The following is a 115,343-nucleotide window of genomic DNA, read 5'->3' on the forward strand; positions in this document are numbered from 1 at the left end:
TCCGCTCTTCCTGCTCGACGAGATCGACAAGATGGGCATGGATTTCCGCGGCGATCCGTCTTCCGCACTGCTGGAGGTGCTCGATCCGGAACAGAACTCCACCTTCATGGACCACTATCTTGAGGTGGAATACGACCTGTCCGACGTGATGTTCGTGACCACGGCCAACACGCTGAACATTCCAGGTCCCCTGATGGACCGTATGGAAGTGATCCGCATCGCCGGTTACACGGAGGACGAAAAGCGCGAAATCGCCAAGCGTCACCTGCTGCCGAAGGCGATCAAGGAACATGCCCTGCGTCCGGAAGAGTTCTCGGTGAGCGACGACGCTCTGATGATCGTGATCCAGCAGTACACCCGCGAGGCGGGCGTGCGCAGCTTCGAGCGCGAGTTGATGAAGCTTGCGCGAAAGGCCGTGACCGAGATCATCAAGGGCAAGGTCAAGTCCGTGGAAGTCACCGCAGCCAATGTCCCGGATTATCTGGGCGTTCCGCGGTTCCGCCACGGCGAGGCCGAGCGTGAGGATCAGGTTGGTGTCGTCACCGGTCTGGCATGGACGGAAGTCGGCGGTGAGTTGCTCACCATCGAAGGCGTGATGATGCCGGGCAAGGGCCGCATGACGGTCACCGGCAACCTCAAGGAAGTGATGAAGGAATCCATTTCGGCAGCGGCATCCTATGTCCGCTCGCGCGCCGTGGACTTCGGCATCGAACCGCCGCGTTTCGACAAGAGCGACATCCACGTTCACGTTCCGGAAGGGGCTACCCCGAAGGATGGACCGTCTGCCGGTGTCGCCATGGCAACCGCCATCGTCTCCATCATGACCGGTATCCCGGTCTCCAAGGATGTGGCGATGACGGGCGAGATCACACTTCGTGGTCGCGTGCTGCCAATCGGCGGCCTGAAGGAAAAGCTGCTTGCGGCGCTTCGCGGCGGCATCAAGAAGGTGCTCATCCCGGAAGAAAACGCCAAGGACCTGGCGGATATTCCTGATAATGTGAAGAACGAGATGGAGATCATCCCGGTTTCTCGCATGGGTGAGGTCATCAAGCACGCGCTGCTTCGCATGCCCGAGCCAATCGAGTGGGACGGCAGCATCGAAACGCCTGTTATCGCAACTGTCGACGGTGTCGACGAGGGCGGACAGACGATCGCACATTGATTGCCAAGTGGTTGTGAAAGCCAGAATCGGTTTTCGCGACACCTGTGCGTAGATTCAATGTGTTAGATGCCGAAAGGCGCGATGCTTCTTTGATGCTTGCAGAACTGGTGCGAAATTGGCACGTTTAAGGGAAAGGCCGGCAGAAATGTCGGCCTTTTTTGTGAAAAACCCCGCAGACCCCTTGTTTTTCAGGCGATTCCAGCGCTTTTGAGTTGCTGCGCGCGGATACAGACGTATTCTGCGCCGGCTTAATTTGAGTCGTTTCAAACCATTGAAAGGGGTGGAAACATGAACAAGAACGAGCTCGTCTCTGCTGTTGCCGAAAAGGCTGGTCTCACGAAGGCAGATGCTGCTTCCGCTGTTGATGCCGTATTCGAAACCGTACAGAACGAACTGAAGAGCGGTGGCGACATCCGTCTCGCTGGCTTCGGCAGCTTCTCCGTAAGCCGTCGTGAAGCCTCCAAGGGTCGTAACCCTTCCACGGGTGCTGAAGTCGATATCCCGGCTCGCAACGTACCGAAGTTTTCCGCAGGCAAGGGCCTGAAGGACGCCGTCAACTCGTAAGGTTTCCGAAAGGCCGTGACGTCCGGCGGCGGGCGGGCGGCTTTTCAGGTTCACGAGGAAACATGTTTTGACGCCCTGACGCCATCATGCCGGCACGTAAACCGGGCGGCTTTTCGAAATGCTTTTTCGGATAGCCCTTTTTTCGAACCGGCAAGATGTACGTGAAAGTAGGAGAGCGCGCCTGTGTAGCCTCCATCCGGTCACACGGCGCTCTGATACGCGGAATGTGCGCACGAACAGGAAAGCCCGGCCTTCATGGTCGGGCTTTTTGATTCCTCCGACAGGAAATGTCATGCCGCTGTCATGTCTCTGACGCAGAAGCCATAGGGTGTTTTTTTGGATCCAAGGGGGATTTATAATGGCGTTCCGACTTTCTCAGATGGCTTTGACTGCTGCTCTGCTCGCGTCCGCGGCCTTTCCGGCTGCTGCCGAGCCGGTTTTCAACCGCATCGCATCTTTCCCGGTCGTAAAGAACCTGCCAGCGGACAAGGACGCGAAGGCCGTCACTTCAGCTGAAATCGTAACCGCCAGCGAAGACGGTAAGACGCTGATCTATTCGGACAGCCCGCTTGGCGGCATTGGTTTCGTTGACATCACCGATGCGAAGGCACCCAAGGCTGGCGGCGCGTTGCTGCTGGAAGGCGAACCGACCTCTGTTGCCGTTGCTGGCGCCAAGGTTCTGGCCGGTGTCAACACGTCCGAAAACCGAGCCAAGCCGTCCGGCAAGCTGGTGACGGTCGATATCGCCACCAAGAAGATCGAAGCGAGCTGCGATCTCGGCGGCCAGCCCGATTCTGTCGCAATTTCCCCGGACAAGACCTTCGCCGCCATCGCGATCGAAAACGAACGCGATGAAGAGGTGAACGAGGGCGCCCTGCCACAGATGCCGGCCGGTTATCTGGTGACGGTCGGTCTGAAAAACGGCGTTGCCGACTGCGCGACGCTGAAGAAGATCGACGTGACCGGCCTTGCCGAAATCTCCCCGGAAGATCCGGAGCCGGAATTCGTCTCGATCAATGCCAATGGCGAGATCGCGCTCACGCTGCAGGAAAACAACCACATCGTCATCATCGACGGCAAGACCGGTACGGTAAAGACGCATTTCTCCGCCGGCACGGTTGATCTGGAAGGCGTCGACACGAAGACGGACGGCCAGATCAAGTTCACCGACAAGCAGGAAGGCCGCAAGCGTGAGCCAGATGCCGTGAAGTGGCTGGACAATGACCGAATCGTCATCGCCAATGAGGGTGACTGGCAGGGCGGCGCGCGCGGCTTCACCATTTTCGACAAGACCGGCAAGCTTCTTTATGAAGCCGGTGCCACCCTTGAGCACGCTGCCGCCAGCATCGGCCACTATCCGGAAAAGCGCTCCAAGGCCAAGGGCATCGAGCCGGAAGGTCTGGAGGCGGCAACCTTCGATGGCCAGAAGTACTTCTTCGTTCTTGCCGAGCGCGCGTCTCTCGCTGCGGTCTACAAGGATACGGGCGGCACACCGGAACTGGTCCAGCTTCTGCCCTCGGGCATTTCGCCTGAAGGCGCCGTCGCCATTCCGTCGCGCAATCTCCTCGTCACTGCCAACGAAGCCGATCTCGTCGAAGATGGCGGCGCTCGCTCGCACGTCATGATCTATCAACGCGCAGAAGGCCAGATTGCCTACCCGCAGCTCGCTTCCGCCACCGTGGATGGCGCACCGATCGGCTGGGGCGCTCTCTCCGGTCTGGTGGGCGATGCTGAAAAGCCTGGCATCCTCTATGCCGTGTCCGACTCGGCCTATGGAAACCAGCCGTCGATCTACACCATCGACGCAACGAAGAAGCCCGCCACCATAACCAGCGCCCTGCGCATCAAGCGCGACGGTATCGCAGCCCAGAAACTCGACATCGAAGGCATCACGCTTGACGGTAAGGGCGGCTTCTGGCTGGCCTCGGAAGGTGACAGTGCCAAGCTAGTGCCCCACGCACTCTACAATGTCAGCGCCAAGGGCGAGATCAAGGCTGAGATCGCTCTGCCGAAGGAATTGCTGGCTGGCGAAACCCGCTTCGGTTTCGAAGGCGTGACCATGATCGGCAAGGGCGACGACGCGACGCTGTGGATGGCCGTACAGCGCGAATGGGGCACGGACGAGAAGGGTTTCGTCAAGCTCGTCTCCTACAATCCGAAGTCCAAGGAATGGGGCGCCGTGCGTTACCCGCTCGACAAGACCGAGGCAGGCTGGGTCGGCCTTTCTGAAATCACCGCACAGGGCGACTATGTCTATATCGTCGAGCGCGACAATCAGGTCGGTGACAAGGCAAAGATCAAGAAGCTTTACCGCGTCGCGATCGCTGACCTGAAGCCGGGCAAAATCGGTGGCGAACTGCCGCTGGTGGCCAAGCAGGAAGCACATGATTTCCTGCCGGACCTCAAGGCCCAGACGAATGGCTATACCGTTGACAAGCTGGAAGGCTTCACCTTCGACAAGGCAGGAACGGCCTATATCGTCACTGACAATGACGGCGTCGACGGATCTTCCGGCGAAACGCTGTTCTTTACCGTCGATCTAAAGGCGATCAACTGATCGGTCCGAATAGAATCGCAAATGAGAAAAGCCGGGCATAGCCCGGCTTTTTTGTGCGGCGGAAGAAACCCCGATCTGGGGAATGCCGATTCCCCACGATGAGTCGCGTACCAGCCGTTAAAACCGGCATGGTCGCGTCGCTATCGCATAATCGAGGGTGTTATCCGGAGGACTTCCATGAATGTGCAGTGGACCAGATCGCTAGAGATCACCGCCCCATGGAATTCTTGCTTTTGGGAGTGCTGTCTTTTTCCGAGTCCTGCTGGACCCAGCGGAAAAAAATATAAACAGGCAGCGCAATAAGCGCGAGTGTTACAAACGCGTCGACCGACATGGTTTCATCCATCATTTATACCGTTCATCATGAAACGGCTCGAAAACAATGCATGAAATCTCTTTAAAAAGTCTGAATCTGCTTATTTTTCGGTATGTTGCGGGCTGGCACACCTATTGGAGCCGGCCTGTATGAATGTGGAACAGGAGTGCCGATCTGGCATAGACTCACGCCGGAAAAGCCGCTTCACCAGCCCAAGGCCGCGGCCGTCTACAGAATCGGGGGCAGGGGCCGTGATTCCCAAAGCAGGAAGTTTACGGCGGAACGCACCGACATACGAAAGAGCTTCGGCTTGGTAATGCGCACAATTTGAAGAAGATGGAAAATGGTGGGCGATGAGAGACTCGAACTCCCGACATCCTCGGTGTAAACGAGGCGCTCTACCAACTGAGCTAATCGCCCTTCGCGTCTTGCAGATCGTGTCTGCCGCGTCGGTGGCCGTGATGTATTCGGATCGGAAAAAAACCGCAAGGGCTTTTGTGAAGTTTTTTTGTTTTTTTTCCGGACAGCTTTGCCCATTGGCAGAGGTGATCGGCAAAAAGCCGGGAACTGCGGGCTTTTCGATAAAAACAACGCCCGGCCGTTACCTTTGGCGGTATGCTGAAATCGCGTTACGGACGCCCCGGCTGTGGACAAGTTTTTTGTTTTTGTTGGGAAAAGCCTGGAAAACAAGGCATTCGCTGCAATGCCGGTCAAAGGCCTTTCAGTTTTTTCCGATCAAAATGAAGAAGCTTATTCTTTTGTCGTGAAACCTGCTTGACACCCCCGCACGAACGCCGTAGTTAGCCGCTCAACGAACAGCCGAGGCTGGTTCGTACGGCGAGACTTAGGTCTTGTCGGTCAGGATATGCGGGTGTAGCTCAGTTGGTTAGAGTGCCGGCCTGTCACGCCGGAGGTCGCGGGTTCGAGCCCCGTCACTCGCGCCATCCTGTTCCTCGGAAAAAACGCAGACGAATGTCTGTGGAGCGCGGGTGTAGCTCAGTCGGTTAGAGTGCCGGCCTGTCACGCCGGAGGTCGCGGGTTCGAGCCCCGTCACTCGCGCCATTTCTTTCACCGAAATGACACTCCCAAACGAAGCAAGCAGGCGTCGTCCTGCCATGTCGGCAATGGCGATTTCAGCGCCTGTTTCCGGCATTCGCGAGCGCGGTTTTTCCTGCTGTTTTTAGTCAAGTTTCGATATCGAGAGATCGTCACTTCGCTGCCATTTTGACGTAAAATTCGTGTGACTTTTTTGCGGTTGCGTCGTTCAATCGATTATTATTGTATTTGAGGAGCTTAGCCCGGAATTGTGGCCCAAATTTGCGTCAATTCCGGCAATATTGTTGCCAATCAATGCGGCAGGTGTCTTGAAATGGTGCCTAAACTCTTGCAGAGAGAGCGCGGCTGCGCTAACCACTTTGGCGTTGCAACATATTTGTGCGCCTTTAGACTTTCAGTCGCAAAGGCAGGTCCGGCACCCGGCCGGACAGGGAAGAGACCATGACTGAACTCCTCAGTTCCTATATTCCGATCGCAATCTTTATCGGTATCGCTCTTGTCATTGGCCTGGCGCTTCTCATCGCGCCTTTCGCTGTCGCTTACAAGGCGCCGGACCCGGAAAAGCTCTCCGCTTTCGAGTGCGGTTTCAATGCCTTCGACGACGCCCGCATGAAGTTCGATATCCGGTTTTATCTGGTGTCCATTCTCTTCATCATCTTCGACCTGGAAGTCGCCTTCCTGTTCCCCTGGGCTGTGTCCTTCGGTGATATGGGCTGGTTCGGTTTCTGGTCTATGATGGTGTTCCTCGCCGTTCTCACCATCGGCTTTATCTATGAGTGGAAGAAGGGAGCGCTGGAATGGGCATGAGCCAGAACAACAGCACGCTCGTTGCACCGCAGCCGAAGGGGATCATCGATCCCGCGACCGGCAAGCCTGTCGGCAGCAACGATGCCTACTTCACGGAAATCAACGACGAGCTGGCCGACAAGGGCTTTCTCGTCACCTCGACCGACGAGCTGATCACCTGGGCGCGTACCGGCTCCCTGATGTGGATGCAGTTCGGTCTTGCCTGCTGCGCCGTCGAGGGTCTGATGCAGGCTTCCGGCCCGCGTTACGACATGGAGCGCTTCGGTGTCGCCCCGCGCGCCTCGCCGCGCCAGTCGGACGTGATGATCGTCGCGGGAACGCTGACCAACAAGATGGCGCCTGCACTGCGCAAGGTCTATGACCAGATGCCTGAGCCGCGCTACGTCATCTCCATGGGCTCCTGCGCCAATGGCGGCGGCTATTACCATTATTCCTACGCCGTCGTGCGCGGCTGCGACCGAGTCGTCCCGGTGGATATCTACGTTCCGGGCTGTCCCCCCACGGCGGAGGCGCTGCTTTACGGCGTGCTTCTGCTGCAGAAGAAGATCCGGCGTACCGGTACGATCGAGCGCTAAGGGCAAAGGACGGATTAAGGAATGAGCGAAGCTCTAAACGATCTTGCTGCTTACGTTAAGGAAGCGCGTGGTTCCCTCGTGGTTTCGGCCGATATTGCCTATGGCGAGTTGACGCTGAACACGACGACGGAAAGCGTTATCGCGCTTTTGACGTTCCTGCGTGACGATGTGCAGTGCGGTTTCGTCAACATCATCGATATCTGCGGCGTCGACTGGCCGCAGCGCGAGAAGCGTTTCGACGTCGTTTATCACCTCTTGTCGCCGCGCCAGAATCTGCGCGTGCGCATCAAGCTGCAGGTGGCGGAAGACGAGGGCGTTCCCTCGGCAACCTCCGTTTACATGGGTGCAGACTGGTTCGAGCGCGAAGCCTGGGATATGTATGGCATTCCTTTCGAAGGCCATGCGGATCTTCGCCGAATCCTCACCGATTACGGTTTCGAAGGTCATCCGCTGCGCAAGGATTTTCCGGTTACCGGCTTTGTGGAAGTACGCTACGATGACGTTCTGAAGCGGGTTCTCTATGAACCGGTCGAACTGAAGCAGGAATTCCGCAATTTCGATTTCCTCTCTCCCTGGGAGGGGACTGACTATGTTCTCCCAGGTGATGAAAAGGCCAAGCAATGAGCGAAGCCCCCGCGACAGAGCACGGACAATGTCTTTGCGGCGCCGTTGGCTTCAATGCCAGCATCGGCGCCCGCGAATTCGGCGTTTGCCATTGCTCGATGTGCCGCCGCTGGTCCGGCGGAACATTTCTGGCTGTCGAATGCGCTGACGTCGCCATCGAGAACGAGGAACATTTCGGTGTTTATACCTCGTCGGAATGGGGCGAGCGCTGCTTCTGCAAAAATTGCGGCAGCACGCTGATGTGGCGCTCCAAGGATGGCAAGCATTTTGCCGTCTCGTTGCAGGCTTTCGACAACCCTTCCAGTTTCCATTTTGCGTCGCAGATTTTCACGGATGAGAAGCCTTCGAGCTATTCTTTCGCGCAAACCACGCAGAACATGACCGGCCCCGAATTCATCGCCATGATCACCTCGGCGGAGCACTAGAATGACTGAGCATAACGTCCGCAATTTCACGATCAACTTCGGTCCGGAACACCCTTCCGCGCACGGCGTGCTGCGTCTGGTTCTGGAACTGGACGGCGAAATCGTCGAGCGCGTCGATCCGCATATCGGTCTTCTGCATCGCGGTACCGAAAAGCTGATCGAGACCAAGACATACCTTCAGGCGGTGCCTTATTTCGACCGTCTCGACTACGTCGCGCCGATGAACCAGGAACACGCTTTCGCGCTCGCCGTCGAAAAGCTGCTGGGTCTCGAAATCCCGATGCGCGGCCAGTTGATCCGCGTGCTTTATTCGGAAATCGGCCGCATCCTGTCGCACATCATGAACGTGACGACTCAGGCCATGGACGTCGGCGCAATGACGCCGCCTGTCTGGGGCTTCGAGGAACGTGAAAAGCTGATGGTGTTCTACGAGCGCGCCTGTGGCGCCCGCATGCACTCGGCCTATGTCCGTCCGGGCGGCGTGCATCAGGATCTGCCGCCGGAACTGGTCGAAGATATCGGCAAATGGTGCGATCCCTTCATTACCGTTCTCGACAATATCGAAGGCCTGTTGACCGACAACCGCATCTACAAGCAGCGTAACGTCGATATCGGCGTCGTCTCGCTTGAAGATGCCTTTGCCTGGGGTTTCACGGGCGTCATGGTGCGCGGTTCGGGTGCTGCCTGGGATTTGCGTCGCGCGCAGCCCTACGAGTGCTATTCCGATCTGGAGTTCGATATCCCCGTCGGCAAGAACGGCGACTGCTATGACCGTTACCTGATCCGCATGCAGGAAATGCGCGAATCGGTGAAGATCATGAAGCAGTGCGTCGATCTTCTCTCCGGCAAGCACCGCATCGGCCCGGTCTCCTCGCTGGATGGCAAGGTGGTTCCGCCCAAGCGCGGCGAGATGAAGCGTTCGATGGAAGCTCTTATCCATCACTTCAAGCTCTATACCGAAGGCTATCACGTTCCCGCCGGCGAAGTTTACGCCGCCGTCGAAGCGCCGAAGGGCGAGTTCGGCGTCTACGTGGTCGCCGATGGTTCGAACAAGCCCTACCGCTGCAAGATCCGCGCGCCGGGTTATGCACATTTGCAGGCGATGGATTTCCTGTGCAAGGGCCATCAGCTTGCCGACGTTACAGCCGTGCTCGGCTCCCTCGACATCGTGTTCGGGGAGGTCGACCGCTGATGCGTCTGCCGCTGGCCATCTTGGCTTTTCTTGCTGCGATGTCGACCTCCGTTCTCGCCCAGACGGCGACGGAAGAGGGGGGCGTATCGCTATCAAGCAGCGGCGGTTCCACCATCAAGCAGCTTCTGTCTTCGGGATACGAGATCAAGGCCTCGGTTCCCAATGGCAGCAAGTTCATCGTGTTCATGCAGAAAGACAAGGCGGCTTATGCCTGCGAATTCGTCACGGTGGCGAGATCGCGTTGTGAGACGTTAAACTGAAAAGGCGTGAGGAAGTATGTCCGTTCGTCGACTAGCCGAAGATCAGTTCCAGCCCGTGGCATTTGCCTTTAACGCGGATAATACCGCATGGGCGGAAAAGACGATCCAGAAATATCCGGAGGGACGCCAGCAATCGGCGGTTATCCCGCTGCTTATGCGTGCGCAGGAGCAGGACGGCTGGGTTACCCGCGCCGCCATCGAAAAAATCGCCGACATGCTGGATATGGCCTATATCCGCGTCATGGAAGTGGCGACCTTCTACACCCAGTTCCAGCTGAAGCCGGTCGGCACACGCGCCCATGTTCAGGTTTGCGGCACCACGCCCTGCATGCTGCGCGGCTCCGAAGCGCTGATGGATGTCTGCCGCAAGAAGATCCACCACGATCCGCTGCACACCAACGAGAGCGGCACGCTGTCCTGGGAAGAAGTGGAATGTCAGGGCGCCTGCGTCAATGCGCCGATGGTCATCATCTTCAAGGATGCCTATGAGGATCTGACGCCCGAGCGCCTGGAAGAGATCATCGACACGTTCGAGGCAGGCAAGGGCGACACGGTCAAGACCGGCCCCCAGATCGACCGTCACCAGTCGGTGCCCGTTGGCGGCCTGACGACGCTGACGGAAGAGATCAAGCCAGATCGCTCCAATCTCGACAAGCCTGCGGAAGCTCCGGCGGAAGCAGCCCCCGTTCTTCCTTCGAATGCCGCCAAGCCGAAGACGGACGCACCGGAAACCGATCCGAAGCTGAAGACGCCTGCGAACGAGCCCAAGGCTGCTGCGGAAAACGCAAAGGCAGGGGAACAGCAATCGGCAGGCAAGGAAGCGACAGCATCCAGACCGTCGCTTGAGTCGGCCGACCGTCCCGCAGGCATTGAAAAGCCCGCTGCGCCCGATGACCTGAAACTCATTTCAGGCGTTGGCCCGAAGATCGAAGGCACGCTTAACGAGCTCGGCATCTTCACCTATGCGCAGATTGCCGGCTGGAAGAAGGCCGAGTGCGACTGGGTGGATGGTTATCTGAATTTCAAGGGCCGCATCGAACGCGATGAGTGGATCAAGCAGGCCGAGGCGCTCGCCAAGGGTGGCGAAGCCGAGTATATCAGGGTCTTCGGCAAGAAGCCGCGGTAAAGGGTGAAGCATGTTAAAAGATCAGGATCGCATCTTTACCAATCTCTACGGCCTCAAGGACAAGTCCCTGAAGGGCGTGATGGCGCGCGGCCATTGGGATGGCACCAAGCAGATCATCGAAAAGGGTCGTGACTGGATCATCAACGAGATGAAGGCTTCCGGCCTTCGCGGTCGCGGCGGCGCAGGCTTCCCGACGGGTCTCAAGTGGTCCTTCATGCCCAAGGAAAGCGACGGCCGTCCGCATTATCTCGTGGTCAACGCCGACGAATCCGAGCCCGGCACCTGCAAGGACCGCGAAATCCTGCGCAACGATCCGCATACGCTGATCGAAGGCTGCGTTATCGCCGGTTTCGCCATGGGTGCACACACCGCCTATATCTACGTGCGCGGCGAATATATGCGCGAACGTGAGGCGCTTCAGGCCGCCATCGACGAATGTTACGATGCGGGCCTGCTCGGCAAGAACAACAAGAACGGCTGGGATTTCGACATCTACGTCCATCACGGCGCAGGTGCCTATATCTGCGGCGAAGAGACGGCACTGCTTGAAAGCCTCGAGGGCAAGAAGGGCCAGCCGCGCCTGAAGCCGCCGTTCCCGGCCAATATGGGTCTTTACGGTTGCCCGACGACCGTCAACAACGTCGAATCCATCGCCGTTGCTCCGACCATTCTGCGCCGAGGTGCGGCATGGTTCTCGTCTATCGGCCGTCCGAACAATGTCGGCACCAAGCTGTTCATGGTCTCCGGCCATGTCGAGCGTCCATGCACCTTCGAAGATGCGCTGGGCCTGTCCTTCCGTGAGCTGATCGAACACCATTGCGGTGGCATTCGCGGCGGCTGGGACAATCTGCTTGGCGTCATTCCCGGCGGCGCATCCTGCCCCATCGTGCGCGGTGAGGACATGAAGGACGCCATCATGGACTTCGACGGCATGCGCGAAGTGAAGTCGTCCTTCGGCACCGGCGGCATGATCGTCATGGACAAGTCCACCGACGTCATCAAGGCGATCGCCCGCATCGCGGCCTTCTTCAAGCATGAAAGCTGCGGCCAGTGCACGCCGTGCCGTGAAGGCACCGGCTGGATGTGGCGCGTGCTGGAACGCATGGTGAAGGGCAACGCGCAGAAGCGCGAAATCGACATGCTGTTCGAAGTGACGAAGCAGATCGAAGGCCACACCATCTGTGCGCTCGGCGACGCCGCCGCATGGCCGGTACAGGCGCTGATCCGCAATTTCCGTCCGGAAATCGAAAAGCGCATCGACCAATATACCTACAGGGCCATGGATGATGGCGCTGTTCTGGAAGCTGCCGAATAAGCTTTCGCAGTTTGCATGCGGCGCGGGGATGATCCCGGCGCCGGAAAACCATGAAGCGCCTGACCGACGAGATGAAGTCTCGGGCGCGATTAAGGATTTGTTGCGGACCGTGTGAGAGACACGGGACGAACAGGCAACAGGACGTAAGTAGAACCATGGCAAAGCTCAAGGTTGACGGTAAAGAGATCGAGGTTCCGGATCATTTCACGCTGTTGCAGGCGTGCGAGGAGGCTGGTGCTGAAGTTCCGCGCTTTTGTTTTCATGAGCGCTTGTCGGTCGCGGGTAACTGCCGCATGTGTCTGATTGAGGTGAAGGGCGGACCGCCCAAGCCCGCCGCATCCTGCGCCATGGGCGTGCGCGACGTTCGCGGCGGCCCGAATGGCGAATTGCCTGAAGTTTTCACCAACACGCCGATGGTCAAGAAGGCCCGCGAAGGCGTGATGGAGTTCCTTCTCATCAACCACCCGCTCGATTGCCCGATCTGCGACCAGGGCGGCGAATGCGACCTGCAGGACCAGGCTATGGCCTTCGGTATTGCCGGTTCGCGTTACGCGGAAAACAAGCGTGCGGTTGAAGACAAATATATCGGTCCGCTCGTCAAGACGGTGATGAACCGCTGCATCCACTGCACGCGCTGCGTCCGTTTCACCACGGAAGTTGCCGGCATCGCCGAACTCGGCCTCATCGGCCGCGGCGAGGACGCTGAAATCACCACCTATCTCGAGCAGGCGATGACCTCCGAGCTTCAGGGCAACGTCGTCGATCTTTGCCCGGTCGGTGCGCTGACCTCCAAGCCTTTCGCTTTCACTGCCCGTCCGTGGGAACTGAACAAGACCGAAACCATCGACGTGATGGACGCTCTCGGTTCGGCAATCCGCGTCGATACCCGTGGCCGCGAAGTCATGCGCGTCATGCCGCGTGTCAACGAGGCAATCAACGAAGAGTGGATTTCCGACAAGAGCCGCTTCATCTGGGACGGCCTGAAGACGCAGCGTCTCGACCGCCCTTACGTCCGCAAGGATGGCCGCTTGCAGCCCGCAAGCTGGGGCGAAGCCTTCGGCGCTATCAAGCAGGCGGTTGCCGCGACCAGCGGCAGCAAGATCGGCGCGATTGCCGGTGACCTTGCTTCCGTCGAGGAAATGTTCGCGCTGAAGTCGCTTCTGGCGTCGCTCGGCTCGGCCAATGTCGATTGCCGTCAGGATGGCGCAGCGCTTGATCCGTCTTTGGGTCGCGCCAGCTACCTGTTCAATTCCACAATCGAAGGCATTGAGCACGCGGATGCGCTGCTGATCGTCGGCGCCAACCCGCGTTATGAAGCGGCCGTGCTCAATGCACGTATCCGCAAGCGCTGGCGTCGCGGTGGTTTCCCGATCGGCGTGATCGGCGAAGCCGGTGAGCTGCGCTACAACTACGAATATCTAGGCTCCGGCGCGGAAACGCTTTCCGATCTCGCCAATGGCTCTCACAGTTTTATTGAGAAGCTGAAGTCCGCCAAGAACCCGCTGATCATCATCGGCCAGGGCGCTCTGGCACGCGCCGATGGTGCAGCCGTTCTCGCGGCCGCTGCGAAGCTTGCCGTTTCGGTTGGCGCAATCAGCGAAGAGTGGAACGGCTTCTCGGTGCTTCACACTGCCGCTGCCCGCGTCGGTGGTCTCGACATCGGCTTCGTGCCGGGCGAGGGCGGTGTTGCTGCTGCCGAAATGGTAACGTCCATGGACGTTCTCTTCCTGCTCGGCGCCGATGAAATCGACCTGTCGAACAAGGGCGCCAAGTTCACCGTCTACATCGGTAGCCACGGCGACCATGGCGCGATGAACGCCGACGTCATCCTTCCGGGTGCAGCCTACACCGAAAAATCCGGTATCTGGGTCAACACCGAAGGCCGCGTTCAGGTGGGCAACCGCGCCGGTTTCGCACCGGGCGAAGCCCGTGAAGACTGGGCGATCCTACGTGCGCTTTCCGACGTGCTCGGCAAGAAGCTGCCGTTCGATTCGCTGTCGGCGCTGCGCGGCCAGCTTTATGTCGCGCATCCGCATCTGGCGGAAACCGATGAGATCGTTGCCGGCAACGGCGCGGATGTCGAGGCACTTGCCGCTCGCGCGGGCAGCCTCAATAAGTCTGCGTTTGCCTCGCCGGTAAAAGACTTTTATTTGACGAACCCGATTGCGCGTGCATCCGCCGTCATGGCCGAGTGTTCCGCATTGGCCCGCAACAATTTCCAGGCTGCGGCAGAGTAAGGGTAGGGGATTATGGAATCGTTTTTCTGGAGCTACGTCTGGCCCGCGCTGATCATGGTCGGCCAGTCCCTGCTGCTTCTCGTTTGCCTTCTGGTGGCCATCGCCTTCCTTCTGCTTGCCGACCGTAAGGTCTGGGCAGCCGTGCAGTTGCGCCGTGGTCCCAACGTCGTCGGCCCCTTTGGTCTGTTCCAGTCCTTCGCCGACCTTTTGAAATTCATCCTGAAGGAGCCCGTCATTCCCGCGGGCGCCAACAAGGCGGTCTTCCTTCTGGCGCCGCTGGTTGCCGTAACGCTGGCGCTCGCCACCTACGCGGTCATCCCCTTTGCCGATGGCTGGGTCGTTGCCAATATCAATGTCGGCATTCTCTACATTTTCGCGATTTCCTCGCTTGAAGTGTACGGCATCATCATGGGCGGCTGGGCTTCGAACTCGAAGTACCCGTTCCTCGGCGCGCTTCGTTCGGCGGCGCAGATGGTGTCCTACGAAGTGTCGATCGGCCTCGTCATCGTCACCGTGCTTCTGTGCGTCGGCTCGCTCAACCTCACGGATATCGTTCTGGCGCAGCGCACCGGCCTCGGCACGATGATCGGTCTGCCGGCCTCGTTCCTTGACTGGCACTGGCTGTCGCTGTTCCCGATGTTCATCGTTTTCTTCATATCGGGCCTTGCCGAAACCAACCGTCCTCCCTTCGACCTTCCGGAAGCGGAATCGGAACTGGTTGCCGGTCACATGGTCGAATATGGCTCGACGCCTTACATGATGTTCATGCTCGGCGAATATGCTGCGATCGTCCTGATCTGCTGCCTGACGACGATCCTGTTCCTTGGTGGCTGGCTGCCGATCGTGGATGTGTGGTTCCTGAACTGGATTCCGGGCATTGTCTGGTTCGCGCTCAAGGGCTGCATGGTTTTCTTCATGATCGCTCTGGTGAAGGCCTTCGTTCCGCGTTACCGCTATGACCAGCTCATGCGCCTTGGCTGGAAGGTATTCCTGCCGCTGTCGCTCGCCATGGTCGTTATTGTTGCATTCGTATTGAAGCTGACGGGGTGGGCTGGTTGATGTCCGTACTCCTCGCTCAGAAATCTGGAGTTTGAGATGGCCAGCCTTTCCCAAGCCGTCAATTCACTGTTCCTCAAGGAGTTCGTCGGTGCGATCTTCCTGACGATGCGCCACTTCTTCAAGCAGAAGGCCACGGTGAATTATCCTTTCGAAAAGGGCCCGGTGTCTCCGCGCTTCCGCGGCGAGCATGCGCTGCGCCGTTATCCGAACGGTGAAGAGCGCTGCATCGCCTGCAAGCTGTGTGAGGCGATCTGTCCCGCTCAGGCGATCACCATCGAAGCCGGTCCGCGCCGCAATGACGGCACCCGTCGCACGGTGCGTTACGACATCGACATGGTGAAGTGCATCTATTGCGGTTTCTGCCAGGAAGCCTGCCCGGTGGATGCCATCGTCGAAGGCCCGAACTTCGAATTCGCGACGGAAACCCGCGAGGAGCTCTATTTCGACAAGCAAAGGCTTCTCGACAATGGCGACCGCTGGGAGCGTGAAATCGCGCGCAACCTCGCACTGGATGCGCCTTACCGTTAAGGCGCAACCGTCTTTCCGGGGGAGACCCCGGAAAGCGAAGAAAGAGTAAAAGAGCCTGCACGGTTATCGCCGGCGGGGACGAAACGGGTAGAGCGCGCGATTGCGCGGTCTTTGCCCGGATGAGGACAAGAAGGCACCAACATGGGTCTGCACGCTGTATTCTTTTATATATTCGCTTTCGTCGCCGTGGCGTCTGCGTTCATGGTCATCGCATCGAAGAACCCTGTTCATTCGGTGCTGTTTCTGATTTTGACCTTCTTCAACGCAGCCGCGCTGTTCCTGCTGACGGGGGCCGAATTCCTCGCCATGATCCTGCTCGTCGTTTATGTCGGTGCGGTGGCGGTGCTCTTCCTCTTCGTCGTCATGATGCTGGATGTGGATTTTGCGGAGCTGCGCTCCGGCGTGCTGCAATATGCGCCGATCGGTGCGCTGATCGGTATCATTCTCGCGGCTGAACTGATCGTCGTGGTCGGCGGCAGCGTGCTTAACCCGCAGGCCGCCAAATCGATTACCATGCCGATCCCGTCACCGGCCGTGCGCACCAATACGGCCGCACTGGGCGACGTGCTCTATACCAATTACGTCTACTTCTTCCAGCTTGCCGGTCTCGTGCTGCTGGTGGCCATGATCGGCGCCATCGTGCTGACGCTGCGTCACCGCACCGACATCAAGCGGCAGAACATATCCACGCAGGTCGGACGTGACCCGAAGACCGCCGTCACCACGGTCAAGGTCAAGCCGGGCCAGGGCATCTGAAGGCGCGAACGGATCCAAGGAAACAGAATATGGAAATCGGTCTTTCCCACTACCTGACGGTCAGCGCGATCCTCTTCACGATCGGCATCTTCGGTATCTTCCTCAACCGGAAGAACGTCATCGTCATCCTCATGTCGATCGAGCTCATCCTGTTGGCGGTCAACATCAACATGGTGGCGTTCTCGGCTTTCCTGAACGACATCGTCGGCCAGGTCTTCGCACTGTTCATTCTGACCGTCGCAGCCGCCGAAGCGGCCATCGGTCTTGCAATACTCGTTGTCTTCTACCGCAACCGCGGATCGATCGCTGTCGAAGACGTCAATATGATGAAGGGCTGATAAGGCTATGATCTACAAGGCTATCGTCTTTCTTCCCCTGATCGGCTTCCTGATTGCCGGCCTGTTTGGCCGGTCGATCGGCGCCAAGGCTTCGGAATATGTCACCACCGGTCTGATGATCGTGGTCGCCGTCCTGTCGTGGATCGTTTTCTTCTCCGTCGCGCTTGCCCATGGCGAGCCGGGCGAGGTGATCAAGGTCACCGTGCTGCGCTGGATCCAGTCCGGCGGCATCGACGTCGAATGGGCGTTCCGCATCGACACGCTGACGGCCGTCATGTTCGTCGTCGTCAACACCGTCTCGACGCTGGTGCACCTCTATTCGATCGGATACATGCACCACGATCCGCATCGTCCGCGCTTCTTTGCCTATCTTTCGCTGTTCACCTTCGCCATGCTGATGCTGGTGACCTCCGACAACCTGCTGCAGATGTTCTTCGGCTGGGAAGGCGTTGGTCTGGCGTCGTACCTGCTGATCGGTTTCTGGTTCAAGAAGCCTTCGGCGTCTGCTGCAGCCATGAAGGCGTTCATCGTCAACCGTGTTGGCGACTTCGGCTTCATTCTCGGCATATCAGGCGTCTTCGTATTGTTCGGCTCGATCAATTTCGAAACCATCTTCGCTGCCGCCAGCACCTACCTGCCAGCTGAAGGTGCAGCTTCGACGGAAACCGTCATCAACCTGTTCGGCATGCAGCTGGACAAGGCCAATGCGATGACGGGCGTCTGCCTGCTGCTTTTCATGGGCGCCATGGGTAAGTCGGCGCAGTTCCTGCTGCACACCTGGCTGCCGGACGCGATGGAAGGCCCGACCCCTGTGTCCGCCCTCATTCACGCCGCAACCATGGTCACCGCCGGTGTCTTCCTGGTTGCCCGCATGTCGCCGCTGTTCGAATTGTCGCATGATGCGCTCACCGTCGTGACGCTGGTCGGCGCCATCACCGCCTTCTTCGCAGCGACCGTCGGTCTCGTGCAGAACGATATCAAGCGCGTGATTGCCTATTCGACCTGCTCGCAGCTCGGTTACATGTTCGTGGCACTTGGCGTTGGCGCTTATGGCGCGGCCGTGTTCCACCTCTTCACGCATGCCTTCTTCAAGGCACTGCTGTTCTTGTGCGCCGGTTCGGTTATCCATGCCGTCGATGGCGAGCAGGACATGCGTTACATGGGCGGCCTGCGCAAGCATATCCCCATCACCTTCTGGACGATGACCGTCGGCACGCTTGCGCTGACAGGTGTGGGCATTCCGGGCACGATGATCGGCTTTGCCGGCTTCTTCTCGAAGGACGTGATCATCGAATCCGCTTATGCGTCCCATTCGGTGCTGTCGGGTTTCGCCTTCACGCTGCTGGTCATCGCAGCGCTGTTCACCAGCTTCTATTCCTGGCGTCTGGCGTTCATGACTTTCTTCGGAAAGCCGCGCGCTTCGGCTGACGTGATGCACCATGTGCATGAATCGCCGATGGTCATGCTGATCCCGCTCTTCATCCTCACAGTCGGCGCGATCTTCGCCGGTGTTGTCTTCGAAGGTTACTTCTTCGGCCATGAATATGCCGAGTTCTGGAAGGGTGCTCTCTTCACGCTTCCGGAAAATGAAATCCTTGACGAGTTCCACCATGTTCCGCTGTGGGTCAAGTGGAGCCCGTTCTTCGCCATGGCACTTGGTTTCGTCACCGCATGGTACATGTATATCAAGTCGCCGGAGACGCCGAAGCGTCTGGCAGCGACCCATCGCGGCCTCTATCAGTTCCTCTTGAACAAGTGGTATTTCGACGAGCTTTACGACTTCCTGTTCGTGCGTTCCGCAAAGGCGCTCGGCCGCTTCCTGTGGAAGAAGGGCGACGTGGCCGTCATTGACCATTATGGACCGAACGGCATTGCAGCGCGTGTGGTTGACGTGACCAACCGCATGGTCCGCCTGCAATCCGGTTACCTTTATCACTATGCCTTTGCGATGCTGATCGGCATCGCGGCGCTTGTCACCTGGATGATGCTCGGGAGTGCGTTTTGATGACCGATTGGCCAATTCTTTCAACGGTCACCTTTCTGCCGCTCGTCGGCGTGGTGCTCTTGCTGCTGACCAATGAGAACGGCCCTTACGGTCGCCGCAACATTCTCAACGTCTCGCTGCTGACGACCGTTTTCACCTTCCTGGTGTCGCTGTTCGTCTGGATCGGCTTCGATAATTCGAACCCCGGTTTCCAGATGGTGGAAAAACACGCATGGTTCGGCAACATCGCCGCCTATCATCTGGGCGTCGACGGCATCTCCATGCTATTCGTCATCCTCACCACCTTCCTCATGCCTTTCTGCGTGCTGGCAAGCTGGCAGTCGGTTGAAAAGCGCATCAAGGAATACATGATCGCCTTCCTGCTTCTGGAAGTCGTCATGATCGGCGTCTTCGTGGCGCTGGATACCGTTCTTTTCTACGTCTTCTTCGAAGCAACGCTGATCCCGATGTTCATCATCATCGGTGTCTGGGGCGGCAAGGATCGCGTCTACGCGTCCTACAAGTTCTTCCTCTACACGCTGCTTGGCTCGGTTCTGACCATGCTCGCCATCATGGCGATGTACTGGCAGTCCGGCACAACAGACATGACCGAACTTCTGAAATACGGCTTCCCGGCCGGCATGCAGACGTGGCTATGGCTTGCCTGTTTCGCGGCATTCTCGGTCAAGATGCCGATGTGGCCGGTACACACCTGGCTGCCGGATGCGCACGTGCAGGCGCCGACCGCGGGTTCCGTCATTCTGGCAGGTGTCATGCTGAAGCTTGGCGGTTACGGTTTCATCCGTTTCTCGCTATCGATGTTCCCTTTGGCGTCGGACTATTTCGCTCCCTTCGTCTTCACGCTGTCGGTTCTCGCCATTATCTACACCTCGCTGGTGGCGATGATGCAGGACGACATCAAGAAGCTGATCGCCTATTCCTCCGTCGCCCACATGGGTTACGTGACCATGGGCATCTTCGCGGCCAATGTGCAGGGCGTGCAGGGCGCAATCTTCCAGATGCTGTCGCACGGCATCGTGTCGGGCGCGCTCTTCCTCTGCGTCGGCGTCGTTTACGATCGGCTGCATACCCGTGAGATCTCTGCCTATGGCGGTCTCGTGAACAACATGCCGAAATATGCCGTCGCCTTCATGATCTTCACCATGGCCAATGTCGGTCTGCCCGGCACCTCCGGCTTCGTTGGTGAATTCCTGACGCTGATCGGCGTATTCCGCGCCAACACGCTGGTCGCGCTGTTTGCGGCAACCGGCGTCATCCTCTCGGCCGCTTACGCGCTGTGGCTCTACCGCCGCGTGATTTTCGGTGCGCTTGAGAAGGAAAGCCTGAAATCGATGCTCGATCTGTCGACCCGCGAAAAGGTCATCCTTTATCCGCTGGTTGCGCTGACGATCTTCTTCGGCGTCTATCCGGCTCCGGTTTTCGATGCGACAGCCGCTTCGGTCGATCTTCTGGTAAACAACTATACGGCTGCATTGCAGGCGGCGCAAAATGTTGCGCTTTCTATGAATTGACGACAGGACCCGTTGGACATGACCGCTGAAATTCTTTTTGCCAGTCTGCACATCGCGACGCCCGAGCTGATCCTTGCGGTCGGCGCGCTGGCGCTGCTCATGATTGGCGTCTTCTCGGGCGACAAGTCGACAACGACGGTCACGGGCCTCTCCGTGGCCTTGCTGCTCGTCGTCGGTCTCTGGATCGTCTTTGCGCCCGCTTCGGGTGTGGCTTTCGGCGGCGTTTACGTCGCCGATGCCTTCGGCAACTTCATGAAGGTGCTGGCGCTGATCGGCTCGATCACCGCCATGATCCTTTCTGTCGGCCAGAGCCGTTTTGAGCCGGTCGGCCGGTTCGAATATCCGGTGCTTCTGGTTCTGGCGACGCTCGGCATCCTGCTGATGATTTCGGCCAACAACCTGATCTCGCTCTATATGGCGCTGGAGCTGCAGTCGCTTGCGCTCTACGTCGTCTGCGCCATCAACCGGGAAAGCCTTCGCTCCACCGAAGCGGGCCTGAAATACTTCGTTCTCGGTGCGCTCTCCTCGGGCATGCTGCTTTACGGCATGTCGCTGGTTTACGGCTTTACCGGCAATACCGGCTTTACCGAAATCGCCCAGGTTCTGACGGCGGAGACCCGTTCGCTCGGCCTCGTCTTCGGTCTGGTTTTTGTTCTTGCCGGTCTGGCATTCAAGATTTCCGCCGTGCCGTTCCACATGTGGACGCCGGATGTTTATGAGGGTGCGCCGACACCGGTCACGGCCTTCCTGTCTGCCGCTCCCAAGATCGGCGCCATGGCGATCTTCGTTCGCATCGTTGTTGACGCTTTCCAGCCGGTCTTTGCCGACTGGCAGCAGATCGTCGTCTTCATCTCCATCGCCTCCATGCTGCTCGGCTCGTTCGCGGCAATCGGCCAGAAGAACATCAAGCGCCTGATGGCCTATTCTTCCATCGGTCACATGGGTTACGCGCTGGTTGGTCTTGCGGCGGGCACCGAGGCGGGTATCTCGGGCGTCATTCTCTACATGACCATCTACATGGTCATGACGCTCGGCACCTTCGCCTGCATTCTCTCCATGCGTCGCAAGGAAATCGGCAATGTCGAAAATGTCGAGGATCTGGCCGGGCTTTCGTCCACCAACCCCTTCATGGCAGTTGTTCTTACGATCCTGATGTTCTCGCTTGCCGGCATTCCGCCGCTCGCCGGCTTCTTCGGCAAGTACTACGTCTTCCTTGCTGCCATTGAAGCCAAACTCTATCCGCTTGCCGTCATCGGTGTGATCGGCTCGGTTGTCGGTGCGTATTATTATATCCGCGTCGTCAAGGTCATGTGGTTCGATGAAGCCAAGGGCAGCTTCGAGCGTCCGGCTGGCGAACTGAAAATCGTTTATGCGCTCTCTGGACTGTTCGTCGTCGCCTTCATCGTCTTCGGTGGTGCGCTCGGCAATGCAGTCACGGTTGCGGCAAAGACGTTCTTTTGAGCAATACGCACAAGCATACGGGCCGGATGTCCATCGATGACTTCCGGCACGAGGCGATGGCGGAAACGCCATCGACCAACATAGAATGTTTCGCCCGGGCAAGGGCAGGCGATGGCGGCAATCTGTGGATCACCGCCATCCGCCAGACTGGCGGACGCGGTCGCCGCGGCCGGCCTTGGGTGTCTGAACCAGGCAATCTCTACGCTTCGCTTCTTCTCATCGATCCCGCGCCAATGGACCGCATCGGTTCATTGCCGCTTGCCTTTGCGCTCGCCGTCTACCGCGCCATTCGCGCTGTGCTGCCGACGGGTGGCGATCCGCTAGAGATAAAATGGCCGAATGACGTGCTGATCGGGCGCCGGAAGACCTGCGGCATTCTGATGGAAGCCGAACTTCTGCCGGATGGACGCCGCGCCATCGTCATCGGCATCGGCATCAATATCGCCCACAAGCCTGAAAATCCGCTTTATCCCGTCACCATGCTTTCCGAACACGGGGCGTCGTGCTCCCCCGACGAGCTGTTCGCGCATCTCTTCCGCGAGACAGCGGATGTGCTGCAAAGCTGGGATGAGGGCAGGGGCGTTTCCGGTGTCATGGCCGGATGGCGGGCGGCTGCCTGCGGTATCGGCGAACATATCACCGTCAATTTTCCGGATCGCTCGATCGGCGGGCGTTTCGTTGGAATTGATGATAATGGTTATCTGCTGCTGGATGAGGATGAGGGCACAAGGCGCTCCATCGCCGCCGGCGACGTGTTTTTTGGATGAGGTGGACGGCGTGTCTTCAAAGACCCGCGCCGAACCTCTTCCCACAGGTTGGAGCTTTCCTGCTGCTCATGAAAAGCAGGGTGACAGACCGGCTCCGCATCGGCCCGGTCGATCAGATGATGTTTCAGGTCCGATGCTGTTAAACGGGCGGCTGGGCGCGGCATATTGCCGTCGCCAGCGCGCTCTCGTGAATGGATAAGAAGAACAATGACTAAACAGGACGAACTGGTATTTCTGCCGCTTGGCGGCGTCGGTGAAATCGGCATGAATCTCGCGCTGTACGGCTACGGTCCGGAAAGCAAGCGCCAATGGATCATGGTGGATTGCGGCGTTACCTTTGCCGGTCTCGATCTGCCTGGTGTCGATCTGGTTCTGCCCGATATCAGCTATATCGCCGAGCAGAAGAAGAACCTCAAAGGCATCATCATCACCCACGCCCATGAGGATCACTACGGCGCGCTGAACGATCTGTGGCCGGGCCTCAACGTGCCCGTCTATGCCTCGGGTTTCACCGCCGGCATGCTGGAGGCAAAGCGCGCCTACGAGGGCAGCCGTGCCGAAATTCCAATCACCCCGTTCAAGGCGGGTGATCGCATCAATGTCGGCCCGTTCGAAATCGAGGCCGTCGGCGTCAACCATTCGATCCCCGAGCCGATGTCGCTGGTCATCCGCACGCCGCTTGGCAATGTCATCCACACGGGCGACTGGAAGATTGACGAGGCGCCGTCTCTCGGTCCGTTGACGGATGAGGCGCGTTTCCGCGCCATCGGCGAGGAGGGCGTGCTGGCGTTGATGTGCGACAGCACCAACTCGCTGCGTGACGGCGTATCGCCTTCGGAGCACGAAGTGTCTGAGGGGCTGCGCCAGATCATTGAAAATGCCGAGGGTCGCGTGGCCATCACCACCTTCTCCTCCAATGTCGGCCGTATCCGCTCCATCGCGCAGGCTGCGGAAGCTGCCGGACGCGAAGTGCTGCTGCTCGGCTCGTCGCTGAAGCGCGTCGTCAACGTTTCGCAGGATCTCGGCATCATGGAAGGTATCAAGCCGTTCCTGGCTGAAGACGAATACGGCTATATTCCGCGCAACAAGGTGGTCGTCATTCTCACCGGTTCGCAGGGCGAGCCGCGGGCAGCCCTTGCCAAGCTTTCGCGCGATGAGATGCGTAATGTAGCGCTGGCTGCCGGTGATACGGTAGTATTTTCCTCGCGCGCCATTCCGGGTAACGAAAAGGCGATCATCGAGATCAAGAACGGCCTGATAGAGCAGGGCATCCATATCGTTACCGACAATGAGGCTTTGGTGCATGTCTCCGGCCATCCCCGCCGTAACGAACTTCTGAGGATGTACGAATGGACCAAGCCGCAAATCCTGGTGCCGGTGCATGGCGAGGCGGCGCATCTGGTCGCGCAGAAGGAACTGGCTGAACAGGCCGGCATTTCTCAGGTGCCGAAGGTTCGTAACGGCAACATTCTGCGTCTGGCGCCAGGTCCTGCGGAAGTTATCAACGACGCACCGCACGGCCGCGTCTTCAAGGACGGCAACCTCATCGGTGACCTCGACGAGATGGGGATCAGCAACCGCCGCAAGCTTTCCTTCGCCGGCCATGTCTCCGTCAATGTGCTGCTGGACAGCCGCTACGACTTCCTCGGAGATCCCGATGTCGTACCTTTCGGCCTGCCGGAATTCGATGATGAGGGCGAGGACATGGAAGATACGCTCTATGACGCCGTACTCGGTGCCGTGGAAAGCATCCCCCGTGCCCGCCGCAAGGATCTTGCGCTGCTGCGCGAGTCAGTGCGCCGCGCCGTACGCGCCGCTGCCAATCAGGCATGGGGCAAGAAGCCGATCGTGACGGTTTTCGTCACCAAGGTCTGAACCGGAAAATCCCGGGTTTTCAAACCGTCACGCCCCGTCATGTCCGGACCATCTCGGACATGACGCAATCGCTGTCCGCGATCGTTCCTTCTCCTCTCTTGCAGCTTTTTACACATCTTGCAGGGAAGTGATTCCGGTTCGCGGATGAATGCGTTACAAGGGGCGCATCACGCAGGAGGACGTCATGCCGCTTCTTTCGGTCTTCGCCATTTATTTCATCGTCTGGTGGACGGTGCTTTTCGTTGTGCTGCCGATTGGCCTTCGCACTCAGGAGGAAGACGGCGATGTGGCGATCGGCACGGTTGCAAGCGCCCCGTCAAGGTTCAGGGGCGGGCGCATCGTGTTGTGGACAACGCTGATATCGGCTTTGATCTGCGGGCTCTGGTACGGCGGAACCTGGTGGTTCGGTGTCAGCATGGACGACCTTCCGAGAATTATCCCGGTTTTCGACTGAAGCACCTCACCCACGCCCTAGGATTAAGCGCGCCGCAGAATTTTGCAGCGTGGCGGGCTTCGTGATGCGATTTAAGGCAACATAAGCTGTGCTGCCGTTTTATGAATGGTCGCCACAAGATGCGCCAGTGCTGTCACATGGATGTCATATCAGTCGTGCACACACCATGAGCGTGTCTGGCGGGCAATTCGCTGTCACAATTTTACCGGAATAAGCATTCGGGGTTGTGAACTTCGCCGGAATCAAAAAAAAACAAGGCATTTCAGCCTTGTTTTTCAGGTTTCGCGTGATCTGTAACCGTTACCGGGGCAGCGACAAGCGCGCCTAAGATCGAATCCTCCCAAGACTGACCGCGAAAACGGCAAGAATTTAGACTTCCTGCCTCTTTTGTGAGCTAAAGTTAGCCCAATCACCCATGCTTGTCATCTCATTTTTTGCATATTTGTTACAGTCGGCAAAAAATTCCCTGTGGTGCAATTTGTCGCACCGGATCAAGAATAATATTCCGGCCAAAGCGTTTTGACGCGAATTAGCTATCGCGAAAATGCCACGAAATCGCCTAGGCAGGTCTTTGCATGGCGGGTTTTCTTCTTGGTCAGAAACAGCTATGTACGGCGCCAATATCCCTCTATTCGGGGCGATTCCCGCGCCTTTGCGTGTTGTTGCCCATACCAATGGAAGTCGTCATGCGTCTCAGCCGTTATTTCATGCCCATCCTGAAGGAAAACCCCAAGGAAGCGGAGATTGTCTCCCATCGCCTTATGCTGCGTGCGGGCATGATCCGGCAGCAATCGGCTGGCATCTATTCCTGGCTACCGCTCGGCAAGCGCGTTCTGGACAAGGTCAACAGGATCATCCGCGAGGAGCAGGATCGCTCGGGCGCGATCGAGCTTCTGATGCCGACGCTGCAGACGGCTGAGCTGTGGCAGGAGAGCGGCCGTTATGACGATTACGGCAAGGAAATGCTGCGCATCAAGGACCGTCAGGACCGCCAGATGCTGTATGGCCCCACTAACGAGGAGATGATCACTGACATCTTCCGGTCCTATGTGAAATCCTACAAGAACCTGCCGCTGAACCTCTATCATATTCAGCTGAAGTTCCGCGACGAGGTGCGCCCCCGTTTCGGCACCATGCGCTCGCGCGAGTTTTTGATGAAGGATGCCTATTCCTTCGATCTGACCAAGGAAGACGCGATCCACTCCTATAACAAGATGTTCGTGGCTTACCTGCGCACCTTTGAGCGCCTTGGCCTGCGCGCCATTCCCATGCGTGCCGATACCGGCCCTATCGGCGGCAATCACAGCCACGAATTCATCATTCTGGCCGATACCGGCGAATCCGAAGTCTTCTGCCACAAGAGCTTCCTCGACCGCGCCATCCCCGCCGACGATACCAACTTCGACGACGTCGCAGCCCTTCAAGGCGTTTTCGACGAATGGACGGCCGACTATGCTGCCACCTCGGAAATGCACGACGAATCTGCTTATGAGGCCATTCCCGATGGCGAGCGCCTTTCGGCGCGCGGCATCGAAGTCGGCCACATCTTCTATTTCGGCACCAAATATTCTGAGCCGATGGGCGCCAAGGTGCAGGGTGCTGATGGCAAGGAACACCCCGTTCACATGGGGTCCTACGGCATTGGCCCGACACGCCTTGTTCCCGCCATCATTGAAGCATCGCATGACGAAAACGGAATCATCTGGCCGGCTTCGGTCGCTCCTTTCGATGTCGTGATTATCAACATGAAGGCAGGTGACGCAGCCTGTGATGCGGCGTGCGAAAAGCTGTATTACTCGCTCTCCAATGCCGGCAAGGATGTTCTTTATGACGATACGGACGACCGCGCGGGCCAGAAGTTCGCGACTGCTGACCTGATCGGCGTGCCGATGCAGATCATCGTCGGCCCACGTTCGGCAGCGAACGGTGAAGTCGAGGTGAAGGATCGCAAGACCGGCGACCGTGAAACCGTCACAATCGAAGCGGCAATGAACAGGGTGCTTGGCTAAGCGCGAAATGGTGAAAGTGACGAGCGGTTTTCGCCTGAAATCCGCTCCAGCTTTATGAGATCAAGATCAGGGGTCGGTTTTTTGTGAAAACCGGCCTTTCAAGTTCAGATCAGGGAGACGACATGGCAAAAGCCGAGGCTGACAAGGGTGCGGCTCCTTCCGCCCGGGAAAGGACCGCCCGGCCGTTTTCTGCTTTCGAGCGCATGGTGGCCTGGCGCTATCTGCGGTCGCGGCGCAAGGAAGCGTTCATTTCCGTCATCGCCGGCTTTTCCTTCGTCGGCATCATGCTGGGCGTCGCGACGCTTATCATCGTCATGGCTGTCATGAACGGTTTTCGAACGGAGCTGATTTCGCGCATTCTCGGCATCAACGGCCATATGATCGTCCAGCCGATCGATCAGCCCTTCAACAATTACGATGAGCTGGCGAAGAAGTTCTCCGCCATTCCGGGCGTGACGATGGCCCTGCCGCTGGTAGAGGGGCAGACATTGGCCTCCGGTCGCGGTGGCGCCGGCTCCGGTGCGCTCGTGCGCGGCGTTCGCCAGGACGATATCGACAAGATCAAGGAAGTCGCCACCAACGTCAAAACCGGCGATCTCGTCGGCTTCATGGCGGGCGACGGGGTTCTGGTTGGCTCAAGGCTTGCCGCACAGCTTGGCGTGACGGCGGGCGACGATATCACCCTCATTTCGCCTGAAGGCGATGTGACGCCGATGGGTGTCAACCCGCGCGTCAAATCCTACAAGATTTCGGGCGTCTTCGAGATCGGCATGTCGGAATATGATGCGTCGATGATCTATATGCCGCTGTCCGAAGCCCAGCTTTATTTCAATGCCGAAGGCCTGGTGCAATCCATCGAGCTTTACGTCAGTCGCCCCGACAATGTAGACGGCATCCGCCCGCTGGTGGAGCAGGCAGCTGAGCGGCAGATCTATATCACCGACTGGAGACAGCGCAACCAGACCTTCTTTTCCGCCCTGCAGGTGGAAAGAAACGTGATGTTCATGATACTGACGCTCATCGTTCTGGTAGCGGCGCTCAACATCATTTCCGGCCTCATCATGCTAGTGAAGGACAAGGGCAGCGATATCGCCATTCTGCGCACCATGGGCGCCAGTTCCGGCGCCGTCATGCGTATCTTCTTCATGACGGGAGCTGCCATCGGTACCGTCGGCACATTCGCCGGTGTGGCACTTGGCGTCATCGTCTGCCTCAATGTGGAATCCATCCGGCAGTTCTTCTCCTGGGTATCGGGCACGGTGCTGTTTGATCCGCAGCTCTATTTCCTCAGCCAGCTTCCGGCCGAAATGGATATCAGCGAGACCATTACCGTCGTCATCATGGCGCTGACGCTTTCTTTCCTGGCAACCATCTTTCCGGCATGGCGGGCTTCCAAGCTCGATCCGGTGCAGGCCCTGCGTTACGAATAAGGACCGCTTCACAATATGGCAAAAAAATCAGTGCTGCGGCTTACCGGCGTCGAGAGGACCTATGGTCAGGGCGAGACGTCGCTCTCCATTCTGCGCAAGGCCGATTTCGAGTTGAAGAGTGGTGAGATGGTGGCGCTTGTTGCCCCCTCGGGCACCGGAAAATCCACGCTGCTGCATCTCGCCGGGCTTCTCGAGCATCCGGATGCTGGCGAGGTCTTCATCAATGACGCGCCCTGCAATGGTCTGCCGGATGAAAAGCGCACGGCGATCCGCCGCAGCGACATCGGTTTTGTCTACCAGTTCCATCATCTGCTGCCGGAGTTCACGGCGGTGGAGAATGTGATGATGCCGCAGCTCATCGCCGGTTTGACGCAGGGCGAGGCCCGCAAGCGTGCGAGCGCGCTGCTCGATTACATGCGGGTCGGCCATCGCGGCGAACATCGCCCTGCTGAGCTTTCCGGCGGTGAACAGCAACGTGTGGCGATCGCGCGTGCCGTTGCCAACGCACCGCTCCTGCTTCTCGCCGACGAGCCGACCGGCAATCTCGATCCCGAGACCGCGCATTACGTGTTCGATGCGCTGGAAGCGCTGGTGCGCCAGTCCGGCCTTGCCGCACTGATCGCCACCCATAATCACGAGCTTGCCAACCGCATGGACCGCCGCGTGACGCTTGCAGACGGCAAGATCGTAGACTTCTGATCGTGATGCAGTAAGGCGACCATAGCGCCGCCTTTGCGATCTTTTCTGCGGCTGAGTCTGTCTACGTTCAGGTTTCCCGCGAAGCCACTCGTCCTTCCACAATTGAATTTTCACGAACCCGGAGGTGTTTTTGCCTCCGGGTTTTTTTGCTTTGGAGTCAGTGGCTTGCCATTCACGAAGGTGGAACCGCAGCCGATTCTGCCGCGTTAGCAAGGAGACTATCAATAAAAGCCTGTTGACAATCGAACAAAATGAGAACAAAGTTAGAACATAACGAGTAAGGAGAGACCAATGACTGATTTCATCCGTGACGTTGCCGCTTTCGCCTCCATCGCTGTGTTTGTCGCCAGCTTTTCGGTGATCCTCACTGCCCTGTGAAGGGCACACCGGCGCAGAAGCCTGTATAGACGCCGAAAGGCGGTGGACTTTGAAGGCCGAAAATCGGAAAATCGCCCCCTCGATTCAGAATGACAGGATGACGATATGGGCGAGACGGTTACGCGTGGAGAGACCTCTGGCGAAACGCTGAAAACACCCGGTTTCGTCCATCTGCGGGTTCACTCCGCTTACTCCCTGCTTGAGGGGGCTTTACCCCTCAAGAAAATCATGTCCAAGGCCGTTGCAGACGGCCAGCCGGCCATAGCCATTACCGACACCAACAATCTTTTCGTCGCGCTGGAGTTTTCCGAAAAGGCGCGTGATGAGGGCTTGCAGCCGATTATCGGCTGTCAGGTGTCGATCGACATGCAGGATGCGGTGGATGATCGCCGCAATCACAACAGCCACCTTGCCAAGCTTCCAGCCATCGTGCTGCTCGCGGCTGATGCCGGAGGGTACGAGCGGCTAGTGGACCTCATCAGCCGCGCCTATCTGGAGGGCGAAAGCGGTGGCCAGTCCGTGCATATTACCCGTGCATGGCTGGAGGAAGCCTCCAATGCCGGGCTGATCGTGCTGACGGGTGCCTCCGGTGGTCCGGTGGATATGGCTCTGAAGGAAGGGCATACGGCGCAGGCGAGAGAACGCCTGCTGGCGCTGAAATCACTCTTCGGTGACAAGCTTTATATCGAATTGCAGCGTCAGTCCGGTTTCGACCGCGTCCATGAGCGGCGTATGATTGGACTTGCTTATGAACATGATATTCCGCTGGTCGCCACCAACGAGGCGTTCTTCCCTTCGAGGGCCGATTATGAGGCGCATGACGCATTGATGGCGGTGGCGCATAACGCCATCGTTTCGGATGACAGCCGGTTCCGCCTGACGCCCGACCATTATATGAAAAGCCGTGAGGAGATGGCGGAGCTGTTTGCCGACCTTCCGGAGGCACTGGAAAACACCGTCGAAATCGCAATGCGTTGCTCGTATGTGCTGAAGAAGCGTGGGCCGATCCTGCCGCGCTTCACCGGTGCCAGCGACGATCCCGAAGCGGCGCAACGGGCAGAGGCCGAAGAGCTTCGCCGTCAGGCCGTCGAAGGTCTTGATCTTCGCCTTGCGGCCCTCGGCATGGCACCTGGCTACACAGAGCAGGAATATCGCGACAGGCTGGATTTCGAGCTTGGCGTCATCGAACGCATGGGTTTTCCCGGTTACTTCCTGATCGTTGCGGACTTCATCAAATGGGCCAAGCAGCAGGATATTCCGGTCGGCCCCGGCCGCGGTTCGGGTGCAGGCTCGCTCGTGGCCTATGCGCTGACCATCACCGATGTCGATCCTCTGCGCTTCTCGCTGCTGTTCGAACGCTTCCTCAATCCCGAACGCGTGTCGATGCCCGACTTCGATATCGACTTCTGCCAGGACCGCCGCGAAGAGGTGATCCGCTACGTGCAGCGCAAATATGGCCGCGAGCAGGTGGCGCAGATCATTACCTTCGGTTCGTTGCAGGCTCGCGCGGCATTGCGCGACGTCGGCCGCGTGCTGGAAATGCCCTATGGGCAGGTGGACAAGATCTGCAAGCTGGTCCCCAACAACCCCGCCAATCCGACGCCGCTGTCAAAAGCGATCGAGGAAGAGCCGCGTCTGCAGGAAGAGGCGGACAAGGAACCCGTCGTTGCCCGACTTCTGGATATCGCCCAGAAGATCGAGGGGCTTTACCGTCACGCCTCCACCCATGCTGCCGGCATCGTCATCGGTGACCGGCCGCTGTCGAAGCTGGTGCCGATGTATCGCGATCCGCGCTCCGACATGCCGGTTACCCAGTTCAATATGAAGTGGGTGGAAAGCGCCGGCCTCGTCAAATTCGACTTTCTCGGTCTGAAGACGCTGACGGTGCTGAAGGTTGCCGTCGATTTCGTTGCCAAACGCGGCATCAAGGTGGATCTCGCCGCAATTCCGCTGGACGACGCCAAAACCTACGAGATGTTGTCACGCGGCGAAACCATCGGCGTGTTCCAGGTGGAAAGTGCCGGCATGCGCAAGGCGCTTATCGGCATGCGCCCGGACTGCATCGAGGACATCATTGCGCTGGTGGCGCTTTATCGTCCGGGTCCGATGGAAAACATTCCGGTCTACAATGCCCGCAAGCATGGCGAGGAGGAGCTGGAGTCGATCCACCCCACCATCGACCACCTCCTGAAGGAAACGCAGGGCGTTATCGTCTATCAGGAACAGGTGATGCAGATCGCCCAGGTTCTGTCAGGTTATTCGCTCGGCGAAGCCGATCTTCTGCGCCGCGCCATGGGCAAGAAGATCAAGGAGGAGATGGACCAGCAGCGCGAGCGCTTCGTGGACGGCGCGATCAGAAACAGCGTGTCGAAGCCGCAGGCCAACACCATCTTCGACCTTCTGGCGAAATTCGCCAATTACGGCTTCAACAAGAGCCACGCCGCCGCTTACGCCATCGTGTCCTATCAGACCGCCTATATGAAGGCGCATTATCCGGTGGAGTTCCTTGCGGCCTCCATGACGCTGGATATGGCCAACACGGAAAAACTCAATGATTTCCGCCAGGATGCCAGCCGTCTCGGTATAGAGGTCGTGGCACCTTCGGTGCAGACGTCCTTCCGGCAGTTCGAGACGGGTGAGAACCGCATCTATTATTCGCTGGCCGCCATCAAGGGCGTGGGCGAGGGCGCGGTGGAACACATCGTTACCGTGCGCGACGGCAAGCCATTTGCGAGCCTGGAGGATTTCTGCCTGCGCATCGATCCGAAGCAGATCAACCGGCGTGTGCTCGAAAGCCTCATCAACGCTGGCGGTTTCGATTGTTTTGGCCGCGACCGCGCCGAGATGATCGGCGGGCTGGACCGCATTATCGGTTATTCGCAACGCGCGCAGGAAAGCCGCGTTACCGGCCAGTCGGACATGTTCGGCTCCGGCGGCGCAAGCGGTCCGGAAAAGCTCATCCTGCCTGCCTTCCAGCCGTGGCTCGCCTCGGAAAAACTGCTGCGCGAATATCAGGTGCTCGGTTTTTACCTGACCGCACATCCGCTCGATACCTACCGCCCTGTATTGGAAAAGTTGCGGGTGCAGAATTTCGCCGATTTTTCCGCCGCAGTGAAACAGGGTGCGACCGCCGGGCGTCTGGCCGGCACCGTCACCGGCAAGCAGGAGCGCAAGACCCGGACCGGCAACAAGATGGGTATCGTCACCTTCTCCGATGCCTCCGGCCAATATGAGGCGGTTTTGTTTTCCGAAGGGCTTGCCCAGTTTCGCGATCTGCTCGAGGTGGGCAAATCGCTTGTTATCACCGTACAGGCGGAAGAGCGCCCGGAAGGCATCGGTCTGCGCATCCAGACGGCGCAATCGCTCGAGGAAAAATCCGTCCAAATGCAGAAGGCGTTGCGGGTTTATGTGCGCGATTCAGGCCCGCTGAAAACCGTTGCCCGCCACCTCAATACCAAAGGTGACGGATCGGTTTATTTCATCGTCATCAAGGACGAGGGGAGCCGTGAGATTGAGGTGGAGCTGACGGAGAAATATCGTATTTCCCCTGAGATCGCCGCCGCACTTCGCTCTGCCCCCGGCGTTGTTGATGTGGAGCTGGTGTGAGGCCTCAAGCCCTCAAACCGGCCCTTCTTTTGTCACGGTAATGAAGTCCGTCCCCATCCCTGTCTCCATCTGGTGACTGAGGTCGGAAACGGTAATCGAACTGCCGGTTGAAAGCTCTTTCTCGATTCGGGAGCGAATTTCAGCCGGTATTTCAAGGCGGCCGAGTACGGCGCTTAGCTGGTCAAAGCCACCGGGCGCTTCGGTAACGGTGATGCCGAGCCGCTTGCGGGCTGCGGCCGGCAGATGGTTTTCCAGTGTTACGCCATTCCATTCGGCGGTTCCGGCTGCGCGGTTGACGGCAACGGCTTCGAAGAAATGCGTTCCGAGTGCCACCTCGGGATCCTTGATGTCGATCGCAGCCTCGAATAGCGGCTTGAAATCCTGTCGCACCATGATCTGGCCATTCGGTGGATGATCTTCGCCGGCGGATGCGTAAAGCGCAGCGACGAAATCGTCGGTCAGTAGCGGCCCGGTAGTTTTCAGCCCCTTCCAGCGCTTGAACGCGTTGACGGCGCTGATCGTCATTTCTCCGGTATAGCCGTCCGGTGCGCCGGCATCGAAGCCAAGGCGCGTCAGCACGGCCTGAATATCCATCACCTTTTCGCGCTCGCCGCGCCGGGTGATGAGGATGCGCAAGGGCGAGGGCTCCTTGCCTTTGGCCATCGGTTTGATGGCTTGCGTTTTTTCATTCACGGCCACCTCAACGGTGCCCAATGCGGCGTCGAAGGTCGCGGGGCGCAGTTCGACGTCGGATAAAAGCAGCTTGCCGTCATCGGCATCGTCCCGCGGCTCAAACAGGGCTGAATGTTGTACGGAGCGCAGAGAAACCGGCCGGTCGGTGATGATGACATGCACGCCGTAGCGGGTCTCGCCGAACAGCGACTGCGCGAATTTCGAAGGCAGGCGCACGCAGCCATGCGAGGCCGGGTAATTCGGCACCTTGCCTTCGTGCAACGCGATGCCCGACCATGTCAGCCGCTGCATGAAAGGCATGGGCGCGGCCGAGTAGATGTTCGATTCGTGGTATTTGCGTTTTTCCAGAATCGAAAAAATGCCGCTCGGCGTCTCATGCCCGGCCTTGCCGGTTGAGACCTTGGATGTAGCAACGATCTCGCCGTTCTCGTAAAGCGCCAGCGATTGATCGCTTTTCGAAACGACGATCTGCAGGGACTTGTTGTCGGCGGCAAGCGCCGGAAAGGCAAGAATGCTGGCCGACAGCATGCCGGTCAGAAGACGGAAGCGAAGGGACATGACGCAATACACCACATGCACAAAACTTCGTTTACTCAACCACGCGAAGTTTAATGAAGTTTAAGGATAGGGCGTCTGCCACATCACTAATTTGTGTAATATCTAAAATAGGGGCAGGGTGTTGCAGGCCGCAGGGTTTCACGGCGTTTGCACGCGGCATGGCCGCTATTTGCGTGTGCCGAAAGTGTAGCCGGTCTCGACGCTGCCCTTGCCGAACTTGTCGCGCAATTTGTCCATTGCCGCTTCCGCCGCCGCCCGCCGTTCCGCCTGCCTGTCGACGAGATCGGGAGGATCGGCAAGGTCCGCATCGCGCAGATCACTGACGCCTATGCCGATCAGGCGAAACTTGGTGCCGTCGGTTTCTTTCGCAAGCAGCGAAAGGCCGGTACGGAATATGCGGTCGGCAAGCTGGGTAGGGTCATCAAGCTTGCGGTTGCGGGTGCGGAGTTTGAAATCGGCCGTCTTCATTTTCAGCACAACCGTCTGACCGGAAATGCCGCTCTTCTTCAGGCGCCAGGCAACTTTTTCGGAAAGCGACCGCAGGATCGGTACGAGGTCCTCGTGGCGGGAAATATCGTTGAAGAAGGTGGTCTCGGAAGACACGCTTTTCACGGGGTCGTTATTGTGCACGTGCCGTTCATCGATGCCGCGCGAAAGCCGGAACAGCCGTTGTCCCATCACGCCATAGCGGCGCATCAGGTCGCCTTCCTCCATCTCCTGCAACTGCGCGATCATGCGGATGCCGTCCGCCTCCAACGTCGCCGCAAACGCCTTTCCAACGCCCCATATCGTCGTGACTGGCCGTGCTGCCAGAAAGGAAAGCGCTTCCGCTTCGCCGATCACCGAAAAGCCGCGCGGTTTTTTAAGGTCAGACGCGACCTTGGCCAGAAATTTGCAGTAGGACAGCCCGGCCGAGACGGTCACGCCCACTTCTTTTTCCACCCGTTTCACAAATTTCGCCAGAACCCGGGCAGGTGGATCGTGATGCAGCCTCTCCGTTCCGGAAAGATCGAGAAACGCCTCGTCTATGGAAAGCGGCTGCACGAGCGGCGTCAAATCCTGCATCATGGTTCGGATCTGACGGCCGACGCGGCTGTATTTTTCCATGTCGGGCTTGATGACCACGGCGTCCGGACAGGCTTCCAGCGCCTTGAACATCGGCATGGCGGAGCGCACGCCCTGGATGCGGGCAATGTAGCAGGCAGTGGAAACCACGCCGCGTTTTCCGCCGCCGATGATCAACGGCTTGTCGGCAAGCTCGGGATTGTCCCGTTTTTCAACGGAGGCGTAAAACGCGTCGCAATCGATATGGGCGATGCTGAGGTCGTAGAGTTCGTCATGGTAGACGAGGCGGGGACTGCCACAGGCGCGACAACGCCTCAGGTCCGCTGGCTGGCCGGCCAGACAGTCGCGGCAAAAACCGGGATCATAGAGATGCGACGTGGACATGGGCCGAAAACAAAACCAGAACGTCGCTAACCATACTCCGGCCGTGACGGTGGCTCAAGGGGTGGCCTGTCAATACTCACCCGAATCCAACCCCGGGCCGGAAAAATGGTGCCAGGCGGCGGCAACCGTTTCGGGGGATGTGTCGGTCGCCGCGCAGAAGGCCATGAGGTCTGGTTCGTGGCTCATCAGAAAATCGGTGAGCCCCGCCAGAAAGCCGGGATCGTGGGCGGCATGGCGCAGCATATTGGCCTGCAATCCGCTCAGCGCCAGAAAACGCCCGAGCATTTCCGGCTCGTTTGCCAGCCAGCCAAGTATGGCGGCTGCCGTTTCTTGCGGATCTTTTCCGGCATTGTCTTTGTTTTTTGTATCTCTCAGCATTTCTCTACCGAAGTTACCTATTTTGAAACCAAATCGTTCTAGCCTTGCGCAACAAATGGACGATGGAATCGGTTCTCTGGCACCCTATATGTCTGGGAGAAGGTTTCAAAGCGAAACGGGGACTGCCCACCATGCCCAAGCAGGTCATGATAGTCGAAGACAACGAGCTGAACATGAAGCTCTTTCGTGACCTGATCGAGGCGTCTGGCTATACGACGATCCAGACGCGCAACGGCATGGAAGCGCTGGATCTTGCCCGCAAGCACCGCCCCGACCTCATTCTCATGGATATTCAGCTGCCGGAGGTTTCCGGGCTGGAGGTGACGAAATGGCTGAAGGAGGATGATGAGCTGCACGTCATTCCGGTCATCGCGGTAACCGCCTTCGCCATGAAGGGGGATGAGGAGCGCATTCGTCAGGGCGGATGCGAGGCCTATGTGTCCAAGCCGATCTCCGTTCCGAAATTCATCGAAATCATCAAGACTTATCTAGGCGATGCGTAAGGCGGTTGGGGAACTGTTATGACGGCGAGAGTTCTGGTTGTTGACGACATACCCGCAAACGTGAAGCTTCTCGAAGCCCGGCTTGTCGCGGAATATTTCGACGTCGTAACCGCCGAGGATGGTTTCAAGGCGCTTGATATCTGCGACCAGGAACAGGTCGATATCATCCTGCTGGACATCATGATGCCTGGCATGGACGGTTTCGAGGTCTGCGAACGGCTGAAGGCCAATCCGAAAACGGCGCATATTCCTGTTGTCATGGTCACCGCACTCGATCAGCCCTCAGACCGCGTGCGCGGCCTGAAAGCCGGCGCGGATGATTTTCTTACCAAGCCCGTTAACGACCTTCAATTGATCGCCCGTGTCAAAAGCCTCGTGCGCCTCAAGGCCGTCAGTGACGAATTGCGGCTGCGGGCCGAGACCGCGCGCGAGATCGGTATCGAGGAGATGCTGCGCAGCGATGGCCTCATGCAGACGCCTGGCCGCGTTCTGGTGGCGGATGGCCGCGCCAGCTCGCAGGAACGCATCGTCAGGGCGCTGAAGCCGGTTGCCGAGGTCGATGCCGTCACGGAGCCTCAGGCGGCCCTGTTGAAGGCCGCGAGCAACCCCTTCGAGCTTGTCATCGTCAATTCCAATTTTGAGGATTACGATCCGCTGAGACTGTGTTCGCAGCTTCGTTCGCTGGAGCGTACCCGGTTCCTGCCGTTGCTTCTGGTAGCGGAACAGGGGGCGGACGACATGGTGGCACGGGCCCTCGATCTTGGCGTTAACGATTATATTCTCCGCCCGATCGATCCCAACGAACTTGTCGCCCGGTCTCTGACGCAGATCCGGCGCAAGCGCTATAACGAGCATCTGCGGCTCAATCTCCAGCACACGATGGAGCTTGCTATCGTCGATGGGCTGACTGGTCTTAACAATCGCCGTTATCTCGACAATCATCTGAAAATACTTTTCGACCGCGCCGCCGTGCGTGGCCGCCCGATTTCCATTTGCATGACCGATATCGACCGCTTCAAGCTGGTCAACGATACCTATGGCCACGATGTCGGCGATGAGGTTCTGCGCGAGTTTGCAGCCCGCATCCGCAGCACGGTGCGCGGCGCCGATCTTGCCTGCCGTTATGGCGGGGAGGAATTCGTGGTCGTGATGCCCGACACGCCGATGGAGCTTGCCACAAGCGTTGCCGAGCGCCTGCGGGCAATCATCGAGGACAAGCCGTTTCACGTTCGTTCCATCGACCGCGAGTTGAGTATCACGGCTTCGCTCGGCATCGCCACCAGCAGCGGAGCATTCGGCGCGCCGGACGAGCTTCTGAAGCAGGCCGACAGGGCGCTCTACGAGGCGAAACACACAGGACGCAACCGCGTCGTGGCGGCCGCCGCCTAAAGGCGCAGACACATGACGCTGACAATCCGTGCCGCCTTTTGAGACTTTCGACGTTTACCGTTATCGATAGCCGCCCAAAGACCTGACGGCAAACTGTGGCAAGCGCGAAGTCCCTGACCTTGCCAGTATTTTATCTTCTTACAATGAGGGGGTGAAGTCTAACAGGGTTAATAGAGTTCAAGTTGAAAAATACGTTGAATTCAATCGCTCACGGAACTATAGTGTGCCAGCGTTGTATATTTAACCATGTTTTCCAGGTGATGTATCTCTGGCTTAAGAATTTGTTGATTTTTATTTTACTTCTGCGCACACTCCCAATCGAGAATAACAGTTCTTCCGGCGGTTTTTCCGTCTAGTGATGAAGAAACGATGGCGGTTTACACCGCTGATGTTTCGGTCGTCAGGGGCTGGTATTGCGTAGTTTGAATGCCCCATGATGCTCAGGTCCGCCGCATCTCCTGGATCGTGGGGTCGGTCGGCTGACGATGTCCGAATCGGTTCCTCGTGCCGTGATCACATCGTTGGCCGACCGCCTTATCTCCGAAAATATTCTGTGCTTGTGCTGCCGCTTATAGCGCAGAACATCCGGCTGCGCGCGCAGGCAGCGCGCTGTCGCAGCGGTTGGCGCATTTGGCCGATGAGACGCTGATTAGGAGAGGCGCTGGTTAGGCGAGACGGTGATAAAGAGTTTTCCCGGCGTGCCGATAGCGCCGACTGGGTTCCAAACTCAAGAACCGCAACTAGGAAGGTTACGATTCGTTGGCCCGTGGCGGGCCTTGCGAGGGCGCTGGCGCAAAGAATGCCGTTGGCGGCATCCTTTCCATACAAACAAAAAACGCGCCCGTTGGGCGCGCTTTTGCCGGAGAACCCGATCAAGAATTACTTGATCTTGGTTTCCTTGAATTCAACGTGCTTGCGTACAACCGGGTCATACTTCGTCTTCGTCATCTTGTCCGTGAACGTACGGCTGTTCTTGGTGGTGACGTAGAAGGTACCGGTGTCGGCTGTCGACAGCAGCTTGATCTTGATTGTTGTAGCTTTCGCCATGGTCGTCCTGCCTTTAAACAAAAGAGAAGCCGCAGGCGCTTCTCACCTCGGCTAAATCTGGCGCGAAACTACGTATCGCGCCTGAAAAGTCAAGTCTGTTTTGCCCTGAAAACAAAACGGAAGGCATAAAGCACCACGTAAAGCCCGAAAAACACGGCAAGCGCCCAGGCGAAACCATCGGTACCCGCAACATCCATGGAAATGCCGACGGCCTGTGGTCCGGCTATTGTGCCCATGGCATAGCAGAAGATGAAGGCGGCGTTGGCGGCCACCAGATCGGCCCCTTTGAGACGCGATCCCAGATGGGTAAGGCCGACGGTATACATGCCGGATACGAGGCCGCCCCAGAACAGCAGCAGGGCCGCGACGAGAATCCATCTATCCACCAGCAAGGGCAGCGCCAGCGTGCCGCAAACGCCCGCAAAGGCCATCAGCGCCAACATTGTGCGCCGGTCCTTCATTCGGTCCGAAAGCAGGCCGATCGGTATCTGGAAGACCATGTTGCCGATGCCCATCACGGTCAGCAGAAGTGCCGCCTGCGATTCGTTGAAGCCTTCGCGGGTCGCATAGATGGGAAAGAGCGACAGACCGCCCGCTTGCACGGCGCCGAACACGAAGGCCGCCGCAGAAGCCATCGGCACCAGCCATATATAACGGGCGAAATGGTGGTTCGGCCTTTCGCTTAGCTCCGGGCTTTCGCCGCGCGCAAGGAAGATCGGGATCGCGGCAAGCAGTATGATTGCTGCCCCGACCAGAAACGGCAGGATGCCATCGCTGCCGACCACGGAAAACAATAACGGGCCAACCGCAAAGCCAACCGCAAGTCCGGTGGCGTAGATGCCGAGAACCATGCCGCGTTTTTTTGGCGGCGCGGTCATGTTGATCCAGTATTCGGAGAGGATGAACAGCGTGGTGGTTGCGCCATGGAAGACGATTCGCAGCGGAAACCACATCCAGAAGGCGTCGGCGAAATAGAAACAGAGCGCACTCAGGGCCGACACGACAACGGCAAATAGCATCGTTCGCGCCACGCCGAAATCATGGGCGATCTTGGTGGTCACCGGCGCTGCCATCATCGCCGCAACGCCGGCCATTGCCGAATTTACCCCGATCATGGTGGAGGAGATGCCGCGCTTCTCAAGGATGATCGACAGGAGCGGCAGGCCCAGGCCGATGGCGACACCGACCGCACTGATGGCGGAGATGGCGGCGATCAGTGAGGGCCAGTGAATGGCGTCCGCTTCGCATTTCATTTGTGACATGACGGCCTTTATACAAAGTCTCGAATGAATCGGCCGTGGCGCGTGACATAGAGCCGCGCGGGGCTTTCAAAGGGCAGTGACGGATCACCTATCATGAGTTTTGTGACATCTTCGAGAACCGTGCGTGTGATTTTCGGCATGTTCAGACTGGAAAGCGCTGTCATGTCAAGCCATTGCACATTGTGCAGCTCATCTGAATCCCTGATTAGCCGGGTATCCAGCCGCAACTCGTCAGCGTAACAGCAAAAGAATCGCGTGTCGTAACGCCTGATATTGCCGGGCGGGGTGATTGCGCGCGCCACATATCGAAAACGCGAAAGATCCGGACCATCAGCGTCCATGCCCATATCGACGCCGGTTTCCTCCACGAGCTCGCGCGCGGCGGCAAGCGCCAGCGCCCGTGCCCCGGCAGCGCTCAGGCGGCGCGCGGCAGACGTGGTGAGGCTGCGCAGCACGGCGGGGTGCAGATCGCCGGAGAAGGGCAGTGCGTGGTCGCGCGGATCGCGTTTGCCGCCGGGAAACACGTAAGCGCCGGGCATGAATATGTGCGCATTACTGCGCCGGCCCATCAGCACGCGAATAGCAGGGCCGGAACGATCAAACAGGATGATTGAGGCGGCATCGCGCGGCCGCAGTGGGCCGCTCGCCGCCTGGGTGTTCGAGGGAAGCTCGGACACGTGCAAATTCCCGCCCGCCGTCAGTGGGAGGAGCCGTCGATCTGCACTTTTGGCTGTTTTCCGTCGAAGCCGTGCATTCTAAGTGCCCATTGCAGGCCGATGACGCCACCCTTGATCGGTTGCAGCGTCAGAAGCGCGGCCAGAATGGTGATAGGCACCCAGATGGCGAAGTGTACCCACATGGGAACGGAAAGCACGAGATCGGTCATCATGAAGCCGCCAACGGCGATATGGCCGATGATGACGATGGAAATATAGGGCGGCAGGTCGTCGGAGCGGTGATGATGCATTTCCTCGCCGCAGGCCGCGCAATTGTCCACCGGCTTCAGGAAGGCCCGAAACAGGCGACCGCTGCCACAGGCCGGGCAGCGATTGGCCATGCCCCGCATGATCGAGCGGCCAAGCGGACGCTCCGCGCTTCCATCTCCGAAGGTAACCGTTTCCGAGCCCTGATTTGCACTCATCCTGAAGTCCTTCTCCCGTTTGTCTTAACCGCTTGACGCGGTCTTGTTACCGACGTCCTCTCGGCGGCCTTGTTCCCGGCTTGGCGGAAGGACGTGATGTCCGCCGGCCTGCCTTGTGGAACGACCGCGAGCCGACCGGCATCTTGCGCCCCGGGCTCAGCATTTCAAACCGCAGCGCACCAGCCAAGGGTACCGCTTCTGCAAGCCGCACCTGAACCGTATCGCCGAGTTGATAACCGAGACCCGTCTTTTCCCCCGTCAGAGCCTGATGAGCTTCGTCGTAGAGGAAATAGTCGGTTCCAAGTGTAGATATAGGAACAAACCCGTCGGCGCCAAACTGCGGCAGCGCGACAAATAGTCCCGCCTTGGTGACACCCGCGACGCGGCCATCGAACTCCTCACCGACGCGCTCGGAAAGATGGTGCGCGATCAGCCGGTTGATGGTGTCGCGCTCTGCGGCCATGGCGCGGCGCTCGAAGGTCGAGATTTCGGCGGCTATATCGTCCAGCGTCGCCTCTTCCTGCGGGGTGATGCCGCCTTCGCCGAGGCCTAGCGATCCGACCAGCGCCCGATGCACGATCAGGTCGGCATAACGGCGGATCGGTGAGGTGAAATGCGCGTACTTCATCAGGTTGAGGCCGAAATGGCCGATATTTTCCGGGCTGTAGATCGCCTGGCTCTGGCTGCGCAGCACCATCTCGTTGACCATGATCTGGTGCGGCGTGTCGAGTGCGCGCGCCAGAATGCCGTTGAAGGAATTGGCGCGCATCGCGACACCCTTGGCCATGGAAATGCCGATGGTGCCGAGGAATTCGCGCAGCACTTCCTGCTTGGTAAGTGTCGGGGCGTCATGCACGCGGTAGACCAGCCGCTGCTTTTTCTTTTCCAGGGTCTCTGCGGCGGCGACGTTCGCCTGGATCATCATTTCCTCGATCAGCTTGTGCGCATCGAGGCGTTCGGGAATGACGACCTTGTCTACTGTCCCGTCGGGCCTGAGCTGGATCTTGCGCTCCGGCATGTCGAGTTCCAGCGGCTGGCGGCGATCGCGGCCGCGCTTCATCACGGCATAGGCGTGCCACAGCGGCTTCAGGATTGGCTCCAGCAGCGTGCCGGTCTTGTCGTCCGGGCGGCCGTCGATTGCGGCCTGCGCCTGCTGGTAGGAGAGCTTGGCGGCACTCTTCATCATGATGCGATGGAAAGTGTGGCTCGCCTTGCGGCCTTCCTTCGAGAAGGTCATCCGCACAGCAAGGGCAGGGCGGTCGACGCCTTCCTTCAGCGAGCAGAGATCGTTGGAGATGCGTTCCGGCAGCATCGGCACGACACGATCAGGGAAATAGACGGAGTTACCGCGCTTCAGCGCCTCGCGGTCGAGCGGTGCGCCTGATCGCACATACCAGGACACGTCGGCGATAGCGACGGTGACGATCACTCCATCAGGATTGTCGGGCGAGGGGTCTAGTTCGGCATAGACCGCGTCGTCATGGTCCTTGGCGTCAGCCGGATCGATCGTGATCAGCGGCAGGTCGCGCCAGTCTTCACGGTGCGACATGGTCGCGGGTTTTGCGGCATCCGCCTCGGCCAGAACATTCGGCGGGAAGATGTGCGGAATACCGTGGGCATGGATCGCGATCATCGAGATCGCCTTCTCCGAGGCGACTGAGCCGACCACCGAAAGAACCTTTGCGCGTGTCAGGCCGTAACGACCGCTGTTGCGCGAGGTTTCCACCTCGATCAGGTCGCCGTCCTTGGCATCGCCCACACCCTCGGGGTCGATGACCATTTCCTCGCCGCGCCGGTCGATCGGCATCAGGCGTCCGCCGCCGCCTTCCGTTTCCTTGAACACGCCAAGCAGTGCGTTCTGACGACGGTCGATCAGCTTGACGACGCGGGCCGTGTAGGCCGGGCCGACGCTGTCCTTGGAAGGGAATATTTTTGCCAGAATGCGATCGCCGAGACCGGCGGCAGGGGCTTTCTTACTGCGGTCCTGCGAGGACTGGCGGATGAGCACGGCGGGGGCCGCGCCCTGATCTTCAGGCCATTCGGCAGGCCGGCCGATCAATTCGCCGTCCTTGTCGCGGGTGGTGATGTCGAGAACCGTCACCGGCGGCAGGCCACCCGGTCGCGTCAGCGTCTTGCGGCTCTTCTGCACCATGCCGTCGCTTTCAAGCTCCTTCAGCAGTGCCTTGAGCACAACGCGGTCGTCGCCCTTCAGCCCGAAAGCCTTGGCGATTTCGCGCTTGGAGGCCTGCTGCGGATGCTCGGCGATGAATTTCAGCAGCACTTCGCGGGAAGGCACCTCGCCATGGATGATGCCTTCACCTTCATTTGCCCGCTTGCCGCGCCCGGTACGTCCGAAGCCGTCGCTGGCGGAACCCTGTCTCTGACGCGGCGCCTTGCTCACGATTCTGCCTTCTTGGGTTTGGCTGCGGCCTTCGGCTTGGCAGCCGTCTTGCTTTTCGTTGCGGCCTTGGCTTTTGTCGCCTTCGGCTTTGCGGCTGTGTCGCCATCGGCCTTCTTGGCAGCAGGTTTCTTGGCCTTGGCGGGCTTGCCGCCGGTTCCTGTCTTGGCGATACGCTCGGCAATCAGCACCAGCGATTCGTCCAGCGTCACGGAGGTCGGATCCTGCCCCTTTGGAATGGTGGCGTTAACTTTGCCCCAGTTGACGTAAGCGCCGTAACGCCCGTCGCGGACGGTGATCGGGCCGCCATCTGGGTGATCACCCAGTTCCTTCAGCGCCGCAGGCGTGCCGTTGCGGCCGCGCCCCGGTCCCTTGCTCTGCTTCTCGGCAATGACGGTAACGGCACGGTTGAGGCCGATCGAGAACACGTCTTCGATGCTTTCGAGGTTCGCATAGGAACCATCATGCAACAGGAAGGGTCCGTAGCGGCCAAGCCCGGCGGAAATCATCTTGCCGGTTTCGGGATGCTTGCCGATATCGCGCGGCAGGTTGATGAGCGCCAGCGCCTTTTCGTGGTCGATGTCCTCAGGCTTCCAGCCCTTGGGCAGCGAGGAGCGCTTGGCTTCCTTGCCATCGCCGCGCTGGATGTACGGGCCGAAACGGCCAGACCGAAGCGTCAACTCCTCGCCGGTCATCGGATCGGCACCCAACGCTTTCGGCTCGTTGGATACGGAAGCTTCGGCTTCCGAGCCATCGGACGTGAGCTGGCGGGTAAAGTTGCACTCCGGATAATTGGAGCAACCGACGAAAGCGCCGTATTTGCCGAGCTTCAGCGAAAGGTTGCCGGTGCCGCAAACCTGACAGATGCGCGGATCGGAGCCGTCCTCACGCTTGGGGAAGACCAGCGGGGCCAGAACTTCATTGAGCGCATCCAGCACGTTGGTAACGCGCAATTCCTTGGTATCTTCGATCTGCGCGAAGAAATCCTTCCAGAAATCGCGCAGCACCTGCTTCCAGTCCAGTTCGCCCGCGGAAATGCGGTCGAGCTTTTCTTCCAGATCGGCGGTGAAGTCGTATTCGACATATTTGGCAAAGAAGCTTTCGAGGAAAGCCGTCACCAGCCGTCCGCGCGAATGGGGAATGAGCTTGCGCTTGTCGATGATGATATATTCGCGGTCGCTTAGCGTCTTCAGCGTCGCCGCATAGGTGGAAGGACGGCCGATGCCGAGTTCTTCCATCTTCTTGATGAGCGATGCTTCCGAATAACGCGGTGGCGGCTCGGTGAAGTGCTGGCTGGCGTTGATCTTCTGCTTGGCGAGGTTCTCGCGCGCATTGATCTGTGGCAGGCGGCCTTCATCGTCACCGTCGTCGCTCTGCTCGCCATCTTCTTTCTGGTCGGTATAGGCGGCAATGAAGCCGTCGAAGCGGATGACGGAACCGACGGCACGAAGCCCGGCCTTTTCACCGTCCTTGTCGGCAAGGATTTCCACCGTGGTACGTTCGATTTCGGCAGATGCCATCTGGCTCGCAATGCCGCGCTTCCAGATGAGGTCGTAAAGACGCAATTGGTCGGGATCGAGGTAACGCTTCACCTGATCCGGTGTGCGGTTAAAATCGGTCGGACGGATAGCTTCGTGCGCTTCTTGCGCGTTCTTTGCCTTGGTCGAGTAGAAGCGCGCCTTTTCCGGCACATAGCGGTCGCCAAACTGCTCGCCGATGGCGCGGCGTGCGGCATCGATCGCTTCCGGCGCCATCTGCACGCCGTCGGTACGCATATAGGTGATCAAACCAACGGTTTCGCCGCCGATGTCGATACCTTCATAAAGCTTCTGGGCCACCTGCATGGTCCGCGAGGCCGAAAAGCCCATGCGCGAGGAGGCAGCCTGCTGCAGCGTCGAGGTGGTGAAGGGCGGGCCGGGATTGCGCTTGACGGGTTTCGCCTCGACCGTATCGACAATATAGGTCGCGCCTTCCAGGAGCGCCTTCAGGCGGTTGGCGTCATCTCCTGTCTTGATCGAACGGCCTTGCAGCTTCTTGCCATCGGCGGAAACCAGCTTCGCCTCGAACTCGTCACCGCGCGGTGTCTTCAGCAGCGCGCTGATGTTCCAGTATTCCTCGGAGACGAAACGCTCGATCTCGGCTTCGCGGTCGCAGACGAGACGCAGCGAAACGGACTGCACGCGGCCGGCGGAACGGGCGCCCGGCAGCTTGCGCCACAAAACCGGCGACAGGTTGAAACCGACGAGATAATCCAGCGCACGGCGGGCAAGATAGGCATCGACCAGCGGCACGTCGATGTCGCGCGGGTTCGCCATCGCGTCCAGTACCGCCTTTTTGGTGATGGCGTTGAAGACCACGCGCTTCACCGGCTTGTCGCCGAGAACGCGCTTCTTCTTCAAGAGATCAAGCACATGCCAGGAAATCGCTTCACCCTCGCGATCCGGGTCGGTTGCGAGAAACAGGCCGTCGGAGGATTTCACCGCGTCGGCAATGTCCTTCATGCGCTTGGCGGATGCGCTATCGACCTCCCAGGACATTTCGAAGTCCTGGTCGGGCAGCACAGATCCATCCTTGGCAGGAAGGTCCCGGACGTGGCCAAAGGATGCAAGAACCTTGTAGCCCGGACCAAGATACTTGTTGATCGTCTTGGCTTTGGCAGGAGATTCTACGACGACGACATTCATATTGTTTTTTCTCTGGAACTGGTCCGTTAACATAGCCGGATCACGGCATAATGCCGCAATTCGCCTTCTTTATAATTCGACATGGACAGGTAATGCGCGCGGGTCAAGAGGCAAGCCCGATTTTATCGCTCCAAGGCAATTGCAACCTATGGATAATCTGTCGTTGTATTGCAATCTTTGGTAAATTTGTTATAGTGACCAACATGATTTGAATTGACGTAATGATCTTTGTTTCAGGTTGAAATTCCAGGATAGATATATGGTCCCGAACGCAACAAACAATAATGCCGATAATGAAGGGACCAGAGAGAACTTGGCTTACATTCGCCAGATGCTCGCGGAACTGAGGCTCGTCGCCAATCGCGAGGGCGCCGACATGCTGTGCTATCTGATTGAAATGGCCTATGTGGAAGTCGGCGATATCCAGAGCGGGCGGCGCAAGCTATCAATCCGCGAGGAGCGAAACCCGCCCCCCGGCGTGCCGGTTTAACCGCCCGGCAATATCGAGTTCCAGCAGCACCATGTGAACCGTGGCCGCGGAAAAACCCGTGTGGCGAATGATATCGTCCGTTTCGACGGGTGAGTGCCCGAGAGCGGCGGCAACGATGCTGCGCTCGTCATCTCCGGGCGGTGACATTTCCTCATCGGATCGTGGTTCCTCGACCTTGCGGTCATAAGGCAATTGCGGTTCCATCAGCGGTCGTAGCGCATCGAGAATATCGGCCGCCCCCGTGGTCAGCATCGCGCCTTCCTTGATCAGCCGGTTGGTGCCTTCGCAGCGCGCATCGAGTGGGGAGCCTGGCACGGCGAAAACCAGCCGGCCCGCTTCGCCGGCAAGCCGCGCCGTGATCAGCGAACCGGATCGTTCTGCCGCTTCCACTATGACGACGCCGAGCGAGACGCCTGATATCAGCCGGTTGCGGCGGGGAAAATCCCGCGCGCGTGGCTCCCAGCCGAAGGGCATTTCGCTGATCGTCGCGCCGCCCTGTTCGTAGATGTCCTGCAAGAGCCCAAAATTTTCCTGAGGGTAGGGACGGTCGAGACCGCCCGCCAGCATGGCCACCGTGCCGGTTGCAAGGCTTGCCCGGTGCGCTGCCGCATCGATGCCGCGCGCCAGCCCGGAAGCGATCGTATAGCCCGCACGACCGCAATCGCGCGCCAGCATCGCGGCGAATTTCGCGCCGTTGATGGAGGCGTTGCGTGATCCGACGATGCCGACGCAAGGTCTTGTTGCGGTGGATGCTGATCCCTTCATGGCGATCAGTGGCGGCGCGCCGTCGAGCTGTCGCAGGGCAGGCGGATAGTCTGGCTCACCGATGCCGACGAAGCGAGCGCCGAATCTTTCAGCCGTTTCGATTTCGCCTTCCGCTTCCGCCTGTGTGGCAATGCGCGGGCTGCGCAATGAACCGCCGCGCCTTGAAAGCTCGGGCAGGGCAGAGAGCGCTTTTTCAGCGCTGCCAAAATGATTGATGAGTTCGCGGAAGGTGACGGGGCCGATATTGTCGCTGCGGATCAGCCGAAGCCATGCGACCCGCTGCCGCGCGGAAAGCTCTATGCCCTGCCGTGTCGTTTCCTCATGCGGCATGACTTATCCCTAAAGCTGGCCTTAGCCCTTTTGCCCGATCCTGCTTTCCGTGCCGGCCAGAAGCCGTGCGATGTTTTCCCGGTGTTTCCACCAGGAAATCACGCTCAGCAACGTTACCAGAAGCGCCGTCTTTTCAGGCCCGACTATCCAGAGGGCGACCGGGATCACAAGCATGGCAACCAGCGCCGACAGCGAGGAATACCGGGTGATGAACGCGGTTGCGAGCCAGATCAGCGCAAAAGCCAGCATCATCAGGGGGGCAGCGCCTAAAAGCACGCCGATATAGGTCGCCACGCCCTTGCCGCCCTTGAAACCGAGCCACACCGGAAACAGATGGCCGAGAAAGGCAAAGAAACCGGCAACCAGAGACGCCTCGTAACCCCAGAGCGCATTGGCGACGAGCACTGCGGCGGTGCCCTTCAGCGCATCGAGCAGCAATGTCGCTGCGGCGAGCTTCTTGTTGCCGGTGCGCAGCACATTGGTGGCGCCAATATTGCCGGAACCAATCTTGCGCACATCGCCCAGCCCCGCCATGCGGGTGAGAAGCAGGCCGAAGGGTATCGAGCCGAATAGATAGCCAATCAGCGCCGCAAGCGCGAGAAGGGCAGGCGCCGTCTGCCAGTCAGTCAAAGCACTCATTCAACGTTCCCTCTCGTCGCGCGCCAGCGTGATCCCATGCCCGTGATCTTATGCCAAGGAATGAACCGCTTTGCCAGCCACATAAGTGGCGACAGCGCGGCCGCTGAAACGGGCATCCTCAAACGGCGTATTCTTGGATTTCGACACCAGTTGATCTCTTGCAACCAGCCAAGGCTCGTCCAGGTCGATCAGCGTGATATCAGCCTTCGCGCCGGCATTAAGCGTTCCCGCATCCAGTCCGAAGATTTTCGCCGGGCGGGTGGAAAGCGCATCGATCAGCCGCATCAGCGGAACCTCGCCGCTATGGTGAAGGCGAAGCGCCGCCGCCAGCATGGTTTCCAGCCCCACCGCACCGCTTGCCGCATCCGAAAAGGGCAGGCGCTTGGTGTCCACGTCCTGCGGGTCGTGCGAGGAAACGATGATGTCGATCGTGCCATCCTTCAGCGCCTCGACCATGGCCTTGCGGTCGTCTTCGGCGCGCAAGGGAGGTGAGAGCTTGAAGAAGGTACGGTATTCGCCGATATCGTTCTCGTTCAGCGTCAGATGGTTGATCGAGATGCCGCAGGTCGCCTTGACGCCCCGCTGCCGGGCAAGACGGATCGCTTCTGCCGATTCCGGCACGGAAATCTTGGCGGCGTGATAGATCGCTTGCGTCAGACCGGCAATGCGCAGGTCGCGCTCCAGCGGAATGATCTCGGCTTCCTTGGGGATTCCGGACAGACCGAGCCAGCTTGCGAAAAGCCCCTCGTTCATGTCGCCGCCGCCGATATATTTGTCGCGGGTCTCAAGTGCAATCACCGCACCCAATTCGCGCGCATAGGTCATGGCGCGGCGCAGCACCAGCGTGTCGGAAAGCGCCCTGCGGCCATTGGTGAAGGCAACCGCACCGGCTTCCTTCAGCATGCCGATCTCGGTCATTTCCTCGCCGTTGAGGCCCTTGGTCAGTGCTGCGGCGGGATGCACATTGACGAGCGCCTTGTCGCGTGCCGCCTTTTTCACATATTCGACCAGCGCAATGTCGTCGATAACGGGGTCGGTGTCCGGCATGACGATGATGCTGGTGACGCCGCCGGCCGCTGCCGCGCGCGATGCGGATTCGATGGTTTCACGGTGTTCGCCGCCCGGCTCACCGACAAAGACGCGGGCATCCACCAGACCGGGAACGGCCAGCAGCCCCTTGCAGTCGCGAACCGTCGCACCCTCGGGCGCACCCTGGTTGTGTGCCTGCCCGCCGGAGGCGAGGATCGTGCCGTCGGCACCGATGACGATGCTGCCCACCTCGTCCAGATTGCGGGAGGGATCAACGATGCGAAGGTTTTTGAGAACGGTCACGGCACTCATACGCGCTCACCCTGATTTTGCGAGACAAGCAGGGTTTCCATGACAGCCATGCGCACGGCAACCCCCATTTCCACCTGGCTTTCGATGACGCTCTGCGGACCATCAGCCACTTCGGATGAGATTTCCACGCCACGGTTCATCGGGCCGGGATGCATGACCAGCGCATCTTCTTTCGCTGCCTTCAACTTTTCGGCATCGAGACCGTAATAGTGGAAATATTCGCGCACCGAAGGCACGAAGGAGCCGGACATGCGCTCGCGCTGCAGGCGCAGCATCATCACAACATCGGCGTTCTTCAGGCCTTCCTTCATGTCATGGAAGACCTCGACGCTCATGTCGCGGATACCGGAGGGAAGAAGCGTCGCGGGAGCCACGACGCGCACGCGCGCGCCCATCTGGTTGAGCAGGATGATGTTGGAGCGGGCAACGCGCGAATGCAGTACGTCGCCGCAGATCGCCACCGTTATTCCCGAAAGATCACCCTTGGCGCGGCGAATGGTCAGCGCGTCGAGAAGGGCCTGCGTCGGGTGTTCATGCTGGCCGTCGCCGGCATTGACCACGGAGCAGGCAACCTTCTGCGCGAGAAGGGCTGCGGCACCGGCAGAGGAGTGACGCACGATCAGCACATCGGGGCGCATGGCGTTCAGCGTCATCGCCGTGTCGATCAGCGTTTCGCCCTTCTTCACCGAGGAATTGCTGACCGACATGTTCATCACATCGGCGCCAAGCCGTTTTCCGGCAAGTTCGAAGGAGGATTGTGTCCGGGTCGAAGCTTCGAAGAACAGGTTGATCTGCGTGAGGCCCCGAAGCGTCGAGGTTTTTTTCTCGCGCTGACGGCTGATTTTCACCGCTTCGTCGGCCTTGTCGAGAAGCAGGGTTATATCCTGATGGGAAAGCCCCTTTATGCCGAGGAGATGGCGGTGGGGAAAATAGACCATGGAAATTGTCCTCCGGGTCGCAATAGTCAACGGGTCTATAAAGACAGGTGGCTTTGCGGGCAAGCATGCGATAAGCCGGGTTTTGGCATATACACGCAATAAAGCACGAATCCCGATAGAAGGATGCGAATGACAGGCATGAACCGGACAGAAGAATCGCTCGCCGAACTAAACCAGCCTAGCCTATGGTCCGGTATCAATGCCTATCGTTCCGATCCGCTGATCGTCGACCTCACATCCGGCCTGTCACGCAATCTGAGGGACGAGTTCGACCAGCTCGGCCGTTACGTAACCTCGCACGAAGCGCAGGAACTGGCGCGCATGGCCAATCAGGGCGTGCCGCAGCTGCACACGCATGGCCCGCGCGGGGAACGTCTCGATCAGGTTGAGTTCCATCCCGCATGGCACGCACTGATGCGCCGTTCCATGTCATCGGGTCTTCATTCCAGCGTCTGGGAAAATGCAGCCGAAACGCGCGGCAATGAACACAAGGCGCGCGCCACCAAATTTTATCTGACCTCGCAGCTCGAGGCCGGGCATCTCTGCCCCTTGACCATGACCAGCGCCTCCGTTGCCGCCATCATGACCTCGTCGCGTGTGCAGAAGGAATGGGTGCCGAAGATACTGTCGCGGAAATATGATTCCTCGCAGAAGCCGGCCTTGCAGAAAACCGCCGTCACCGTCGGCATGGGCATGACGGAAAAACAGGGCGGCACGGATGTGCGCGCCAACCGCAGCACGGCGGAGCGGGTGGGCGAGGGCATCTATCGCCTGTCCGGCCACAAATGGTTCCTCTCCGCGCCGATGAGCGACGGTTTCGTCATGCTGGCGCAGATGGGCGACGGCATGGGCTGTTTCCTGGTGCCGCGTTATCTGGAAGACGGTTCTGCCAACGGCCTGCATTTCCAGCGCCTGAAGGACAAGCTCGGCAACCGCTCCAACGCCTCCGCCGAAGTCGAGTTTACCGATGCTTTCGGTTATCTTCTGGGTGAGCCGGGCAGCGGTGTGCGCACCATTCTCGACATGGTGACGCTGACGCGGCTCGACTGCGCGCTGGCATCATCAGGCATGATGCGCGCTTCGCTCGCAGAAGCCGTGCATTTCGCACGCGGCCGTTCCGTCTTCGGCAAGACGCTGGTCAGCCAGCCGATCATGACGCGCGTTCTCGCCGATATGGCGCTGGATGTCGCAGCCGCAACGGCACTCTCGTTCCGGCTGGCATCGGCATTCGATGCCGCCCGCAACAATGCCGCCGAGGCGGCCTATGCGCGGGTGATGACGCCGATTGTGAAATACTGGTGCTGCAAGATCGCGCCGGCGTTGATCTACGAGGCGATGGAGTGCCTTGGCGGCAACGGATATGTGGAAGAACGGCCGATTGCCCGCCACTACCGCGAAGCGCCGGTCAATGCCATCTGGGAAGGCTCCGGCAACGTCATGGCGCTGGATGTGCTGCGTGTTCTTCAGCGCGGCAAGGATCTGTTCGATCTCGTTTTCCAGACGCTGGAGCGCGACCTCGGACCCGCCGGAAAAAAGACCACGGATGTGCTGCGCGCCGCAATCGCGCTTGCCGAACGCGATGAGGGTGCTGCCCGCCTGCTGGTGGAGCAATTCGCACTTGCTGCCGCTGCCGCCGAGCTTTGCCGGCTCGGCGCCGGCAAGATCGCAGACGCCTTCCTCGAAACCCGTCTGGCGGGTGGTTGGCGACATACTTACGGCATGCTCGATTCTCGCTTTGATCCGAATTATATAATCGATTTATTGTATCCGCCCGCGTCCTGACCGATAAAGGGTGGAAGGCTGTTGTTGCTGTCCCTGTGGGAGGGGTATCGGATTTGAGAAAAGGCGTTGGCGTGGGGCGTATTTCTGTCTTTAAGTCGTTGGGCGCGTGCGCGCGCATGGAGATGGGGGTCGATAGCAGATGCTGACCTTCCGCTCCGCCCGTCCTGAAGATGAAGAGGCGCTCTACGCCATCAGTCTTGCCACCGGCGATGCCGGGCAGGATGCCACCCCGCTTTATCGCGATGGCCGCATGGTGGGGCATATTTATTCCGTGCCTTATCTGCATCTGTGGCCCGATGCCGTTTTTGTGGCGGAAGACGAAGAGGGTGTCTGCGGTTACATCGCCGGCGCGCTCGATACCGCCTTGCATGATGAGCGGCTGGAGCGTGAGTGGTGGCCGCATCTGCGCGCCCTTTATCCCGACCCCGTCGGCGACCAGCAAACATGGGACGCCGATCAGCGCCGTGCACATTTCATCCACCACCCGCGCCACACGCCAACCTGGCTGACCGATCCGTTTCCGGCCCATATCCACTTGAACCTTCTGCCACGCACACAGGGCAAGGGCGGCGGCACGCGGCTTTTGTCGCGCTGGCTCGATATGGCGAGACAAAACAACGTCTACGGCATCCACCTCGGCGCCAGCGAGCGCAACCAGGCGGGTATTCGCTTTTGGGAAACTCGCGGCTTCAAACGTCTCGAAACCCACGACACACCAGGCACCGTGTGGTTTGGAATGGCGCTGGAGTGATTATTTGCGGGGTACGGGTCCTCGATCTTAATTCATCCACAGGAACCTTCTCCCCAGCCGCTGCGCTGCATTGTCCTTGTCTTCATGCTTTGTTAACCCGTTGGGTCAGGCCTTTTAAAAGACGGGTAGGGAAGTATGCTGGCGACCGCAGAGGTGATTTCAGCCGACAAGCCGGAAAAGCGCATCAAGGATCGCGCTGCGACCGAAAAGGCGATTTTTGAGGCGGCCCGGTCGCTTCTGGCCGAAGAGGGCTTTCAGGGTTTTGGCATCAATGCCGTTGCGCGCCGCGCCGGATGCGACAAGCAGCTGATCTACCGTTATTTCGGCGGTCTGGAAGGGTTGATCGAGGCGATCGGCGAGGATCTCGGATCCTGGGTAAAGGACCGTATTCCTGAAGATACCGGTGGCATGTTCCTGTTGACCTATGGCGATCTCATGGAAAAGCTGGCGCTTTATTTCATGGATGCGCTGCGCAGCGATCCTCTCGTCTGCAAGATCATTGCCTGGGAAGTGTCGGATGGCTCGCCGCAGGTCAGGCAGCTTGCCGAAGCCCGTGCGAAATCGCTCGGCAAATGGCTGGAGCGCATGCGCGGATCGCTGGCAGCACCCAAGGGCGTAGATACCGCAGCCGTCAATGCCGTGTTGTTCGCCGCCATCCAGCATCTCGTGATTTCCGCCGCCACCAGCGGCCAGTTCGCCGGCGTGCCGTTGAAGTCGGACAAGGACTGGGACAAGATTGCAACCGCCGTCAAAAGACTGGTGCGCGGCGTTTACGGCTGAGCGCGGCGTAACGAGCCGGGCGAGACGGTCGCCTTAACAAAATCGGCCGTTATTTGACGAAAAATCAACCATGTTTTCAGCGGTCCGGCAACCTTGCGGCATCGCATGCCGTTGGCTTCGTGAGGGGTGTTTTCCACAGCCGGACCCGCCACCGTTAACCATACCGACAGCTTTCATTTGCTTAGCCATGGTTACCGGTCCAGTGTGAATTAACACAATGTTAACCATGCGCAATGACTGCGTATAAGGGAGCCGCAAGTGAGCCGCTGGACAGCTTTGGGCGTCATGATGACGTTTTTTGCTATGCTGCCGTTGGATATTGACGCGCCAGCGTTTAACCTTTGCCTGATGGCTCTGGTGCGCTGGGCGGTGCTTGCTGGCATTCCCGATACGATTTTCACGCGGGAGCAGACTGCATGAAGTGGTTTTTGATCCTCTGGGCCGGTCCCGTTGCATTGCTCGGCAGCTGGTACTGGCTATCCTATTACGACTTGAGCTTCGGCTTCTTCATGCTGACGCGCCAGACGCATGATCTGGTATTCCAGATTTACGGTAATATCCTCGGCCTGCCGCCGGAAAGCCTGCCGCCGCTGGTCGCGCGCGCCATAGCGGTCGACAGCCTGATCGTTTTTGCGATCCTTGCTTTCCGCAAGCGAAAACAGATTGCCAATTGGTGGCAGGGACGTCAGCCCGTTGCGCGGGCGAGTGCCGAAAGCCTGTCCAGCGCGCCCTGAAGAATGAAGCTTGCGGCTGCCGAATCGATGCGTTCGGCCCGTTTGGCGCGAGAGACATCCATTTCCAGAAGCACACGTTCGGCGGCGACCGTTGAAAGCCGTTCATCCCAGAAAATGAAGGGCAGGGCGGTTTTCTCCCCCATGGTACGAACGAAGGCGCGTGTTGCCTGAGCGCGTGGTCCGGCCGATCCATCCATGTTTATGGGCAGGCCGATGATGAAAGCGGATACCTTTTCCTTTTCGGCAAAGGCCAGCAGCACCTCGGCATCCCGAGTGAATTTGACCCGTTTGATGACGGGGCGCGGCGTGGCGAAGCGCCGCGACAGGTCCGACATGGCAAGTCCGATGGTTTTCGTCCCAAGGTCGAGGCCCGCAATCGCCTGCGCCGGCTGAAGCGTTTCCGCGAGCTCCTCGATGGTAAGTATCGCCATGTCGTACGCTGTCCTTTATCTTTTTCGGACGAATTCGGTGCGCAGCACCAGGCCCTTGACCGTCTCGTGCCTGCAATCGATTTCTTCCGGATTTCCGGTCAGGCGGATCGATTTGATGACAGTGCCCTGCTTGATGACCGTATTGGTGCCTTTGACCTTCAGATCCTTGATCAGCGTTACCTGGTCACCATCCGCAAGCACGTTGCCTGCCGCATCGCGCACTTCGTTCGCGCGCAAAGCTTCTGCGGCCAGCTCGGACGCAGGCCGCCATTCGCCGGTCGCCTCGTCATACACGTAATCGTCATTATCCGCGGCCATTGTCGCCTCTCTGAAATATCGGTAGTGCGGTTGTTCAAGCCGTCCTATGTCATAATATACGGGCAATACAAAGGAGAACTTCCCATGAAAATCACCTGGCTCGGCCATTCCGCCTTCCGCCTTGAAAACGGCAGCGCGAAGATCCTTATCGATCCGTTTTTCACCGGCAATCCCGGTTTTGCCGGACAGGATGCGAAAAGCGCGGCTGAAGGCATCACCCATATTCTCCTGACCCACGGCCACGGCGATCATGTGGGGGATACCGTCCAGCTTGCTCGCGAAACGGGCGCGACAGTGCTTGCCAATGCCGATCTCGCCGCCTGGCTTTCCACCAAGGGCGTGGCGAAGGTCGATATGGGTAATACCGGCGGCACGGTACATTTCGACGGTTTTTCCGTAACCTTCACCAATGCGCTGCATTCGTCCGCCCAGATCACGGAGGATGGCGTTTCTCATTCACTCGGCAACGCCAATGGACTGATGCTGCATTTCGAAGACGGTCCGGCCGTCTATCATATGGGCGATACGGATATTTTCTCCGACATGAAGCTCATCAACGAATTGCACCAGCCGGATATCGGTCTCGTGCCAATCGGCGACCGCTTCACGATGGGTGGTGCGGTGGCTGCACTCGCCTGCCAGCGCTTTTTCAAATTCGCCAACGTCATTCCCTGCCACTATGGTTCCTTCCCGATCGTTGACCAGACGCCGGAGAAGTTCGTGGCCGGCATGGAAGGCTCGGATGCGCGCGTCCACACGCCGAAGCCGGGCGAAATACTGTCCTTCTGACATTTTGCTGACGCATGTCGCTACAGCAAAACCGCTACACAGTTTTACGCGACATGCTTTCTACCGTTGCGAATGGCGGACATGGTGATTATAGCGGTTAGGAAAATTCTGACCGGAGTAGAACCATGTCCGTCGATCTCGCCACCGTAAAGCGCGTTGCGCGCCTTGCCCGTATCGCTGTTACTGAAGACGAAGCACAAAATATGCTTGGCCAGTTGAACGGCATACTCGGTTTCGTGGAGCAGCTTTCGGAAGTGAATGTTGACGGCGTCGAGCCGATGACCTCCGTTACCCCCGTGGATATGAAAAAGCGTGCCGACGTCGTGACCGACGGCAACAAGGCGGAAGACATCGTCGCCAATGCGCCTGCGACCGACCGGGACTTCTTCATGGTTCCGAAAGTGGTCGAATAGTCCGACCGCCGTTTGCCGCCCGATTTTTCCAAGATTTCGAAAGCCGTTGCCGACCATGACCGACCTGACGAGCCTGACCATTGCCGAAGCCCGCGAAAAGCTCAAGGCGAAAGAGTTTTCCGCCCTCGAGCTGACCGACGCCTATATTGCCGCCATCGACGCCGCCAACGGCGCGCTGAACGCCTATGTTGCCTTGACGCCTGAAAAGGCGCGCGACATGGCGAAAGCCTCCGATGGCCGCATCGCCGCAGGCGCGGCGGGCGAGCTGGAAGGCGTTCCGCTCGGCGTGAAGGACCTTTTCGCCACCCGTGACGTGCACACGCAGGCGTGTTCGCATGTTCTCGATGGCTTCAAGCCGAAATACGAATCGACCGTCACCCAGAACCTCTGGGACCAGGGCGCCGTCATGCTCGGCAAGCTCAACATGGACGAGTTCGCCATGGGCTCGTCCAACGAAAGCTCCTGGTACGGTCCGGCCATCAACCCCTGGCGCGCCAATGGCTCAGAGCAGAAGCTCGTGCCCGGTGGCTCCTCCGGCGGTTCGGCCGCAGCCGTTGCCGCGCATCTGTGCGCCGGCGCCACGGCAACCGACACCGGCGGCTCCATCCGCCAGCCAGCTGCCTTTACCGGCACCGTCGGCATCAAGCCTACTTATGGCCGTTGCTCGCGTTACGGCATCGTTGCTTATGCTTCCTCGCTCGATCAGGCCGGCCCGATCGCACGTGACGTGCGCGACGCCGCTATCCTGTTGAAGACGATGGCGAGCGTTGACGCAAAGGATACGACCTCCGTCGACCTGCCGGTGCCGGATTACGAAAAGGCCATCGGCCAGTCGCTCAAGGGCCTGAAGATCGGTATCCCCAGGGAATATCGCGTCGATGGCATGCCGGAAGAAATCGAAAAGCTCTGGGCAAAGGGCGTCGAATGGCTGCGCGATGCCGGTGCCGAAGTGGTCGATATCTCGCTACCGCACACCAAATACGCGCTTCCGGCCTATTACATCGTCGCGCCCGCGGAAGCTTCGTCCAACCTCGCTCGTTATGACGGCGTACGTTACGGCCTGCGCGTCGACGGCAAGGACATTGCCGACATGTACGAGAAGAGCCGTGCAGCCGGTTTCGGCAAGGAAGTGCAGCGCCGTATCATGGTCGGCACCTACGTGCTTTCAGCCGGTTATTACGACGCCTATTACCTGAAGGCGCAAAAGGTCCGCACGCTGATCAAGCGCGATTTCGAAAACGTCTTCCATGAGGGCGTCGACGCCATTCTGGCGCCGATTACACCGTCTTCCGCCTTCGCTGTCGGCGATGAGGAACTCGCTTCCGATCCCGTCAAGATGTACCTCCAGGACGTCTTCACCATTACGGTCAACATGGCCGGTCTTCCCGGCCTCTCGGTGCCTGCCGGCCTGGACGGCAGGGGCCTGCCGCTCGGCTTGCAGCTCATCGGCAAGCCGTTCGAAGAAGAGACGCTCTTCAAGACGGCGCATGCCATCGAGCAGGCTGCTGGCAAGTTCACGCCTGCCAAGTGGTGGTAAGCGGCTGAACAAAAGCTCTATAATTGTCACGGGCGGCATCAAGTGCCGCCCGTTTGTTTTTATCGATTGTCCAGCTCACCCCGTACGAGTTCCAAGCCACGCGTCGTGATGCGGTAAGGCTTGCCGCCCGAGGAGGCGATGGCTCTCTTCTGCTTCAGTTTGCGGAAGGTAAGGAGATCGAGGCCGCTGAAAATCCAGCCGTCGCGCGTATAGAGCGCGAGTTTTTCGATTTTGTGATGGTCGTCTCGAACGAGTTCGATGCTGCCGCCCTGGGCGAGCAGGTGAAGAATGCGCTGTTCGGCGCGGGAAATGTCCATTGTCGGAAATCCGGTCGGCGTCTTCTAGACGCATGAAAACAGGTCCGGGTGCCGTTAAGGCATCCAGGTCGGTTTCATAATGGCCCGGCGCGCAAGAAACTTGCGGGCAGGGCCGTTACCGGGACTCCGATTGAGCGAACATAAAAACTCCTTGTTTGCTCTTTTTGGTTAGCGGGGGAGACCTGCGCGGTCAAGTCCCACGGGCATCACCCGACCGGGCGGGCAGGGCGGTGTGGAAACCGCACTGGCCGAATCGCACCGCCGGTGCTTTACTTCGTTGGGCCATGGAGGGCGCGGCTTGATCGTCATTCGCAATGCGCAGGAGCAGGAAGCGGAGGTTCTGGCGGCCATCGGCCTCAGGGCATGGCGGCAGGCCACAACAGCGCTCGGCATTACCACGACGCTTTACGATAACGCCGCCAGTGCCTTTTCCAATTTCACCCGCTCGTCCTGGCGTGCCATCCGCGTGGCCGAGTTCGGCGGCGCGGTTGCCGGATGGGCGGCACGGGAACATTTCAACGAGGCGATTTCCGATTTCTGGATCGATCCGGATTTTCAGCGCAGAGGTATAGGCAGCCTCCTTCTTGCGGATATCGAACGGCAGATATTGCAACGTGATTTCGAAACCATCCGGCTTGAAACCCATGCGCAGAACGAACCGGCGGTCGCTTTTTTCCGTCATCACGGTTACAGCGTCCACTGGCTCTCCGTCTCCTATGCGCCGAAGCTTGATCGCGACGTGCAATCCGTCGGCCTGCAAAAGCAGCTGGTCGAGGTCGAGAGCGGCCTTTATGGGCCGGGGTTCTGAGAGAGCGTCTGCAAGCCGGTTACAAGCCGTATCGGCCAGTCCGGCATGATGGCGAGGGACGCGACAAGGCCCACCTGTAAAATTACGATGGATATCAGGATGCTGCGGAAGGGTTCCTTGCGGGTTTTGTGGCGCAGCAGTTGTTGAGCCGAGACTGCGCCCATGCTGCCGCCAATGAAAGCAAGCAATAACAGAGTACTTTCCCGAATGCGCCAGCCACCGTTTCTTGCCGCCTCCTTGTCCCACCAATAGACAAGAAAGACGAAAAGATTGAAGGCCATATAGGTCATGAAGCAGAGAGCGATCATGGTCATGACGTGAATAGAAACTGAGAACCGTAAAAAACGCGTATCCGGTTCCGGCGAAAATCCGGTGCCTGGCGCGACAGGGTGCAAGATGTCTTGCGCCCGCGCTCCATTTGTTCTACCCACCAAGGCCAAAGAACCCGTATATCGTGAGCTTCATATGACCCTTGTAGACGTGCGCACCCCCGACCCGAAACGCTTCATTCCCGGCGCCACCGGCGATTGGGAAATCGTGATCGGCCTGGAGGTGCATGCGCAGGTTCTCTCCAATTCCAAGCTGTTTTCCGGCGCTTCGACCACTTTCGGCAATGCGCCGAACTCCAACGTGTCGCTGGTGGACGCCGCCATGCCCGGCATGCTTCCCGTCATCAACGAGGAATGCGTCAAGCAGGCGGTGCGCACCGGTCTCGGCCTGAAGGCCAAGATCAACAACCGTTCGATCTTCGACCGCAAGAACTACTTCTATCCGGATTTGCCGCAGGGCTACCAGATTTCGCAGTTCAAGGACCCGATCGTCGGTGAGGGCATCATCACGATTTCGCTCGGTCCGGATCGTCAGGGCAATTTCGAGGATATCGAGATCGGCATCGAGCGCCTGCATCTGGAGCAGGACGCTGGCAAGTCCATGCACGACCAGCACCCGACCATGTCCTTCGTGGACCTGAACCGTTCTGGCGTGGCGCTGATGGAAATCGTCTCCAAGCCCGACATGCGCTCGTCGGATGAGGCAAAGGCCTATCTCACCAAGCTGCGGTCCATCGTGCGTTATCTCGGCACCTGCGACGGCAACATGGACGAAGGCTCGATGCGCGCCGACGTCAACGTCTCCGTGCGCCGTCCCGGCGAAGGTTTCGGCACGCGCTGCGAGATCAAGAACGTCAACTCCATCCGCTTCGTCGGCCAGGCCATCGAATATGAGGCGCGCCGCCAGATCGCCATTCTCGAAGACGGCGGTGTCATCGATCAGGAAACTCGCCTGTTCGATCCCGGCAAGGGTGAGACGCGTTCCATGCGCTCCAAGGAAGACGCGCATGACTATCGCTATTTCCCTGATCCGGACCTGCTGCCGCTTGAATTCGACGATGCTTTCGTCGAGGCGCTGAAGGTCGATCTGCCGGAACTGCCTGATGACAAGAAGGCCCGTTTCGTCGCCGATCTTGGCCTGTCGGTCTACGACGCCTCGATCCTCGTTTCGGAAAAGGCGATCGCCGATTATTACGAGGCGGTTGCTGCCGGCCGCGATCCGAAGGCCGCCGCCAACTGGGTCATCAATGATCTTCTCGGTGCGCTGAACAAATCAGGCAAGGACATAGAGACGACGCCGGTTTCTCCCGAACAGCTGGGCGGCATTATCGATCTCATCAAGTCCGAGACCATTTCCGGCAAGATCGCCAAGGATGTGTTCGAAATCGTCTGGAACGAGGGTGGCAACCCGGCCGAAATCGTCGAGACGCGCGGCATGAAGCAGGTGACGGATACCGGCGCCATCGAAAAGGCTGTGGACGAGATCATCGCCGCCAACCCCGATCAGGTCGAGAAGGTGAAAGCGAAGCCAGCGCTTGCCGGCTGGTTCGTCGGCCAGGTCATGAAGGCGACGGGCGGCAAGGCCAACCCGCAGGCCGTGCAGGCGCTGGTGAAGGCCAAGCTCGGCATCGAGGACGAGTAAGCGGACGCTGCTTCCCGTGCCTGTACAAAGGCATTGAAGTAGCAAGTTCTCATCCGTCATTCTCGGCATAAGCCCGAGGATGACGTCGAGCACTGGGACTGACATTGATTTATGCCGGGATCACGCCCGGCATTTCTGTTTCGAGACGGAGCAAACATCATGTTTTTCATACGCACGGCAAGCCAGCGCGATATCGAGCCGGTCCGGGCGCTTCTGGCTACCACCTGGCATGCGACCTACGACGCGATCTACGGCGCGGACAAGGTGAAGGAGCTGATTGCCGCATGGCATTCGCCACAGGCCATGAAGGACCGCATCGAGAAAAAGGGCGGCGAATTTCTGGTGGCCGATAATGGCCGGCAGATCGGCGGTATGGCTTATGCTTCCATGTCTGCGAAGATGAGCAAGACGGCCCTGTTGCACCAGCTTTATGTCGGGCCCGAATTCCAGCGTCAGGGGGTCGGCCGCGATCTCTTCGCCGAGCTTGAAACCTGCTTTCCGGATGCGGAAATCATGCGTCTGGAAGTGGAGCCCAAAAATACTGTCGCAATAGCCTTTTATGAAGGCGTCGGATTTACCGAGGTTGACCGAATCGAGCGCATGGCGGGTATCGATGGTTTTCCCGGTATCGTCATGGAAAAGAGCCTGAAACGATGAATGCGACATTAGATACGCTGATAATCCGCGCGGCACGGCAAGAGGATGTTTCCGCACTCGCGGCCATCTATGCCGCTGACGAAATCGGAGGCCACGGCGATACGGCCGACGAATCGGCGCTGCCGGACTATCTCGCGGCCTTCCGCGATATCGAGGCGTCCCCCACCGAGACGCTTTACGTGGCGGAACTGGACGGCGAGATCGTCGGCACTTTCCAGACGGCCATCCTGACCAAGCTTATCGGGCGCGGCGCCAAATCCATGGTGATTGAAGCGGTGCAGACGCGGCCCGACATGCGCGGCCGTGGCATCGGCGCAGTCATGATCAACTATTGCCTTGATGAAGCGCGCGCCAAGGGCATGAAAGCCGTGCAGCTCACCTCCAACGTGGCGAGGCTCGATGCCCATCGCTTTTACGAGCGGCTGGGTTTCGAGAAGCGGCATTTCGGTTTCAGGATGAAGCTGAAATAGCGCGGATATATCGGGAAATACTGGACAATCGCCGTGAGGGGCGGCATAAGCTTGTCTTGTGCCGTGCACGGAAAATCGCTGCGGCGCATTCAAGCCCGAGGAACGCATAATGAAGACTCTCCTGACGCAAATCTTCACCTGGTGGAACGGCCAGACGATCGGAACGCGGTTTCACACCTGGCGTTTCGGCAAGAAGGTCGGACAGGACGAGTTGGGCAACACCTATTACGAAGGCGGCACCACCTCCTGGGGCATGCCGCGCCGTTGGGTGATCTATAACGGTTATGCCGAAGCTTCGGCCATTCCGCCCGGCTGGCATGGCTGGATGCACTACCGCACCGACGTGCCGCCGAGCCAGGAAACATATGTTCCGCGGGAATGGCAGAAGGCGCATCAGGCCAACCTTACCGGCACATCCAAGGCCTATCGCCCACAGGGATCGCTGGCGGTCGCAGGCGAGCGTCCACGCGTAACCGGCGACTACGACGCCTGGACCCCCGGCAACTGAGCAGGGAAAAATGAGCATTGCGATGCGCGGTGTTGTGCAAAACGCCGCGCTTGGCACCCGACCTCACCGGTTTTTGCCACATTCCGCCCTTACGCGTTGATCCGGTCGTCGTCCCGACACAGGCAATTTTTTGGAGACATATCGTATGAGGATATTCACGCGGGATCGTTCTTTGCGTGCGCTGACAGTCTCGCTGTTTGCAGCGGTCTCTGCTGTCATCCTCGTATCGCCCGTCTCCGCCGCCCGTCTTGAAAACCGCGTGGCAGTGTTTTCCGGCATCGACAAGATCACCGGCCGCATTACGTCTTTCGATGTCTATATCGACGAAACGGTTCAGTTCGGCGCGCTCCAGGTGACGCCTAAGGTCTGTTACTCGCGCGACCAGACGGAAGCCCAGAAGATCGATGCTTTCATCGAGGTGGATGAAATCACTCTCGACCGCAAGATAAAGCGGATTTTCACTGGCTGGATGTTCGCCGACAGCCCCGGCCTCAATGCTGTCGAGCACCCGATCTACGACGTATGGCTGACGGGCTGCAAGCAGGACTCTGAAGTTCCCGCTCCCTCAACGGCAAGCAAATAACGTTACGTTATGATTTTTAGAATTGCAGGTCTGGCTGGTTGACGGCCTGATCGAGCATTTTCGCGTATTGCTGCTTCGGCACATCGATCGCGCCGAATGTCTTCAGATGCTCGGTGGTGAATTGAGTGTCGAGCAACACGAAACCGCTTGCTCTCAGCCGCTCCACCAGATGCACGAGGCAAATTTTCGAGGCGTTGGTGCGGCGGGAAAACATGCTCTCGCCGAAGAATGCGGCCCCAAGCGATACACCGTAAAGTCCGCCGACAAGTTCCTTGCCATCCCACGCCTCGACACTATGGGCATGGCCGATCTGGTGCAGTTCGGTGTAGAGTTTGCGAATTGTGGCGTTGATCCAAGTGCTCGGCCTGTCCGGCGCTTCAGCCGCACATCCTGCCATCACCGCTTCGAAAGCGGTATTGAAGCGTATCTCGAACGGCTTCTTGCGCATCGCCTTGGCGAGGCTTTTGGAAATGTGGAAATCGTTGAGCGGAATGATTCCGCGTATTTCCGGCTCGACCCAGAAAAGCTCGGGATCATCAGCCGAATCGGCCATCGGAAACAGGCCGGCGGAATAGGCGCGCAGCAATATATCGACGGTTATGCCGTTATTTTTGCTGCGCCGCCCAACCATATCTCTTAGTGAGACGCATCACCGGCCAGGTATTTTTCCAGCCAGTGAATGTCGTAATTGCCGCTGAGGATATCTTCGTTCTGAAGAAGATCCTGGAAAAGCGGGAGCGTGGTCTTGATGCCGTCGACGACGAACTCGTCCAGTGCCCGGCGCAGACGGCGGATGCATTCGTCACGGTCGCGACCGTGAACGATAAGCTTGCCGATCATGCTGTCGTAATAAGGCGGGATCTTGTAGCCCTGATAGGCACCCGAATCGACGCGCACGCCAAGGCCGCCCGGCGTATGGAAATAGGTCAACGTGCCGGGGGAGGGAACGAATGTGCGCGGGTCCTCGGCATTGATACGGCATTCGATGGCATGGCCATGGAATTCGATATCCGCCTGCGTGACCGACAGGCCCTGTCCCGAAGCAACCCTGATCTGTTCCTGCACGAGGTCCATGCCGGTGATCGCTTCCGTCACCGGGTGTTCCACCTGAAGACGCGTGTTCATTTCAATGAAATAGAACTCGCCGTTTTCGTAAAGGAACTCGATGGTGCCGGCACCGCGATATTTCAGCTTGCGCATGGCGCTTGCACAAATTTCGCCGATCTTCATGCGCTGTTCAACGGTGAGGGCCGGGGAGTTCGCCTCTTCCAGCACCTTCTGGTGACGGCGCTGCAGCGAGCAATCGCGTTCGCCAAGGTGAATGGCGTTGCCTTCACCGTCGCCGAAAACCTGCACTTCGATATGACGCGGCTTGCCGAGGTATTTTTCCATATAAACGGCGTCGTTGCCGAAGGCAGCTGCCGCTTCGGAGCGGGCCGTCGAGACCGCCTCGTCGAGATCCGCTTCCGTCTTCGCCACCTTCATGCCGCGACCGCCGCCGCCTGCCGTCGCCTTGATCAGGACCGGGAAGCCGATCGTCCGGGCGATTTCGAGCGCATTCTCGGGCTTCACTTCGCCGTCGGAGCCGGGAACCACGGGAATACCGAGTTCCTGCGCCGTCTGCTTGGCGGTGATCTTGTCGCCCATAAGGCGGATATGCTCTGCGGTCGGTCCGATGAAGGTAATGCCGTGCGCGTCGAGGATATCGGCGAACTTGGCGTTTTCCGACAGGAAGCCGTAACCGGGGTGAACGGCGTCCGCACCGGTGATTTCGCAGGCCGCAACGATCTGGTGGATGTTGAGGTAGCTGTCACGCGAAGGCGGCGGGCCGATGCACACACTTTCGTCGGCAAGGCGCACATGCATGGCGTCCGCGTCTGCGGTGGAATGCACGGCGACTGTCGGAATGCCAAGCTCCTTGGCAGCGCGCAGGACGCGCAGCGCAATCTCGCCGCGGTTGGCTATGAGGATCTTCGAAACCATGCTGAACCGCCTTTATTCGATGACCACGAGAGCTTCACCATACTCCACGGGCTGTGAGTCGTTGACGACGATTTCCACGACCTTGCCGGACTTCGGAGCCGGGATCTGGTTCATGGTCTTCATGGCTTCGACGATGAGGATGGTCTGGCCTTCCTTGACGGTCGCGCCCACTTCGACGAACGGACGTGCGCCCGGAGCAGGCGACAGGTAAACCGTGCCGACCATTGGCGAGGTAACGGTATTGGCCGGGTTGCGGGCAGGTGCTGCGGCGACCGCAGGTGCTGCCGGAGCGGCAACTGCCGCCGCTGCAGGGGCTGGTGCCGGTGCTGCGTAACCGGTGGGCGCTGCGGCATATACCGTGGTGGGCGGAGCGGCGCGGGAAACGCGGATGCGCAGGTCTTCCTGCTCCACTTCGATTTCCGAAAGGTCGGTATCGTTGAGGATATTCGCGAGCTCGCGGATCAGTTCCTTGTCGATACCCTGTTTCTTTTCAGACATGACAAACCCTATTCTTTGTTTCTTTTTATGCCGTGATGTTCTTCAGCGCGTGAAGCGCCATGATGTAGCCATATGGTCCGAAACCGCAGACCATGCCCTTCGCGGCGGGCGATACCATCGATTTGTGACGGAACTCTTCCCGCGCGTGGATGTTGGAAATATGCACTTCCACGACGGGCGTGGAAATCGCACGAATGGCGTCATGCAGCGCGATCGAGGTGTGGCTGTAGGCGCCGGGATTGATGACGACACCTGCCGCTCTCTCTCCCGCCTCATGCAACCAGTCCACGAGCACGCCTTCGTGGTTGGACTGGCGGAATTCCACAGCGAACCCGAGATCTGCACCAGCAGCAAGACAATCATTCTCGATGTCTTTCAGCGTCTTGCCACCATAGATACCCGGTTCCCTTTTTCCCAGCATGTTGAGATTGGGGCCGTTGATGACGATGATGATGTTGCCCATTCGTGTTTCCATAAGAAAATCAGCGACACCTATAGACTGCGCAGCCTTCAAGGAAAAGCCCCCGAAAGCCGTAAACAGCCGGCAGGCCCGGCATCCACAGGGAATGCAGCGGCTTTTTGCGGAATCAGGAGCAGGTGGCTTTTCCGCAGCTGCGCATATTGGCGATTTTTTCCTTCAACGGGTCCGCACCAACAGCGCCGAAAACGGCCTCGTTGCCGACGATATAGGACGGTGTTCCTGTTATGCCGAGGCTGTTGGCGAGCTTGTAGGTTTCCTGCACCTGCGCGTCGTTGGGGTTTTCTGCCATCGATTTGCGGATGTCGGCTTCCTTGAGACCGAGCGACGTCGCGACTTCCATGGCGCTGTCTTCATTCGCCCGTCCGCGGCCGCCAAGCAAGGCGCGCTGGAATTCGGGATATTTGGCAGGCGCAAGCAGCTTGACGGCGTTGGAGACCCGATGCGCGGCGACCGATTCCGGCCCGAGGATCGGGAATTCCTTGAGCACGACGCGTACTTTCTTGTCCGTCTTCAGAATATTGTCCATGTCGCCCATGGCGCGTTTGCAATAACCGCAATTGTAATCGAAGAACTCGACCAGCGTGACGTCGCCGTCCGGATTGCCGAGCGCCAGATCGTATTTCGATTCGAAGATGGTCTTCTGGTTGTCGGCCACGGCTTCCGCCGCCTTGGCGTTGCGGGTCGCATATTGCTTGCGTTCAAGCGCGTCCTGAACTTCAAGCATGATCTCGGGGTTCTCGATCAGATATTGCTTGATGAACTCGCCCATTTCCTTCTTCTGCTTGTCATCGAGGGCATGGGCGGGCAGAGAAGCGAAAGCCGTGGAAAGGGCCGTTACGCTGGCGAGAAGGGTTGAACGGAGAAGATGCGCCATATCGGTCCTCATACTGTGCGGCCAATGCCTCATGAATGTTATGATGCAATTACCTTACTTTAAGCCAAATGCCATACGCCAAAAATAGTTGTCCGCATTATGGTCGCACGATTGTGAAGCGTGTGATTCTGGGGCAAGTCTCTGAAATACGGTTCAGGAAAGAGCATGCCCTTGATAACGATGTCGAAGCGGAGCGCAGTCGAACCCTTTCACGCCATGGATATTCTGGCGGAGGCGAACCGGCGACGGCAGGCGGGACGCCCCGTCATTTCCATGGCGGTTGGCCAGCCTTCCCATCCCGCACCGAAAGCCTCTCTGGCGGCCGCGCAGGAGGCGCTGAAGCATGGGCGGATCGGCTATACCGATGCGCTGGGCCTGCGTGAATTGCGCGAAGCGATTGCTGGCCACTACCGGCTGCGCCACCAGGTTATCGTCGATCCGGCGCGCATTGCCGTCACCACCGGGTCTTCTGCCGCTTTCAACCTCGCCTTCCTCAGCCTTTTCGATGCCGGTGATCATGTCGCGATCGCAAGGCCCGGTTATCCCGCTTATCGCAATATCTTGAAAGCGCTTGGCCTCAATGTCGTGGAAGTGCCGGTAACGGCGGAAACCGGCTATACGCTGACGCCTGCCAGCCTCGAGCGGGCGGAAACCAGGGCGGGCTGCAAGTTGAAGGGCGTGCTCCTGGCAAGCCCGGCCAACCCAACCGGCACGGTCACCGGCCGCGAAGCGCTGAAACGGCTGGCAAACTATTGTGAAAGCCGGGATATCGCCTTCATTTCCGACGAGATCTACCACGGCCTTACTTTCGTCGGCGAGGAAACGAGCGCGCTCGAACTCACCGACAATGCCGTCGTCATCAATTCCTTCTCGAAATATTATTGCATGACCGGATGGCGCATCGGCTGGATGGTCCTGCCGGAAAATCTCGTCCGTCCGGTCGAATGTCTTGCTCAGAGCCTGTATATTTCACCGCCGGAACTATCCCAGCTGGCGGCAACCGCAGCCTTTTCGGCGGCGGAAGAACTGGACGTCTACAGGGAAAGCTACCGCACCAACCGCGATTTCCTGATGACGCGCCTTCCGGAAATCGGCCTGCCGCTGGCGTCTCCCATGGATGGCGCATTTTACGCCTATGTCGATACCAGCCGCTTTTCCAATGACAGCATGGATTTCGCCAAACGCATGTTGGCGGAAATCGACGTGGCGGCGACGCCCGGCATGGATTTCGATCCAGAGGAGGGCCACAGGGCGCTGCGCATTTCCTATGCGGGTTCGGTGTCGGATATTGCCGAGGCCGTTGGGCGCATTGCTGGTTGGCTGAAATAAGCCCTCGGTTCTTCTCCCCTTTGGCGGGGATCAGGCGGGCGAGCAACCGAAGGTGCTGGCAAAGGCCTTTTCACCCTTTGTGGTGAAGGTCAGCACGCGCCCGTTTCCTTGCCGCAGCCAGTCGCGCTGCTGCATGGCTTTCAGAAGCGATGCGCCGAGCCCGCCCCCGAGGTGGTGACGACGTTCGCTCCAGTCCAGGCAATGCAGGCAAACCGGGCGCCTTGCCTTTTCCAGCGGCGAAAGATCAATGCCGAAGCTCGAGAAGAAATCCCGCCCGCTATCCGTAAGTGCGGGATCGTCGCCTGACGTGACGAGACCTTTTGCGGTGATGGTGGAAAGCAGTGCCACGCCACTTTCTCCGGCCAGATGATCGTAACAGATGCGCGCCTCGCGAAGCGCGGTGTCCTTTGGTCCGGTACGCACGCGCACGGCCCCGGTGCGCTGCGCAAGTCCCATCAGCGCTTCAAGAACCTGCGCCACATCCGCGTCGGAAAGCCGGAAATAGCGATGCCGCCCCTGTTTTTCCGCTTTGAGCAATTGGGCGTCGGAGAGTTTTGACAGATGCCCGCTAGCAGTCTGCAGTGTCACGCCGGCGGCTTCGGCAAGCTCGCTTGCTGTCAGCGCGCGTCCGTCCATCAGCGCCGTCAATATGTTGGCGCGGGCGGGGTCGCCGATCAGGGCGGCGACATTTGCGATCAAGGGTCCGTCTTTCATAGTTCGATGATAGCCGAAGCATTGATGTGAGGCAATGGCGTAGACAGGCAAGGCAGAACACGAGGAGACCGACGATGCTGACCTGTTTCATCCGTTACGAGATCGACCCCTTCAAGGTCGATTCTTTCGATCAATATGCCCGCAACTGGGGTGAGGCGATACCGCGCTGCGGCGCCGATCTGATCGGCTATTACGCGCCGAAAGAGGGATCGAGCACTATTGCCTACGGCGTCTATAACATCGAAAACCTTGCCGCGTACGAAGCCTACCGGGCGCGACTTGCCGCCGACCCGGCAGGGCGGGAAAATTATGAATTTGCCCGGCGCGAGCAATTCATCCGCCGTGAGGACAGGCTGTTCCTGAGGCTGGCATCTGCGCCGCACGGCGGAGGCGGACGATGATCGCCGTCATCTTCGAGGTCTGGCCGGCTGAGGGCGAAAAACAGCATTATCTCGATATTGCCGCCAGCCTGCGCGCCGAGCTCGAAACCATCGACGGCTTCCTGTCCGTCGAACGCTTTCAGAGCATCAGCAATCCCGACAAGATGCTTTCGCTGTCATTCTTCAGGGATGAGGAGGCGGTGAAGGCATGGCGCAACACCGCGCCGCATCGAGCAGCACAGTCGCTGGGACGGTCCGGCGTCTTTTGCAATTACCGCCTGCGTATCGCCACCGTGATGCGGGACTATGGTTTGAAGGAGAGGGAGGAGGCCCCGATCGACAGCAGACAGGCCCATGCGGCGGATGATCAAGTGCGGCGTTGACGGGCCTTCAGATCAGTTTTTCTTCAAGCCGGTCCAAGGCTTTCTGGTTCGAACTCGCTGCCAAAACCCGCTATAGATGGAGCGGGTTATGGATGGAGAAGGGCTGCCACGCGGCGGTCCGCCCGATTGGACATGGAGAAAAGAACGATGTCGGCAGAAAAAGTGGCGATTGTGACGGCAGGCGGCAGCGGCATGGGGGCGGCTGTGGCGAAACGTCTAAGCGCTGATGGTTACAAGCTCGCGATCCTGTCGTCCTCCGGCAAGGGAGAGGCGCTGGCGAAGGAACTGGGCGGCATCGGCGTCACCGGCTCCAACCAGTCCAACGACGATCTCAATCGACTGGTGGAACTGACGCTCGAAAAATTCGGCCGTATCGACGTTCTCGTGAACAGTGCAGGCCATGGCCCGCGCGCCTCCATCCTCGATATCACCGATGAGCAATGGCACACGGGTCTGGATGTCTACCTGATGAACGTCATCCGCCCAACACGGATCGTGGCTCCATTCATGGTGAAACAGAAAACCGGGTCGATCATCAACATTTCGACTGCCTGGGCTTTCGAGCCGAGCAGCATGTTCCCGACTTCTGCAGTGTTCCGCGCCGGCCTTGCTTCCTACACCAAGATTTTTTCCGATACCTATGCGGTCGACAATGTGCGCATGAACAATGTTCTGCCCGGTTGGATCGATAGCCTGCCAGCCACGGAAGAGCGCCGCCAGGGTGTGCCGATGCAGCGTTACGGAACGAGCGAGGAGATAGCCGCAACCGTTGCCTTCCTCGCCTCGGAAGGTGCGGGTTACATCACCGGCCAGAACATCCGCGTCGATGGTGGTCTGACACGGTCTGTTTGACGATTGGCATATCGGGCTTCCGTCACCCGGACTTAGTGCTTTGCCAACGCGGTCAAGTCCTTGATCGGGAGAGATTTCTTTCACGTCGCAGACGCGCCGTGGCTAGATGCCGGATCGATTACGGCATGAGATAAACCTAACATCCGCCAACAAAGCAAAACGCCCGCAACATGGTTGCGGGCGTTTTTCGTTTCAGTGTCTTCTATCAAAAGAAGCCTTTGCGCTGCCACCAGCCGCCCTTGCGCGGCTTCGGCTCGTCGCCATCAGGGTTGGCGGGCGTGCCCGACGAGGTCACGACCGGCTCCGAATTCGAGACATTGCTGCCCCGGTTCGCGCGAACCTTTTCTTCCGTCGCGGGTGCTACTGCTTCCGAACCCAGATCGGCCGAGGCTTCACCCACTTCGTCGAGGGCGACATCGACGACGGTTTCCACAACGACTGCGGGCTCGACGATCACCGGCTCGACCGTTTCAACGGTTTTGGCTGCGACTTCAGCCTGCGGTGCCGCTTCAGCCGACGGTACGTCTTCGGTCTTGGCCTTCGCCTTGCGGGTGCGGCGCGGTTTCTTCGGGGCTTCCGCTTCCACGACGTCGGCAACCACACCTTCCACCACTTCGGCAGCGGTAGGCTCTTCGGTTACGGATGCTGCGGCGGAAACCTCTTCGCTTTCGCCTTCCGTTTCGCCTTCTTCGCCGGACTCAGTGCCTGCGGCATCGAGAGCCTCGTCTTCAGCACGGTTGCGACGGCCGCCACGCTTGCCACGACGGCGACGCTTGCGCTTGCCCTCTTCATCAGAGCTTGCAGCTTCGTTCACACCGTTTTCATCAGCGTCGTCTGCGGCTTCATCGGTTTCGACGCCATCTTCGTCGTCCGCATCATCAGCGCCGGTGTCATCGCCAGCCTGCGCATCAACTGCACCGTTCTGGTCGTTCTGTCCGCCCTTGCCACGACGGCGACGACGACGCTTGCGCTTGCGCTTGCCGTCTTCACCATTGTCGCCCTGCTGCTGTTGCTGGCGCGGCTCGCTGGCCTGCGCCTTGACGATTTCTTCCTCTTCTTCGTCCTCTTCCACCTCAACAACGAAATCGTCTTCCTCTTCCACGAAGCTCGGGAGCATCTGGATAAGGCTTTCGATCTTCACCGGATTTTCAACCGCTTCACCACGATCGATGGCGAAATGCTGCGCGCCGACGCCGGCATCGGCCGCAATGATGATCGCCACACCGAAGCGGCCTTCATAATCGACAATCGTGCCGCGCTTGTGGTTGAGCAGATAGAGAGCCGTTTCCGGCGTGCAGCGCACGGTGATGTTGTGGGTCGTGTTGCGCAGCAGATATTCCTCAACGCCGCGCAGCACGTGCAGCGCGATGGAGGATTCCGAGCGAACGTGACCCGTGCCGCCGCAATGCTGGCAGACCTGCGTGGTCGATTCCAGCACCGAAGCGCGGATGCGCTGGCGCGACATTTCCAGAAGACCAAAATGCGAGATACGGCCGACCTGGATGCGCGCCCGGTCGTTTTTCAGGCAGTCCTTGAGCTTCTTCTCGACGGAGCGGTTGTTGCGCTTTTCTTCCATGTCGATGAAGTCGATGACAACAAGACCGGCAAGGTCGCGAAGACGCAGCTGGCGAGCCACTTCTTCCGCCGCTTCCAGATTGGTCGTCAGCGCCGTTTCTTCGATGGAATGCTCGCGGGTCGAACGACCGGAGTTCACGTCGATGGCAACCAGAGCTTCCGTCTGGTTGATGATGAGGTAACCGCCCGATTTCAGCGTAACCTGCGGCTGCAGCATGCGGTCGAGCTGGGCTTCGATGCCCGAGCGCGAGAAGATCGGGTGGATGTCGCGGTAAGGCTGAACCACCTTGGCATGGCTCGGCATCAGCATCTTCATGAAGTCTTTTGCTTCACGGTAGCCTTCTTCGCCCGAAACGATGATCTCGCTGATATCCTTGTTGTAGAGATCGCGGATCGAACGCTTGATGAGGGAGCCTTCCTCGTAAACGAGGCAGGGGGCCGTGGAGTTCAGCGTCAGCGTGCGGACGTTTTCCCACAGGCGCATCAGATATTCGAAGTCGCGCTTGATCTCGACGCGGGTGCGGTTGGCGCCTGCGGTACGCAGAATGACGCCCATGCCCTGCGGAACTTCCAGATCGCGCGCGATTTCCTTCAGGCGCTTGCGGTCGGTCGGCTGGGTGATCTTGCGGGAAATGCCACCGCCGCGTGCTGTATTCGGCATCAGCACGGAATAACGGCCGGCAAGCGACAGATAGGTGGTGAGTGCGGCACCCTTGTTGCCGCGTTCTTCCTTGGCAACCTGCACGAGAAGAATCTGGCGGCGCTTGATGACTTCCTGAATGCGATACTGCTTGCGCGGCTTGCGGGCAACGCGATCGGGAACCTCTTCCATGGCGTCTTCGGCGCCGACGGATTCGATCACTTCCTTTTCGTGATGATCGTCATCATCGTCGTCGTCATCATCGTCATTGCCACGGCGAAGACCCTCGACTTCCTCGGAAATCGTATCTGTATCGACCATGGCAGCCATTTCGCCGCCCGTGCTGCCGTCTTCTTCGGAAGAGGCCTCAACAGTGGTGTCGGAAACGGCGTCTTCTTCCGCTACCTTCTTCTTGGCGCGGGGGCGGCGGGTACGCTTCTTCGGTGCTTCTTCCGCAACGGCCTCGACGGCCACAGCAGTCACGTCTTCGGATACCTCTTCGGCAGCGGCAGCGGCAACGGTTTCTTCCACGACCACGGCGTCAGTCGTCTCGCTGACGGCAACGATGCCGACATCCGGCTGGTCCGCCTGCGACAGATCGACAGCCGGTGCGCCGGGCTCGGGGGCGTCAGCCGATTCAAAGTCGTCGCTGCGGCGATGATCCTCGGCTTCCGCCTTGAGGAGCGCCTGACGGTCGGCGAGCGGGATCTGGTAATAGTCAGGGTGGATTTCCGCAAAAGCGAGAAACCCGTGGCGATTTCCACCGTAATCGACGAATGCCGCCTGAAGGGAGGGCTCAACCCTCGTGACCTTGGCAAGGTAGATATTGCCGCGGATCTGTTTCTTGTGCTCCGATTCGAAGTCGAATTCCTCGATCCGGTTCCCACGGACAACGACTACGCGTGTCTCCTCTTCGTGGGAGGCGTCGATAAGCATTTTGTCTGCCATGTAAGCTGTGCTCCTCGGCGCAGCCTTGTTTTATACGAGAACAGGCCCGCCACACGGACGAGCCTTTCATATGAGTGCAAGGATGTGCCGGAAATGAAGTCTCCAGCCGGGCCTCTGTAAACTGGCAGCATCCGGACCGACGGCGAGGCGCTTGGCCTGCTCCTGGTATCCGGTTCATATGAAAACTGCTGCGACATCATTGGCCAGGCGGAACGACAATAATATATAGACCCCTTGGGGTCCGATGAATTTGCTCTCCTCAGAGCAGCGGTGGCATTGCCACCGGGTAGGTCTCCGGCCACGGCCGGAATTGATCCAGTTTCAGGATAAATGTAACGACGGCAGATGATTGCCCGTTTTGCAGCGCCAGCGTCTTTTTCGATTGGCAGCCGGCGGGCATCTATCCCGTCAACACTTTTAACCCTCATCCTTGTTGTATGTTTTCTCTGTCATAATAGCAATAGGCTGGCTAAATATGCCATATTGTTGGTGGAATTTCCGGGTTAACAATTGGTTCACCAACGCCTGCGATTGTGGGGCGCAAACGCACAAACACGTGTCCGGCGTGGCCGAAATTACGACGTTCCCGGCACTTTGCCGCACCATTTATGAAAAATGACTGAAATACGGAATTTCTTGAAGACCATGAATTTCACGCGCAGCGCAGCGATATTCGATGGGGCAGGGCCGCTTGGCGCGCGAATCGCGCGGCTTGCGGGTGCCCTTGTCTTGCCGGTTGTCTTTTCGGTCGCCGCATTCGTCTCCTGCGTTCCACAGGCCTTCGCCGTGGAGCCGCTCATCGCCAATCAGGCACGCATCATCGGCGACGAGGCGCGCACGCGCATCGTTCTCGATTTTGCCGAGGAGCCGGAATTCGACATTCACTATCTCGATTCGCCCGCCCGCATCGTCGTGGACTTTCCGGCGGTGAATTTTGCGTTCCCCGCATCGGCTCTGGCGCCAACCGGCCTTTTCGCGGACATTCGCTTCGGTAGCATGGGGCAAGACAGCGCCCGCATCGTGCTGACGGCAAAAAAACCGGTCCAGGTGGCGGTTGCTGAAACCAAGAAGGGCGAGGACGGCACATCGTTCCGTTTCGTCCTGGATGCGGAGATCACCACCAAGGCCAAATTCGCCGAACTGGTGAAAGAGCAGCAATGGCGCGCGCCGGCGCCGGTCTCGACGGCGGCGATCACGCCTGACGACAAGACATCGCGGCAAACGGATTTCGTCATCGCTGTTGATGCCGGTCATGGCGGCATCGATGCCGGCGCTTCCGGTGGCGTAACCGGCACGGAGGAAAAGGTCATCACGCTGACCTTTGCCAAGGAACTTGTGGAGCGGATGAACCGGGAGCCCGGCATCAAGGCGTTCCTGACGCGTGATTCCGACACATTTCTCGCTCTGTCGGAACGGGTGACGATCGCCCGGCAGAACAATGCAAACCTGTTTATTTCATTGCACGCCGATACACTGAAGCAGAAGGGCATCCGGGGCGCGACCGTCTATACATTGTCAGACCGCGCCTCAGACCGCAGGGCGCAGGAGCTGGCCGAGCGCGAAAACAAGTCCGACCAGATTGCCGGTGTAGCGGCCTCCAGCGAGCCGCCTGAGGTGGCCGATATCCTTCTCGATTTCACCCGCGCGCGAAACGCAGGCCTTTTCGGTGACGCTGGCAGAAAATATCGTGTCGTCCTTCGAGGGACAGGTCGGCCTCATCAACAATCCGCATCGTTATGCCGGTTTCATGGTGCTGCGCGCCCATGACGTGCCATCGGTGTTGCTGGAACTCGGCTTTCTCTCCAATCCGGAAGATGAAAAACTGCTTCTTGATGCGGAATGGCGCAAGAAGGTCGCCGATACGCTTGCAACTGCGGTCGGACGATACCGCACCAAGGCCATGGCGAACGGCGGCTAAAGGGCCGGGCGGGCGAGCGGCGCCCCCGTTGTCGCCGTGCCCCTTGCTGCCGAAAAGCTGTTCAATTCTTGGGCCTTGCGGACGATTACGTTGGCGAAGCCCTATTTTACTCACATTCGCCGCGTTATTGCGGAAGCGGATTCTGTGGTGATCCGCCATTGCGGCTGGAACCGCAATTGCGGCAGTCGGCCCGGTAACATATCAGCGAATGCTGTCGTTCCGGCTTGTCATCGAAGGTATGGTGTGCAAAACGGCACGCGATATGCAAGGATGCGCCCGTATCATCGGGCGTTGATGGTTACGATTCGAATTATCGGTAGCTTGGTATGATCAGACTGATTGGATATTTTTTCGGCTTGGCCAGCGTGCTCTTCCTGTGCGCCGCCGCCGCCGGTGCAATTTATTTGCACGGCGTGACGAAGGACCTGCCGGATTACGCAGTTCTGAGCACTTATGAGCCGCCGGTGACGACCCGCGTGCACGCCGGCAACGGCGCGCTCATGGCGGAATACGCCCATGAAAAGCGCCTGTTCCTGCCGATCCAGGCTATCCCGGACCGTGTGAAGGCAGCTTTCCTTTCGGCGGAAGACAAGAATTTCTACAACCATCCGGGTGTGGACATCTGGGGTCTCGGCCGTGCCGTTCTCGTCAACCTCCAGAATATCGGCTCCGGCCGTCGTCCGGTCGGCGCGTCCACAATCACCCAGCAGGTGGCAAAGAACTTCCTGCTCACCAACGACCAGACCTTCGACCGCAAGCTCAAGGAAGCGCTTCTGTCCTTCCGCATCGAGCAGACCTATTCCAAGGACAAGATCCTCGAGCTTTATCTCAACGAGATCTTTTTCGGCCTGAATTCCTACGGTATCGCCGGTGCGGCACTCACCTATTTCAACAAATCGGTCACCGAACTGACGATTGCGGAAACCGCCTATCTTGCATCGCTGCCGAAGGGCCCGGCCAACTACCATCCGATCCGCCGCGAGAAGGCGGCGCTGGAGCGCCGCAACTGGGTGATCGACCGCATGGCCGAGAACGGCTACATCACGGTCGGCGATGCCGAGGATGCAAAGAAGCAGCCGCTTGGCGTCAATCTGCGCCGTGGCGGCGCGCATATCTTCGCGTCTGACTATTTCGCCGAGGAAGTCCGCCGCCAGATCGTCGAGAAATACGGCGAGCAGGCGCTTCTTGAAGGCGGTCTTTCGGTTCGCACCTCTTTCGATCCGCAGATCCAGATGGAGGCGCGCAAGGCGCTTCAGGACGGTCTGGTGCAATATGACGAGCGTCGCGGTTTCCGTGGACCCGTCGAAAAGATCGAGACAACTGGTGACTGGACTGCAGCGCTCGCCAAGGTAAAGGGCCTTCGCGACGTTCCCGAATGGAAGATCGCGGTTGTCCTCGCCGTTGCTGCAGATGGCATCGATATTGGCGTGCAGGTCGATCCTGATGCCGAGGATGGCGACAAGCGCACACGCGGCCATATCTCCGCTGAAAACATGCGTTGGGCCTATCGCGATGCCACAGGCAAAAAGCCGACGGCTAAGTCGCCGGTTGGCGTTCTGGCTGTTGGTGACGTCGTTTACGCACAGCCGCTGTCCGGTTCCGGCAACGAATATCGTCTGCGCCAGCCCCCGAAGGTGCAGGGCGGCATGATGGTGATGGATCCGCACACTGGCCGCGTTCTGGCCATGGTCGGCGGCTTCTCCTATGCGCAATCGGAATTCAACCGCGCCACGCAGGCGATGCGCCAGCCCGGCTCCTCCTTCAAGCCGTTCATCTATGCGGCTGCACTCGACAACGGCTATACCCCGGCCTCGGTCATTCTAGACGCGCCAATCGAGGTTGTTTCGGGCGGCCAGGTCTGGAAGCCGCAGAATTACGGCGGGGGTTCCGCCGGTCCTTCGACCCTCCGTCTCGGCATCGAAAAATCCCGTAACCTCATGACAGTGCGTCTGGCGCAGGACATGGGCATGAATCTGGTCGCTGAATATGCCGAACGCTTCGGCATCTACGACAAGATGCCGCCGCTTCTGGCAATGTCGCTCGGTTCGGGCGAAACAACCATCATGCGCATGGTCTCGGCCTATTCTGTGATCGCCAATGGCGGCAAACAGATCAAGCCGACGCTGATCGACCGCATCCAGGACCGTTACGGCAAGACGATCTTCCGGCATGAGGAGCGTGCCTGCGAGGGCTGCAACGCCACCAGCTGGCAAAATCAGGACGAGCCGGTCATCGTTGATAACCGCGAGCAGGTTCTCGACCCGATGACCGCTTACCAGACGACCTCCATGCTTGAAGGTGTCGTGCAGCGCGGCACGGCGGCGGGCAAGATCAAGGTCGATCTGCCGGTTGCTGGCAAGACGGGCACCACCAACGATGAAAAGGACGCCTGGTTCGTCGGTTACACGCCGGACATGGTTGCCGGTCTTTATATCGGCTTCGATTCGCCCGCACCGCTTGGGCGCGGCGGCACCGGTGGTTCGCTGTCGGCACCGATCTTCGGCGAGTTCATCGCCGATGCGGCCAAGCACCTGGAACCGAGCAAGTTCATCGTGCCTGAAGGCATGAAGTTCATCGCCGTCAACCGCAAGACCGGCATGGCCGCTTCGGAAGGCGAACCTGATACGATCATGGAAGCCTTCAAGCCGGGCACCGGCCCGGCCGATACCTTCTCGGTGATCGGCGCGGAAGGCATGTCGCAGGAGGATATTCTGAAGACCTCGCCACAGGCCCAGCAGGCCATCACCGGCGGTGGCGGCGGTCTTTATTGATACCAGTCTTATGTTTGGCGGGGGGCGCGGGTCTTTACATCCGCGCCCCCCGCATTTATTTGAGCTACCAGTTTAAATGAAGGCGAAGAACCAGCGAAATGCGCAATGAAATTGTGAACGTAGTCGACGAAATCAAGCAGGCCATAAGCCTGCTGAGGAGGCATCTTTGACTGGGACCAGGCGATAAGACGACTGGACTGGTTGAATAACAAGGCAGAGGACCCGACCCTCTGGAACGATGCCACCGAAGCGCAGAAATTGATGCGCGAGCGCCAGCAGCTGGATGACAGCATCAATGGCGTGAAGGCGCTTGAGCAGCAGCTCAAGGACAATGTCGAGCTGATCGAACTCGGCGAGATGGAAGGCGACGACGAGATCGTCAAGGACGCCGAAGATGCGCTGAAGGCGCTGAGGAGCGAGGCGAACCGCCGTCAGGTGGAAGCCATGCTTTCCGGTGAAGCTGATAGCAACGATACCTATCTCGAAGTTCATTCCGGCGCCGGCGGTACGGAAAGCCAGGACTGGGCCAACATGCTGCTGCGCATGTATACCCGCTGGGCTGACCGCGAAGGCTTCAAGGTTGAAGTGCTGGAAGTTCATGACGGCGAAGAGGCCGGCATCAAGTCCGCGACGATCCTCGTCAAGGGCCACAATGCCTTCGGCTGGCTGAAGACGGAATCGGGCGTACACCGCCTCGTCCGCATCTCGCCCTATGACAGCAATGCGCGTCGCCACACATCGTTCTCCTCCGTCTGGGTTTACCCAGTGGTCGATGATTCGATCCAGATCGACATCAATGAGAGCGATTGCCGCATCGATACCTATCGTTCGTCCGGTGCAGGCGGCCAGCACGTCAACACCACCGATTCGGCCGTGCGTATTACCCACATACCGACCGGTATTGCCGTGGCCTGCCAGCAGGAGCGTTCCCAGCACAAGAACCGCGCCAAGGCGTGGGACATGCTGCGCGCCCGTCTCTACGAGGTGGAACTGCAAAAGCGGGAAGATGCGGCAAACGCTCAGGCCGCATCCAAGACGGATATCGGCTGGGGCCACCAGATCCGTTCCTACGTTCTGCAACCCTACCAGTTGATCAAGGACCTGCGCACCGGCGTGGAAAGCACCGCACCCGGCAACGTGCTGGATGGCGATCTGAACCAGTTCATGGAAGCGGCCCTCGCGCACCGCATCAGCGGCGGCGCAGACGTGGAAGTGGCTGATATCGACTGACGCGTCGCAGCGTCGCTTGAAAAAATCACCCCTCGCAAACCCATTGCGAGGGGTTTTTCGTTGGAGGAGATGGATGAAACAGGCGCTTTACATCGTCGACGTTCAGCCGAGCTTCAATCCGCCGGCTGCACTTGTGGCGGAAATATCCGCGCTGGCGGCCACCATGCCAAGCGTTGCCAGCGTCGAGCGCCATGATGAAAGCGTCACGCCTTTCGAGCGGCAACTCGGCTGGAAGCCGGGCAGGGACGACTGCTCGCTGGTTGCGGCGGACTGGATTTTCATAAAGCACGGCTACGCTCCGCCAAGGGCGGCTATCGACCACCTCCTGTCTCTAAAGCTCGACAGGGTGCTGGTCTGCGGCATTCAGGCCGATACCTGCGTGCTGGCTGCGGGTTTTGCCCTGTTCGATGCGGGGCTTCATCCCACGCTTCTGCCATGGCTGACGGTGGGCTCCAGCCTCGATCGCAGCGGCGAACTCGGCGCCAGACTATGGAAACATCATTTCGGTGCGGTTCTGGCCGGGCCGCATGAGCTTAACGCGTAGAGAGTTTCCAGTAAAACTGCGTATAATCCAGGAGGTAGAGAACCTCCAACGATTCCGTTCAAACCGACGTTCTCTCGCCCTCAGTTCGAGGCCTTTTCGATCTTCATCTCGCCGAGTTCGTCGATCAGGATCGTCCAGCTTTCCGCTTCCCTGATCTGCGGATCGATTTTCAGATAGACGGTCACAAACAGGCCGGGCGAGGCCGATGCACCGTTTGAGCTTTCGGGGCGAATATCCGTGACGTAGGACTTCATCTGGCTGAACTCTTCCAGCTCGATGTTTTCGAGAAGGTTCGGTCCGTTTGCGCTAGTGGCGATGCGCTGCAGATAGACTTTAGCGGTGCCATCGCCCTGGCGGATTGCAACCACCTTGTAATAACCGCGTGTGGGCGTCGCTGGCGGCGGCCGCAACTGGCCGTCAGGACCTTTCACCGGCTCAAGATTATGCTCTTCCCACATGCCGCTGCTGACAACGAAGATCGCCGATACCGGCAAGTTGTCGATGGCCTCCGTTTGCGCCCGCATGGGAAGCGCTGTGGCGGCGAAAATGAGGGCGGCAAGAAGAGGTTTTTTCAGGGGCATGGCCATCATCAGTGGTTGGCGTCAATTGTTGAATTGTTCGGCGAGTACGCGGTCTGACCATGAACGGTCTGGGTCCGAGAGAATTCTGGCCGTCCTGTCCTGCGATTGCGCAATCCGCACATGCCGTACGGATTTCACCTCCGTATGGTCGGCGACCGCGTTCACCGGACGCTTGTCGCGCTCCAGAACGTGAATATCGACCGTCACCTTGTTGGGCAAAAGTGCGCCGCGCCAACGCCTTGGCCGGAAGGCGCTGACGGGTGTGAGCGCCAGAAGCGGAGATTCCAACGGCAGGATCGGTCCATGGGCTGAGAAGTTATAAGCTGTCGATCCTGCCGGTGTCGCAACCATCATGCCGTCGCAAATCAACTCTTCAAGCCGCGTCTTGCCGTCCACCTCTACACGTAGCTTTGCGGCCTGATGCGATTGCCGGAACAGGCTGACCTCGTTCATGGCAAGTGCCGTAAATTCATCGCCGTCGGAATCCGTCGTCGTCATGCGCAGCGGATGAAAATCATTGCCGGTCGCCACCGCAATACGCTCGACCAGGCCGTCTACCCGGTAGTCGTTCATCAGAAAGCCGACCGATCCCCGGTTCATGCCATAGACCCGCTTGCCGGAATTCATCGTTTCGTTGAGAATTTGCAGCATGAAGCCATCGCCGCCGAGCGCCACGATCACTTCCGCCTCGTCGAAGGGCGTGTTGCCGTAAGCGCCTTTCAGCTCCTCCAGCGCCCTCTGCGCCTCCTCGGTTGCGGAGGCGACGAAGGATAGTGAACAGTTAGAATGCGACATTCGCTTCCCTCGGCAAAGACGCATACCGGAATCGATATGCGGACGATGCTGTAACCTGTTGAAGCAGCTCACAATCTCCAAACGTCGATAAAACGGTCGATCGCAAGCCACAAGACGCATCCTTGGTACATGAAGACGGCAGCAGGCGACAAGGCCTTTCCGGCGGACAGGCGTTCGCAGCAGGCGGGTTTGCCCGCGTGCGGTCCACAGCTTCTTGGTTTCCGGCCTTCGACAAGGGTTGCGATGCGGCGCGACGTGAGGCAACTTGCGCGAAACAAGCGGAACGGCGAGTGGCAGGAGACGGGCGTGGTGCTGAATTACAATATCTACGATGTCTTTACCGAGACCAAAATGGCGGGAAATCCGCTGGCAGTCATGTATGACGCGGATGGCCTCGACCAAGTGACGATGCAGGCAATAGCCAGAGAAATGAACCTCTCCGAGACCGTTTTCGTCAACCGCTCGGGCAACCCGGCCCACGCGGCTTCGCTGCGTATCTTCACGCCTTCGGGCGAGTTGCCTTTCGCGGGCCACCCGACTGTTGGCGCAGCGATCGCGATTGCCGAGCGCAATCGCAATGAAGGTGACGACGATATCGATATGGTCTGTGTGCTGGAGGAAAAGGTGGGTCCGGTCCGCTGTGCGGTGAAAATGCGCGCCGGTTCGGTCAGCTTCGCCGAATTCGACCTGCCGCGCAAATCGTCCCGCGTCACCCTGCCGCTCGATCATGCCGCACTTGCCGATGCGCTGGGCGTGAGCGAAGGCCATCTCGGCTTTGAGAACCACGTACCGTCGATCTGGACGGCCGGTGTGCCGTTCCTGCTCGTGCCGCTGCACAATATTGCCGCTATCAGCGAAATGGATTTCGACGCCAATCTCTGGCTGCGCACCGCACCGCTGGTGGAGGGGCGCCTGACGGCGGCCTATATCTACTGTCGCGGCGGCGTCAATCACGCGGCAAAGTTCCATGCCCGCATGTTTTCCCCGGAAATGGGAATTTCGGAAGATCCCGCCACCGGTTCCGCCGCCGCCGCCCTTTCTGGCGCAATCCATCATTTCGACGGCCTGACAGACGGTCACTATCCGCTCTTGATAGAGCAGGGCGTGGAGATGGAACGTCCTTCCCACATCCATCTGCGCATGGACATCAAGGACAACGAAATCGCCCGCGCCCGCATCGGTGGCCACGCGGTCCGTGTAGCATCGGGTACGTTCGAGATCTGATTTCAACGTGAGCGACTGAACTACAGTCGATAAGCTACCTGCCGACCAAACGAAAAACCCCGGCCATGACCGGGGTTTTATTGTTTCTGGTCTTAACCAGAGATCAGTTGAACCGACCTGCCGCATGGGCAAGCATCGTGTAGACCTTGCCGGTATCGGAGGTGAGGTAGGACTGGGTGACTGTCCGGTCACGGTCCGTGCGGGCGACATCAGCGAGCAGCTTTTCGAAATCGGTGATGTAGCGGTCCACGGCGGTGCGGAATTCGGCCTCCCGCTCGTATTTGCGCTTGATCTCGTCAAACGTCGTCTGGCCCTTCAGCGTATAGAGGCGACGGGTGAAGACATCACGTTCGCCGCGCTGGTACCGGCGCCACAGTTCCACCGAGGCATCGTGGTCGATCGCGCGGGCGATGTCGACGGACAGCGAGTTCAGCGATTCCACCATGTGACGCGGATTGCGGGTATCGGCAGCACGGGTCGGCTGCTGATCGCCGCTTGCGCGGGGTGCGGAAGCGGCGGCTGATTCCTGCGAGGCACCGCGCAGAAGATCGCTGATCCAGCCGCCGCCTTCTTCGCGGCGTGCGGCAGGCGCCGCAGCCGCCTGGGACGGGGCAGGCGCCTGACGGTTTTCGACCTGGCGGTTCTCAAGCGGCAGGGTGCCACGCAAGGCGGGTGCGGCTGCCGGCTGCGGCTGAGCCGGGCGTGGTGGCTGTGCAGGCGTGGCTGCTGCCGGCTGCGGACGCGCTTCGACACGGCGTTCAGCGGCAGGCTGGGTCGCTGCAATGGCGCGGGCGACGGGTTCGGAAACTTCCATCTGCTGGGTCGAGCGACCGACAAGCTGGGAAATATCCTGCAGGGCCTTGATCTGCTCGGAAACGGCGCGGCGCATCGCTGCGGCGCTTTCCTTGGCCTCTTCCGGCAGGTCGAACGCGCCGCGCTTCAGTTCGGCACGGGTCGCATCCAGCTCGCGGCGGATATCGTGGCTGGAGCGGCGGATTTCGTCCGTCGCGCCGGCAAAACGGCTGACAGCTTCCTCAACTGCCTGACGCAGCGTTTCCTTGAGGTTGGCGGCGGCGGCATTCGATTTTTCCGAGGCACTGCCGAGCAGGTTGTCGACTTCCGAAAGCGAGGATTCGACACCGCCACGCAGGCGGTTGACCAGCTCGTCGGAATATTTCTGCGCGTCGGAAAGCGTGCTCTCGATCGAACGGCTGGCATCCTGACCAGCGGCGAGCAGGGCGCCCCGCATGGTCTGTGCTGCCGAGCGGGCGCGCTGTTCCGTCTCGTCGAGCGAACGGCCGATATCGGAGAAGGATGCCTGCAGATTGTCACGCAGGTTGCCGGCGACGTTCTGCGAACGCTCCTCGGCCTCGTTGAGCGTGGTTTCCACCACGCTGACGACGCCGCGCATGGCGGTTTCGATTTCCTCGGAACGCTTGACTAGTCCGACAGACAGGCTGCGAAGTGCATCCTGACGCTCTTCCAGCGTACCGACAAGGCTCGACTGCGCGGCATTGAGCAGTTCGGACGCCTGGCTCAGAACCTTCGAATGTTCCTCGAAACGTCCGACGATGCCGGCAACCTGCGCCAGTGTCTGGCCGGAAATATTCGACAGACGATCGATCTTTCCTTCCAGCAGACGGCTGGAGCTGGACACCATGTCGGCGGCCTGCGAGGCGGATTCGGAGAAGCGGGTGGCCGATGCGTTCAACGCTTCGTCGGCCGTGCCGAATTCCTGCGCGGCGCGCTCAACCGCAGAGTTGAAGTTGTTTGCCGACTTTTCGACGATTTCGGCCATGCTGTTATGGGTCTGCGACAGCATATCCGTGCTCTGGCGCGTGGCGGCGACAAGCTTGTTTGCCACATCGCTTCCCGTGCGGGTGTATTTGTCGATACCTTCTTCGACGGCGTCGGCCATGGCCGTATGCGTCTGCGACAGCATGTCCGTGCTCTGGCGGGTTGCCGCGACAAGCTTGCTTGCTGCCTCGCTTCCGGCATTGGCATAATCGCTGATCGCCTGTTCCACCATGCCGACCATGCCGCTATTGCTCTGCGACAGAAGTTCGGCGCTCTGCTGGGCGGCGGAGACGATCTTTTCGGCGGCTTCGCGACCGATGGTGGCGTATTCGTCGACGACAGGCTTTGCCTTCTCTTCGATCAGGCGCGACAGTTCAGCAGAACGGCTGGCCAGCATCGAGTTGAGTTCACGGGTGCGGTTGTCCAGCGCCGAGCGGATGGATTCGCCGCGCGCATCGAGAGCGGATTCGACACCGGTCAGGGTCTCGGAAATGACGCCCACCTGCGAGCGCACGACCGCTTCGGCCTCGGCAACCTTGTTGACGATGATGTTGCCCGCCTCGGAAAAGGTCTGGGCGACGGCTGCCGCCTGGCCGGACAGGCGTGTCTGTGCATCCGAGATGCGGTTGACGATCTCGCCGGAGCGTTCTTCGATCGCCTTGGTGAAGGCGTCGTTCTGGGCCTGTACCTGTTCGGCGAATTCCGAGCCGGTTTTCGCAAGCAGGGCGGTGGAACGAACTGCTTCCTCGTCGATGCTCTGGGTGGCGGAAATGACCGCTCCACGCAGGCCGACCGCAAGCTCACTCGCCTTGCCTTCGATGGTGCGGTTGACGTTTTCGAGGCCGATCGTCAGCGCGCGGTCCATGGTGCCGAGGCGTTCATCGATGCGGGCCGAACCGGCATCGAAGGTTTCCGCCAGACGGCTGGTGCGGCTTTCGAACGTGTCGGCAACCCGTATCGTCTGCTCGTCCAGAATGCCGGTGATACGTTGAGCAGCATCGTCGCTGGTGCGGGCGAAGGCGGCTGTCTTGTCTTCCAGCGCGTCGGCAAAGCGACGTCCGGCATCCTCGATCGACGTGTTGACGTTGCCGAGATCGCTCGACACACGCTCCTGCAGCGCTCCGAGCGAAGTCTCGATGCGGGTGCCGGTCTCGTCGAGCCTGCCCGTGACGCTTCCGATCGAGGTTTCGATCCGCGATGAGAGAGCATCGGTCGCACCGCCGATTTCGCGGGCGGCCTCACCGATCTTGACGGCAATATCGCCGGCACTGTTGCGAAGACGCTGTTCCAGCGTGGCTGCACTGCCGTCTATGGCCTTCTGCAACGTCTCCTGCTGGGTTTCGAGCGAGAGTTCGAGCATGCTGGCGCTGGATGCAACGGTGGTGCCGATCATCATCGCCTGCTCGGAGAGCATGTCGCCCATCTGGGTCGTGGCTGAGCTCAACGTCGCGGCGATATCCGCCTGGCGCTGCTCGAGCGCGGTACGGATGTCCTCATGCGATTGCGACAGGTTGTTTTCGAGGCGGGAGACGCCTTCTTCCACCGTCTGCGCAAAACGGCTGCTGCCGTCTTCCACGACGCTTTCGATGCGGCTGGCCGCGCCGGAGACGCTCTGCTCGATCAGGCCGCTATTGCGCTCAAGCGAGCCGGCAATGCGTTCGGCCTGCGAACCGAGCATGGTCTCCAGCCGCTCGTGGCCGCTGGCGAGTGCGTTTTCAAGCGTGAAAGCCGTCGATTCCAGTCGCTGGCCGACGCCTGCGGCCGCGAGCGACAGTGAGGCGGTTCTGGCATCCATCGCCTCGGAGATACGCTCCTCAACGCCGGAAATCGTCATGTCGAGCGCCATGGTGCGGCTGTCGAGCGCGTCCGCGATGCGTTCTTCCGCACTGGAGACAATGCCGGAAAGGGCGGCAGTGCGGCTGTCCAGAGCATCAGCAATACGATCTTCGACCCCGGAAACCGCCGAGTGAAGCGCAGCAGTGCGTCCGTCGAGGATGTCGGCGATCTTTTCCTCGACACCGGAGAAGCTCAGGTCGAGCGCCATGGTGCGGCTGTCGAGCACGTCAGTGATCCGCTCTTCCGCGCCGGATACGACATTTTTGAGCGAAGCCGTGCGGCTGTCGAGTGCGCTGGCAATGCGGGTCTCGGCACCGGCCACCAATTCGCCAAGAACGGCGGTGCGGGTATCGAGCGCTTCGGTAATTTTTTCCTCGGCGCCGGAAAACGCCATGTCAAATGCCATGGTGCGGCTGTCGAGTGCATCCGCAATGCGTTCTTCAACGCCGGAGACGACGGCGTTAAGCGCTGCCGTGCGGCCATCGAGCGTTTCCGTGATACGGGTCTCGGCACCGGCCACCAATTCGCCAAGGACGGCGGTGCGGGTATCGAGCGCTTCGGTAATTTTTTCCTCGGCGCCGGAAAACGCCATGTCAAATGCCATGGTGCGGCTGTCGAGTGCATCTGCAATGCGTTCTTCAACGCCGGAGACGACGGCGTTAAGCGCCGCCGTGCGGCCATCAAGCGTTTCTGCGATACGGGTCTCTGCACCGGCCACCAATTCGCCAAGGACGGCGGTGCGGGTATCGAGTGCTTCGGTAATTTTTTCCTCGGCACCGGAAAACGCCATGTCGAGTGCCATGGTGCGGCTGTCGAGTGCATCCGCGATGCGTTCTTCAGCCCCCGAAACGACGGCGTTGAGTGCTGCGGTGCGACCATCAAGCGTTTCCGCGATACGGCTCTCGGCACCGGCAACCACGTCGCCGAAGGTGGACGTGCGGCTGTCGAGTGCGCCCGCAATCCTCTCTTCGGCACTTGCCACAATGCCGGACAGAGCGGAGGTGCGGTTGTCGAGCGTTTCCGACAGCCTCTCCTCGACATTGGCGAAGGTCATGTCGAGCGACAGCGTGCGGCTGTCCATCGTGTCGGCGATGCGTTCCTCGACGCCGGAAATGGCGCTGGAAAGAGCGGCCGTGCGGCCATCCAGCGTCTCGGCAATACGGTTTTCCGCACCGGATACGACGTCGTGCAGGGCAGCCGTGCGGCTTTCCAGCGTATCGGAAATGCGGTCCTCGATGCCGGAAACGGCGCCGGTGATGGCGGCGGCGCGGGTTTCTAGCGTTTCCGAAAGACGGCGCTCGACATCGGCAACGACGCTGTTGATTGCGGCTGCACGCTCCTCAAGCATCGCGGCTAGACGTTCCGCCGTGCCGGAGACCGAGCCGGTAATGGCCAGCGAACGGCTGGCAAGCGCCTCGTCGAAACGGTCCTGGCTTGCCGAAAGCGCGCCAAACAGGGCATTGCTGCGCTCCGCCAGCACGCCGTCGATCTTCTGGTGCGAATTGGCGAAGGCATCGGTGATTTCAGCGGTACGCTGGCCGATTGCGTCGCTGAACGCGCGGGTACGGGTCTCAAGCGCGCTTTCGAGCATTTCCTGGCCGGTGCCCAGTGCGGTTGCAAGTGCAAGCGACTGATCGGTCATGGTGTTGCCGATGCGCTCAAGTCCGCTGGTCAGCATGGTGTCGAGGGCTTCGGAGCCGCCGGCAACGGTTTCGTTGATCCGGGCGAGGCTCTCCATCAGCTTGCTGTCGAGGCTGCCGGCGCGCTGGTCGAAGGCACTGGCGAAATCCGCCACATGTTCGTCGAAGGCGGAGTTGACCTGGCCGACCGTCGCCTGCAGGCGTTCTTCATAGAGGCCGGAGCGAAGATCGAGATCCATGATCGCGTCATCAGCCGTGCTTTGCAGGCTCTGGCGGAAGGACAGGCCTTTTTCTTCAAGCGTCGTGGACAGCTTGTCGAGCACGTTATCCAGCGAGCCGCCGATGATCTGCTGGCCGCGATCGATATTGCGGTTGAGTTCGAGCGTGCGGGTGGAAAGGGTCTCGTTGAGCTGGCGGGTGCGTTCCTCGAGTGCGCTGTTGAGGCTTTCCGCGCCGCTGTCCAGCGTCGAGGCGTGGATCGCGAAGCGTTCCAGCAGCACTTCGCCGCGCTCGTCCAGCGTCGAGGTGAGGTTGTGCAGACGCATGTCGAATTCGCTCGACAGCGTTGCGCCCGAGGAATTCAGTGCCTGAAGCAGGTTTTCGGTCTTGGCGGCAATCAGGCTGCCCATCGCCTCGGTCGAGGCGCGCGATTTTTCGAGCAGCGCGGCCGAGCGTGTGTCGATCATCGAGGCGAAGGCCTCACCTGTCGTGGAAAGCCGCATCGAAAGCTCTTCGCCGACGATGGAAAGCTCTTCCTTGATCTGTTCCTGCGCGCCGACGATGGAGGAGCGGATGCGCTCCGCATGGTTGACGATGGCGTCACGCTCGGCGCTCAGTTCCTGCACGAGGCTGCGCACGCGCAGTTCATTGTCTGCATAGCTGCGCTCAAGCGCGTTGACTTCAGAATGGACGAGCGTTTCGAGTTCCGTCGCGCGGGCAATGGTGCGCTCGATGCCATCGTTCATGGCCGAGACTTCTCGGCGAACCGCCTGGCCGACGGACATGATCCGGTCGGAGGCGACAGTTTCGGGTTCGGCAAGACGAAGGGCGACTTCTGCCATCGACCGGGCAGCGTTGCGCAGATCGCGGGCACGCGCCATCATGATCGCGAAGGCGAAGAACAGCATGATCGGAACGACGATGCCGACGACGATCGCCATCAGCCCAGGTATTGCGGCGAGATCGGCAACCGAGCCGATGTTCCAGAGTGCACTGCCGTAGATAAGATGCGCGATACCGAGGCCGCCGAGCGCCCAGATCACCGACATGATCGTCGCGTTTCTGAGCGCGCCGCCGATGGAGCCGCCTTCGAGCGATTTCAGGATCATGGCCGGGCTGCGCTTGGAGCCGTCGTTGGCAGCTTCCAGATTGGGGGATCTGGGCGCCTGTTCGGTAGGCGCGCGCGCGGCCTCGGGAGCAGGGGTCTGTCTGCTTGCTTCCTTCAATCTGGCCTCCGGCTGCTTTGGCGCTGTCGTCTTCCGCGATTCCGGCTTGTCTTCGAAAGCACCAAGCTGCAGGGCGTCTTCCAACGCCTGAAATGCAGTCTCGTCGACAGAGTCGCTGATCTTGTTATTCGCCATGCGGTTACGCCTCGTTACACATACGCCCGGCTTCATGCCGTTTGACCATCTGCGACCCGCAAATGGACTGCCGCCATCATGCCAGCGGAACATTATCCCGTTAAAGAGAACAATTCCGCCATTACCAATCCCGAATTGCTGGTGGTCCAGCTTTCGGGCGAAATTACATCACTGTGCCGGAATAACAAAGCTTGAGCATAAGCCTCGTCGGAACGGCAGTACCGTAGTGACACATTTAGGTGTTCGAAACAATTAATGCGGGTTTGCCGCAGCAGCGAAGTGTCGGCTTTTTAACAGTTTTTAAACCCGAGTTTCACGCTGAACGCCTTGTTTCGCATAAGTTTAACATAAATTAACCATAGCAGAAGATTTTCGCCCGCGTCACGCCGTAATTTAAGCTGATAGCACCGGCTTCAATGCGTAAATACGACACAGATGTGACACGAAACAGGAAACGGCGAGACAAAGGAATTTCAGATATGGCAGCCGTCAGTATTGCTTTCGAAGCTCCGGATAATTTTGGTGGTGCGCCGGCCGCCGCGACAAGACCAATCGATTTCGAACATCTCGCCCGCCAGACGATGGGCGACAAGGAACTTGAAATCGAGGTGCTGCAACTCTTCAGCCGTAACGCCCGTGCTGCCCTGCATGAAATGGCCGGCGCTGACGACAAGACCGTCAAGGCAACTGCCCATCGTCTGAAGGGGGCCGCGCAGGCGGTTGGTGCCTCCACCGTTTCCACGGCGGCGGCGGCAGTGGAGGACAAGGGCAACGATAGCGCGGCCGTAGCCAGACTTGCGGCAGCGATTGTCGAAGCGGAAAATTTCATCCTCAAGCTCTGCCGTTAAGGCGAACCCAGTCTGTTTTACAGGGCCGGTTGCACTTGGCGCCTGCGAGAAGCGGGTTGCCAAGGCCAACCGGCCTTTCTATGTGTTTGTTTAGAACAGTTCTTAGACACCATTTTGGATCTCCGGCATGACAAAACTGACCATTGTTGCCTTTGACGGCACGCCCCATGAACTCGACGTAAGCAACGGTTCCACCGTCATGGAGAATGCCGTGCGCAACTCCATACCCGGCATCGATGCGGAATGCGGCGGCGCCTGTGCCTGTGCGACCTGTCATGTCTATGTGGATGACGCATGGGCGGAACGCGTCGGCGGACCCGAGCCGATGGAAGAGGACATGCTGGACTTCGCCTTCGAAGTACGCCCGACCTCGCGTCTTTCCTGTCAGATCAAGATGAAGGACGAGCTTGACGGCCTTGTCGTTCACGTTCCCGAACGTCAGGGCTGACGGCAAGCCGAATTATACGCCACAGAAAAAGCCCCGCTCACCTGTTAGCGGGGAGCGGGGCGAGGCGGGTACGCAGCATGCAAGCGAGGGAGGAAACACCTGCGAGCCTCAAGTGCGCACCGGGAGAACCGGAGGTGGTTTCGAACGCCGGACCCCTGCGGATCACCACCGTTAAAAACCATGTGAACAAGCTACAATGAGTCTTGTCGACCGCACCATGACGAGAAGTCACGGGTGATATCGAACATGACGTAACGTCATGTTAGCGTTGCGTTTCGCGTCCAGGGGAGTATGGGCGGAAAGGCGCTTCAGCGCCGGTTCTGGCCCTGTTCGATCCGGTTCTTCAAAAGCCGGGTCATGCGCGCGTCGAAGTTTTTGGATTCCACGATATCGAACCGCAACTGATCCTTGTCGTGCTCGTCCATGACGGTCTTGAGTGATCTTGCCGACCATTGCCTGTAGCGTTTCACAGTCTTTTTGCGGACGAAGCGCCGTCAGTTGCCTTTCGAGCGAGCGGGCATGGGTGCGGGCGATTTCCGCGTGCCGTTCCTCGTGGCGCTTGATATCTGCAAGCAACGTATCCCAGATGAAGGCCAGTTCCGCCGTGGTGCGGCGGCGGTTTTTCCATTGCGGCAGGAGAATACGGGTGTTCAGCAACACCTTGGTGCTTCCAACGCTGCACATGCCGTTTTTCTCGACATAGGTGAGTTCGCCGCCGAATTTGATCTCGGTGGCTCCGGGATGGCGTGCGCCGGTGTTGCGCGTCAGCGGGCCATGCTTGGAAAGCTGCTTGTCGAGGTCAGCGGCGGTTTTACCGCTGATCGAAAAATAGGAATAGGTCTTGCTGACGATGGTTTCGGAAAAGGCCGATCCGGGCATGGAAAGGGCTAATGCGCCAGCGAAAACGGCGCAAAGAGCACGTGAAGATATGGTCATAACCCGGCCTTCCGGTTGAACTTGAAAAACGTTTGCTGCATAGGCGGAGCGGAACTTATAAGAATTGGCATAACACTCCGTTATTCCCGAAAGGCGCGTGTTACGTGATAACAGCCGGCAGCAATGTGTGGCAAGCGGCCCATGGTCGCTCCCTGAAACTTGATGGACGTGGCCGTATTATGGCCATCGTCAATGCGACGCCCGATTCCTTTTCGGATGGCGGCCGTTATCTTGCCGTTGATGCGGCTTTTTCCCATGCTCTGACATGTGTTGAGGAGGGGGCGGATATCATTGATATCGGCGGCGAATCCACCCGCCCGGGCGCGGCCGAGGTGACCGAGGGCGAGGAACAGGATCGCGTGCTGCCGGTTATCGAACGGCTCCGTCGCGAGACGGATGTTCTAATTTCCGTCGACACCTACCGCGCATCCACGGCAAGGCTGGCGATCGAGGCGGGCGCCCATATCGTCAACGATGTTTTCGGCCTGCAGAAGGACGGGAACATGGCGGGTGTGGTTGCTGCCGCGCGCGCGGGCATCTGCATCATGCATACCGGGCGCGACAGGCAGAAGCGCACCGATGTTATCGAGGATCAGTTCGAATTCCTCAATCGTTCGCTTGAGATGGCGGAAGCTGCGGGAATTGCCCGCGACGCCATCGTGCTCGATCCCGGTTTCGGTTTTGCCAAGGACGAGCGTGAAAATGTCGAGCTGATGGCGCGCTTTGGCGAACTTGCCGCGTTTGACCTGCCTGTTCTGGCCGGGACGTCGCGCAAGCGGTTCATCGGGTCGCTGACGGGCAGGGATGCGGCCCACGAACGCGATATCGGAACAGCAGCGACGACAGTGATCCTCAGGCTGGCGGGTGCCGCGATTTTTCGCGTGCACAATGTCGCCGTAACACGCGATGCGCTGGCAATTGCCGACGCGGTTCTTGCCAAAGCGTCGGCAAGGCCCGATGCATAGATCAATAGATGCCGGAGAGTGCCGCATGCCTTAAAAGAGGCCGGCTATTCCGGTATAACCCCGCCATGGAGGCGATGCGATGAGCCGCTACACCATTATTCTGAAAAACTGTTCCTTTTTCGCCCGTCATGGCCTTCTCGAGCAGGAGGAGGTGCTGGGCCAGCGCTTTTTCGTCGATGCCGAGATGGAGGTTGAAGCGGGTAATGCGCTCGAAACCGACGATATCGAAAATACCGTCGATTATGGCGTCGCCTTCGCCGTTATCGAAAAGATCGTCGTCGGCCAGCGCCGTTACCTGATAGAGGCTCTCGCGAACGATATCGCCAAGGCCCTGCGCGCGCGTTATCCGCAGATTGTCTGGCTGCGTATCACGGTTCGCAAGCCCTCTGCGCCGGTTCCCGGCATTCTCGACTATGCGCAGGTGAGTGTTGAACACCGTGCCTGACAGGATGACAGTTGCCGCACTAGGCCTTGGCGGGAATATCGGTGACCCTGCGGCTGCAATGGCCAGAGCCTTGCGCGAACTGGATGCACACGGCGATTGCCGGGTGCTGTCTGTCTCCGGGCTTTATCGCACGCCGCCCTGGGGTAAGACGGACCAGGCGGATTTTTTCAATTGCTGTGCGCTGGTCGAAACCTCGCTTTCAGCACCCGCGCTGCTGCAATTGTGCCTCGATATCGAAAAGGGCATGAAACGTGTCAGAACGGAGCGCTGGGGGCCGCGCACCATCGATATCGACGTGCTGACCTATGGTAATGATGTTGTCGTTACGCAAAGCATTGAAGTGCCGCATCCGCGCATGACGGAGCGTGCCTTCGTGCTGATGCCGCTAGCCGATATCGCACCCGATCTCGAAGTCCGGGGCAAGCCCGTGCGGGAATGGCTGCGGCAGGCGGATAAAACCGGCATCATCAGCGCAAACGAAAAACGGGAGTGGTGGACACTCCCGCTTGGCGATGGTTGAAAAGGTCGCGGGTTTTACGGCTTGATCGAACCGACGGCGATCTGGTCGATGTCGCGCGCGAGTGTGACGCCGATAACCGGGATCATCTGGTCGGCGACCTTGACGGAAATGGTGATGTTCATCGAATTGTCGTTCGAGACGCGGGCGACCATGGCACCGTTGAGCTTGGCGCGATTGATGCCCACAACGACCTTGTCACCGCTGACCTGCCCGGAAATGATGTCCAGTCCCTTGCCTTCGGCGCCGTCGAGGAACTTGCCCTCGTAAGAGCCGCCCTTTTGGCTGATGACCGCGGACATGGGCTGGCTGAAGACGCCGACGCGGCAGGTGCCGGCGAGCTTGATGCCCGTTTGCTTGTCGTCGAGCGGCTCGCCCGTCAGGTCGCAGGTGAACTTGGTACCCTTGTACTTGCCAGCGACGATTTCGCCCGGACCTTTCCAGCTTCCGGCAACGGAACGGAAAAACACGTCGTCGCGATCGCGCGATGCGGCATGGACGTCAGACAGGCCGAAGCTGCCGCTGACGGACAATATGGCGGCAAGTCCGCCCACAAGCGAAAAGAAGCGCGAATACATGATACTTTCCCCGGCGAAGAAGCCTGTTCGATAAGCGGCAATCTACCGGCGGAATGGTTAATGCTTGGTTTATTTCGGCTTTATTTACAGCTTCGTCCGTAACCTTTTGAGCCGTACAAGTCCGGCTGATCAGGCTTTTTGACCGGTTTTTCCGCCACCAAGATCGGGCGTGAGGTCAGACATGAAATCACCTATGCCGGGTCGCTTTACCGCCTTGAAGGGTAGCGGGCGGCACAGATCCATCGCCGCAATGCCGATTCGCGCCGTCATCAGCCCGTTGATGACACCTTCACCCAGGCGTGCGGAGAGTTTTGAGGCAAGCCCGTGACCGAGAACCTGTTGGGCAAGCCCATCACCGACGGCGATAGAACCTGTGACCGCGAGATGGGCGACGACGTCACGCAAAAGCCTGAGCATGCCGAGCGTGCCCGGCCGGCCGCCGTAAAGTTCCGCCATGGCGCGCACCAGCCTTGTCACCTCGAAAAGCACATAAGCGAGATCGACCACGGCGCGTGGGCTGACGGCGGTAACGACGGAGACGCGTTTGGAGGAGTTGAGGATCAGCGCGCGGGCCTGCCGGTCGAGCGGCACCAGCAATTCGCGTTCGGCAAGCTCGATCAGATGCGGCCCGTCGATCACGTCGTTTTCGGTGTCCTTGAGTGCGGCGCGCCCCTTGGCCGTTTCCGCGCGGTGGGAGAGAACTGCATTGAGGCGGGTAACGATGGCGCGGGCGGGTTTCGGGCTCTTGTCGAGGCTGGCCGTCTCCGCATCGGCTTTCAGCGATTGAACGGCGTTGAGCCGCATGATGCCGAACACTTCTCGTCCGACCAGAACGAGGACGGCAAAAAGCGCAACAAGGAGCGCAATGCTCGCCGTGTAACCCAGCCAGTCGGAGCGGGAAAAGAGATTGCGGATAAGCTGATCCGCCCAGAGCCCGAAGGCCAGCGAGAACAGCACGCCGAGTGCACCAAGCGCGAGCTTGCCGAAGGAGAAGCGGCTTTTCTTTGGCACGGCCACCGGCAATGCGGCGGCATCCGTCTCTTCAGGTGCTAAAAATGGATCATCCTCATCGGGCGTGAGGGAAATCTCGGTGTCGAAGCTGCGCGGTGCGCGTTTTTGCGCGACGGTTGGCCGTGCCGTTTCTTCGGTTTCGAGCGTGAAAGCCGCCGGGCGGCGTGCCTGCGGATCGTTTGGTGTGGGAGCCTTCATGCGAGCTTGTCTCCAAACAGGAACTGCATGGCACGGTCGAGCCTTATGTGGGGAACGGAAAGCCGGATGCCGCCGCTGCCCGGTTCATCGATATTGGGGGGGCGGAAACGCACGACATTGACGTCCGGCAACGTCGCCTTGTCGCCATCCCTGTCGATGCTGCGGAAAAGCGGCTCCGGGTCTTCGGGCAGGTCGCCGGGAAAGATCGCCGTTTTACGGTTGCCGTCAAATATCTCGCCGTTGATGGTTTCACCCGCCATCGGCGTGCCGACGATGACCGGAAGCTCGTGACCGTCCTGTCTCACGCTTGCTTCCCGCGTAGCGCGCACGGAAGCCAGCGCCATGACCTCGATGCCGGCACCATTCATGCCGATGGTGGTGATGGCGCGGTCCACCAGACGGCGGGTTAGCCGTTCCAGCCGGTCGTGGCTTTCATGATGCAGGTGGTCGGCCTTGGTAGCGGCAATCAAAACCTTGTCGATGCGCCGGCCCAGCAGCGATGACAAAAGACTGTTGGTGCCAGGGCGGAAACAGGCGAGAACATCGCCCAGCGCCCGTTCCAGATCCTGCACCGCCTCGGGGCCGCGATTGACCGCCTGAAGAGTGTCGATCAGCACGATCTGCCGGTCGAGGCGGGCGAAATGTTCGCGGAAGAAGGGTTTCACAACGATTGCCTTGTAGGCGTCGTAGCGCCGCTCCATCATGGCGCGCAGCGACCCCTTTGGTGCCTTGTCGTCTGTCAGGCCCGGCAGGGGCGCAAAGGTCAGCGCCGGTGATCCTTCCAGATCCCCCGGCATCAGCAGACGGCCCGGCGGCAAGGTGGAGAGCGACCGCTCGTCGGATTTGCAGGCCTTCAGATAGGCGGCGAAGCTTTCCGCGAGGCGTCGCGCCGTCATCTCGTCGGCGGGCGCATTGATGTCGAGCGAGGAGGCTATTGCCAACCATTCCTGCGCGAGTTCGGCGCGGATGCCATTTTGCGCCAGCGCGACGGTGCTGTCGCTGAAGCTCTTGTAGTCCTGCGAAAGCAGCGGCAGGTCGAGCAGCCATTCGCCGGGATAATCGACGATATCGATGGAGAGCTTGCCCGCGGAAAACCAACGGCCCCAACCGCTGGCGCTCTGGTAGTCGAGCGTGATCCGCAGTTCAGAGATTGCCCGTGTCGAGTCCGGCCAGAGCCTGTCGCGTACCAGAGCTTGAATATGGTCCTCATACTGAAACCGGGGAATGGCATCGTCCGGTTGCGGCTCCAGACGCACATTCGAGACGCGCCCGGAACGCATGGCCTCAAACAGCGGCAGACGACCGCCATTCAGAAGATTGTGGACGAGCGAGGAGATGAAAACCGTCTTGCCCGCCCGCGAAAGACCAGTGACGCCAAGCCGCAATGTCGGATTTGTAAGGGTGCTCGCACGGTCGGCCAGATTGTCGAATGCAATGAGCGCACTGTCTGTCAGGGACGTAAGAGAAGGCGGCAATGGCAGTTTCCCAGCTATTTTTCACGGTCACAGCTGCAATATAGGAAGGGGCGGTTGCCCAAAAAAGAAGCGCGCCAATGGATTTTCAACGGGTCCGGCTTCGGCAACGCATTGGTCGCACGCTGCTGCTGCTATTTTCCGGGCGACAGAAAATCGACCAGTCGCCAGCGATTTTTACCATTCCCGGCACTGTCGTCGTGATCGAGAACCGCAAGACCCGATGTCGGAAAACCGGAGGGCAGGGCGGCATGCAGCAGGTCCTCGCCTATCATCGCCTCCAGCGTCGCCTCCATTGTGGGGTTGTGCCCGACCAGCATCACGGACTGTGCGTCCGTTTGCGCGGCGATGAGAGAAAGATAGGTTTCGCTGCGCGCATTGTACATTTCGTCGATATAGACGATGTCGATGCCCTCGTTGAAGGCCCGCTGCCAGGCCTGCGTGGTCTGCCGGCAGCGCGTGGCCGTGGAGGACAAGAGCACGTCCGGGCGGTAGCGCCGGTCGGCGGCAAGGTCGGCGATGATCTCCGCCTCGGCAAAACCGGCCTCGTTCAATCCCCGGTCGAAATCGCGTTCTCCCGGTGCCGCCCAGGCGGCCTTGGCGTGGCGCAAAAGATACACTCGGCTCGGAGAAGATGCTGTCAAGGGCGGGGACCGACGTTCGAATGGGAGGCAATGGAGGAATGCTACAGGATAGGGTTGCATGACCGCAAGTCCTCTTTCCTGTTGGTAAGTCGCGTTTAAGTGATTTAAGAAGAGATCGCTTGAATACGAATAAAGGATAAAAATTAGTCATTTAGATGATTTTTGTGTCAGTTTTAAAAATGCCTGAAAACTGATCTGTAGACTTGAATCAGCCTATATCATTGGAGTATACACCGCCGCATTGAGATGTTCTTCGAGGAGAATCGCGTTGAGTGAGAAGATCGATCTTAGCAAATATGTGCTCTCGGAAGACGACGAGTTCATGAATGCAAACCAGCGTGCCTACTTCCGCGCGAAGCTGGTGGCCTGGAGAAACGACATCCTGAGAGAAGCGCGCGAGACCCTCGGACATCTCGCCGAAGAAAGCGCCAACCATCCCGACCTAGCCGATCGGGCATCTTCGGAAACTGACCGGGCGATCGAACTTCGCGCCCGTGACCGCCAGCGTAAGTTGATCTCCAAGATCGACTCTGCCCTTCAGCGGATTGATGACGGCACTTACGGTTACTGTGAAGAAACGGGTGAGCCTATTGGCCTCAAGCGCCTCGACGCACGACCGATAGCGACCCTGTCCATCGAGGCGCAGGAACGTCACGAGCGTCGTGAAAAAGTCTATCGCGACGAATAAGGCGCAGCGTTGTTCCGGGCGCTTCGGCGAGCCGGCCAATGAACAGAACCAAAATGACAAAGGGCACGGATTTGTTTCCGCGCCCTTTTTTTGTTTTGAATGTCTGTCTGCCGACAGATGTGAACCTGTCAGCGGTCGCGGGTAACGGAAAGTTCGCCGAAAATACGCGCCATTTCCTTCTGCATGTCGCCATCCGGCGTTGCACCGGTAACAGGCGGCGAGACGGGTTCGGTTTTTGGCTTTTCCGCAGCAGCGGCGACTGCCTGTTCGCTATCCACATCTTTGCTCTTGGCGATCTCCGCCTCAAGAAAGCTTTCGAAATCGCTGGCAAGGTCATCGGAGAATTTCGGCTCGGCGTTAGCGGAGACGACGGGCGGATTTTCAGGCTTTGGCGCAAAGGGCGCAGGCGCATCTTGCCCCGGTTTCAGGCCGGGTAGAACGCGCTCGCGCGCGGCATCCAGAAAATCTGCGGCATTCGTTTGGTCGACGACCGGTTCGCGCGCGGCAAAAACCGGCGGGGCAACGACCGTCGGCCGTTCTTCAGGAACCGTTGCCTGGACAGGCGGTGCGGGCGGCGCCGAGGGTAGAGGAGCCGGCACGAAGGGATCAGGGCGGCGCTGTTCCGGTCGCTCGGCGGGCATGTCGAGTGATGCGGCGGCGAGAGGCAGAACAGCGGCGGCCGGTGCCGCAATGACCGATGCCGGTGGTGGCGCAGGACGAGTAGTATCCCTTTCCGGGGCGGCTGGTCTTACCGGTGCAACGGGCTCGCGTGCAGTCATGGGCGTGGATACCGGTTGCGGCGGCGTAGACGGACGTGGTGGCAGCGATGCGGCCGGTGCAGGGGTGGGTGCTGGACGAGCAGCCGGGGCGGGCGGTTCCGGCCGCTGCGGCTGCTTTACGGGTTCTTCCGGCAAGGAGGCTGGAGATGCCGCTGCGATTGGCTGCTGTGGCAAAGCTGGGCGGCTTTCGCGAGGGATCGGCGGTTCAGCCCTTTTTGGTTCGCTGTCCTGACGCGGCAGCGCCTTGAGTTCCGCTTCCTGCGGTTCGCGCACTTCCCTGACGATTGGGATCGCGCCGATACCACTCTCGATGACGATATCGGTTGGACCGCCGATCATGACAAGATGCTCGACATTGTCGCGGCGCACCAGCACCAGACGGCGCCGGGCGTCCACCGCCGTCGCATCGAGAACCTGCAAGCGCGGCTGCCGGTTGCGACCGCCACGGATGAACGGGGCCGCCCCGCCGCGCCTGCGCAGTATCCAGAGAACAATTGCCAGAACAAGCAGGGCGAGACCGACACCGACGACGGCGACGATGAGATTGTTTCCATAGGTGCCGATAAAATCTTCCATCATGGAGATCATCCCTTCAGATTTTTTCGTGCAATTAATATTGCCGTGGTTCTTATAATGTGAACGCCAAGCAGGAAAAGACGATTTTTTTAAGCGTGATACAAGGTTTATTCATTTCGTCCCCAGGATCACTTCATAGGATCGTCTCATCAGCCGGCCGGGCGCCACCCAAGCGTCATATCTTTCCCTTCAATGCCGGGGAGCAATGAAGGTTGCAATTCTCTCTTCGAAGGAGCGATTGTAAATGCTTGCGAAATTGCTCGTTGACGGGTTTCCGGTAAGAGTTTTTATTTTTGTTGTTTTATTTGGATTGCCGGGATTTGTTTTTCCCGCTCAGGCCGCGACGGCGGATGACAAGGCGTCCGAAAATCCTGCGAACATGATTGAGTTCGTAAGAGACAATCCATCCTGTATCGATTTCACGGATGGATGCTCGGTTTGCACGCTAGCGGATGGCAATATCGTATGCTCCGCGCCGCGCATTCAATGCCAGGTTAAAGCGCTGACCTGCAGCCGCAAAATAGGCTTCTGAGGCATTTGCGCCTCTTTAGGGCCGTTTCTCTGTGCGATTTTAAGCCTTTGTGGTGCAGCGGAGCTTTTTGACGGTCAAGCGAGTTGCTACAAGAAATTCTACTGCCCGATTCCGTCGAGGAAATAGGGCTGACCGAATGACGACCTGCAGGACTGCGAGGCCAAGATGACACGGGTGCGCGAGACAAGCGACAACGACCTTCCGCTGGTGGACAGGCGTGCCCGTTCCGGCACGGTTCTGCGGATTCTGCTGCTGGCGCTGGTGCTCATCGCTGCCGCTGCTGCTTTCGTCTATTTCAAGGATTCGCTGGAAAACGAAATCGTGCTCGGCATTCTCGGCGTGCTAGCGATGATGGGTATCTTTTTTCTGGTGTCGTCGATCATCGGTTTCATCGAGGTCATGCCGCAGTCGCAATCGGACGGGCTGGCCCGCCGTTTCCTGTCGGCACACCCGGACGGCACACTGATTACCGATGCCAAGGGGCATATGGTCTACGCCAACGCCACCTATTGCCGGATGAGCGGCACCACGAAGGCGAGCGATATCCAGAGCCTGGAGACGCTGCTCTCGCGCAGCCGGGAATCGACCGAGGCGCTCTATCGCCTCATCAATGTTTTGCGGGAGGGGCGTGACGGTTACGAGGAGTTCCGTCTGCTCAAGCCGCTCGGGGAGGGCACTTCCGGCGGGCCGCACTGGTACCGACTGAAAGGTCGGGTGCTGAAGGATGCGGGCGGCGAGGCGCTGCACGTCTTCCAGATTGCCGATATCACGCCTGAGCGGGAAGATCAGGAACGCTTCTTCCGCGAATTGCAGAACGCCATCGATTATCTCGACCACGCGCCGGCCGGTTTCTTTTCCGCAGGTCGCAAGGGTGAGATTGTTTATCTGAACGCCACCCTGTCCGAATGGCTCGGCATCGATCTTGCGCAATTTTCGCCCGGTTCAATGACTGTGTCGGACATCGTCGCCGGCGAGGGTATGGCGCTGATCGAATCCGTCCATCCCCAGGGTTCAGCCAAGCGCACCGAGATTCTCGATCTCGACATGCGCCGGGTCAACGGCCAGAGCATGCCGGCCCGCCTCGTGCATCAGGTTACCTCGAAGGACGGCGCGCCCGGCGAAAGCCGGACGATTGTTCTGATGCGTCCGAAAGGGCAGGAGGATACGGAATCCTCGTCCGCCATGCGCTTCACGCGTTTCTTCAACAACACGCCGATGGCGATTGCCTCGCTCGACGGCGAAGGCCGCATTCTTCGTATCAACGCGCCATTCCTCAAGCTATTCTCCGGCGTCGTCGGGCGTGACGATATTGATCGCGGTGTTGCCCTCGAAGCCATCATCCACGACAATGAGAAACCCAGGCTTGAGCAGGCGCTGGCCGAGGCGAAGGACCGGCAGGGCGATATCGCCCCGTTCGATTCCCGCCATCCGAGCGACGAGGGCCGCCATTTCCGTTTCTACGTCAATGCCGTCATCGATCAGGACGACGAGGCGCCCGAAGAGGTGGCAATCGTTTATGCGATCGAGGTGACGGAGCAGAAGGCGCTCGAAACCCAGATGGCGCAGACGCAGAAGATGAACGCCGTCGGCACGCTGGCAGGCGGCATTGCCCACGATTTCAACAATGTGCTAACTGCGATCCTGTTGTCATCAGACCATCTGCTGTTGCAGGCCCGGCCCGCAGACCCGAGCTTCGCCGACCTGATGGAGATCAAGCGCAACGCCAACCGCGCGGCGGTGCTGGTGCGACAGCTTCTCGCTTTCTCGCGCAAACAGACGATGCGCCCGGCGATCCTCAACCTGACCGACGTTATCGGCGACCTGCGCATGCTGGTAGACCGGTTGATTTCCGGCACCAATGTCAAGTTGGAAGTGGATTACGGCCGCGATCTCTGGCCGGTGAAGACCGACCTGTCGCAATTTGAGCAGGTGCTGATCAATCTTTGCGTCAACGCGCGCGATGCCATGCCCGATGGCGGCAAGATCACCATCCGCACGCGCAATGTGGATGCGGATGAAGCCGCAGCGCTCGGTCGGCCGGAAGTCCCGGCGGAAGACATGGTCATGGTGGAAGTCGCCGATAACGGAACCGGCATTCCGCCGGAGATCATGGACAAAATCTTCGAGCCGTTCTTCACCACCAAGGATGTCGGCAAGGGCACCGGTCTCGGCCTGTCGATGGTCTATGGCATCGTGAAGCAGTCCGGCGGTTACATCTATCCCGAATCGGAAGTGGGCAAAGGCACTGCGTTCCGCATCTATTTGCCGCGTCACGTGGTGGAAGTGGTGCACGTTCCGGGCCAGCAGCCCGGTGAAGCGGCACTCGCCCCTGTGGCTCTGCCCGAACCGGTGAAGGAAGAGCCGCTGGATCTGACCGGCAACTCCGCCGTCGTCCTTCTGGTGGAGGACGAGGAGGCAGTGCGGCGCGGCGGCAAGCGCATGCTGGAAACCCGTGGTTACACCGTTCATGAGGCGGGTTCGGGTGTCGAGGCGCTGGAGGTGATGGAAGAGCTGGAAGGCAAGGTCGATATCGTCGTGTCGGACGTCGTTATGCCCGAGATGGACGGTCCTTCACTCCTGAGGGAATTGCGCAAATCCTATCCCGACCTGAAATTCATCTTCGTTTCTGGTTATGCCGAGGACGCGTTTGCGAAAAACCTTCCGGCGGATGCCAAGTTCGGCTTCCTGCCAAAACCTTTCTCGCTGAAACAGCTGGCGATCGCCGTTCGCGAAATGCTCGACAACAAGGAATGACGGCGGATGGCGCGGGCGTGAGATTGGGTCCGCTGTTGCTCGCGATTCCCTTGCAGGCGCTTGGCGTCAAGGCTGAAACCACGTCAGGAAAGCCGGATAGCACCGCGCTTTCCCGCAGTGCTATCGCAAGCCCCCTGTTTTTCCCAAGGTTTGCCTCTTCGCAAACGCAATAGTGATTGCACCGTTTCACAGGGGGCTTAAAATCCGATCTTAACGACCTAGATATGTAGAGGCGAAGTTCTCCCTCCTGGTGATGACTGCCGGTTTGAGAACGGTTTGGAGAATGATGAAAGATGATCGCTGAGCCGATCTACATGCAGGGCGAGGGCGACGGGGAAGACGGCGGTACGAACCGCGGAACGTCCGTTATAACCCGCGTCAAGCCAAAGACGAAAAGACCGAATTTGTACCGTGTTCTTTTACTGAATGACGATTACACTCCAATGGAGTTCGTCATTCATATTCTGGAGCGTTTTTTCCAGAAGGATCGCGAAGCGGCGACCCGCATCATGCTGCACGTGCACCAGCACGGCGTAGGAGAATGTGGGGTGTTTACATATGAGGTCGCAGAGACGAAAGTAAGCCAGGTCATGGATTTCGCCCGACAGCACCAGCATCCGCTGCAATGCGTCATGGAAAAGAAATGAGGATCGCAACGTGCCAACTTTTTCCCCAAGTCTCGAGAAGGCGCTGCACCAGGCACTGACCTTTGCAAATGAGCGTCACCACGAATATGCGACGCTGGAACATCTCCTTCTGGCGCTGATCGACGACGCGGATGCCGCTGCCGTGATGGGCGCCTGTAATGTCGATCTCGATGCGCTGCGCAAGACTGTCAGCGATTACGTCGACAACGAACTGACCAACCTCGTGACCGGTTATGACGAGGATTCCAAGCCCACATCTGGCTTCCAGCGGGTTATCCAGCGGGCTGTCATTCATGTTCAGTCGTCCGGCCGCGAGGAAGTGACCGGAGCGAACGTGCTTGTGGCCATTTTCGCCGAGCGCGAAAGCCATGCTGCCTATTTCCTGCAGGAGCAGGAAATGACCCGTTACGATGCGGTCAATTATATCTCCCACGGCATCGGCAAGCGTCCGGGCACGTCGCAGACCCGCGCTCCGCGTGGCGCAGACGAGCCGGAGGCCGACCCCAAGGCTGCACGCAGCAATCCCGAGGAAGAAGGCTCATCCGCCAAGAAACAGCAGGATGCGCTGAAGGCCTATTGCGTCAACCTCAATGAAAAGGCGAAAAACGGCAAGATCGACCCGTTGATCGGCCGTCATGAGGAAGTCAACCGCACCATCCAGATCCTCTGCCGCCGCTCCAAGAACAACCCGCTGTATGTGGGCGATCCGGGCGTGGGCAAGACGGCGATCGCCGAAGGTTTGGCCAAGCGTATTGTTGAGGGCAAGGTGCCTGAAGCGCTGGCCAATGACACGATCTTCTCGCTCGACATGGGCACTCTTCTGGCCGGAACCCGCTATCGTGGTGATTTCGAGGAACGCCTGAAGCAGGTCGTCAAGGAGCTCGAGGAATATCCCGGCGCAGTCCTGTTCATCGACGAAATCCACACGGTCATCGGTGCGGGTGCGACGTCCGGCGGCGCAATGGATGCATCGAATCTGTTGAAGCCCGCTCTGTCGTCAGGCGCGATCCGCTGCATCGGTTCGACCACCTACAAGGAATATCGCCAGTTCTTCGAAAAGGACCGTGCGCTGGTACGTCGATTCCAGAAGATCGACGTTAACGAGCCATCGATCGATGATGCTATCGCGATCATGAAGGGCCTGAAGCCCTACTTCGAGGATTATCATCACCTCAGATATTCCAACGAAGCGATCAAGGCTGCTGTCGAATTGTCGGCCCGCTACATTTCCGACCGCAAGCTGCCGGACAAGGCGATCGACGTAATCGACGAGACCGGTGCGGCGCAGATGTTGCTGCCGGCGTCCAAGCGTCGCAAGCTGATCACGGAACGGGAAATCGAAGCAACCATCGCGACGATGGCCCGCATTCCGCCGAAGACCGTTTCCAAGGATGACGAGATGGTTCTCGCCAACCTCGAAAAGGAACTGCGCTCGGTCGTTTATGGTCAGGACATCGCCATCGAGGCGCTGGCCACCGCCATCAAGCTGGCACGCGCCGGTTTGCGCGAACCGAACAAGCCGATCGGCTCATATGTCTTCTCCGGCCCGACCGGCGTGGGCAAGACCGAAGTGGCCAAGCAGCTCGCCGCCTCGCTTGGTGTCGAGATGCTGCGGTTCGACATGTCGGAATATATGGAGCGCCATACTGTCTCGCGTCTGCTCGGTGCGCCTCCCGGTTATGTCGGCTTCGACCAGGGCGGTCTCTTGACCGATGGCGTCGATCAGCATCCGCATTCCGTGGTGTTGCTGGACGAAATCGAGAAGGCCCATCCGGACATCTACAACATCCTGTTGCAGGTAATGGACCATGGCTCGCTGACCGACCATAACGGCAAGAAGATCGACTTCCGCAACGTCATCCTCATCATGACGACCAATGCGGGTGCTTCCGAAATGGCAAAATCGGCCATCGGTTTCGGTTCTTCGCGACGCACGGGTGAGGATGAAGAGGCGATCAACCGCCTGTTCACACCGGAATTCCGCAACCGTCTGGATGCGATCATTCCGTTCTCGCCGCTGCCGACTGCCGTTATCCACAAGGTGGTACAGAAGTTCGTCATGCAGCTCGAGACCCAGCTCTCCGAGCGGAATGTCACCTTCGATCTGCACGAAGACGCGATCTCCTGGCTGGCGGAAAAGGGTTACGACGAGAAGATGGGCGCTCGCCCGCTGTCGCGCGTGATCCAGGAACACATCAAGAAGCCGCTCGCCAACGAAATCCTCTTTGGCAAGCTCAAGAAGGGCGGTGTCGTCAGCGTCACCGTCGGCAAGAAGGACGATGGTTCCGACGGCCTCAAGCTCGAGGTTCTGCCGGAAACAGCGCCGGTAAAGCCGAAGCCGGAAGCAGAGCTCAATGCTGCCAAGTCTCCGGGCAAGGCGTCTAAGGCCAAGGCGAAGCCCGCCTCGAAGGCAGCGATTGCCAATGAGGAAGCGGATGTTCTGGTTGCCGAGGCGAGCAAGCCCGACGAGGAGAGCAAGCCGCGCCGCAAGGCGAATACGGTGCCGAAGGTGCCGAAGAAGAAATGATAACGGTCTTCCGACCGACAAACGGTGCCGGGCGAAAGCCCGGCATTTTCATGCCTGAAGCGCGTCGCATTTTACCGGATTCGTGAAACGCGCTTTATTTTTCTCATCATTCCGAAACCGCTGCGCACTTTCGGACGACATGCATTAGTGGACCAGCAATGCAATCAGCAGACAGCGATACCATCCCCCTGCGCGGCTGGTTTTTCAGGGGAATGCGGGGCATATTCTCGCTGCCCTCGCTCATTCTCATGACATCCTTCGTCGGTTTCAGCGCCTTCGCGCTGGAATCGGGCGTTCAACGTGGGGAAGCGGTGTTTATGACGCTGGTTATCTGGGCTTTGCCGGCCAAGATGATCCTGATCGGCTCGATGGTCGGCGGCGCCAATCTTGCCGCGTGTTTTCTGGCGGTGACGCTGTCATCGGTGCGAATGATGCCCATGGTTGCCTCCATCGTTCCAGAGATGCGTGGCGCAAAAACGCCGACATGGATTTTGTTGTTCCTCTCCCACTTCGTGGCGATCACCGCTTGGGTCTTCGCCACGCAAAACCTTTCCAAGATACCGCGCGAAGCACGGGCTGCGTGGTTTGCCGGTTTCGGCATTACCCTTACCGTCGTCAACGCTATCATTGTCGGCCTTTGTTACGGCGTCGTCGCGGCTTTTCCACCGCTTGTCGCAGGCGTGCTGTTTTTTCTGACGCCTGTCTATTTCATAGCGTCGATCTGGGCGACCGCCCGCCATTCCGTCGTCAAGGTCGCCTTCATCATCGGTGTGATCGCGGGGCCGGTCTTTGCGGTAATCGCGCCGGAATTCGACATTCTCTATGCCGGGATCGGTGGCGGGACGGTGGCTTATCTGATCGACCGTTTCGTCTTTCGTCGAAAGATCATTCCCGTCTCACCGGAGAGCGAACCATGATGACCGAACAGTGGTGGGCGCCCTACCTCTTCATCGCCATTGCCGGCTGGCTGGCGACCGATCTCTGGCGCTGGCTCGGCGTGCTCGCCGGCAACCGGCTGAAGGAGGATTCCGAGGCGCTATACTGGGTGAGGGCAGTCGCCACCGCGCTCGTGATGGCCGTCACCGCCAAGCTGATCGTCTTTCCAACCGGAACGCTTGAAGCTTCACCGCTATGGCTACGCATCGGCGCGGCAGCACTCGGTTTCACAGCGTTCCTGGTCGCCGGCCAACGCGTCATTGTCGGCGTAGCCGTGCCTATCGCACTTTTGGCAGCCGGGTTGTTTGTGCTTGGCTTTTAGTACTCGTCTTATCCGAATATTAATGCCAAGGACCTAGATTTCCGCTGAAGGGGTCTGGGGTAAATTCTATGAAGTTATTTATAGCAGAACGTTTTGTACTGAATGTAATTTTTATATTATTTATTGTCGATGTTGCATTGATTATGACGAAGGGCATTGAGGTTGACTATACCGGATATTCTATGTGCCTGGTGGCGGGTACCGGGGTTTTTCTTCTTGGCCAGTTCTACCGGATAAGCGAGCGTGATCTTCGCATAGCGGCTGCACTTGTTTCCGCTGGGCTGTTCATCCTTTTTTCGCTGGCGGGCTCTGTGTTTAACTACATGTTCCTGCCGGTTCAGTTTCCGGCGATCGATCCCCTGTTGTTGAGCGTGGATGCCGCGCTCGGCTATAACTGGCGGGATGTTGTCATCTGGGCTGCTACCCAACCGTGGATCGGCAAAACCTTGTTTTTTGTCTATGCGACGTCGCTGCCGCAACTGCTGTTGATCGTCATCATGCTGGGTTTTACCGGCAAGGATCGGATGCTGCACCATTTTCTGGTAACGGGGGTGCTTGGCGCTCTCGCCAGCATCGTCTTTTGGATATTTTTTCCAACCTACGGCGCTAAAGCCTATCTGGATCTGCCGCAATGGGTCACCGAGACAATTCCAATGGCGGTCGATCCTGCCTATGGACAGGAACTGATGCGATTGGGGCAGGAAGGCGTAAGCTATCTCACCCCTAAAAACGTGTTGGGATTGATCGGTTTCCCGTCGTTTCACATCTTCATGGCGGCGATGTCCGTCTGGTTCGTTCCGCGTCACTGGCTGGTGATGGCGGTGATTTTGCCGCTAAATCTTTTGATGCTGCCTGCCGTTCTCGTTCAGGGCGGACATCATCTCTCGGATATTTTTGGCGGCCTCTTCGCTTTTGTTATCGTTTGCGCAGCCTCGAGCCGTCTGCTCAACTGGCTGTCGGCAAAGGAACGGGCCGGCAAGGCGGCAGCAGTTCCTGCCCAAGTCTTCGCGGCGGAATAATCGCCCCGGTTTTCGTACTCGCGCGCCTCCGCAACAAGCCGGTCCGACAGAAGCCGGGGCGATGTGGTCATCTCGTGGAGGCATCGCTACTGTGGCTGCACATCGGAGCGGCGACATTCGGTTTCATCGCATTCCTGGCGACCGGCAATCGCTTTATCGCCGGCGTGGCCGCGCCGATCTGGCTCCCGGCCGGTGGGTTGTTTATAATACTTTCATTATATGAATATTAAGCTAAATACCCTACTGTGCCGTCGATTGGAACCGGGGCGGCTATTCCATGCGACTATTTGCGGCAGAGCGTTTTGTACTTGGCTTTATCACCATCTTATTCGTTATCGATACGGTACTGATCGCTGTCAAAGGCATCGCGGTTGACTACGCCGGATATTTATTATGCGGATCGATGGGCGCCGGCGTTTTTATTCTCGGTCAGTTCTATCGCAAAAGCGGGCGTGATCTTCGCATAGCTGCCGCGCTAATCGCAGGCGGACTGTTCATTCTTTTTACGCTTGTCGCGTCCGTCTTTAACTACATGTTCCTGCCTGTCGCGTTCCCAGCAATCGATCATGTGCTTTTCCGTGTGGATGCAGCCTTCGGTTATAGTTGGATGGGCATCGTCACTTGGGCGGCGACACATCCGTGGATCGGAACGATCCTGTTTTTCGTTTATGCGACGTCGTTGCCGCAGCTTCTGGTGATCGTTATTACGCTTGGTTTTACAGGCAAGGAGCGGATGTTGCACCACTTCCTTGTGACGGGAGTGCTGGGCGCTTTTGCAAGTATAATCTTCTGGATATTTTTCCCGTCATTTGGACCATCCGCCTATGTGCAACTGCCGCAATGGGTTTCTCAGACCATCCCCTTGGCTGTTGATAATGCGTACGGGCAGGAGTTGAACCGCCTGATAACGGAAGGGGTTGTTCACCTTTCGCCCAAAAACGTGCTGGGGCTAATCGGTTTCCCTTCGTTTCATATCTTAATGGCGGCGATGTCCGTCTGGTTCGTTCCACGTCACTGGTTGGTGATGGCGGTGATCTTGCCGATCAATATCTTGATGTTGCCCGCTGTTCTCGTTCAAGGCGGTCATCATCTGTCTGATATTTTCGGCGGTCTCGTCGCGTTTGCAATCGTCTGTGCAGCTTCATCCTGGCTGCTCAAGTGGCTTTCGGTAAGGGAAAGAAACGGAGAGAAGGCTCGCGCTTCGACTCAAGTCGTCGCGGCGGAGTAATCGCCCCGGTTTCCGCTCTCGCGCGCCTCATCGACAAGCCAGTCCGACAGGAGTCGGGCCGATGCGGTCATCTCTTCTGCTTCAATCAACCAGTAATATTTGTCCGCATCGGCCGCCCGATCGAAAAGCACGGTCAATTGACCGTCGGCGATTTCGTCGCGAAGAAGCGCTGTCGGGCAAAGGCCGATGCCGTGTCCCGCCTTGAGAGCGGTCACGAGCAGATTGAAGTCGGCAAAGATTGGGCCAGTGCCCTGGAACAGGGATAGGCCAGCAGTCGCCAGCCAGTCCCGCCATGCCGTCTCGGTGGCGTCATGCAGCAATTCAGCCCGCCGCAGGCTTGAGACATCGTCGAACGGACCGGACTTCGTGGCGTAAGCGGGTGCGCATGTCGGGCGCGTCTCGGCACTGAAAAGCGCCACGGCTTTGTGCGCACGGCGTGGGCCGTGGGTGATGCTGAGATCGGGCTGCGTGGTCTCATTCCTGCCGGAATAGCTGATTGACACCTGTATGTCTGGATAGAGCGCGCGGAAACGGGGCAGGCGGGGTGTAAGAAAATGCGCAACTACTGAAGGCAGGCTCGCCAGACGAACGGTGATGCGGTTTCGGCCCCGGCTGATCCGTTCCGCACCGGAAGCGATCTGCCCCAAGCCGGCCGAAACCGTCATGCCGAATTCCTGACCCGCCGGCGTCAGTCTCACGCCTCTCGCATGGCGCTCGAAAAGCGGCGCGCCGAGCCATGTTTCCAGATTGCGCACATGCTGGCTTACGGCCGTCGCCGTCATGCCGAGTTCCTGCGCGGCCAGGGAAAAACTTGTCCTTCTGGCCGCAGCTTCAAACGCGCGGAGGGTGGCGAGCGGTGGCAGTTTCATGATGCTGCGAGGCTAAGTCAGACTTGGTCTGAGCGCAAGAAAAACCCGTCTTGTCATCACGCCATTCATGCCGCAATTTCGCGTCACATTTTCATCCATCCGAGGATTTCATGACCCCCGTGTCCGCCGCCGAACCCATTGATGCCGCCGCGCGCCGCGCCGTCCGTCCCGTCGTCGTTTATCCGAACGGCACACTTCAGACACCGGACCTGGCGCGTCTTGAACAGGCTAAAAAAGCCATGGTGAAGATAGACGAAGTCATCGTGCCACCGCGCGAGGGCGGCACTTTCAATGTTCCGAAGGGACACTTTTTCCGCATCGTCAGCACCGAAGGCCCACAGGTTGGGGATTTGAACCTCTGGAATGCCCATGATCTGACGGAGCGCTTTTTCAGCGGCAAAACCCGCGCCCTGCATGCGACCCATGTTTCTGTAGGCAACCGCCTGTGGAGCAATCTGCCGTCCCTGCGGCCGATGGCGACCATCACCCATGATACTTTGTCATGGTATGGCTGGGATGAAGATGGCGGTGGCGTGCATGATGTGATCGGTACCCGGTGCGATCCCTATACCAACAAACTGTTGAGCGGCGGCGACTATCACCATTGCTGCCATTCGAACCTCACCAATGCGCTCGCCGCGGCCAAAGGCCTGTCATTCGGCGAGGCGGAACCGCATGTACACGATGTTCTGAACGTCTTCATGTGCACGGGTTTCACCCGCGATACGCATCAGTATTTCATGAAGGCAAGCCCGGTGCGGCCGGGCGACTATCTGGAACTCTTCGCGGAAATTGATCTCATCGGCGCGCTCTCCGCTTGCCCCGGCGGCGATTGTGGTGCCAGCCATTCGAGCGACGCGGTTCCGTGCTATCCCCTGAAGGTGGAGATATTCCGGCCGGATATGGCGGTGCTTGAAGGCTGGCCCTGGCCGGAGAGGAATGCCTACCGTCCCGTGGAATGATGATAAGCACCACGGTCGTCATGCCAGACTAGATCCGGCAACCAGCCAAGGCGCGTCTGCGCCGAGAGGAGTATTGCGCGATCAAGGACTGGATCGCGCCGCACCCCGGATAAGCTCCGGGGTGACGGTGTGCGGATGACGCCATTCTGCCAAACGCGTGGGCGTCTTGGCAAACATCACGAGGCAAGTGCCGCCTTTATCTTTTCCGCATGGGCCTTCAGCACTTCGCCATCGGCCATAGCGCCGGAATGCGGCTTCAGCGGTTCGCCTTCCTTGCGCGGAATGACGTGGAAATGCAGGTGGAACACGGTCTGGCCGGCTGCCGGTTCGTTGAACTGGGCGATAAAGACGCCATCAGCGTCGAAGGCTTCCTTTGCTGCGACTGCCAGTTTCTGCACCACGGCAATGGTCTTTGCCAGCACTTGCGGGTCGGCATCGAGCAGATTGCGCGAGCCGGTTTTCGGAACGACCAGAAGATGGCCGGGTGCCTGCGGCATCACATCCATGAAAGCCAGCGTATGCTCGTCTTCATAGAGCTTGTGGCTCGGAATTTCGCCGCGTAGGATTTTCGCGAAGATATTGTTGTCATCATAGGCGCTGGCGGTCATCGGTGGTCTCTCCTCGTAACGGACTAAAGCATGTCGCCTAAAAGCGTGTAGCGGTTTTGCGGATAACGACATGCGACGAAACAAAGGCATAAAGCGTAGGCAGCGAATCTGAAAGATCGCGACAGCTTTATGCATCCGGCTCGTGTTCCTGTCGCTCACCCTTGCGGAAGGGCGTGTGGTCTTCCAGATAGTCGCCAATATGTTCGACCTCTTCACGCTCGCGCTGAAGATAATCGGCAATCGCGCGGCGCAGACCCGGATGGACGATGAAATGCGCTGAATGGGTGGTGACCGGCACGTAACCGCGCGCCAGCTTGTGCTCACCCTGCGCACCCGCCTCCACCCGCTTCAAACCCTTCGACAGCGCGAAATCGATCGCCTGATGGTAACAGACCTCGAAATGCAGGAAGGGATGATCCTCGATACAGCCCCAGTGTCGGCCGTAAAGCGCATCCGAGCCAATGAAATTGATTGCACCGGCGATATAGCGTCCCTCGCGTCTGGCCATGACCAGCAGAACGTCATCAGGCATGCGCTCGCCGATCAGCGAATAGAATTCCCGCGTCAGATAGGGCCGTCCCCATTTGCGGCTGCCGGTATCCATGTAGAAGGCGAAGAACTGGTCCCAGATCTCCTCTGTCAGGTCGCTTCCGGTCAACCAGTCGATCTCGATGCCGTTTTCCAGCGCTGCCCGACGTTCCTTTTTCAGCCCCTTGCGCTTGCGCGATGAAAGGGCATCAAGAAAATCGTTGTGGTCGCGATAGCCGTCATTGATGAAGTGGAACTGCTGATCGGTCCTGTGCAGGAAGTCCCGGGGCAGAAGCGCGGATAGGTCGGCGTCTTCCAGAAACGTGACATGCGCGGAAGAAACGCCGATCTTTTCCGTCACCTGGACAAGGCCGGACGCAAGAAGCGGTTTGAAGCGCGTCTCGTCTTCGGTTTCGGATACCAGCAGCCGCGGCCCGCTCGCCGGCGTAAACGGCACCGAACATTGCAGCTTCGGATAATAATGGCCGCCGGCTCGCTCAAAGGCATCCGCCCAGCCATGGTCGAAGACATATTCGCCCTTGCTGTGGTTCTTCAGATAGGCCGGAACGGCTCCGACAAGTTCGCCCGACCCGTTTTCGAGAAGCAGATGGTGCCCAAGCCATCCGGTCTTGGCAGTGGCCGATCCGGAATCTTCCATCGAGGATAGAAATGCGTGGGAAATGAAAGGATTGTATGGTTTTCCTGACACATTGCGTGATGTTCCGGAAAGCCGTTTCCAGCTGTCCGGATCGATATCCCTCAGGGATTGCGCAACGCGTATGGAATAGTCTTCTGTCATGCCGTGGCGGAGGGGTTCTCTCTCGGGTCGAAACCTTCGAATGTCATCTGGTCCGCATATTTATAGGTAGTCTCGCGCGCATTTTCATCCCTGACAGTCCAGGTAATCACGGGAAGCCCAAGTTTTCTTTGCGCCTCGATGAAACTGTTGGGCAAATGACCCCAATGATAGGAGATGAAATCAACACCGATCTGCATCGCCTCGTCGTGTTTGAAGAAGTCTTCCGGCTTGGCGCCTTCGGCGGTAAGGCCGAGCGGCCAGGGCGAGCCTGCAGCCTTCAGGTCTCTGAGGAGGTGATGGTCGAAGCTCATCAGCGCCACCTGGCCCTTGTAGCCATCGAGATCTTCCAGCACCGCTTCGGCAAACCCGTCATCGACGCCTTCGCCCTGACGTCCTTTCAGTTCGATCACCAGCGGCACCTTGCCGGCGCATAACGTCAGAAGTTGTTTCAGCGTCGGTATGCGGTCCTTGGTCTGACCGACCGAAAGCAGAGACAATTCACTGGCGGTATGTTCTCGCACGTCGCCCTTGATACCCGTCAGCCGGGCCATGTCGTCGTCGTGAAAAATCACAGGCACGCTATCGGCGGCCAGCTGCACGTCGCATTCGATGGCAAAACCAGCGTCGATGGCGCGCGAAAATGCGGATAGCGTGTTTTCCCATACCGCCTTGTTCAGGTCATGATAACCGCGATGGGCGACGGGCTGGGCGGTAAGCCAGGAAAGTTTAAGGGTCATACGTCGATTTCCACGATCGCGTCGATCTCGACGGCGGCATTGAAGGGCAGGCAGGCCATGCCGACGGCGGCGCGGGCATGCTTGCCGGCATCACCCAGAACATTGGCGAGCAGATTGGAGGCGCCGTTAATGACGAGATGCTGTTCAACGAACTCCGGAACCGAGGCAACGAAGCCGTTCAGCTTGAGGATACGACGGATTTTCGAGAGGTCGCCGTTCAAGGCAGCCTTGACCTGTGCGAGAATGTTGAC

General features: G+C 59.1%; 105 protein-coding genes, 3 tRNA genes and 2 pseudogenes (2 of these 110 only partly in view). 70 read left to right on the forward strand and 40 right to left on the reverse strand.

Annotated elements, in window-relative coordinates; genetic code table 11:
* From lon to QE432_RS19060, 3 genes are all read left to right on the forward strand, one after another.
* Positions 1–1,162 carry the end of an endopeptidase La gene (lon, locus tag QE432_RS19050; RefSeq protein ID WP_003512645.1) on the forward strand. Its footprint begins 1,256 nt before the window's first position, so only the last 1,162 of its 2,418 coding nucleotides appear in the window; the start codon falls outside the window, past its left edge; its stop codon occupies positions 1,160–1,162.
* Between the two features lie 288 nt (positions 1,163–1,450).
* Positions 1,451–1,726, forward strand: coding sequence for a DNA-binding protein HupB (gene hupB, locus QE432_RS19055; RefSeq protein WP_003496481.1), 276 nt, complete (start codon positions 1,451–1,453; stop codon positions 1,724–1,726).
* A gap of 358 nt (positions 1,727–2,084) precedes the next feature.
* Entirely contained in the window at positions 2,085–4,283 is a 2,199-nt protein-coding gene (locus tag QE432_RS19060; RefSeq protein WP_306625311.1) for an esterase-like activity of phytase family protein, read from the forward strand.
* A 208-nt stretch (positions 4,284–4,491) separates the two neighbouring features.
* On the opposite strand, the gene QE432_RS19065 is transcribed toward QE432_RS19060, so the two are convergent.
* Both QE432_RS19065 and QE432_RS19070 read right to left on the reverse strand, forming a co-directional pair.
* Positions 4,492–4,632, reverse strand: coding sequence for a hypothetical protein (locus QE432_RS19065; RefSeq protein WP_003512649.1), 141 nt, complete (start codon positions 4,630–4,632; stop codon positions 4,492–4,494).
* 311 nt (positions 4,633–4,943) lie between these two features.
* A tRNA-Val gene (locus tag QE432_RS19070) sits at positions 4,944–5,019 on the reverse strand.
* A 226-nt stretch (positions 5,020–5,245) separates the two neighbouring features.
* Between QE432_RS19070 and QE432_RS19075 the strand changes: the two genes are divergently transcribed.
* From QE432_RS19075 to dnaE, 26 genes are all read left to right on the forward strand, one after another.
* Entirely contained in the window at positions 5,246–5,377 is a 132-nt protein-coding gene (locus QE432_RS19075; RefSeq protein ID WP_306625313.1) for a hypothetical protein, read from the forward strand.
* A gap of 89 nt (positions 5,378–5,466) precedes the next feature.
* Positions 5,467–5,543: transfer RNA gene (locus tag QE432_RS19080), tRNA-Asp, on the forward strand.
* A 41-nt stretch (positions 5,544–5,584) separates the two neighbouring features.
* Positions 5,585–5,661 (forward strand) — tRNA-Asp (locus tag QE432_RS19085).
* Positions 5,662–6,096: 435 nt separating this feature from the next.
* Positions 6,097–6,462 carry an NADH-quinone oxidoreductase subunit A gene (locus QE432_RS19090; RefSeq protein ID WP_003512653.1) on the forward strand — a complete coding sequence of 122 codons (366 nt, stop codon included), beginning with the start codon at positions 6,097–6,099 and terminating at the stop codon, positions 6,460–6,462.
* The gene (locus QE432_RS19095; protein ID WP_003512655.1) at positions 6,453–7,037 is read left to right on the forward strand and encodes a NuoB/complex I 20 kDa subunit family protein; all 585 of its coding nucleotides are present in this window, start codon (positions 6,453–6,455) and stop codon (positions 7,035–7,037) included. Before QE432_RS19090 ends, QE432_RS19095 begins: the two co-directional genes overlap by 10 nt.
* A gap of 21 nt (positions 7,038–7,058) precedes the next feature.
* Entirely contained in the window at positions 7,059–7,661 is a 603-nt protein-coding gene (locus QE432_RS19100) for an NADH-quinone oxidoreductase subunit C (protein ID WP_003512657.1), read from the forward strand.
* On the forward strand, positions 7,658–8,086 hold the full coding sequence (locus QE432_RS19105; RefSeq protein ID WP_038490727.1) for a GFA family protein: 429 nt from the start codon (positions 7,658–7,660) through the stop codon (positions 8,084–8,086). The genes QE432_RS19100 and QE432_RS19105 overlap by 4 nt, the downstream gene beginning before the upstream one ends.
* A gap of 1 nt (position 8,087) precedes the next feature.
* Positions 8,088–9,278 carry an NADH-quinone oxidoreductase subunit D gene (locus QE432_RS19110; protein ID WP_003512668.1) on the forward strand — a complete coding sequence of 397 codons (1,191 nt, stop codon included), beginning with the start codon at positions 8,088–8,090 and terminating at the stop codon, positions 9,276–9,278.
* Positions 9,278–9,538: a hypothetical protein gene (locus tag QE432_RS19115; RefSeq protein WP_013635948.1), complete on the forward strand. Its 261-nt coding sequence runs from the start codon at positions 9,278–9,280 to the stop codon at positions 9,536–9,538. The genes QE432_RS19110 and QE432_RS19115 overlap by 1 nt, the downstream gene beginning before the upstream one ends.
* Positions 9,539–9,554: 16 nt before the next feature.
* A complete protein-coding gene (locus QE432_RS19120) occupies positions 9,555–10,664 on the forward strand; it encodes an NADH-quinone oxidoreductase subunit E (RefSeq protein ID WP_019565474.1) in 1,110 nt (369 codons plus the stop codon).
* Positions 10,665–10,674: 10 nt separating this feature from the next.
* Positions 10,675–11,979 carry an NADH-quinone oxidoreductase subunit NuoF gene (gene nuoF / locus QE432_RS19125; protein WP_003502381.1) on the forward strand — a complete coding sequence of 435 codons (1,305 nt, stop codon included), beginning with the start codon at positions 10,675–10,677 and terminating at the stop codon, positions 11,977–11,979.
* A gap of 155 nt (positions 11,980–12,134) precedes the next feature.
* Complete coding sequence (gene nuoG / locus QE432_RS19130) at positions 12,135–14,216, forward strand: NADH-quinone oxidoreductase subunit NuoG (protein ID WP_019565476.1); 2,082 nt, start codon at positions 12,135–12,137, stop codon at positions 14,214–14,216.
* Between the two features lie 12 nt (positions 14,217–14,228).
* A complete protein-coding gene (nuoH, locus tag QE432_RS19135) occupies positions 14,229–15,275 on the forward strand; it encodes an NADH-quinone oxidoreductase subunit NuoH (RefSeq protein WP_013635951.1) in 1,047 nt (348 codons plus the stop codon).
* A 36-nt stretch (positions 15,276–15,311) separates the two neighbouring features.
* The gene (gene nuoI / locus QE432_RS19140) at positions 15,312–15,803 is read left to right on the forward strand and encodes an NADH-quinone oxidoreductase subunit NuoI (RefSeq protein WP_003512679.1); all 492 of its coding nucleotides are present in this window, start codon (positions 15,312–15,314) and stop codon (positions 15,801–15,803) included.
* 141 nt (positions 15,804–15,944) lie between these two features.
* A complete protein-coding gene (locus QE432_RS19145; RefSeq protein ID WP_003512680.1) occupies positions 15,945–16,559 on the forward strand; it encodes an NADH-quinone oxidoreductase subunit J in 615 nt (204 codons plus the stop codon).
* Positions 16,560–16,588: 29 nt separating this feature from the next.
* A complete protein-coding gene (nuoK, locus tag QE432_RS19150) occupies positions 16,589–16,897 on the forward strand; it encodes an NADH-quinone oxidoreductase subunit NuoK (RefSeq protein WP_003496445.1) in 309 nt (102 codons plus the stop codon).
* Positions 16,898–16,904: 7 nt separating this feature from the next.
* Positions 16,905–18,902, forward strand: a complete 1,998-nt coding sequence (nuoL, locus tag QE432_RS19155; protein ID WP_013635952.1) for an NADH-quinone oxidoreductase subunit L — start codon at positions 16,905–16,907, stop codon at positions 18,900–18,902.
* A complete protein-coding gene (locus tag QE432_RS19160; protein WP_013635953.1) occupies positions 18,902–20,413 on the forward strand; it encodes an NADH-quinone oxidoreductase subunit M in 1,512 nt (503 codons plus the stop codon). Before nuoL ends, QE432_RS19160 begins: the two co-directional genes overlap by 1 nt.
* Before the next feature lie 18 nt (positions 20,414–20,431).
* Positions 20,432–21,874 (forward strand): NADH-quinone oxidoreductase subunit NuoN, encoded by a 1,443-nt coding sequence (nuoN, locus tag QE432_RS19165; protein ID WP_003512691.1) that lies wholly within the window; start codon positions 20,432–20,434, stop codon positions 21,872–21,874.
* A 26-nt stretch (positions 21,875–21,900) separates the two neighbouring features.
* Positions 21,901–22,641: a biotin--[acetyl-CoA-carboxylase] ligase gene (locus tag QE432_RS19170; protein WP_013635955.1), complete on the forward strand. Its 741-nt coding sequence runs from the start codon at positions 21,901–21,903 to the stop codon at positions 22,639–22,641.
* A 207-nt stretch (positions 22,642–22,848) separates the two neighbouring features.
* Positions 22,849–24,516, forward strand: a complete 1,668-nt coding sequence (locus tag QE432_RS19175; protein WP_003512693.1) for a ribonuclease J — start codon at positions 22,849–22,851, stop codon at positions 24,514–24,516.
* 148 nt (positions 24,517–24,664) lie between these two features.
* Positions 24,665–24,970 (forward strand): DUF1467 family protein, encoded by a 306-nt coding sequence (locus QE432_RS19180; protein ID WP_162633693.1) that lies wholly within the window; start codon positions 24,665–24,667, stop codon positions 24,968–24,970.
* 686 nt (positions 24,971–25,656) lie between these two features.
* Positions 25,657–26,979, forward strand: a complete 1,323-nt coding sequence (gene proS / locus QE432_RS19185; protein ID WP_111783318.1) for a proline--tRNA ligase — start codon at positions 25,657–25,659, stop codon at positions 26,977–26,979.
* 122 nt (positions 26,980–27,101) lie between these two features.
* Complete coding sequence (locus tag QE432_RS19190; protein ID WP_003512696.1) at positions 27,102–28,409, forward strand: lipoprotein-releasing ABC transporter permease subunit; 1,308 nt, start codon at positions 27,102–27,104, stop codon at positions 28,407–28,409.
* 15 nt (positions 28,410–28,424) lie between these two features.
* Complete coding sequence (locus QE432_RS19195; protein ID WP_013635957.1) at positions 28,425–29,108, forward strand: ABC transporter ATP-binding protein; 684 nt, start codon at positions 28,425–28,427, stop codon at positions 29,106–29,108.
* A 483-nt stretch (positions 29,109–29,591) separates the two neighbouring features.
* Positions 29,592–33,092, forward strand: a complete 3,501-nt coding sequence (gene dnaE / locus QE432_RS19200) for a DNA polymerase III subunit alpha (RefSeq protein ID WP_111799016.1) — start codon at positions 29,592–29,594, stop codon at positions 33,090–33,092.
* Positions 33,093–33,104: 12 nt separating this feature from the next.
* Here the strand turns inward: dnaE and QE432_RS19205 are convergent, their stop codons facing one another.
* The 3 genes from QE432_RS19205 to QE432_RS19215 form a co-directional block, all read right to left on the reverse strand.
* Positions 33,105–34,343 carry a L,D-transpeptidase family protein gene (locus QE432_RS19205; RefSeq protein ID WP_306625322.1) on the reverse strand — a complete coding sequence of 413 codons (1,239 nt, stop codon included), beginning with the start codon at positions 34,341–34,343 and terminating at the stop codon, positions 33,105–33,107.
* Between the two features lie 165 nt (positions 34,344–34,508).
* Positions 34,509–35,792, reverse strand: coding sequence for a DNA polymerase IV (locus QE432_RS19210; RefSeq protein WP_025593266.1), 1,284 nt, complete (start codon positions 35,790–35,792; stop codon positions 34,509–34,511).
* 69 nt (positions 35,793–35,861) lie between these two features.
* Positions 35,862–36,170 carry a DUF3572 domain-containing protein gene (locus tag QE432_RS19215; protein ID WP_019565486.1) on the reverse strand — a complete coding sequence of 103 codons (309 nt, stop codon included), beginning with the start codon at positions 36,168–36,170 and terminating at the stop codon, positions 35,862–35,864.
* Positions 36,171–36,301: 131 nt separating this feature from the next.
* Between QE432_RS19215 and QE432_RS19220 the strand changes: the two genes are divergently transcribed.
* Together QE432_RS19220 and QE432_RS19225 are read left to right on the forward strand one after the other, a co-directional pair.
* Complete coding sequence (locus QE432_RS19220; protein ID WP_003496409.1) at positions 36,302–36,673, forward strand: response regulator; 372 nt, start codon at positions 36,302–36,304, stop codon at positions 36,671–36,673.
* Positions 36,674–36,691: 18 nt separating this feature from the next.
* Positions 36,692–38,062: a PleD family two-component system response regulator gene (locus tag QE432_RS19225; protein WP_019565487.1), complete on the forward strand. Its 1,371-nt coding sequence runs from the start codon at positions 36,692–36,694 to the stop codon at positions 38,060–38,062.
* Between the two features lie 879 nt (positions 38,063–38,941).
* Here the strand turns inward: QE432_RS19225 and rpmG are convergent.
* From rpmG to topA, 6 genes are all read right to left on the reverse strand, one after another.
* Positions 38,942–39,109 carry a 50S ribosomal protein L33 gene (rpmG, locus tag QE432_RS19230; RefSeq protein ID WP_003496403.1) on the reverse strand — a complete coding sequence of 56 codons (168 nt, stop codon included), beginning with the start codon at positions 39,107–39,109 and terminating at the stop codon, positions 38,942–38,944.
* An 89-nt stretch (positions 39,110–39,198) separates the two neighbouring features.
* Complete coding sequence (locus QE432_RS19235; RefSeq protein ID WP_019565488.1) at positions 39,199–40,362, reverse strand: MFS transporter; 1,164 nt, start codon at positions 40,360–40,362, stop codon at positions 39,199–39,201.
* A gap of 17 nt (positions 40,363–40,379) precedes the next feature.
* The gene (locus QE432_RS19240; RefSeq protein WP_003512714.1) at positions 40,380–41,048 is read right to left on the reverse strand and encodes an NUDIX domain-containing protein; all 669 of its coding nucleotides are present in this window, start codon (positions 41,046–41,048) and stop codon (positions 40,380–40,382) included.
* A 20-nt stretch (positions 41,049–41,068) separates the two neighbouring features.
* Positions 41,069–41,512 (reverse strand): DUF983 domain-containing protein, encoded by a 444-nt coding sequence (locus QE432_RS19245; RefSeq protein ID WP_003512717.1) that lies wholly within the window; start codon positions 41,510–41,512, stop codon positions 41,069–41,071.
* 46 nt (positions 41,513–41,558) lie between these two features.
* Entirely contained in the window at positions 41,559–43,913 is a 2,355-nt protein-coding gene (gene rnr / locus QE432_RS19250) for a ribonuclease R (RefSeq protein ID WP_174061446.1), read from the reverse strand.
* On the reverse strand, positions 43,910–46,594 hold the full coding sequence (topA, locus tag QE432_RS19255) for a type I DNA topoisomerase (protein WP_306625335.1): 2,685 nt from the start codon (positions 46,592–46,594) through the stop codon (positions 43,910–43,912). Before topA ends, rnr begins: the two co-directional genes overlap by 4 nt.
* 259 nt (positions 46,595–46,853) lie before the next feature.
* On the opposite strand from topA, the gene QE432_RS19260 reads away from it, so the two are divergent.
* Complete coding sequence (locus tag QE432_RS19260) at positions 46,854–47,084, forward strand: hypothetical protein (RefSeq protein ID WP_019565491.1); 231 nt, start codon at positions 46,854–46,856, stop codon at positions 47,082–47,084.
* Here the strand turns inward: QE432_RS19260 and dprA are convergent.
* The 4 genes from dprA to QE432_RS19280 are packed head-to-tail and all read right to left on the reverse strand — an operon-like array spanning position 47,040 to position 51,097.
* Positions 47,040–48,179, reverse strand: coding sequence for a DNA-processing protein DprA (dprA, locus tag QE432_RS19265; protein ID WP_065704684.1), 1,140 nt, complete (start codon positions 48,177–48,179; stop codon positions 47,040–47,042). The genes QE432_RS19260 and dprA overlap by 45 nt on opposite strands.
* Positions 48,180–48,200: 21 nt before the next feature.
* Positions 48,201–48,818, reverse strand: coding sequence for a glycerol-3-phosphate 1-O-acyltransferase PlsY (gene plsY, locus QE432_RS19270; protein ID WP_003512722.1), 618 nt, complete (start codon positions 48,816–48,818; stop codon positions 48,201–48,203).
* Between the two features lie 48 nt (positions 48,819–48,866).
* The gene (locus QE432_RS19275) at positions 48,867–50,159 is read right to left on the reverse strand and encodes a dihydroorotase (RefSeq protein WP_306625338.1); all 1,293 of its coding nucleotides are present in this window, start codon (positions 50,157–50,159) and stop codon (positions 48,867–48,869) included.
* A complete protein-coding gene (locus tag QE432_RS19280) occupies positions 50,156–51,097 on the reverse strand; it encodes an aspartate carbamoyltransferase catalytic subunit (protein ID WP_003512724.1) in 942 nt (313 codons plus the stop codon). The genes QE432_RS19275 and QE432_RS19280 overlap by 4 nt, the downstream gene beginning before the upstream one ends.
* 129 nt (positions 51,098–51,226) lie before the next feature.
* Between QE432_RS19280 and QE432_RS19285 the strand changes: the two genes are divergently transcribed.
* The 5 genes from QE432_RS19285 (at position 51,227) to QE432_RS19305 (ending at position 55,144) form a co-directional block, all read left to right on the forward strand.
* Positions 51,227–52,879, forward strand: coding sequence for an acyl-CoA dehydrogenase family protein (locus QE432_RS19285; RefSeq protein WP_025593276.1), 1,653 nt, complete (start codon positions 51,227–51,229; stop codon positions 52,877–52,879).
* A gap of 139 nt (positions 52,880–53,018) precedes the next feature.
* Complete coding sequence (locus QE432_RS19290; protein WP_003512727.1) at positions 53,019–53,630, forward strand: GNAT family N-acetyltransferase; 612 nt, start codon at positions 53,019–53,021, stop codon at positions 53,628–53,630.
* A 135-nt stretch (positions 53,631–53,765) separates the two neighbouring features.
* Positions 53,766–54,410: a TetR/AcrR family transcriptional regulator gene (locus QE432_RS19295; RefSeq protein ID WP_003512728.1), complete on the forward strand. Its 645-nt coding sequence runs from the start codon at positions 53,766–53,768 to the stop codon at positions 54,408–54,410.
* Between the two features lie 258 nt (positions 54,411–54,668).
* Positions 54,669–54,830, forward strand: coding sequence for a hypothetical protein (locus QE432_RS19300; RefSeq protein WP_013635969.1), 162 nt, complete (start codon positions 54,669–54,671; stop codon positions 54,828–54,830).
* A complete protein-coding gene (locus QE432_RS19305; protein ID WP_003512730.1) occupies positions 54,827–55,144 on the forward strand; it encodes a DUF6105 family protein in 318 nt (105 codons plus the stop codon). Before QE432_RS19300 ends, QE432_RS19305 begins: the two co-directional genes overlap by 4 nt.
* Here the strand turns inward: QE432_RS19305 and ruvX are convergent.
* Together ruvX and QE432_RS19315 are read right to left on the reverse strand one after the other, a co-directional pair.
* Positions 55,096–55,575 carry a Holliday junction resolvase RuvX gene (gene ruvX / locus QE432_RS19310; RefSeq protein ID WP_003512731.1) on the reverse strand — a complete coding sequence of 160 codons (480 nt, stop codon included), beginning with the start codon at positions 55,573–55,575 and terminating at the stop codon, positions 55,096–55,098. The two genes, QE432_RS19305 and ruvX, sit on opposite strands and share 49 nt — an antisense overlap.
* Positions 55,576–55,590: 15 nt before the next feature.
* Positions 55,591–55,893 carry an alkylphosphonate utilization protein gene (locus QE432_RS19315; RefSeq protein WP_003512732.1) on the reverse strand — a complete coding sequence of 101 codons (303 nt, stop codon included), beginning with the start codon at positions 55,891–55,893 and terminating at the stop codon, positions 55,591–55,593.
* Between the two features lie 84 nt (positions 55,894–55,977).
* Between QE432_RS19315 and QE432_RS19320 the strand changes: the two genes are divergently transcribed.
* From QE432_RS19320 to gatA, 3 genes are all read left to right on the forward strand, one after another.
* A complete protein-coding gene (locus tag QE432_RS19320) occupies positions 55,978–56,682 on the forward strand; it encodes a metal-dependent hydrolase (protein WP_003512733.1) in 705 nt (234 codons plus the stop codon).
* Positions 56,683–56,807: 125 nt separating this feature from the next.
* Complete coding sequence (gene gatC / locus QE432_RS19325; protein ID WP_003512734.1) at positions 56,808–57,095, forward strand: Asp-tRNA(Asn)/Glu-tRNA(Gln) amidotransferase subunit GatC; 288 nt, start codon at positions 56,808–56,810, stop codon at positions 57,093–57,095.
* Between the two features lie 55 nt (positions 57,096–57,150).
* Positions 57,151–58,632 (forward strand): Asp-tRNA(Asn)/Glu-tRNA(Gln) amidotransferase subunit GatA, encoded by a 1,482-nt coding sequence (gene gatA, locus QE432_RS19330; RefSeq protein ID WP_306625341.1) that lies wholly within the window; start codon positions 57,151–57,153, stop codon positions 58,630–58,632.
* Positions 58,633–58,691: 59 nt separating this feature from the next.
* On the opposite strand, the gene QE432_RS19335 is transcribed toward gatA, so the two are convergent.
* The gene (locus QE432_RS19335; protein WP_065688241.1) at positions 58,692–58,949 is read right to left on the reverse strand and encodes a YjhX family toxin; all 258 of its coding nucleotides are present in this window, start codon (positions 58,947–58,949) and stop codon (positions 58,692–58,694) included.
* 298 nt (positions 58,950–59,247) lie between these two features.
* Here QE432_RS19335 and QE432_RS19340 point away from each other — a divergent pair, with 298 nt between their 5' ends.
* On the forward strand, positions 59,248–59,757 hold the full coding sequence (locus QE432_RS19340; protein ID WP_041694376.1) for a GNAT family N-acetyltransferase: 510 nt from the start codon (positions 59,248–59,250) through the stop codon (positions 59,755–59,757).
* On the opposite strand, the gene QE432_RS19345 is transcribed toward QE432_RS19340, so the two are convergent.
* Entirely contained in the window at positions 59,739–60,071 is a 333-nt protein-coding gene (locus QE432_RS19345) for a DUF1294 domain-containing protein (protein ID WP_306625343.1), read from the reverse strand. The genes QE432_RS19340 and QE432_RS19345 overlap by 19 nt on opposite strands.
* Positions 60,072–60,222: 151 nt before the next feature.
* On the opposite strand from QE432_RS19345, the gene gatB reads away from it, so the two are divergent.
* From gatB to QE432_RS19370, 5 genes are all read left to right on the forward strand, one after another.
* A complete protein-coding gene (gatB, locus tag QE432_RS19350) occupies positions 60,223–61,728 on the forward strand; it encodes an Asp-tRNA(Asn)/Glu-tRNA(Gln) amidotransferase subunit GatB (RefSeq protein WP_026330819.1) in 1,506 nt (501 codons plus the stop codon).
* 159 nt (positions 61,729–61,887) lie between these two features.
* On the forward strand, positions 61,888–62,385 hold the full coding sequence (locus QE432_RS19355; protein ID WP_003512751.1) for a GNAT family N-acetyltransferase: 498 nt from the start codon (positions 61,888–61,890) through the stop codon (positions 62,383–62,385).
* A complete protein-coding gene (locus tag QE432_RS19360; protein ID WP_111783122.1) occupies positions 62,382–62,855 on the forward strand; it encodes a GNAT family N-acetyltransferase in 474 nt (157 codons plus the stop codon). Before QE432_RS19355 ends, QE432_RS19360 begins: the two co-directional genes overlap by 4 nt.
* Before the next feature lie 109 nt (positions 62,856–62,964).
* Complete coding sequence (locus QE432_RS19365) at positions 62,965–63,363, forward strand: NADH:ubiquinone oxidoreductase subunit NDUFA12 (RefSeq protein WP_013635978.1); 399 nt, start codon at positions 62,965–62,967, stop codon at positions 63,361–63,363.
* Positions 63,364–63,508: 145 nt separating this feature from the next.
* On the forward strand, positions 63,509–63,946 hold the full coding sequence (locus tag QE432_RS19370; RefSeq protein ID WP_013635979.1) for a DUF2155 domain-containing protein: 438 nt from the start codon (positions 63,509–63,511) through the stop codon (positions 63,944–63,946).
* Positions 63,947–63,962: 16 nt separating this feature from the next.
* Here the strand turns inward: QE432_RS19370 and aat are convergent, their stop codons facing one another.
* The 5 genes from aat to QE432_RS19395 form a co-directional block, all read right to left on the reverse strand.
* Positions 63,963–64,577, reverse strand: coding sequence for a leucyl/phenylalanyl-tRNA--protein transferase (aat, locus tag QE432_RS19375; RefSeq protein WP_003512757.1), 615 nt, complete (start codon positions 64,575–64,577; stop codon positions 63,963–63,965).
* A gap of 5 nt (positions 64,578–64,582) precedes the next feature.
* Entirely contained in the window at positions 64,583–65,929 is a 1,347-nt protein-coding gene (gene accC, locus QE432_RS19380; protein ID WP_013635980.1) for an acetyl-CoA carboxylase biotin carboxylase subunit, read from the reverse strand.
* Between the two features lie 12 nt (positions 65,930–65,941).
* Positions 65,942–66,427, reverse strand: coding sequence for an acetyl-CoA carboxylase biotin carboxyl carrier protein (accB, locus tag QE432_RS19385; RefSeq protein ID WP_003512759.1), 486 nt, complete (start codon positions 66,425–66,427; stop codon positions 65,942–65,944).
* Between the two features lie 25 nt (positions 66,428–66,452).
* Positions 66,453–66,890 carry a type II 3-dehydroquinate dehydratase gene (gene aroQ, locus QE432_RS19390; protein ID WP_019565501.1) on the reverse strand — a complete coding sequence of 146 codons (438 nt, stop codon included), beginning with the start codon at positions 66,888–66,890 and terminating at the stop codon, positions 66,453–66,455.
* 124 nt (positions 66,891–67,014) lie between these two features.
* Entirely contained in the window at positions 67,015–67,782 is a 768-nt protein-coding gene (locus tag QE432_RS19395) for a DsbA family protein (RefSeq protein WP_111783121.1), read from the reverse strand.
* A 171-nt stretch (positions 67,783–67,953) separates the two neighbouring features.
* Here QE432_RS19395 and QE432_RS19400 point away from each other — a divergent pair, with 171 nt between their 5' ends.
* Complete coding sequence (locus tag QE432_RS19400; RefSeq protein WP_025593298.1) at positions 67,954–69,111, forward strand: pyridoxal phosphate-dependent aminotransferase; 1,158 nt, start codon at positions 67,954–67,956, stop codon at positions 69,109–69,111.
* A 30-nt stretch (positions 69,112–69,141) separates the two neighbouring features.
* Here QE432_RS19400 and QE432_RS19405 read toward each other — a convergent pair whose 3' ends face one another.
* Positions 69,142–69,825: an ArsR/SmtB family transcription factor gene (locus QE432_RS19405; protein WP_038490782.1), complete on the reverse strand. Its 684-nt coding sequence runs from the start codon at positions 69,823–69,825 to the stop codon at positions 69,142–69,144.
* Positions 69,826–69,899: 74 nt separating this feature from the next.
* Between QE432_RS19405 and QE432_RS19410 the strand changes: the two genes are divergently transcribed.
* The 3 genes from QE432_RS19410 (at position 69,900) to QE432_RS19420 (ending at position 71,440) form a co-directional block, all read left to right on the forward strand.
* On the forward strand, positions 69,900–70,226 hold the full coding sequence (locus tag QE432_RS19410) for an NIPSNAP family protein (protein WP_065688246.1): 327 nt from the start codon (positions 69,900–69,902) through the stop codon (positions 70,224–70,226).
* Positions 70,223–70,588 (forward strand): antibiotic biosynthesis monooxygenase family protein, encoded by a 366-nt coding sequence (locus tag QE432_RS19415; RefSeq protein ID WP_306625348.1) that lies wholly within the window; start codon positions 70,223–70,225, stop codon positions 70,586–70,588. The genes QE432_RS19410 and QE432_RS19415 overlap by 4 nt, the downstream gene beginning before the upstream one ends.
* A 147-nt stretch (positions 70,589–70,735) precedes the next feature.
* Entirely contained in the window at positions 70,736–71,440 is a 705-nt protein-coding gene (locus QE432_RS19420) for an SDR family oxidoreductase (protein WP_111783118.1), read from the forward strand.
* A 205-nt stretch (positions 71,441–71,645) separates the two neighbouring features.
* Here the strand turns inward: QE432_RS19420 and QE432_RS19425 are convergent, their stop codons facing one another.
* On the reverse strand, positions 71,646–74,603 hold the full coding sequence (locus tag QE432_RS19425) for an Rne/Rng family ribonuclease (RefSeq protein WP_306625350.1): 2,958 nt from the start codon (positions 74,601–74,603) through the stop codon (positions 71,646–71,648).
* 645 nt (positions 74,604–75,248) lie between these two features.
* Between QE432_RS19425 and QE432_RS19430 the strand changes: the two are divergent.
* The 4 genes and pseudogenes from QE432_RS19430 to QE432_RS19445 all read left to right on the forward strand — a co-directional run bounded on the left by QE432_RS19430 (position 75,249) and on the right by QE432_RS19445 (position 81,066).
* Positions 75,249–76,521, forward strand: a pseudogene (locus tag QE432_RS19430) (N-acetylmuramoyl-L-alanine amidase).
* Positions 76,522–76,847: 326 nt separating this feature from the next.
* Positions 76,848–79,292 carry a penicillin-binding protein 1A gene (locus QE432_RS19435; protein ID WP_003512768.1) on the forward strand — a complete coding sequence of 815 codons (2,445 nt, stop codon included), beginning with the start codon at positions 76,848–76,850 and terminating at the stop codon, positions 79,290–79,292.
* Between the two features lie 98 nt (positions 79,293–79,390).
* Positions 79,391–80,522 (forward strand): peptide chain release factor 2 gene (prfB, locus tag QE432_RS19440; RefSeq protein ID WP_097102382.1). Its coding sequence is split into 2 segments (ribosomal slippage): positions 79,391–79,459 and positions 79,461–80,522, totalling 1,131 coding nucleotides; the frame shifts between segments, so codons are not numbered across the junction.
* 73 nt (positions 80,523–80,595) lie between these two features.
* Complete coding sequence (locus QE432_RS19445; protein WP_013635994.1) at positions 80,596–81,066, forward strand: cysteine hydrolase family protein; 471 nt, start codon at positions 80,596–80,598, stop codon at positions 81,064–81,066.
* 80 nt (positions 81,067–81,146) lie between these two features.
* On the opposite strand, the gene QE432_RS19450 is transcribed toward QE432_RS19445, so the two are convergent.
* Both QE432_RS19450 and QE432_RS19455 read right to left on the reverse strand, forming a co-directional pair.
* Complete coding sequence (locus QE432_RS19450; RefSeq protein ID WP_306625353.1) at positions 81,147–81,647, reverse strand: hypothetical protein; 501 nt, start codon at positions 81,645–81,647, stop codon at positions 81,147–81,149.
* A 21-nt stretch (positions 81,648–81,668) separates the two neighbouring features.
* Entirely contained in the window at positions 81,669–82,442 is a 774-nt protein-coding gene (locus QE432_RS19455) for an NAD kinase (RefSeq protein WP_003512774.1), read from the reverse strand.
* A gap of 306 nt (positions 82,443–82,748) precedes the next feature.
* Here QE432_RS19455 and QE432_RS19460 point away from each other — a divergent pair, with 306 nt between their 5' ends.
* On the forward strand, positions 82,749–83,666 hold the full coding sequence (locus QE432_RS19460; protein ID WP_065704963.1) for a PhzF family phenazine biosynthesis protein: 918 nt from the start codon (positions 82,749–82,751) through the stop codon (positions 83,664–83,666).
* A gap of 103 nt (positions 83,667–83,769) precedes the next feature.
* On the opposite strand, the gene QE432_RS19465 is transcribed toward QE432_RS19460, so the two are convergent.
* Positions 83,770–90,519 (reverse strand): hypothetical protein, encoded by a 6,750-nt coding sequence (locus QE432_RS19465; protein ID WP_306625355.1) that lies wholly within the window; start codon positions 90,517–90,519, stop codon positions 83,770–83,772.
* Between the two features lie 479 nt (positions 90,520–90,998).
* Here QE432_RS19465 and QE432_RS19470 point away from each other — a divergent pair, with 479 nt between their 5' ends.
* Both QE432_RS19470 and QE432_RS19475 read left to right on the forward strand, forming a co-directional pair.
* A complete protein-coding gene (locus QE432_RS19470) occupies positions 90,999–91,367 on the forward strand; it encodes an Hpt domain-containing protein (RefSeq protein WP_003512780.1) in 369 nt (122 codons plus the stop codon).
* Between the two features lie 127 nt (positions 91,368–91,494).
* Positions 91,495–91,815, forward strand: coding sequence for a 2Fe-2S iron-sulfur cluster-binding protein (locus QE432_RS19475; protein WP_003512782.1), 321 nt, complete (start codon positions 91,495–91,497; stop codon positions 91,813–91,815).
* 308 nt (positions 91,816–92,123) lie between these two features.
* Here the strand turns inward: QE432_RS19475 and QE432_RS19480 are convergent.
* A pseudogene (locus QE432_RS19480) lies at positions 92,124–92,751 on the reverse strand (DUF922 domain-containing Zn-dependent protease).
* A 104-nt stretch (positions 92,752–92,855) separates the two neighbouring features.
* Here QE432_RS19480 and folP point away from each other — a divergent pair.
* The 3 genes from folP to folK all read left to right on the forward strand — a co-directional run bounded on the left by folP (position 92,856) and on the right by folK (position 94,681).
* Positions 92,856–93,716 (forward strand): dihydropteroate synthase, encoded by an 861-nt coding sequence (gene folP / locus QE432_RS19485; RefSeq protein ID WP_162714218.1) that lies wholly within the window; start codon positions 92,856–92,858, stop codon positions 93,714–93,716.
* Between the two features lie 79 nt (positions 93,717–93,795).
* Positions 93,796–94,161, forward strand: a complete 366-nt coding sequence (gene folB, locus QE432_RS19490) for a dihydroneopterin aldolase (protein WP_013636000.1) — start codon at positions 93,796–93,798, stop codon at positions 94,159–94,161.
* Positions 94,162–94,165: 4 nt separating this feature from the next.
* Positions 94,166–94,681: a 2-amino-4-hydroxy-6-hydroxymethyldihydropteridine diphosphokinase gene (gene folK, locus QE432_RS19495; protein WP_076844050.1), complete on the forward strand. Its 516-nt coding sequence runs from the start codon at positions 94,166–94,168 to the stop codon at positions 94,679–94,681.
* 14 nt (positions 94,682–94,695) lie between these two features.
* Here folK and QE432_RS19500 read toward each other — a convergent pair whose 3' ends face one another.
* The 4 genes from QE432_RS19500 to QE432_RS19515 form a co-directional block, all read right to left on the reverse strand.
* Positions 94,696–95,256 (reverse strand): hypothetical protein, encoded by a 561-nt coding sequence (locus tag QE432_RS19500; RefSeq protein WP_003512790.1) that lies wholly within the window; start codon positions 95,254–95,256, stop codon positions 94,696–94,698.
* A gap of 129 nt (positions 95,257–95,385) precedes the next feature.
* Complete coding sequence (locus tag QE432_RS19505) at positions 95,386–96,465, reverse strand: YcjF family protein (protein ID WP_025593323.1); 1,080 nt, start codon at positions 96,463–96,465, stop codon at positions 95,386–95,388.
* Positions 96,462–97,940, reverse strand: coding sequence for a YcjX family protein (locus tag QE432_RS19510; protein ID WP_019565517.1), 1,479 nt, complete (start codon positions 97,938–97,940; stop codon positions 96,462–96,464). The genes QE432_RS19505 and QE432_RS19510 overlap by 4 nt, the downstream gene beginning before the upstream one ends.
* A gap of 131 nt (positions 97,941–98,071) precedes the next feature.
* Complete coding sequence (locus QE432_RS19515; protein ID WP_236742471.1) at positions 98,072–98,548, reverse strand: SixA phosphatase family protein; 477 nt, start codon at positions 98,546–98,548, stop codon at positions 98,072–98,074.
* Positions 98,549–98,849: 301 nt separating this feature from the next.
* On the opposite strand from QE432_RS19515, the gene dksA reads away from it, so the two are divergent.
* Entirely contained in the window at positions 98,850–99,269 is a 420-nt protein-coding gene (gene dksA / locus QE432_RS19520; RefSeq protein WP_003512796.1) for an RNA polymerase-binding protein DksA, read from the forward strand.
* Between the two features lie 128 nt (positions 99,270–99,397).
* Here dksA and QE432_RS19525 read toward each other — a convergent pair whose 3' ends face one another.
* Complete coding sequence (locus QE432_RS19525) at positions 99,398–100,636, reverse strand: flagellar biosynthetic protein FliO (RefSeq protein ID WP_306625358.1); 1,239 nt, start codon at positions 100,634–100,636, stop codon at positions 99,398–99,400.
* 232 nt (positions 100,637–100,868) lie between these two features.
* Between QE432_RS19525 and QE432_RS19530 the strand changes: the two genes are divergently transcribed.
* The 8 genes from QE432_RS19530 to QE432_RS19565 all read left to right on the forward strand — a co-directional run bounded on the left by QE432_RS19530 (position 100,869) and on the right by QE432_RS19565 (position 110,589).
* Positions 100,869–101,156, forward strand: a complete 288-nt coding sequence (locus QE432_RS19530; RefSeq protein WP_003512806.1) for a hypothetical protein — start codon at positions 100,869–100,871, stop codon at positions 101,154–101,156.
* Between the two features lie 165 nt (positions 101,157–101,321).
* Positions 101,322–103,910 (forward strand): cell cycle histidine kinase CckA, encoded by a 2,589-nt coding sequence (gene cckA / locus QE432_RS19535; RefSeq protein ID WP_121556551.1) that lies wholly within the window; start codon positions 101,322–101,324, stop codon positions 103,908–103,910.
* A gap of 293 nt (positions 103,911–104,203) precedes the next feature.
* Positions 104,204–104,557: an ATP-dependent Clp protease adapter ClpS gene (gene clpS, locus QE432_RS19540; protein ID WP_003512812.1), complete on the forward strand. Its 354-nt coding sequence runs from the start codon at positions 104,204–104,206 to the stop codon at positions 104,555–104,557.
* Positions 104,558–104,567: 10 nt separating this feature from the next.
* Positions 104,568–107,084 carry an ATP-dependent Clp protease ATP-binding subunit ClpA gene (gene clpA / locus QE432_RS19545; RefSeq protein WP_013636010.1) on the forward strand — a complete coding sequence of 839 codons (2,517 nt, stop codon included), beginning with the start codon at positions 104,568–104,570 and terminating at the stop codon, positions 107,082–107,084.
* A gap of 158 nt (positions 107,085–107,242) precedes the next feature.
* The gene (locus QE432_RS19550; RefSeq protein WP_013636011.1) at positions 107,243–108,001 is read left to right on the forward strand and encodes an AzlC family ABC transporter permease; all 759 of its coding nucleotides are present in this window, start codon (positions 107,243–107,245) and stop codon (positions 107,999–108,001) included.
* On the forward strand, positions 107,998–108,342 hold the full coding sequence (locus QE432_RS19555; protein WP_306625360.1) for an AzlD domain-containing protein: 345 nt from the start codon (positions 107,998–108,000) through the stop codon (positions 108,340–108,342). The genes QE432_RS19550 and QE432_RS19555 overlap by 4 nt, the downstream gene beginning before the upstream one ends.
* Positions 108,343–108,410: 68 nt before the next feature.
* Positions 108,411–109,361, forward strand: a complete 951-nt coding sequence (locus tag QE432_RS19560) for a phosphatase PAP2 family protein (RefSeq protein ID WP_306625362.1) — start codon at positions 108,411–108,413, stop codon at positions 109,359–109,361.
* Between the two features lie 277 nt (positions 109,362–109,638).
* Positions 109,639–110,589 carry a phosphatase PAP2 family protein gene (locus QE432_RS19565; RefSeq protein WP_306625364.1) on the forward strand — a complete coding sequence of 317 codons (951 nt, stop codon included), beginning with the start codon at positions 109,639–109,641 and terminating at the stop codon, positions 110,587–110,589.
* Here the strand turns inward: QE432_RS19565 and QE432_RS19570 are convergent.
* A complete protein-coding gene (locus QE432_RS19570) occupies positions 110,568–111,458 on the reverse strand; it encodes a LysR family transcriptional regulator (protein ID WP_306625366.1) in 891 nt (296 codons plus the stop codon). The genes QE432_RS19565 and QE432_RS19570 overlap by 22 nt on opposite strands.
* 110 nt (positions 111,459–111,568) lie before the next feature.
* Between QE432_RS19570 and QE432_RS19575 the strand changes: the two genes are divergently transcribed.
* Positions 111,569–112,420 carry an urea carboxylase-associated family protein gene (locus QE432_RS19575; RefSeq protein ID WP_025593335.1) on the forward strand — a complete coding sequence of 284 codons (852 nt, stop codon included), beginning with the start codon at positions 111,569–111,571 and terminating at the stop codon, positions 112,418–112,420.
* 176 nt (positions 112,421–112,596) lie between these two features.
* Here QE432_RS19575 and QE432_RS19580 read toward each other — a convergent pair whose 3' ends face one another.
* The 4 genes from QE432_RS19580 to QE432_RS19595 all read right to left on the reverse strand — a co-directional run.
* Complete coding sequence (locus tag QE432_RS19580; RefSeq protein ID WP_019565530.1) at positions 112,597–113,028, reverse strand: HIT family protein; 432 nt, start codon at positions 113,026–113,028, stop codon at positions 112,597–112,599.
* A 127-nt stretch (positions 113,029–113,155) separates the two neighbouring features.
* Positions 113,156–114,355, reverse strand: coding sequence for a GNAT family N-acetyltransferase (locus tag QE432_RS19585; protein WP_174061429.1), 1,200 nt, complete (start codon positions 114,353–114,355; stop codon positions 113,156–113,158).
* Positions 114,352–115,092, reverse strand: coding sequence for a glycerophosphodiester phosphodiesterase (locus QE432_RS19590; protein WP_306625368.1), 741 nt, complete (start codon positions 115,090–115,092; stop codon positions 114,352–114,354). The genes QE432_RS19585 and QE432_RS19590 overlap by 4 nt, the downstream gene beginning before the upstream one ends.
* Positions 115,089–115,343, reverse strand: the 3' portion of a protein-coding gene (locus QE432_RS19595; RefSeq protein WP_003512829.1) for a RidA family protein. It continues 216 nt past the right edge of the window; 255 of the gene's 471 nt are visible here — the last part of the coding sequence; the start codon falls outside the window, past its right edge; the stop codon is at positions 115,089–115,091. Before QE432_RS19595 ends, QE432_RS19590 begins: the two co-directional genes overlap by 4 nt.

It is taken from the genome of Agrobacterium sp. SORGH_AS_0745 (genome assembly GCF_030818995.1).
Lineage (GTDB): Bacteria > Pseudomonadota > Alphaproteobacteria > Rhizobiales > Rhizobiaceae > Agrobacterium > Agrobacterium tumefaciens.

Coding starts and splice junctions, on each gene's coding strand:
- QE432_RS19415 (WP_306625348.1), top strand. CDS start 70,223: ATGATCGCCGTCATCTTCGAGGTCTGGCCGGCTGAGGGCGAAAAACAG.
- QE432_RS19410 (WP_065688246.1), top strand. CDS start 69,900: ATGCTGACCTGTTTCATCCGTTACGAGATCGACCCCTTCAAGGTCGAT.
- QE432_RS19215 (WP_019565486.1), bottom strand. CDS start 36,170: ATGCTGAGAGATACAAAAAACAAAGACAATGCCGGAAAAGATCCGCAA.
- QE432_RS19235 (WP_019565488.1), bottom strand. CDS start 40,362: ATGAAATGCGAAGCGGACGCCATTCACTGGCCCTCACTGATCGCCGCC.
- hupB (WP_003496481.1), top strand. CDS start 1,451: ATGAACAAGAACGAGCTCGTCTCTGCTGTTGCCGAAAAGGCTGGTCTC.
- accB (WP_003512759.1), bottom strand. CDS start 66,427: ATGTCTGAAAAGAAACAGGGTATCGACAAGGAACTGATCCGCGAGCTC.
- QE432_RS19465 (WP_306625355.1), bottom strand. CDS start 90,519: ATGGCGAATAACAAGATCAGCGACTCTGTCGACGAGACTGCATTTCAG.
- QE432_RS19195 (WP_013635957.1), top strand. CDS start 28,425: ATGGCAAAAAAATCAGTGCTGCGGCTTACCGGCGTCGAGAGGACCTAT.
- QE432_RS19365 (WP_013635978.1), top strand. CDS start 62,965: ATGAAGACTCTCCTGACGCAAATCTTCACCTGGTGGAACGGCCAGACG.
- QE432_RS19095 (WP_003512655.1), top strand. CDS start 6,453: ATGGGCATGAGCCAGAACAACAGCACGCTCGTTGCACCGCAGCCGAAG.
- nuoI (WP_003512679.1), top strand. CDS start 15,312: ATGGCCAGCCTTTCCCAAGCCGTCAATTCACTGTTCCTCAAGGAGTTC.
- QE432_RS19180 (WP_162633693.1), top strand. CDS start 24,665: ATGCGTTACAAGGGGCGCATCACGCAGGAGGACGTCATGCCGCTTCTT.
- QE432_RS19450 (WP_306625353.1), bottom strand. CDS start 81,647: ATGCCCCTGAAAAAACCTCTTCTTGCCGCCCTCATTTTCGCCGCCACA.
- QE432_RS19190 (WP_003512696.1), top strand. CDS start 27,102: ATGGCAAAAGCCGAGGCTGACAAGGGTGCGGCTCCTTCCGCCCGGGAA.
- QE432_RS19455 (WP_003512774.1), bottom strand. CDS start 82,442: ATGTCGCATTCTAACTGTTCACTATCCTTCGTCGCCTCCGCAACCGAG.
- QE432_RS19475 (WP_003512782.1), top strand. CDS start 91,495: ATGACAAAACTGACCATTGTTGCCTTTGACGGCACGCCCCATGAACTC.
- nuoN (WP_003512691.1), top strand. CDS start 20,432: ATGACCGCTGAAATTCTTTTTGCCAGTCTGCACATCGCGACGCCCGAG.
- clpS (WP_003512812.1), top strand. CDS start 104,204: ATGATCGCTGAGCCGATCTACATGCAGGGCGAGGGCGACGGGGAAGAC.
- aat (WP_003512757.1), bottom strand. CDS start 64,577: ATGGTTGGGCGGCGCAGCAAAAATAACGGCATAACCGTCGATATATTG.
- QE432_RS19500 (WP_003512790.1), bottom strand. CDS start 95,256: ATGTATTCGCGCTTCTTTTCGCTTGTGGGCGGACTTGCCGCCATATTG.
- QE432_RS19060 (WP_306625311.1), top strand. CDS start 2,085: ATGGCGTTCCGACTTTCTCAGATGGCTTTGACTGCTGCTCTGCTCGCG.
- folK (WP_076844050.1), top strand. CDS start 94,166: ATGACAGTTGCCGCACTAGGCCTTGGCGGGAATATCGGTGACCCTGCG.
- QE432_RS19530 (WP_003512806.1), top strand. CDS start 100,869: ATGCTTGCGAAATTGCTCGTTGACGGGTTTCCGGTAAGAGTTTTTATT.
- QE432_RS19555 (WP_306625360.1), top strand. CDS start 107,998: ATGATGACCGAACAGTGGTGGGCGCCCTACCTCTTCATCGCCATTGCC.
- QE432_RS19445 (WP_013635994.1), top strand. CDS start 80,596: ATGAAACAGGCGCTTTACATCGTCGACGTTCAGCCGAGCTTCAATCCG.
- QE432_RS19525 (WP_306625358.1), bottom strand. CDS start 100,636: ATGATCTCCATGATGGAAGATTTTATCGGCACCTATGGAAACAATCTC.
- QE432_RS19370 (WP_013635979.1), top strand. CDS start 63,509: ATGAGGATATTCACGCGGGATCGTTCTTTGCGTGCGCTGACAGTCTCG.
- QE432_RS19100 (WP_003512657.1), top strand. CDS start 7,059: ATGAGCGAAGCTCTAAACGATCTTGCTGCTTACGTTAAGGAAGCGCGT.
- QE432_RS19305 (WP_003512730.1), top strand. CDS start 54,827: ATGAAGTGGTTTTTGATCCTCTGGGCCGGTCCCGTTGCATTGCTCGGC.
- QE432_RS19315 (WP_003512732.1), bottom strand. CDS start 55,893: ATGGCCGCGGATAATGACGATTACGTGTATGACGAGGCGACCGGCGAA.
- dnaE (WP_111799016.1), top strand. CDS start 29,592: ATGGGCGAGACGGTTACGCGTGGAGAGACCTCTGGCGAAACGCTGAAA.
- nuoK (WP_003496445.1), top strand. CDS start 16,589: ATGGAAATCGGTCTTTCCCACTACCTGACGGTCAGCGCGATCCTCTTC.
- QE432_RS19090 (WP_003512653.1), top strand. CDS start 6,097: ATGACTGAACTCCTCAGTTCCTATATTCCGATCGCAATCTTTATCGGT.
- proS (WP_111783318.1), top strand. CDS start 25,657: ATGCGTCTCAGCCGTTATTTCATGCCCATCCTGAAGGAAAACCCCAAG.
- QE432_RS19395 (WP_111783121.1), bottom strand. CDS start 67,782: ATGGCGCATCTTCTCCGTTCAACCCTTCTCGCCAGCGTAACGGCCCTT.
- QE432_RS19205 (WP_306625322.1), bottom strand. CDS start 34,343: ATGTCCCTTCGCTTCCGTCTTCTGACCGGCATGCTGTCGGCCAGCATT.
- QE432_RS19275 (WP_306625338.1), bottom strand. CDS start 50,159: ATGAGTGCCGTGACCGTTCTCAAAAACCTTCGCATCGTTGATCCCTCC.
- gatA (WP_306625341.1), top strand. CDS start 57,151: ATGACCGACCTGACGAGCCTGACCATTGCCGAAGCCCGCGAAAAGCTC.
- QE432_RS19115 (WP_013635948.1), top strand. CDS start 9,278: ATGCGTCTGCCGCTGGCCATCTTGGCTTTTCTTGCTGCGATGTCGACC.
- QE432_RS19280 (WP_003512724.1), bottom strand. CDS start 51,097: ATGGTCTATTTTCCCCACCGCCATCTCCTCGGCATAAAGGGGCTTTCC.
- topA (WP_306625335.1), bottom strand. CDS start 46,594: ATGAATGTCGTCGTCGTAGAATCTCCTGCCAAAGCCAAGACGATCAAC.
- cckA (WP_121556551.1), top strand. CDS start 101,322: ATGACACGGGTGCGCGAGACAAGCGACAACGACCTTCCGCTGGTGGAC.
- QE432_RS19580 (WP_019565530.1), bottom strand. CDS start 113,028: ATGACCGCCAGCGCCTATGATGACAACAATATCTTCGCGAAAATCCTA.
- rpmG (WP_003496403.1), bottom strand. CDS start 39,109: ATGGCGAAAGCTACAACAATCAAGATCAAGCTGCTGTCGACAGCCGAC.
- QE432_RS19425 (WP_306625350.1), bottom strand. CDS start 74,603: ATGGCAGACAAAATGCTTATCGACGCCTCCCACGAAGAGGAGACACGC.
- folB (WP_013636000.1), top strand. CDS start 93,796: ATGAGCCGCTACACCATTATTCTGAAAAACTGTTCCTTTTTCGCCCGT.
- QE432_RS19585 (WP_174061429.1), bottom strand. CDS start 114,355: ATGACAGAAGACTATTCCATACGCGTTGCGCAATCCCTGAGGGATATC.
- QE432_RS19355 (WP_003512751.1), top strand. CDS start 61,888: ATGTTTTTCATACGCACGGCAAGCCAGCGCGATATCGAGCCGGTCCGG.
- QE432_RS19065 (WP_003512649.1), bottom strand. CDS start 4,632: ATGATGGATGAAACCATGTCGGTCGACGCGTTTGTAACACTCGCGCTT.
- QE432_RS19290 (WP_003512727.1), top strand. CDS start 53,019: ATGCTGACCTTCCGCTCCGCCCGTCCTGAAGATGAAGAGGCGCTCTAC.
- aroQ (WP_019565501.1), bottom strand. CDS start 66,890: ATGGGCAACATCATCATCGTCATCAACGGCCCCAATCTCAACATGCTG.
- gatB (WP_026330819.1), top strand. CDS start 60,223: ATGACCCTTGTAGACGTGCGCACCCCCGACCCGAAACGCTTCATTCCC.
- QE432_RS19435 (WP_003512768.1), top strand. CDS start 76,848: ATGATCAGACTGATTGGATATTTTTTCGGCTTGGCCAGCGTGCTCTTC.
- QE432_RS19565 (WP_306625364.1), top strand. CDS start 109,639: ATGCGACTATTTGCGGCAGAGCGTTTTGTACTTGGCTTTATCACCATC.
- gatC (WP_003512734.1), top strand. CDS start 56,808: ATGTCCGTCGATCTCGCCACCGTAAAGCGCGTTGCGCGCCTTGCCCGT.
- accC (WP_013635980.1), bottom strand. CDS start 65,929: ATGGTTTCGAAGATCCTCATAGCCAACCGCGGCGAGATTGCGCTGCGC.
- plsY (WP_003512722.1), bottom strand. CDS start 48,818: ATGAGTGCTTTGACTGACTGGCAGACGGCGCCTGCCCTTCTCGCGCTT.
- QE432_RS19225 (WP_019565487.1), top strand. CDS start 36,692: ATGACGGCGAGAGTTCTGGTTGTTGACGACATACCCGCAAACGTGAAG.
- QE432_RS19105 (WP_038490727.1), top strand. CDS start 7,658: ATGAGCGAAGCCCCCGCGACAGAGCACGGACAATGTCTTTGCGGCGCC.
- nuoG (WP_019565476.1), top strand. CDS start 12,135: ATGGCAAAGCTCAAGGTTGACGGTAAAGAGATCGAGGTTCCGGATCAT.
- QE432_RS19120 (WP_019565474.1), top strand. CDS start 9,555: ATGTCCGTTCGTCGACTAGCCGAAGATCAGTTCCAGCCCGTGGCATTT.
- QE432_RS19420 (WP_111783118.1), top strand. CDS start 70,736: ATGTCGGCAGAAAAAGTGGCGATTGTGACGGCAGGCGGCAGCGGCATG.
- QE432_RS19295 (WP_003512728.1), top strand. CDS start 53,766: ATGCTGGCGACCGCAGAGGTGATTTCAGCCGACAAGCCGGAAAAGCGC.
- QE432_RS19360 (WP_111783122.1), top strand. CDS start 62,382: ATGAATGCGACATTAGATACGCTGATAATCCGCGCGGCACGGCAAGAG.
- QE432_RS19160 (WP_013635953.1), top strand. CDS start 18,902: ATGACCGATTGGCCAATTCTTTCAACGGTCACCTTTCTGCCGCTCGTC.
- QE432_RS19170 (WP_013635955.1), top strand. CDS start 21,901: ATGTCCATCGATGACTTCCGGCACGAGGCGATGGCGGAAACGCCATCG.
- QE432_RS19560 (WP_306625362.1), top strand. CDS start 108,411: ATGAAGTTATTTATAGCAGAACGTTTTGTACTGAATGTAATTTTTATA.
- QE432_RS19570 (WP_306625366.1), bottom strand. CDS start 111,458: ATGAAACTGCCACCGCTCGCCACCCTCCGCGCGTTTGAAGCTGCGGCC.
- QE432_RS19210 (WP_025593266.1), bottom strand. CDS start 35,792: ATGTCCACGTCGCATCTCTATGATCCCGGTTTTTGCCGCGACTGTCTG.
- QE432_RS19590 (WP_306625368.1), bottom strand. CDS start 115,092: ATGACCCTTAAACTTTCCTGGCTTACCGCCCAGCCCGTCGCCCATCGC.
- QE432_RS19110 (WP_003512668.1), top strand. CDS start 8,088: ATGACTGAGCATAACGTCCGCAATTTCACGATCAACTTCGGTCCGGAA.
- QE432_RS19260 (WP_019565491.1), top strand. CDS start 46,854: ATGGTCCCGAACGCAACAAACAATAATGCCGATAATGAAGGGACCAGA.
- QE432_RS19550 (WP_013636011.1), top strand. CDS start 107,243: ATGCAATCAGCAGACAGCGATACCATCCCCCTGCGCGGCTGGTTTTTC.
- QE432_RS19345 (WP_306625343.1), bottom strand. CDS start 60,071: ATGACCATGATCGCTCTCTGCTTCATGACCTATATGGCCTTCAATCTT.
- dprA (WP_065704684.1), bottom strand. CDS start 48,179: ATGCCGCATGAGGAAACGACACGGCAGGGCATAGAGCTTTCCGCGCGG.
- nuoF (WP_003502381.1), top strand. CDS start 10,675: ATGTTAAAAGATCAGGATCGCATCTTTACCAATCTCTACGGCCTCAAG.
- nuoH (WP_013635951.1), top strand. CDS start 14,229: ATGGAATCGTTTTTCTGGAGCTACGTCTGGCCCGCGCTGATCATGGTC.
- QE432_RS19175 (WP_003512693.1), top strand. CDS start 22,849: ATGACTAAACAGGACGAACTGGTATTTCTGCCGCTTGGCGGCGTCGGT.
- QE432_RS19245 (WP_003512717.1), bottom strand. CDS start 41,512: ATGAGTGCAAATCAGGGCTCGGAAACGGTTACCTTCGGAGATGGAAGC.
- QE432_RS19145 (WP_003512680.1), top strand. CDS start 15,945: ATGGGTCTGCACGCTGTATTCTTTTATATATTCGCTTTCGTCGCCGTG.
- QE432_RS19320 (WP_003512733.1), top strand. CDS start 55,978: ATGAAAATCACCTGGCTCGGCCATTCCGCCTTCCGCCTTGAAAACGGC.
- QE432_RS19505 (WP_025593323.1), bottom strand. CDS start 96,465: ATGAAGGCTCCCACACCAAACGATCCGCAGGCACGCCGCCCGGCGGCT.
- nuoL (WP_013635952.1), top strand. CDS start 16,905: ATGATCTACAAGGCTATCGTCTTTCTTCCCCTGATCGGCTTCCTGATT.
- QE432_RS19575 (WP_025593335.1), top strand. CDS start 111,569: ATGACCCCCGTGTCCGCCGCCGAACCCATTGATGCCGCCGCGCGCCGC.
- QE432_RS19220 (WP_003496409.1), top strand. CDS start 36,302: ATGCCCAAGCAGGTCATGATAGTCGAAGACAACGAGCTGAACATGAAG.
- ruvX (WP_003512731.1), bottom strand. CDS start 55,575: ATGGCGATACTTACCATCGAGGAGCTCGCGGAAACGCTTCAGCCGGCG.
- QE432_RS19285 (WP_025593276.1), top strand. CDS start 51,227: ATGACAGGCATGAACCGGACAGAAGAATCGCTCGCCGAACTAAACCAG.
- QE432_RS19335 (WP_065688241.1), bottom strand. CDS start 58,949: ATGGACATTTCCCGCGCCGAACAGCGCATTCTTCACCTGCTCGCCCAG.
- QE432_RS19470 (WP_003512780.1), top strand. CDS start 90,999: ATGGCAGCCGTCAGTATTGCTTTCGAAGCTCCGGATAATTTTGGTGGT.
- QE432_RS19405 (WP_038490782.1), bottom strand. CDS start 69,825: ATGAAAGACGGACCCTTGATCGCAAATGTCGCCGCCCTGATCGGCGAC.